Origin of the sequence: Streptomyces sp. NPDC051555, from assembly GCF_044454405.1 — a bacterium.
Classification (GTDB): domain Bacteria; phylum Actinomycetota; class Actinomycetes; order Streptomycetales; family Streptomycetaceae; genus Streptomyces.
Genome location: NZ_JBITDP010000001.1, coordinates 1 through 112937, shown reverse-complemented (window position 1 = coordinate 112937; position 112937 = coordinate 1). Strand labels below are relative to the sequence as shown.

100 protein-coding genes, 2 pseudogenes and 1 riboswitch (1 of these 103 running past the window's edge) are annotated in these 112937 nt (G+C 72.8%); of the genes and pseudogenes, 43 read left to right on the top strand and 59 right to left on the bottom strand.

The genetic code is table 11. The features are described from left to right. The 7 genes from ACIBEA_RS00510 to ACIBEA_RS00480 form a co-directional block, all read right to left on the bottom strand. Positions 1 to 538, bottom strand: partial view of a GTP-binding protein gene (locus ACIBEA_RS00510; protein ID WP_399256352.1) — the 5' portion only. The gene continues 104 nt to the left of window position 1, outside the view; only the first 538 of its 642 coding nucleotides appear in the window; the start codon lies at positions 536 to 538; its stop codon lies beyond the left edge, outside the window. After that, positions 516 to 959 carry a DUF742 domain-containing protein gene (locus ACIBEA_RS00505; protein WP_399256350.1) on the bottom strand — a complete coding sequence of 148 codons (444 nt, stop codon included), beginning with the start codon at positions 957 to 959 and terminating at the stop codon, positions 516 to 518. The genes ACIBEA_RS00510 and ACIBEA_RS00505 overlap by 23 nt, the downstream gene beginning before the upstream one ends. Then, a complete protein-coding gene (locus ACIBEA_RS00500; RefSeq protein ID WP_354380882.1) occupies positions 956 to 1387 on the bottom strand; it encodes a roadblock/LC7 domain-containing protein in 432 nt (143 codons plus the stop codon). The genes ACIBEA_RS00505 and ACIBEA_RS00500 overlap by 4 nt, the downstream gene beginning before the upstream one ends. A gap of 67 nt (positions 1388 to 1454) precedes the next feature. Continuing rightward, positions 1455 to 3233 carry a sensor histidine kinase gene (locus ACIBEA_RS00495; RefSeq protein WP_399256348.1) on the bottom strand — a complete coding sequence of 593 codons (1779 nt, stop codon included), beginning with the start codon at positions 3231 to 3233 and terminating at the stop codon, positions 1455 to 1457. A gap of 262 nt (positions 3234 to 3495) precedes the next feature. Further along, positions 3496 to 4704, bottom strand: a complete 1209-nt coding sequence (locus tag ACIBEA_RS00490) for an MBL fold metallo-hydrolase (RefSeq protein WP_399257870.1) — start codon at positions 4702 to 4704, stop codon at positions 3496 to 3498. A gap of 171 nt (positions 4705 to 4875) precedes the next feature. Beyond that, positions 4876 to 5754, bottom strand: coding sequence for an SGNH/GDSL hydrolase family protein (locus ACIBEA_RS00485; protein ID WP_399256346.1), 879 nt, complete (start codon positions 5752 to 5754; stop codon positions 4876 to 4878). A 178-nt stretch (positions 5755 to 5932) separates the two neighbouring features. Beyond that, a complete protein-coding gene (locus ACIBEA_RS00480; RefSeq protein ID WP_399256344.1) occupies positions 5933 to 6937 on the bottom strand; it encodes a peptidoglycan DD-metalloendopeptidase family protein in 1005 nt (334 codons plus the stop codon). Positions 6938 to 6941: 4 nt separating this feature from the next. Further along, positions 6942 to 7111: riboswitch (cyclic di-AMP (ydaO/yuaA leader) on the bottom strand. 307 nt (positions 7112 to 7418) lie between these two features. On the opposite strand from ACIBEA_RS00480, the gene ACIBEA_RS00475 reads away from it, so the two are divergent. Next, on the top strand, positions 7419 to 8234 hold the full coding sequence (locus ACIBEA_RS00475) for a tyrosine-protein phosphatase (RefSeq protein ID WP_399256342.1): 816 nt from the start codon (positions 7419 to 7421) through the stop codon (positions 8232 to 8234). A gap of 36 nt (positions 8235 to 8270) precedes the next feature. On the opposite strand, the gene ACIBEA_RS00470 is transcribed toward ACIBEA_RS00475, so the two are convergent. The 15 genes from ACIBEA_RS00470 to ACIBEA_RS00400 all read right to left on the bottom strand — a co-directional run bounded on the left by ACIBEA_RS00470 (position 8271) and on the right by ACIBEA_RS00400 (position 25353). After that, a complete protein-coding gene (locus tag ACIBEA_RS00470; RefSeq protein WP_399256340.1) occupies positions 8271 to 9677 on the bottom strand; it encodes an aspartate aminotransferase family protein in 1407 nt (468 codons plus the stop codon). Next, complete coding sequence (gene hpnH, locus ACIBEA_RS00465; RefSeq protein WP_399256338.1) at positions 9674 to 10705, bottom strand: adenosyl-hopene transferase HpnH; 1032 nt, start codon at positions 10703 to 10705, stop codon at positions 9674 to 9676. The genes ACIBEA_RS00470 and hpnH overlap by 4 nt, the downstream gene beginning before the upstream one ends. Before the next feature lie 5 nt (positions 10706 to 10710). Next, complete coding sequence (locus tag ACIBEA_RS00460) at positions 10711 to 11379, bottom strand: 1-hydroxy-2-methyl-2-butenyl 4-diphosphate reductase (protein ID WP_399256337.1); 669 nt, start codon at positions 11377 to 11379, stop codon at positions 10711 to 10713. Further along, the gene (gene shc, locus ACIBEA_RS00455; RefSeq protein WP_399256335.1) at positions 11376 to 13484 is read right to left on the bottom strand and encodes a squalene--hopene cyclase; all 2109 of its coding nucleotides are present in this window, start codon (positions 13482 to 13484) and stop codon (positions 11376 to 11378) included. The genes ACIBEA_RS00460 and shc overlap by 4 nt, the downstream gene beginning before the upstream one ends. A 122-nt stretch (positions 13485 to 13606) precedes the next feature. Next, the gene (locus tag ACIBEA_RS00450) at positions 13607 to 14725 is read right to left on the bottom strand and encodes a polyprenyl synthetase family protein (protein ID WP_399256333.1); all 1119 of its coding nucleotides are present in this window, start codon (positions 14723 to 14725) and stop codon (positions 13607 to 13609) included. A gap of 50 nt (positions 14726 to 14775) precedes the next feature. Continuing rightward, entirely contained in the window at positions 14776 to 16149 is a 1374-nt protein-coding gene (hpnE, locus tag ACIBEA_RS00445) for a hydroxysqualene dehydroxylase HpnE (RefSeq protein WP_399256331.1), read from the bottom strand. A gap of 61 nt (positions 16150 to 16210) precedes the next feature. Next, a complete protein-coding gene (hpnD, locus tag ACIBEA_RS00440; protein WP_385772220.1) occupies positions 16211 to 17179 on the bottom strand; it encodes a presqualene diphosphate synthase HpnD in 969 nt (322 codons plus the stop codon). Next, the gene (hpnC, locus tag ACIBEA_RS00435) at positions 17176 to 18105 is read right to left on the bottom strand and encodes a squalene synthase HpnC (RefSeq protein ID WP_399256329.1); all 930 of its coding nucleotides are present in this window, start codon (positions 18103 to 18105) and stop codon (positions 17176 to 17178) included. Before hpnC ends, hpnD begins: the two co-directional genes overlap by 4 nt. A gap of 424 nt (positions 18106 to 18529) precedes the next feature. Further along, complete coding sequence (locus ACIBEA_RS00430) at positions 18530 to 19318, bottom strand: ABC transporter ATP-binding protein (protein ID WP_399256327.1); 789 nt, start codon at positions 19316 to 19318, stop codon at positions 18530 to 18532. Further along, complete coding sequence (locus ACIBEA_RS00425) at positions 19311 to 20240, bottom strand: ABC transporter permease (protein ID WP_399256325.1); 930 nt, start codon at positions 20238 to 20240, stop codon at positions 19311 to 19313. Before ACIBEA_RS00425 ends, ACIBEA_RS00430 begins: the two co-directional genes overlap by 8 nt. Positions 20241 to 20363: 123 nt before the next feature. After that, positions 20364 to 21209 carry a glycosyltransferase family 2 protein gene (locus ACIBEA_RS00420; RefSeq protein ID WP_399257868.1) on the bottom strand — a complete coding sequence of 282 codons (846 nt, stop codon included), beginning with the start codon at positions 21207 to 21209 and terminating at the stop codon, positions 20364 to 20366. A 35-nt stretch (positions 21210 to 21244) separates the two neighbouring features. Beyond that, positions 21245 to 22024, bottom strand: a complete 780-nt coding sequence (locus ACIBEA_RS00415) for a CDP-alcohol phosphatidyltransferase family protein (RefSeq protein ID WP_399256323.1) — start codon at positions 22022 to 22024, stop codon at positions 21245 to 21247. Further along, on the bottom strand, positions 22002 to 23063 hold the full coding sequence (locus tag ACIBEA_RS00410; protein ID WP_354380867.1) for an iron-containing alcohol dehydrogenase family protein: 1062 nt from the start codon (positions 23061 to 23063) through the stop codon (positions 22002 to 22004). Before ACIBEA_RS00410 ends, ACIBEA_RS00415 begins: the two co-directional genes overlap by 23 nt. Then, positions 23051 to 23803, bottom strand: coding sequence for a sugar phosphate nucleotidyltransferase (locus ACIBEA_RS00405; protein WP_399256321.1), 753 nt, complete (start codon positions 23801 to 23803; stop codon positions 23051 to 23053). Before ACIBEA_RS00405 ends, ACIBEA_RS00410 begins: the two co-directional genes overlap by 13 nt. Beyond that, positions 23800 to 25353 carry a DUF5941 domain-containing protein gene (locus tag ACIBEA_RS00400; RefSeq protein WP_399256320.1) on the bottom strand — a complete coding sequence of 518 codons (1554 nt, stop codon included), beginning with the start codon at positions 25351 to 25353 and terminating at the stop codon, positions 23800 to 23802. The genes ACIBEA_RS00405 and ACIBEA_RS00400 overlap by 4 nt, the downstream gene beginning before the upstream one ends. 63 nt (positions 25354 to 25416) lie before the next feature. Here ACIBEA_RS00400 and ACIBEA_RS00395 point away from each other — a divergent pair, with 63 nt between their 5' ends. The 3 genes from ACIBEA_RS00395 to idi all read left to right on the top strand — a co-directional run bounded on the left by ACIBEA_RS00395 (position 25417) and on the right by idi (position 27299). Beyond that, entirely contained in the window at positions 25417 to 25560 is a 144-nt protein-coding gene (locus ACIBEA_RS00395; RefSeq protein ID WP_399256318.1) for a hypothetical protein, read from the top strand. A gap of 462 nt (positions 25561 to 26022) precedes the next feature. Next, positions 26023 to 26565, top strand: coding sequence for a GNAT family N-acetyltransferase (locus ACIBEA_RS00390; RefSeq protein WP_399256316.1), 543 nt, complete (start codon positions 26023 to 26025; stop codon positions 26563 to 26565). A 134-nt stretch (positions 26566 to 26699) separates the two neighbouring features. After that, positions 26700 to 27299, top strand: a complete 600-nt coding sequence (gene idi, locus ACIBEA_RS00385; protein WP_399256314.1) for an isopentenyl-diphosphate Delta-isomerase — start codon at positions 26700 to 26702, stop codon at positions 27297 to 27299. A gap of 54 nt (positions 27300 to 27353) precedes the next feature. On the opposite strand, the gene ACIBEA_RS00380 is transcribed toward idi, so the two are convergent. Beyond that, positions 27354 to 27875 carry an ATP-binding protein gene (locus ACIBEA_RS00380; protein WP_399256312.1) on the bottom strand — a complete coding sequence of 174 codons (522 nt, stop codon included), beginning with the start codon at positions 27873 to 27875 and terminating at the stop codon, positions 27354 to 27356. A gap of 94 nt (positions 27876 to 27969) precedes the next feature. Beyond that, entirely contained in the window at positions 27970 to 28665 is a 696-nt protein-coding gene (locus ACIBEA_RS00375; RefSeq protein WP_399256310.1) for an HdeD family acid-resistance protein, read from the bottom strand. Positions 28666 to 28748: 83 nt separating this feature from the next. Here ACIBEA_RS00375 and ACIBEA_RS00370 point away from each other — a divergent pair, with 83 nt between their 5' ends. After that, entirely contained in the window at positions 28749 to 29573 is an 825-nt protein-coding gene (locus tag ACIBEA_RS00370) for an enoyl-CoA hydratase/isomerase family protein (RefSeq protein ID WP_399256308.1), read from the top strand. On the opposite strand, the gene ACIBEA_RS00365 is transcribed toward ACIBEA_RS00370, so the two are convergent. Continuing rightward, complete coding sequence (locus tag ACIBEA_RS00365; protein ID WP_399256306.1) at positions 29563 to 30198, bottom strand: DJ-1/PfpI family protein; 636 nt, start codon at positions 30196 to 30198, stop codon at positions 29563 to 29565. The two genes, ACIBEA_RS00370 and ACIBEA_RS00365, sit on opposite strands and share 11 nt — an antisense overlap. A gap of 41 nt (positions 30199 to 30239) precedes the next feature. Next, complete coding sequence (locus ACIBEA_RS00360) at positions 30240 to 31211, bottom strand: GlxA family transcriptional regulator (RefSeq protein WP_399256304.1); 972 nt, start codon at positions 31209 to 31211, stop codon at positions 30240 to 30242. A gap of 110 nt (positions 31212 to 31321) precedes the next feature. On the opposite strand from ACIBEA_RS00360, the gene ACIBEA_RS00355 reads away from it, so the two are divergent. Beyond that, positions 31322 to 32959, top strand: coding sequence for an ABC-F family ATP-binding cassette domain-containing protein (locus ACIBEA_RS00355; protein ID WP_399256302.1), 1638 nt, complete (start codon positions 31322 to 31324; stop codon positions 32957 to 32959). Between the two features lie 299 nt (positions 32960 to 33258). Here ACIBEA_RS00355 and ACIBEA_RS00350 read toward each other — a convergent pair whose 3' ends face one another. The 5 genes from ACIBEA_RS00350 to ACIBEA_RS00330 all read right to left on the bottom strand — a co-directional run bounded on the left by ACIBEA_RS00350 (position 33259) and on the right by ACIBEA_RS00330 (position 39628). Next, the gene (locus ACIBEA_RS00350; RefSeq protein ID WP_399256300.1) at positions 33259 to 34044 is read right to left on the bottom strand and encodes an SDR family NAD(P)-dependent oxidoreductase; all 786 of its coding nucleotides are present in this window, start codon (positions 34042 to 34044) and stop codon (positions 33259 to 33261) included. Between the two features lie 7 nt (positions 34045 to 34051). Then, a complete protein-coding gene (locus ACIBEA_RS00345) occupies positions 34052 to 35308 on the bottom strand; it encodes an MAB_1171c family putative transporter (RefSeq protein ID WP_399256298.1) in 1257 nt (418 codons plus the stop codon). After that, a complete protein-coding gene (locus ACIBEA_RS00340; RefSeq protein ID WP_385772237.1) occupies positions 35298 to 35735 on the bottom strand; it encodes a hypothetical protein in 438 nt (145 codons plus the stop codon). Before ACIBEA_RS00340 ends, ACIBEA_RS00345 begins: the two co-directional genes overlap by 11 nt. 335 nt (positions 35736 to 36070) lie before the next feature. Beyond that, positions 36071 to 38632 carry a Tex family protein gene (locus tag ACIBEA_RS00335; RefSeq protein ID WP_399256296.1) on the bottom strand — a complete coding sequence of 854 codons (2562 nt, stop codon included), beginning with the start codon at positions 38630 to 38632 and terminating at the stop codon, positions 36071 to 36073. A gap of 126 nt (positions 38633 to 38758) precedes the next feature. After that, positions 38759 to 39628 (bottom strand): hypothetical protein, encoded by an 870-nt coding sequence (locus ACIBEA_RS00330; protein ID WP_399256294.1) that lies wholly within the window; start codon positions 39626 to 39628, stop codon positions 38759 to 38761. A 318-nt stretch (positions 39629 to 39946) separates the two neighbouring features. Here ACIBEA_RS00330 and ACIBEA_RS00325 point away from each other — a divergent pair, with 318 nt between their 5' ends. Continuing rightward, positions 39947 to 41503 carry a M1 family metallopeptidase gene (locus tag ACIBEA_RS00325; RefSeq protein WP_399256292.1) on the top strand — a complete coding sequence of 519 codons (1557 nt, stop codon included), beginning with the start codon at positions 39947 to 39949 and terminating at the stop codon, positions 41501 to 41503. A gap of 78 nt (positions 41504 to 41581) precedes the next feature. Here ACIBEA_RS00325 and ACIBEA_RS00320 read toward each other — a convergent pair whose 3' ends face one another. Continuing rightward, entirely contained in the window at positions 41582 to 42475 is an 894-nt protein-coding gene (locus ACIBEA_RS00320; RefSeq protein WP_399256290.1) for an oxygenase MpaB family protein, read from the bottom strand. A 130-nt stretch (positions 42476 to 42605) separates the two neighbouring features. Between ACIBEA_RS00320 and sph the strand changes: the two genes are divergently transcribed. Further along, positions 42606 to 43628 (top strand): sphingomyelin phosphodiesterase, encoded by a 1023-nt coding sequence (sph, locus tag ACIBEA_RS00315; protein WP_399256289.1) that lies wholly within the window; start codon positions 42606 to 42608, stop codon positions 43626 to 43628. A 59-nt stretch (positions 43629 to 43687) separates the two neighbouring features. Here sph and ACIBEA_RS00310 read toward each other — a convergent pair whose 3' ends face one another. Further along, positions 43688 to 45031 carry a hypothetical protein gene (locus tag ACIBEA_RS00310; RefSeq protein WP_399256287.1) on the bottom strand — a complete coding sequence of 448 codons (1344 nt, stop codon included), beginning with the start codon at positions 45029 to 45031 and terminating at the stop codon, positions 43688 to 43690. A 132-nt stretch (positions 45032 to 45163) separates the two neighbouring features. Between ACIBEA_RS00310 and ACIBEA_RS00305 the strand changes: the two genes are divergently transcribed. After that, positions 45164 to 45394 carry a hypothetical protein gene (locus ACIBEA_RS00305; RefSeq protein ID WP_399256285.1) on the top strand — a complete coding sequence of 77 codons (231 nt, stop codon included), beginning with the start codon at positions 45164 to 45166 and terminating at the stop codon, positions 45392 to 45394. Next, the gene (locus tag ACIBEA_RS00300; protein ID WP_399256283.1) at positions 45388 to 45561 is read left to right on the top strand and encodes a hypothetical protein; all 174 of its coding nucleotides are present in this window, start codon (positions 45388 to 45390) and stop codon (positions 45559 to 45561) included. Before ACIBEA_RS00305 ends, ACIBEA_RS00300 begins: the two co-directional genes overlap by 7 nt. A 21-nt stretch (positions 45562 to 45582) precedes the next feature. On the opposite strand, the gene ACIBEA_RS00295 is transcribed toward ACIBEA_RS00300, so the two are convergent. Continuing rightward, positions 45583 to 46035, bottom strand: coding sequence for a flavodoxin family protein (locus tag ACIBEA_RS00295; RefSeq protein ID WP_399256281.1), 453 nt, complete (start codon positions 46033 to 46035; stop codon positions 45583 to 45585). A 77-nt stretch (positions 46036 to 46112) separates the two neighbouring features. Here ACIBEA_RS00295 and ACIBEA_RS00290 point away from each other — a divergent pair, with 77 nt between their 5' ends. Next, a complete protein-coding gene (locus ACIBEA_RS00290; protein WP_399256280.1) occupies positions 46113 to 47345 on the top strand; it encodes a hypothetical protein in 1233 nt (410 codons plus the stop codon). A gap of 31 nt (positions 47346 to 47376) precedes the next feature. On the opposite strand, the gene ACIBEA_RS00285 is transcribed toward ACIBEA_RS00290, so the two are convergent. Beyond that, on the bottom strand, positions 47377 to 49209 hold the full coding sequence (locus ACIBEA_RS00285) for an AMP-dependent synthetase/ligase (protein WP_399256278.1): 1833 nt from the start codon (positions 49207 to 49209) through the stop codon (positions 47377 to 47379). Positions 49210 to 49320: 111 nt separating this feature from the next. Here ACIBEA_RS00285 and ACIBEA_RS00280 point away from each other — a divergent pair, with 111 nt between their 5' ends. Together ACIBEA_RS00280 and ACIBEA_RS00275 are read left to right on the top strand one after the other, a co-directional pair. Continuing rightward, positions 49321 to 50052 (top strand): MerR family transcriptional regulator, encoded by a 732-nt coding sequence (locus ACIBEA_RS00280; protein WP_399256276.1) that lies wholly within the window; start codon positions 49321 to 49323, stop codon positions 50050 to 50052. A gap of 72 nt (positions 50053 to 50124) precedes the next feature. Further along, entirely contained in the window at positions 50125 to 50766 is a 642-nt protein-coding gene (locus tag ACIBEA_RS00275; RefSeq protein ID WP_399256274.1) for a 1,4-alpha-glucan branching protein, read from the top strand. Between the two features lie 110 nt (positions 50767 to 50876). Here the strand turns inward: ACIBEA_RS00275 and ACIBEA_RS00270 are convergent, their stop codons facing one another. The 5 genes from ACIBEA_RS00270 to ACIBEA_RS00250 form a co-directional block, all read right to left on the bottom strand. Beyond that, positions 50877 to 53048 carry a 3-hydroxyacyl-CoA dehydrogenase NAD-binding domain-containing protein gene (locus ACIBEA_RS00270; RefSeq protein ID WP_399256272.1) on the bottom strand — a complete coding sequence of 724 codons (2172 nt, stop codon included), beginning with the start codon at positions 53046 to 53048 and terminating at the stop codon, positions 50877 to 50879. Between the two features lie 48 nt (positions 53049 to 53096). Continuing rightward, complete coding sequence (locus ACIBEA_RS00265) at positions 53097 to 54311, bottom strand: acetyl-CoA C-acetyltransferase (protein WP_399256270.1); 1215 nt, start codon at positions 54309 to 54311, stop codon at positions 53097 to 53099. A gap of 121 nt (positions 54312 to 54432) precedes the next feature. Beyond that, positions 54433 to 55575: an acyl-CoA dehydrogenase family protein gene (locus ACIBEA_RS00260; protein WP_399256268.1), complete on the bottom strand. Its 1143-nt coding sequence runs from the start codon at positions 55573 to 55575 to the stop codon at positions 54433 to 54435. Positions 55576 to 55581: 6 nt separating this feature from the next. Next, entirely contained in the window at positions 55582 to 56709 is a 1128-nt protein-coding gene (locus tag ACIBEA_RS00255) for a CaiB/BaiF CoA transferase family protein (RefSeq protein ID WP_399256266.1), read from the bottom strand. Between the two features lie 140 nt (positions 56710 to 56849). Further along, a complete protein-coding gene (locus ACIBEA_RS00250) occupies positions 56850 to 57260 on the bottom strand; it encodes an MmcQ/YjbR family DNA-binding protein (protein WP_399256264.1) in 411 nt (136 codons plus the stop codon). A gap of 95 nt (positions 57261 to 57355) precedes the next feature. Here ACIBEA_RS00250 and ACIBEA_RS00245 point away from each other — a divergent pair, with 95 nt between their 5' ends. Continuing rightward, entirely contained in the window at positions 57356 to 58612 is a 1257-nt protein-coding gene (locus ACIBEA_RS00245; protein WP_399256262.1) for a saccharopine dehydrogenase family protein, read from the top strand. A gap of 111 nt (positions 58613 to 58723) precedes the next feature. Here ACIBEA_RS00245 and ACIBEA_RS00240 read toward each other — a convergent pair whose 3' ends face one another. Continuing rightward, complete coding sequence (locus tag ACIBEA_RS00240; protein ID WP_399256260.1) at positions 58724 to 59401, bottom strand: endonuclease V; 678 nt, start codon at positions 59399 to 59401, stop codon at positions 58724 to 58726. 25 nt (positions 59402 to 59426) lie between these two features. On the opposite strand from ACIBEA_RS00240, the gene ACIBEA_RS00235 reads away from it, so the two are divergent. Continuing rightward, the gene (locus ACIBEA_RS00235; protein ID WP_399256258.1) at positions 59427 to 59726 is read left to right on the top strand and encodes a YciI family protein; all 300 of its coding nucleotides are present in this window, start codon (positions 59427 to 59429) and stop codon (positions 59724 to 59726) included. Positions 59727 to 59806: 80 nt separating this feature from the next. Here ACIBEA_RS00235 and ACIBEA_RS00230 read toward each other — a convergent pair whose 3' ends face one another. Continuing rightward, positions 59807 to 60931 (bottom strand): WD40/YVTN/BNR-like repeat-containing protein, encoded by a 1125-nt coding sequence (locus ACIBEA_RS00230; RefSeq protein ID WP_399256256.1) that lies wholly within the window; start codon positions 60929 to 60931, stop codon positions 59807 to 59809. A 337-nt stretch (positions 60932 to 61268) separates the two neighbouring features. Between ACIBEA_RS00230 and ACIBEA_RS00225 the strand changes: the two genes are divergently transcribed. From ACIBEA_RS00225 to ACIBEA_RS00205, 5 genes are all read left to right on the top strand, one after another. Then, positions 61269 to 61685, top strand: a complete 417-nt coding sequence (locus tag ACIBEA_RS00225; RefSeq protein WP_354380835.1) for an SsgA family sporulation/cell division regulator — start codon at positions 61269 to 61271, stop codon at positions 61683 to 61685. A gap of 290 nt (positions 61686 to 61975) precedes the next feature. Then, positions 61976 to 63622, top strand: a complete 1647-nt coding sequence (locus ACIBEA_RS00220) for an ABC-F family ATP-binding cassette domain-containing protein (RefSeq protein ID WP_399256254.1) — start codon at positions 61976 to 61978, stop codon at positions 63620 to 63622. A 253-nt stretch (positions 63623 to 63875) separates the two neighbouring features. Further along, positions 63876 to 64727 carry a helix-turn-helix domain-containing protein gene (locus ACIBEA_RS00215; RefSeq protein ID WP_399256252.1) on the top strand — a complete coding sequence of 284 codons (852 nt, stop codon included), beginning with the start codon at positions 63876 to 63878 and terminating at the stop codon, positions 64725 to 64727. 192 nt (positions 64728 to 64919) lie between these two features. Further along, positions 64920 to 65147, top strand: a complete 228-nt coding sequence (locus tag ACIBEA_RS00210; protein ID WP_399256250.1) for a hypothetical protein — start codon at positions 64920 to 64922, stop codon at positions 65145 to 65147. Between the two features lie 155 nt (positions 65148 to 65302). Continuing rightward, positions 65303 to 66274 carry an acyl-ACP desaturase gene (locus tag ACIBEA_RS00205; RefSeq protein WP_399256248.1) on the top strand — a complete coding sequence of 324 codons (972 nt, stop codon included), beginning with the start codon at positions 65303 to 65305 and terminating at the stop codon, positions 66272 to 66274. A gap of 133 nt (positions 66275 to 66407) precedes the next feature. Here ACIBEA_RS00205 and ACIBEA_RS00200 read toward each other — a convergent pair whose 3' ends face one another. Together ACIBEA_RS00200 and ligD are read right to left on the bottom strand one after the other, a co-directional pair. Further along, complete coding sequence (locus ACIBEA_RS00200) at positions 66408 to 66665, bottom strand: WhiB family transcriptional regulator (RefSeq protein WP_385772264.1); 258 nt, start codon at positions 66663 to 66665, stop codon at positions 66408 to 66410. Positions 66666 to 66795: 130 nt separating this feature from the next. Next, complete coding sequence (ligD, locus tag ACIBEA_RS00195) at positions 66796 to 67815, bottom strand: non-homologous end-joining DNA ligase (RefSeq protein ID WP_399256246.1); 1020 nt, start codon at positions 67813 to 67815, stop codon at positions 66796 to 66798. A gap of 126 nt (positions 67816 to 67941) precedes the next feature. On the opposite strand from ligD, the gene ACIBEA_RS00190 reads away from it, so the two are divergent. Both ACIBEA_RS00190 and ACIBEA_RS00185 read left to right on the top strand, forming a co-directional pair. Further along, entirely contained in the window at positions 67942 to 69015 is a 1074-nt protein-coding gene (locus ACIBEA_RS00190) for an ATP-dependent DNA ligase (protein ID WP_399256244.1), read from the top strand. A gap of 104 nt (positions 69016 to 69119) precedes the next feature. Then, the gene (locus ACIBEA_RS00185; RefSeq protein WP_399256242.1) at positions 69120 to 69449 is read left to right on the top strand and encodes a hypothetical protein; all 330 of its coding nucleotides are present in this window, start codon (positions 69120 to 69122) and stop codon (positions 69447 to 69449) included. 52 nt (positions 69450 to 69501) lie between these two features. Here ACIBEA_RS00185 and ACIBEA_RS00180 read toward each other — a convergent pair whose 3' ends face one another. Continuing rightward, positions 69502 to 70935, bottom strand: a complete 1434-nt coding sequence (locus tag ACIBEA_RS00180; RefSeq protein WP_399256240.1) for an NAD(P)/FAD-dependent oxidoreductase — start codon at positions 70933 to 70935, stop codon at positions 69502 to 69504. 150 nt (positions 70936 to 71085) lie between these two features. Beyond that, a pseudogene (locus ACIBEA_RS00175) lies at positions 71086 to 72151 on the bottom strand (NAD(P)/FAD-dependent oxidoreductase). 65 nt (positions 72152 to 72216) lie between these two features. Between ACIBEA_RS00175 and ACIBEA_RS00170 the strand changes: the two are divergent. After that, positions 72217 to 72855 (top strand): helix-turn-helix domain-containing protein, encoded by a 639-nt coding sequence (locus ACIBEA_RS00170; protein ID WP_399256239.1) that lies wholly within the window; start codon positions 72217 to 72219, stop codon positions 72853 to 72855. A gap of 66 nt (positions 72856 to 72921) precedes the next feature. On the opposite strand, the gene ACIBEA_RS00165 is transcribed toward ACIBEA_RS00170, so the two are convergent. Next, the gene (locus tag ACIBEA_RS00165) at positions 72922 to 73851 is read right to left on the bottom strand and encodes a zinc-binding dehydrogenase (RefSeq protein ID WP_399256237.1); all 930 of its coding nucleotides are present in this window, start codon (positions 73849 to 73851) and stop codon (positions 72922 to 72924) included. Positions 73852 to 73979: 128 nt separating this feature from the next. On the opposite strand from ACIBEA_RS00165, the gene ACIBEA_RS00160 reads away from it, so the two are divergent. After that, the gene (locus tag ACIBEA_RS00160) at positions 73980 to 74675 is read left to right on the top strand and encodes a TetR/AcrR family transcriptional regulator (protein WP_399256235.1); all 696 of its coding nucleotides are present in this window, start codon (positions 73980 to 73982) and stop codon (positions 74673 to 74675) included. A gap of 21 nt (positions 74676 to 74696) precedes the next feature. Here the strand turns inward: ACIBEA_RS00160 and ACIBEA_RS00155 are convergent, their stop codons facing one another. The 3 genes from ACIBEA_RS00155 to ACIBEA_RS00145 all read right to left on the bottom strand — a co-directional run bounded on the left by ACIBEA_RS00155 (position 74697) and on the right by ACIBEA_RS00145 (position 79420). Next, positions 74697 to 76793, bottom strand: coding sequence for an MDR family MFS transporter (locus tag ACIBEA_RS00155; protein ID WP_399257866.1), 2097 nt, complete (start codon positions 76791 to 76793; stop codon positions 74697 to 74699). 70 nt (positions 76794 to 76863) lie between these two features. Continuing rightward, on the bottom strand, positions 76864 to 78219 hold the full coding sequence (locus tag ACIBEA_RS00150) for a 6-phospho-beta-glucosidase (RefSeq protein ID WP_399256233.1): 1356 nt from the start codon (positions 78217 to 78219) through the stop codon (positions 76864 to 76866). 211 nt (positions 78220 to 78430) lie between these two features. After that, the gene (locus ACIBEA_RS00145; protein WP_399256231.1) at positions 78431 to 79420 is read right to left on the bottom strand and encodes a helix-turn-helix domain-containing protein; all 990 of its coding nucleotides are present in this window, start codon (positions 79418 to 79420) and stop codon (positions 78431 to 78433) included. A 220-nt stretch (positions 79421 to 79640) separates the two neighbouring features. Here ACIBEA_RS00145 and ACIBEA_RS00140 point away from each other — a divergent pair, with 220 nt between their 5' ends. The 4 genes from ACIBEA_RS00140 to ACIBEA_RS00125 all read left to right on the top strand — a co-directional run bounded on the left by ACIBEA_RS00140 (position 79641) and on the right by ACIBEA_RS00125 (position 83770). Next, positions 79641 to 80306, top strand: a complete 666-nt coding sequence (locus ACIBEA_RS00140) for a helix-turn-helix transcriptional regulator (protein ID WP_399256229.1) — start codon at positions 79641 to 79643, stop codon at positions 80304 to 80306. Positions 80307 to 80370: 64 nt separating this feature from the next. Continuing rightward, positions 80371 to 80919, top strand: coding sequence for a toxin-antitoxin system, toxin component (locus ACIBEA_RS00135; protein ID WP_354380820.1), 549 nt, complete (start codon positions 80371 to 80373; stop codon positions 80917 to 80919). Positions 80920 to 80975: 56 nt separating this feature from the next. Continuing rightward, positions 80976 to 82160 (top strand): MAB_1171c family putative transporter, encoded by a 1185-nt coding sequence (locus tag ACIBEA_RS00130; protein WP_399256227.1) that lies wholly within the window; start codon positions 80976 to 80978, stop codon positions 82158 to 82160. Continuing rightward, positions 82157 to 83770 (top strand): NAD(P)/FAD-dependent oxidoreductase, encoded by a 1614-nt coding sequence (locus ACIBEA_RS00125; RefSeq protein WP_399256225.1) that lies wholly within the window; start codon positions 82157 to 82159, stop codon positions 83768 to 83770. The genes ACIBEA_RS00130 and ACIBEA_RS00125 overlap by 4 nt, the downstream gene beginning before the upstream one ends. 31 nt (positions 83771 to 83801) lie before the next feature. On the opposite strand, the gene ACIBEA_RS00120 is transcribed toward ACIBEA_RS00125, so the two are convergent. Together ACIBEA_RS00120 and ACIBEA_RS00115 are read right to left on the bottom strand one after the other, a co-directional pair. Beyond that, entirely contained in the window at positions 83802 to 84578 is a 777-nt protein-coding gene (locus ACIBEA_RS00120; RefSeq protein ID WP_399256223.1) for a hypothetical protein, read from the bottom strand. A 118-nt stretch (positions 84579 to 84696) separates the two neighbouring features. Then, positions 84697 to 85230, bottom strand: a complete 534-nt coding sequence (locus ACIBEA_RS00115) for a hypothetical protein (protein WP_399256221.1) — start codon at positions 85228 to 85230, stop codon at positions 84697 to 84699. 246 nt (positions 85231 to 85476) lie between these two features. Here ACIBEA_RS00115 and ACIBEA_RS00110 point away from each other — a divergent pair, with 246 nt between their 5' ends. Together ACIBEA_RS00110 and ACIBEA_RS00105 are read left to right on the top strand one after the other, a co-directional pair. Continuing rightward, positions 85477 to 86847 (top strand): M20/M25/M40 family metallo-hydrolase, encoded by a 1371-nt coding sequence (locus ACIBEA_RS00110; protein ID WP_399256219.1) that lies wholly within the window; start codon positions 85477 to 85479, stop codon positions 86845 to 86847. A gap of 38 nt (positions 86848 to 86885) precedes the next feature. Next, the gene (locus ACIBEA_RS00105) at positions 86886 to 88400 is read left to right on the top strand and encodes a YfcC family protein (protein WP_399257864.1); all 1515 of its coding nucleotides are present in this window, start codon (positions 86886 to 86888) and stop codon (positions 88398 to 88400) included. 101 nt (positions 88401 to 88501) lie between these two features. On the opposite strand, the gene metG is transcribed toward ACIBEA_RS00105, so the two are convergent. Both metG and ACIBEA_RS00095 read right to left on the bottom strand, forming a co-directional pair. Continuing rightward, positions 88502 to 90220 (bottom strand): methionine--tRNA ligase, encoded by a 1719-nt coding sequence (metG, locus tag ACIBEA_RS00100; protein WP_399256217.1) that lies wholly within the window; start codon positions 90218 to 90220, stop codon positions 88502 to 88504. Between the two features lie 255 nt (positions 90221 to 90475). Further along, positions 90476 to 92467 carry a hypothetical protein gene (locus tag ACIBEA_RS00095; protein WP_399256215.1) on the bottom strand — a complete coding sequence of 664 codons (1992 nt, stop codon included), beginning with the start codon at positions 92465 to 92467 and terminating at the stop codon, positions 90476 to 90478. A gap of 331 nt (positions 92468 to 92798) precedes the next feature. On the opposite strand from ACIBEA_RS00095, the gene ACIBEA_RS00090 reads away from it, so the two are divergent. From ACIBEA_RS00090 to ACIBEA_RS00075, 4 genes and pseudogenes are all read left to right on the top strand, one after another. Then, positions 92799 to 93398, top strand: coding sequence for an RNA polymerase sigma factor (locus ACIBEA_RS00090; RefSeq protein WP_399256213.1), 600 nt, complete (start codon positions 92799 to 92801; stop codon positions 93396 to 93398). A gap of 911 nt (positions 93399 to 94309) precedes the next feature. Then, a pseudogene (locus ACIBEA_RS00085) lies at positions 94310 to 95029 on the top strand (IclR family transcriptional regulator C-terminal domain-containing protein); the annotation flags it as partial. A 343-nt stretch (positions 95030 to 95372) separates the two neighbouring features. Beyond that, complete coding sequence (locus ACIBEA_RS00080; protein WP_399257862.1) at positions 95373 to 95924, top strand: TetR/AcrR family transcriptional regulator; 552 nt, start codon at positions 95373 to 95375, stop codon at positions 95922 to 95924. Between the two features lie 33 nt (positions 95925 to 95957). Next, on the top strand, positions 95958 to 96389 hold the full coding sequence (locus tag ACIBEA_RS00075; RefSeq protein WP_399256211.1) for a VOC family protein: 432 nt from the start codon (positions 95958 to 95960) through the stop codon (positions 96387 to 96389). An 84-nt stretch (positions 96390 to 96473) separates the two neighbouring features. On the opposite strand, the gene ACIBEA_RS00070 is transcribed toward ACIBEA_RS00075, so the two are convergent. Beyond that, entirely contained in the window at positions 96474 to 97022 is a 549-nt protein-coding gene (locus ACIBEA_RS00070; protein WP_399256209.1) for a GNAT family N-acetyltransferase, read from the bottom strand. Between the two features lie 180 nt (positions 97023 to 97202). On the opposite strand from ACIBEA_RS00070, the gene ACIBEA_RS00065 reads away from it, so the two are divergent. Then, positions 97203 to 98504 (top strand): M48 family metallopeptidase, encoded by a 1302-nt coding sequence (locus ACIBEA_RS00065; protein WP_399256207.1) that lies wholly within the window; start codon positions 97203 to 97205, stop codon positions 98502 to 98504. Between the two features lie 65 nt (positions 98505 to 98569). On the opposite strand, the gene ACIBEA_RS00060 is transcribed toward ACIBEA_RS00065, so the two are convergent. Beyond that, positions 98570 to 99139 (bottom strand): TetR/AcrR family transcriptional regulator, encoded by a 570-nt coding sequence (locus ACIBEA_RS00060; RefSeq protein WP_354380808.1) that lies wholly within the window; start codon positions 99137 to 99139, stop codon positions 98570 to 98572. 157 nt (positions 99140 to 99296) lie between these two features. Between ACIBEA_RS00060 and ACIBEA_RS00055 the strand changes: the two genes are divergently transcribed. The 6 genes from ACIBEA_RS00055 to ACIBEA_RS00030 all read left to right on the top strand — a co-directional run bounded on the left by ACIBEA_RS00055 (position 99297) and on the right by ACIBEA_RS00030 (position 105751). Then, positions 99297 to 100313 (top strand): agmatine/peptidylarginine deiminase, encoded by a 1017-nt coding sequence (locus tag ACIBEA_RS00055; RefSeq protein ID WP_399256205.1) that lies wholly within the window; start codon positions 99297 to 99299, stop codon positions 100311 to 100313. A gap of 109 nt (positions 100314 to 100422) precedes the next feature. Next, positions 100423 to 102093 carry an ABC transporter substrate-binding protein gene (locus ACIBEA_RS00050; protein ID WP_399256203.1) on the top strand — a complete coding sequence of 557 codons (1671 nt, stop codon included), beginning with the start codon at positions 100423 to 100425 and terminating at the stop codon, positions 102091 to 102093. Then, positions 102090 to 103049, top strand: coding sequence for an ABC transporter permease (locus ACIBEA_RS00045; protein ID WP_399256201.1), 960 nt, complete (start codon positions 102090 to 102092; stop codon positions 103047 to 103049). Before ACIBEA_RS00050 ends, ACIBEA_RS00045 begins: the two co-directional genes overlap by 4 nt. Beyond that, the gene (locus tag ACIBEA_RS00040; protein WP_399256199.1) at positions 103046 to 103900 is read left to right on the top strand and encodes an ABC transporter permease; all 855 of its coding nucleotides are present in this window, start codon (positions 103046 to 103048) and stop codon (positions 103898 to 103900) included. The genes ACIBEA_RS00045 and ACIBEA_RS00040 overlap by 4 nt, the downstream gene beginning before the upstream one ends. Beyond that, on the top strand, positions 103897 to 104874 hold the full coding sequence (locus ACIBEA_RS00035; RefSeq protein ID WP_399256197.1) for an ABC transporter ATP-binding protein: 978 nt from the start codon (positions 103897 to 103899) through the stop codon (positions 104872 to 104874). The genes ACIBEA_RS00040 and ACIBEA_RS00035 overlap by 4 nt, the downstream gene beginning before the upstream one ends. 67 nt (positions 104875 to 104941) lie before the next feature. After that, entirely contained in the window at positions 104942 to 105751 is an 810-nt protein-coding gene (locus ACIBEA_RS00030) for an ABC transporter ATP-binding protein (protein WP_399256195.1), read from the top strand. A gap of 52 nt (positions 105752 to 105803) precedes the next feature. Here ACIBEA_RS00030 and ACIBEA_RS00025 read toward each other — a convergent pair whose 3' ends face one another. Continuing rightward, the gene (locus ACIBEA_RS00025; RefSeq protein ID WP_399256193.1) at positions 105804 to 106460 is read right to left on the bottom strand and encodes a TetR/AcrR family transcriptional regulator; all 657 of its coding nucleotides are present in this window, start codon (positions 106458 to 106460) and stop codon (positions 105804 to 105806) included. 203 nt (positions 106461 to 106663) lie between these two features. Between ACIBEA_RS00025 and ACIBEA_RS00020 the strand changes: the two genes are divergently transcribed. Both ACIBEA_RS00020 and ACIBEA_RS00015 read left to right on the top strand, forming a co-directional pair. Further along, the gene (locus tag ACIBEA_RS00020) at positions 106664 to 107869 is read left to right on the top strand and encodes an agmatine/peptidylarginine deiminase (protein WP_399256191.1); all 1206 of its coding nucleotides are present in this window, start codon (positions 106664 to 106666) and stop codon (positions 107867 to 107869) included. A 210-nt stretch (positions 107870 to 108079) separates the two neighbouring features. Next, positions 108080 to 109240: a BTAD domain-containing putative transcriptional regulator gene (locus ACIBEA_RS00015; RefSeq protein ID WP_399256189.1), complete on the top strand. Its 1161-nt coding sequence runs from the start codon at positions 108080 to 108082 to the stop codon at positions 109238 to 109240. Between the two features lie 4 nt (positions 109241 to 109244). Here the strand turns inward: ACIBEA_RS00015 and ACIBEA_RS00010 are convergent, their stop codons facing one another. Both ACIBEA_RS00010 and ACIBEA_RS00005 read right to left on the bottom strand, forming a co-directional pair. Continuing rightward, positions 109245 to 110264: an alpha/beta hydrolase gene (locus tag ACIBEA_RS00010; protein WP_399256187.1), complete on the bottom strand. Its 1020-nt coding sequence runs from the start codon at positions 110262 to 110264 to the stop codon at positions 109245 to 109247. A gap of 41 nt (positions 110265 to 110305) precedes the next feature. Then, entirely contained in the window at positions 110306 to 112759 is a 2454-nt protein-coding gene (locus ACIBEA_RS00005) for a penicillin acylase family protein (RefSeq protein ID WP_399256185.1), read from the bottom strand. Between the last annotated feature and the right edge of the window lie 178 nt (positions 112760 to 112937).

Here is a 112937-nt window from a genome sequence, read left to right as displayed (position 1 = left end):
GCACGACGGGCACCTCCGGCGCGAGGCCCACCGCCCCGCGGATCTCGTCGGTCGTGTAGCGGTGGCCGCCGTCGAACTCGTTGACGGCGACGATGAATCCGATCCCGCGCCGCTCGAAGAAGTCGACGGCCGCGAAGCAGTCGGCGAGCCGCCGCGTGTCGGCGAGGACGACGGCCCCCAGTGCGCCCGCGCACAGCTCCTCCCAGAGGAACCAGAAGCGCTGCTGACCGGGCGTGCCGAAGAGGTACAGCACGCGCTGGGCGTCCAGCGTGATCCGGCCGAAGTCCAGCGCGACCGTGGTCGCCGTCTTGGCCTCGACGCCGTCCAGCGGATCGGCGTCCTCGCTCAGCCCGCTCAGCAGCTCCTCCGTGCTCAGCGGCTCGATCTCGCTCACGGCGCCCACGAAGGTGGTCTTGCCCGCCCCGAACCCGCCCGCGATCAGGATCTTCAGCGTCAGCGGCGCTCCCGCTCCGGACGATCCGGACGGCCCGGACGACCCGCCCGGGGCGCCCCCCTCACAGCCGTCGACGTAGGCCATCGAGCACCGCCCGCAGCAGGGACTGGTCGTCGGCGGCGATCCCCGCGCCCCCGGGGGCGCCCGGGAAGCGGGGCGCGCGGGCCGCGACGGCCCCGTGCTCCATGAGGTCGGACAGCAGCACCTTGGTGACCACCGCGGGCAGCCGCAGCTGCCCGGCCACCTCGGCGACGGTGACGGCCGCCGCCCCGGCGCAGAGCCGCAGCGCCAGGCTGTGGTCCGGGCCCAGCGGCGCGCACGGCCGCACCCCGGTGGCGCTCACCAGGGACAGCAGGTCGAGCGCCGCGGCCGGGCGGGTCCGGCCGCCGCTCGCGGTGTACGGGCGCATCACCCGGCCCGCGGTGTCGTCGAGCCAAGGCGTGTCCCGGACGACCCCCACCGGGTACGGAACCGACGCGCGTGCCCCCGTGGCATGGCGCCTCATCGCTCCGGAGCGGCGGCCGGGCGCCGGGGCGGGGCCGCCAGGTACGGACGTACGCTCTTGACCAGCATCGCCATCTCGTAGCCGAGCACGCCGGCATCGGCTTCCCGATCGGCGAGGACGGCCAGGCAGGTTCCCGCACCGGCCGCCGAGACGAAGACGAGTGCCGAGTCGAGCTCGACGACCACCTGCCGGACCTCGGCCCCTTCGGCGAAGCGCGATCCGGCGCTGCGGCCGAGCGAGTAGAGGCCGGACGCGAGCGCCGCGAGGTGGTCGGCGGCGTCGGCGTCGAGGCCGTGCACACAGGTGACGAGGCCGTCCGAGGTGAGCAGCACGGCGCTGCGGGTGTACGGCACCCGCTGCACCAGGCCGCTCAACAGCCAGTCCAAATCGGAGAGTTGCGTGATCTTCGTGGCCACTTCGGCTGTCATCGGAGGTTCTCCTCGTTGCGGGACGTGGGCGGGTACGTGGGAGCTGTGGCGGTGGTTCGCGAGGCCGTCATGACGGATGCTCCGCCTGCGCGCGGCCGAAGCCCCGCTGGAAGGCGGCCATCAGGCCCGGATCGTGCAGGGGTGGTTCGCCGTCCGCGGCGCGGAGGTCCGTACGGCGCGGTACGGGCGCCTCGCGCAGCTGCGGCGCGAGGTGCTCCTGGGCCCGGCGCCGGGGCAGCGGCGGGCGGCCGCCCCCGCCCCGGGCCGCGGGCACCACGGCGCTGCCGATGCCCGCGACCGGGGCCGACACCGTGGTGATCAGGACCGGTTCGGGCCGACGCTCCGCCTCGACAGCCGGCACGACGACCAGCTCCAGCGCGGGCTCCGGCTCAGGCTCCGGCTCCGGCTCCGGCTCGGACACGACCGCCGCCTCCGGAAGCAAGCGCGGGTGCGGGAACGGCTCGGGGAGCGGCTCGGGGAGCGGATCCGGGAACGGGAGCGGGGGCGGCACCGTCGCGGTCGTCCGTACGGGCTCCAGCGGAGGCGCGTACGCCGTCCCGGCCGTCGCGCCCGCCCCGCCCGTTCCCCACGAGGTGGCCCGCGAGCCCCCCGCCGCATCGGCCGCACCCGGCGCCTCCGCGCCCAACAGCTCCTGCGGCAGCACCAGTACGGCGAGCACCCCGCCGTAGATGTTGGACTTCAGCTCGACGGCGATCCCGTGCCTGCGGGCCAGCGCCGAGACCACGAACAGGCCGATCCGCCCGTCCGCCAGCAGCCGCCGGACGTTGATCTGATCGGGGTCGCCGAGCAGGGCGTTCATCCGGCGCTGCTCCTCGGTCGGCATGCCCAGGCCACGGTCCTCGACCTCGACCGCGATCCCGGCGGTGACCCGCTCGGCGCGCACCACGACATCGGTGTCCGGGGCGGAGAAAACCGTCGCGTTCTCGACGAGCTCGGCCAGCAGGTGCACCACGTCGGCGACGGCGTGCCCGCGCACCGTGCCACCCGCCGGCGGCACCACCTTCACCCGGGTGTACTGCTCGACCTCCGCCACCGCGGACCGCAGCACCTCGCTGAGGTCGATCGGGCGGGTCCACTGCCGCCGGGACGCGGCGCCGCCGAGCACCGCGAGGTTCTCCGCGTGGCGCCGGATCCTGGTGGCGAGGTGGTCGACGTGGAACAGCTCCTTGAGCAGGTCCGGATCCTCGACCGTGTCCTCCAGGTCGTCGAGCAGTGAGATCTCGCGGTGCACCAGCGACTGGAGGCGGCGGGCGAGGTTCACGAAGACCTCGACCTTCTGGTCGCTGTCGGAGGGCGCCGCGGGCCCGGCCAGCCGTACCAGCGTGGTGTGCGCCTGTTCCCGGGCGCCGCGCAACTCCTGGGAGAGCAACCAGAATTCGTCCACGTGTTCGTGACCGGCGCCGCTGCCCGCGACCGCCGGACCCCCGGCGCCACCGCGCGGCGGGCGGGGCGGGGCCTCGCCGCGCTCCAGCCGGTCCGCGACCGTCCCGAGCTCCTGGCGGCCGCGCACGCTGGACCGGCGCAGCGCTTCACAGCGGTCCCGTACGGCCTTCCCCGCGCGCTGGGCGCCGAGCAGGGCGGCGGCGAGCGCGCCGACGACCAGCAGGGCGCACCCGGTGAGCACCGGCCAGAGCCGGGCGTCGCGCGCGCCCGCGCCGCCGCCGAGCTGGAGGGTGAAGATCACCGCTGCGGCGCCGCTGAGGCCGGCGGCGAGGGTGGGGAGTACGGCTGCCCTGATCAGCTGGGGCCGTATCTGCCGGGCCGGACCGGTGACGGCGTGTCTCGACGGGGAGTGGCGGGGGCGGGCGGCGCGGAGTCCGGACATCGGCGTCCTCGGTACGGTACGGGGGCCCGGGCCCCCGCGGTACCGGGACCCGGTGTTGATCACCGGGTACCCACGCTAGACCGCGCCCTCGTGCCGCAGGCGGCCAGTTGGGGAACTTCACCGGGGTGCGTCCCGCTCCGGAAGGAGCGCTCGCACGACAGCCCGAATACCCCTCCGGGCGCCGCCCCAGCGCCCCCCGTCACCGCGCGAGCCCCCCGCCCCGGCCGACCCGCGACCCTCGCGGACCGGCTTGACCTGCGGGTCAGGTGCCCACGGCCTCCGGCTCCTCGTTCGCCTTCGGGCCCTCGTTCGCCTTGGGGCCCACAGCGGGCGGCGCCGTGCGGGCGGCGGACGGTCCGGCCGCGGACACGGGCACGGTCCCGGAGCCGGCGGCCGGAGCCGGGGTCGAGACGAACGGGCGCCACCACGGCTCGGCCGGGGCGTCCGGCGCTCCCGGCTCGAAGGGTCGGCCCGGCACCGGCAGCGCGATCGCCGCTCCCGCCCGGCCCGCGGCCGATAGGGTGCCCTCGCCCGGCTCGTCCCACGGGTGCGGGGCCAGGTTGAAGGTGCCCCAGTGGATCGGCAGCATCGTGCCGTGCGGGGCGCCGCCCTGGAGGTCGAGGTGGGCCGTCATGCCCTCCTCCGGGGTCATGTGGATGTCCGGCCAGTACTCCGAGTAGGCGCCGATCTGGATCATCGTCGCGTCGAAGGGACCGTGCGCGGCGCCGATCTCCTTGAAGCCGGGGAAGTAGCCCGTGTCACCGCTGTGGAAGATCCGGTGCTCGTCGCCCGCGACGACCCAGGACGCCCACAGCGTGTACTGCTGGTTGCGCAGGCCGCGCCCGCAGAAGTGCCGGGCCGGGGTGGCGGTCAACGACAGCCCGGCGATCTTGGTGGTCTCGTTCCAGTCCAGTTCGCGCAGCCGGTCGGCCGGGACGCCCCAGTGCTCCAGGTGCGCGCCGACGCCGAGCGGGACCGCGAAGACCGTGTCCGTACGGGCCAGCGCCTTGATCGTCGGCAGGTCGAGGTGGTCGTAGTGGTCGTGCGAGATGACCACGACGTCGACCGGCCCCAGCGCGGCCAGCGGAACCGGCACGGGGTGCAGTCGCTTGGGCCCGGCGAAGGGGAAGGGAGAGCACCGCTCACCCCACACCGGGTCGAACAGCACCCGGCGGCCGTCGATCTCCGCGAGGACGCTGGAGTGCCCCATCCAGGTCAGTCGCAGGCCGCTGACCGGCGGCTTCGCCAGGTCGGCCAGCGTGGTCGGATGCACCGGGACCGGCGCGCCGGGATTGCGCCGGACGCGCTGCTCCTTGTGGAAATAGATCTTGGCGAATTCCAGCATCGAGCCGGAGGGCCTGGTCCTGGCCCCGACCGGATTCTGGAAGACGCCGTCGGCGAAGTTCGGCGAGCGCAGGATCCGCTCCAGCCGAGCGCCGGACGGATCCGCGCCGAAGGCTTCGGGCCGCATGGCGCGCAGCCGTGGACGCAAGGGACGGGAGCCGGGGCCGGAGCCGGTCAAGGCGCCTCCAGAGAGGAAGTGGGCAGGGCGGGTCGTACGTGCTACCACCATGCCAACGCGCACCGGCCCCGAAGGATTCCGCTTCCCGCCCGTCGGCCTCCTGTCCCCCGCCCGGCCCCGTTACAGCGGCAGGAGGTCCGGCCGCTTCGCCTCCATGTGGTCACCGGAGGACTCGCCGCGCAGGCGCCGGCCGATCCACGGCACGAGGTACTCCCGCGCCCACTGGATGTTGTCCCGGGTCACCTCGGCCGAGCCGCGCGGCTGCTGCGGGGGCCACGGCTGGTCCGGGTCGGCGGGCACCTCCAACCCCAGCACCTGGGCGGCGCGCAGCGCGACCCGGGTGTGCCCCTCGGGCGAGAGGTGCAGCCGGTCGTCGTCCCAAGCCCGTCGGTCCTGGACGGACTTCAGCGACCAGAGGTCGAGCACGGGGCATTCGTACCGGTCGGCGATGGACCGCACGTGCGCCGAGTACGTCGCCACCTTGCCGCGGATGTGCTTGAGCACCGGCACGTCGCGGGTGTCGAAGCCGGTGGTGATCATCACCTGGCCGACGGACCCGACGAGGTCGGCCAGGGCCGCCTCGAACCGCTCCGCCACGTCATCGGGGTCGCTCCCGGGCCGGATGATGTCGTTGCCCCCGGCGCAGAAGGTGACCAGGTCGGGCGCCAGCTCCTTGGCCCGCGGCACCTGCTCCGCCACGATCTGGTCCAGGAGCTTGCCCCGCACGGCGAGGTTGGCGTACCGGAAGTCGTGCTCGTCGCGCTGATCGGCCAGGAGCACCGCGAGCCGGTCGGCCCAGCCCACGAAGATCTCCCCCGGGCCCGGATCCCCCACGCCCTCGGTGAAGCTGTCCCCGATCGCCGCGTACGAGCCGATGCCCTGGAGCGCCGTCTTCAGTGTCGTCGCGTTCGTGTTCGTCGCGTTCGTGTTCGCCGTGTTCGTCGTCGTCTGCGTCGTCTTCGTCGTCGTCTTTGTCGTCATCGCTGTCGTCGCTGCCACGAGAAGACATCCTTCACCCCAAGGCGTGACCTACGCCACCGTAGCCACCCCTTGACGGACCGTGATCTATACCACCCGGCGGGTAAGGAATAAGTGAGGCCCCTGTCAGGTACATGAAAGAGGGGCCGGGACCCCCCTCGGGTCCCGGCCCCTCTTCGTGCCGAACGGCGCTCGCCGGTCAGACGTTCACGCCCTTCGAGCGGAGGTAGGCCAGCGGGTCGACGTCCGTGCCGTAGCCGGCGCCCGTGCGGATCTCGAAGTGCAGGTGCGGGCCGGTGACGTTGCCCGTGGAACCGGACAGGCCGATGCTCTGGCCCGCGCCGACGCTCTGGCCGACCGACACCGACAGCTGGGACATGTGGCCGTACTGCGAGTAGCGGCCGTCCGCGTGCCGGATGACGACCTCGTTGCCGTACGCGCCGCCCCAACCCGCGGAGACCACGGTGCCCGCGCCGACCGCGCGAACGGTGGTGCCGGTGCCCACGGCGAAGTCGACACCGGTGTGGTGACCGCTGGACCACATGCTGCCGCTCGCCCCGTACCGGGTGGTGATGGAGGCGGAGACCGGAGCGACGAAGCCGGAGGCCGAGGCGGCGCCCGAACCGGAGCCCTTGCCCGTACCGCTACCGGTACCCTGCGCGGGCTTGCCGCTCGTACCCTCGTCGCTCGCGCCCTCGTCCCTCGCGCCCTCGTCCGACCCCGCGTCCGATCCCGCGTCCGCCGCCGGAGCGGATTCCTCGGTCGGAGCGGATTCCTCGACAGGAGCGGATTCCTCGGCCGGGGCCTGCTGCTGCGCCCGCGCCCCCAGGGTCAGCTTCAGCCCCGGGTGGATCAGCGACGGGTCGGCACCGACGGCCTCGCGGTTGTCCGCGTACACCTGCTGCCAGCCGCCGCTCAGGTGCCGCTCCGCGGCGATCTTCGAGAGGTAGTCGCCCGGGACCACGGTGTAGACCGCGGAGGTCCCCGGCGCGGCGGCCGGCGCCTGGGCCGGGGGCGCCTGGGTCGCAACAGCGGTGGCCGCGCCGGCCGTCGTAGCGGTCGTGGCCGTCGAGCCGGTCGCGGCGTGCGCGCCCGTGGCACCCATCAGCGGCAGCGCGAGCGCCGCGCTCCCGGTGCCGGCGACGACGAGTCCGCGGGCTATCGGGCTGGACTTCGGGCGGCGGTGCTTTCCCTTTGCGGGCATGGCGAATTCCTCTCCGTCGCCTGCGAGGTGAGCTGTCGGGTTCGGACTGGAGATGTCCGGCCGTACGCGTACGGCTTCACCCCGAGCCGTCCGGAGGAAAAGATCCATTCCGGTGACGGCGGCTTACCTGGTTCCCCCGCTCCTGCCGGGCGTGTGGATCGTCGGGTGCGGTTTCGGATGGTGGCAGGATTAGGCGGTCCATCCGGGTCGACGCGAAGGTATTCCGTCCGGCCCCCCGGAACAAGCCGCGAATTCCCCGCAGGAAAGGCCCGGGTGAGGGATCGACGGAATTCCGGTCACCCTCCGTCGAATCCGCCGCGACAACGGCCGCCCCCACAAGGCAATTCGACTTTCGTGATCACACACTCACGGTGACCGTATGATCCTGCTCACGGGGGCGATCCGATCTCCCCGTCCCTTGTGGCAAGTTGCGCTCAACTAGTGTAATTCGGACATGCCGCGACGATATGGAGGAGTCCTCGTGACCCAGCAGATACCCCAGGCCCCGTCCACGGAGCCGGAGCTGACCGGAGTGCGCAACTTCCGTGACGTGGGCGGGCTCCCGACCGCGGACGGACGGAGGGTCAGAGCGGGACAGGTCTTCCGAAGCGGACATCTGGCACATGCCACCGAAACCGATACGGAATTCCTCGCTTCGCTCGGGCTGCACACCATCTTCGACTTCCGCAACGCCGCGGACCACGCGCTCGAAGGCCCGGACGTCGAGCTGCCCGGGGTCCGCAACGTCAACCTCCCGCTCTCCGACCCGGCGGACGGTACGGAGTTCTGGCGGATGGTCCGCGACGGTGACCTCGACCAGCTGCGCCAGGTCCTCGGCGAGGGCAAGGCCGCGCTGCGTATGGCCAACTCCTACCGGGAGATCGTCACGACCCGCACCGCGGAGCACCGCCAGGTCGTCCAGGCGCTCGTCCAGGACCAGGTGCCGGTGCTGATGCACTGCGCGGCCGGGAAGGACCGGGCCGGCCTGTCGATCGCGGTCACCCTGCTCGCGCTCGGCGTCGAGCGCGAGGCGATCGTGGCGGACTACCTGGAGTCGAACGCCCCGCACCGGCGCTACCGGGTGCGCCGCAGCAGCGAGTCCGCCGAGGCCCGCTCGCCCGAGGTGATGGAGCTGCTCGCCCCGCTGTTCGACGCGCGCGCCGAGTACCTGCTCGCGGCCTTCGCCACCCTGGAGGAGATCTGGGGCAGCACCGACCGCTACCTCGCCGAGGGCCTCGGGCTCACGCCCGAGACCCTCGACCGACTGCGCGACCACTACCTCGAGTCACCGGCCTGACCGGCCGGGCAGGGCGGGCCGGGCGGGGCCGGGCCGTCAGCGGTTCGCGACGGCCTGCTTGACCAGGGTCCTGCCGAAGTCCCACATCAAGGAGCCCCCGCCGTGGGCGTCGTCCATGACCTCCCGGAAGGCGCCCACGAAGCGGTCCACGTCCGCCTCGTCCACGATCAGCGGCGGGATCAGCTTGATCACTTCCAGGTGATCGCCGGAGACCTGGGTCAGGATCCGGTGCTTCTGGAGCAGCGGTACGACGACCATCTGCGCGAAGAGCCCCTTGCGCGCGGCCTGGAGCATGGTCCACCGGCTGCGCAGGCCGAGCGAGGACGGGCGGCCGAACTCGATGCCGATCATCAGCCCCCGGCCGCGCACCTCGTGCAGCAGCTCGTACTCGTCCACCATCGCCGCGAGCCGCCCGCGCAGCAGGTCGCCCATGGCGCGGGCGTTCGCCACCACCGACTCGTTCTCCATGACGGAGAGCACCGCGAGCCCGGCCGCCATCGCCTGCGCGTTGGCACCGAAGCTGGCCGAGTGCACGAGCACCCGGTCCATGGACGAGTAGACCTTCTTGAAGATCCAGTCCTTGCCCAGGGTCGCCCCGACCGGCACGTAGCCGCCCGACAGCGCCTTGGCCACGCAGACCAGGTCCGGCTCCACTCCCGGCTCGTGCTGGTAGGCGTAGAACTCCCCGGTCCGGCCGAGGCCGGTCTGCACCTCGTCCGCGATGAGCAGCGCCTTGTGCCGGTGCAGCAGCTCCTGCGCGGCGCGCAGGAAGCCGGGCGGGGCCTGGAGGACCCCCTTGCCCTGGATCGGTTCGACGACGAAGGCGGCCACGTCACCGCGCGCCAGCTCGCGCTCCAGGGCCGCCAGATCCCCGAGCGCGATCTTCGTGTCGGGCAGCAGGGGGGCGAACCCGTCCCGGAAGCCCGCCTCCCCGTTCACCGACAGCGCGCCGGTGGTGAGCCCGTGGAAGGCGTGGTCGCAGTACAGGATCCTGGGTCGGCCCGTGGCGAAGCGGGCGAACTTGAGCGCGGTCTCGACGGCCTCGGTGCCGCTGTTGCCGAAGAAGACCCGCTCCAGGTGCGGGCTGTAGGACAGCAGCTTCTCCGCCAGCAGCCCGGGCAGCGGCTGGCAGTCGAAGCGGGTGAGGTCGGCGAGCTGCGCGTCGAGCACGTCGTGCAGCGCCCGCCGGACGACCGGGTGGTGGCGGCCCAGCCCCATCACGCCGAAGCCCGCCAGCATGTCGAGGTAGTCGTTGCCCTCGGCGTCCCAGAAGTGGGCGCCCTCGGCCCGCTCGTAGACCTTGTCGAATCCGATGGTGTGGAGCATCCGCGGCAGCTGGTGGTTGAGGTAGCGCGCGTGCAGTTCGTAGCGCTCGCCGCCCCGCTCGGCCAGCAGGGAGCCCAGGTCGAACTCCTTGCCCGGGCCCCCCGTGGCCGCCGTCACGGCCGCTTCTCCCGGTTGCCCCCCACCGTCTCCCGGGCCGCCCGCAGCGATTCCTTCAGCGAGCCCATGGTGGCGAGGACGGCGGTGGGTTCGTACCCGCAGTGCGCCATGCAATTCGCGCAGCGCGGGTCCTTTCCGCGGCCGTACTTGCTCCAGTCGGTGTCCTCGATCAGTTCCCGGTACGTCGGCACGTACCCGTCGCTCATCAGATAGCAGGGGCGCTGCCAGCCGAAGAGCGAGTAGTTGGGAATGGCCCACGCGGTGCAGGGGAAATCGGCCTTCCCTTCCAGGAAGTCCAGGAAGAGCGGCGAGTGGTTCAGCCGCCAGCGGGCGCGGTTCCCGCCCGAGAACGCCTTGCGGAAGAGTTCCCGGGTCTGTTCCACGCCCAGGAAGTGCTCCTGGTCGGGAGCCTTTTCGTAGGCGTAGGCGGGCGAGATCATCATCTCGTCGACCTGGAGGTCGTCATTGAGGTAGTTGAGCACCTCGATGATGGTCTGCGGGGTGTCGGTGTTGAAGAAGGTGGAGTTCGTGGTCACCCGGAACCCGCGCTTCTTCGCCTCCTTGATGGCCTCGACCGCCTCGTCGAAGACGCCTTCCTTCGCGACGGATTCGTCGTGCCGTTCGCGCAGGCCGTCGATGTGGACGGCGAAGGCGAAGTAGGGCGAGGGGGTGAACTTCGCCATCTTCTTGCGGAGCAGCAGCGCGTTGGTGCAGAGGAACACATACTTCCGCTTCGCCACCAACTGGCGCACGATCTCGTGGATCTGCGGGTGCATCAAGGGCTCGCCGCCCGCGATCGACACCATGGGGGCGCCGGACTCCAGTACGGCGCCGACCGCCTGGGCCACCGGCATGCGCTGCTTGAGCACCCCGGCCGGGTGCTGGATCTTCCCGCACCCCTCGCAGGCCAGGTTGCAGGCGTAGAGCGGCTCCAGCTCGACGATCAGCGGGAACTTCTCACGCTTGCGGAGCTTCTGTTCGATGAGATACGTCCCGACCCTGATGGACTGTCGCAACGGCATGGCCATCTGGCTCACCTCCTGGGGAGCAGCGAAGAACGGTGCCATTCATAAAATGCGGGTAGTACGGCACGCAATACACGGAAAGCCGATATTCCACCGCGTACGGTGCCGATGCGGACCAGCTCATGCTCCGGAGCGTCCACGATCACCCGGACGGCGGCAACCGGGCGCGGCCCGGTGCGGTCGCCGGTGTGGGCGGCGGTCCAGAGGGTGGCAGCCGATTCCATGTCGACCGCGATGGCGCCGGTGGCGCGCAGGTGGGCGCGCTCCTGGCCGCGGACGACGTGGTCGGAGCCGATCAGGGGGCCGGTGTGGACGGTCCGGCCGGGTACCGCCCGGGCGAGCGCCTCGGCGAGGTGCTCGGTGGCGACGCACTCGACGGCGCCGCGCGGGTCCCGGGTCTCGTCGGCGACCACCAGGTCGCCGGGGTGCATGCCGGGGACGAGCCCGGCGCAGAACCCGGTGGCGAGGACCGCCGCCCCGCGCATTCGGGGTGCCTCCAGCGAGCGGGCCACGGCCCGCTCGGCGGCGCGCGGCCCCATGCCGCTGCGCAGGACGGCGTACCCCTCGGGCGCGCCGCGGCGGTGGCCGCTGCGCAGGGCCAGCTCCTCGATGCGCAGGGCGCAGGCGATGAGGAGGGGGGCGTCGGTTTCGGGTCCGACGGCCCGGGCCGCCGTCATCGGGGTTCCCCGTCCGCGACGGCCGGGGCCTGACCCGGACCCGTGGCCGTCGCCCTGCCCCCCGCGTGGGCGGCCGCGCCGCCGGCCCCCGCGCCGAAGGGTTCGCCGTACAGGTAGCGGCCGAGTGCCGTCAGGGGGAACACCTGCCGGTAGAGGTGGTAGTTGATGGAGAAGTCCCAGGGGAAGCCGGTGCCGGTGAAGTAGGGCTCGTCCCAGGAGCCGTCGGCCCGCTGGGTCTCCACCAGGTAGGCGATCCCCCGCCGCACGGCCCCGCTCTCGCGCTCTCCGGCCGAGAGCAGGGCCATCAGGGCCCACGCGGTCTGCGATGCGGTGGAGGCGCCGCGCCCCGCCCAGGAGGGGTCCTGGTAGGAGCGCTGGTCCTCGCCCCAGCCCCCGTCCTCGTTCTGTACGGTCTCCAGCCAGGCCACCGCGCGCCGGATCGCGGGATGGGTGAGCGGTGTCCCGGCGGCGGTGAGCGCGGGGACCACCGACCCCGTTCCGTAGACGTAGTTGGTGCCCCAGCGGCCGAACCAGGCTCCGTAGGGCTCCTGTTCGGCGAGCAACCAGTCGATGCCGCGTCGCGTGCGGGGGTCCCCCGACCTGCCCTCGACGGCGAGCATCTCCACGACGTGGGCGGTGACGTCCGCCGAGGGCGGGTCGATGACCTCGCCGAAGTCGCAGAACGGCAGCCGGTTGGGCAGCACGCTGGTGTTGTCGGCGTCGAAGGCGCCCCAGGCCCCGTTGCGGGACTGCATGCCGAGGTTCCAGGACACCCCGCGGGCCACGGCCGCCTCCAGCCGCGCGGGGTCCGGGTGGCGGATCCGGCGCAGGGCGAGCACGACCTCGGCGGTGTCGTCGATGTCGGGGTAGTTGTCGTTGTGGAACTCGAACGCCCAACCCCCGGGGGCGAGTCCGGGGCGTTTGACGGCCCAGTCGCCGCTGCGGACGATCTCCTCGCCGAGCATCCAGTCGGCGGCCTTGACCAGGGCGGGGTGGTCGGGCGCCAGGCCGGCGTCGGCGAGGGCGATCGCGGCGAGGCAGGTGTCCCAGACCGGGGACTGGCAGGCCTCGATCATCCGTGCCCCGTCCTCGCGCCACACGGCGAACCGGTCGAGGGACTCCATCCCCGCGCGCATCACCGGGTGGCGCAGGTCGTAGCCGAGCAGGTGCAGCGCGATGACGGAGTACACGGCGGGCGGTTGGATGCCGCCCCAACAGCCGTCGTTCTCCTGGCGTTCGATGATCCAGCGGGCGGCCGCGTCCATGGCGGCCTTGCGCAACCGGCGCGGCGCGAACCGGCGGTAGAGGTGCAGGGCCCGGTCCATGCGCTGGAAGGCGCCGTCCCAACTGACGAGGCGGGCCAACTGCCGCGCGGGATACGGGTCCCGCGCGTCGGCGTGCAGTTCGTCGAGGGCGAAGGGCGCCGGGCGGACCGGCCGCTGGGCGGAGACGATCGTGAGCGGCACGATGGTCTGGCGGGCCCAGCAGCCGAAGTCGTAGATGTTGAGCGGCACCCACTTGGGCAGGAACACCAGCTCGGGCGGGAGTTCGGGCAGCTGGTCCCAGCTCCACCAGCCGAACAGGGCGAGCCAGATCCGGGTGAACACCCGGGCGGCCGCGATCCCGCCGTGGGCCCGGATCCAGGCCGAGGCGCGGGCCATGTGCTCCTCGCCCGGATCGTCGCCGGCCAGGCGCAGGGCGACGTACGCCTCGACGGTCGCGGACAGGTCGGACGGGCCGCCGTGGAAGGTGGCCCAGGTGCCGTCGGGGCCCTGCTCGCCGCGGATGAACAGCCCGGCCGCCCGGGTGGTGGCCTCGTCCTGGACGCCGAGGAACTGCCGCAGGAACAGGTCCTCGGCGTCCATGGTGACGTTGGTCTCCAGGTCGCCCTTCCACCAGCCCTCGGGGTCCTGGCGGTCCAGCAGGTTGCGGGTGGCCCGGTCCGCGGCCTCCCGGACGCGCTCGTCGGTGGCCCGCGCCGCGGCGCGCTCGGGGCCGGCGCCCCGGCCCGGCGGTGCGCCGCGCTGCGGGCGCGGCGGTGGTGCGGTGTCGCTGTCCGAGTCGGCGGGGCAGTCCCCACCGCCGCCGTCGGTCGTCGCTGTCATGGCTTCCCCTTACGTGGCAGTGTCCTCTGCTGTGCTGGGGTCCGCCGTCGGCCGGTGCGCGCTACCCGTGGGAAGCGGCTCCGGCCGGCGACTTGCGCGTCATATCCGCGTTCGGGTGGCGATCACCTCTTGCGCACGACGACGAAGTCGGCGAGGGCGACGAGCTGGTCGCGCACCCGCTGGGGCATGTCCACGTCGTCGAGCGCCTTGACGGCGATCACGTGCTGGCGGCGCGCCTCGTCGGCGGTCCACTGGCGACCGCCCGCCGCCTCGATGAGCGCGGCGCGGGCCGCGAACTCCTCCTCGGAGAAGTTCTCGAAGTCGTTGCTCTTCGCATCGGCGGCGAGGAGTTCGGCGAGCTCCTGGGAGGCCGGGCCGCCCGCGGCGAGCGCGGCGACCACGGGCAGGGACTTCTTGCGCTGGCGCAGGTCGCTCCAGGTCTGCTTGCCCGTGGACTCGGGGTCGCCCCAGATGCCGAGCAGGTCGTCGACGGCCTGGAAGGCGAGGCCGAGGTGGTAGCCGTACTCCTCCAGCTTGTCGGCCGTACGGTCGTCGGCGCCGCCGAGCACCGCGCCGATGGAGACCGCGCAGGCGAGCAGCGCACCGGTCTTGTTGCCCTCCATCTCCAGGCACTCCTCGACGCTGACGCGCTCGCGGTGCTCGTAGGAGATGTCCTGGGCCTGACCGTCGATCAGTTTGCGGCTGGCGGTGGTCAGTCGGAGCGCGGCGCGACCGGCCTCGACCGTGCCCAGTTCCAGCAGGAGCTCGTTGGCGAGCGCGAACAGCGCGTCGCCGACCAGGATCGCCAGGGCCGGGCCGTGCACCTTCCACACGGTGTCGCGGTGGCGGCGCTGCTCGTCGCCGTCCATCAGGTCGTCGTGCAGCAGGGAGAAGTTGTGCACCAGCTCGACGGCGACCGCGCCGGGGACGCCGACCTCGGCCGCCGCGCCCGCCGCCTCGGCGGAGAGCAGTGCGAGCGCGGGGCGCACGGCCTTGCCGCCGTCGCCGTCGGCCGGGTTGCCCTGGGCGTCGATCCAGCCGAAGTGGTAGGCGGCGACGGTGTCCATGGGTGGTGCGAGCCGCGAGACCGCCGCGCGCAGGACGGGAGTCGACAGGGTGCGGCCGCGCTCCAGGAGCGCGACGGTGTCCGTGCGCTCCGCTCCGCCGCGGGCCGCGCCCGCGGCGCTCGCTGCGCCCTCGGCCTGCTCGGCGCTCCCGACAGCCGGGTTCCCCGGATTCACTGGCTCTCCTCTGGTTCCTGTACGTGCGGTACCGGTCGTGCTGGTGATCGTCATGCCGCCTCCTGCAGCGGGTGTTCGCGGGGGCGGCCGAGGGCGGCGAGCGCGGCGTGGGCCGCGTTCAGTCCGCTCCGTACGGCGCTCTCCATGGTGGCGGGCCAGCCGGTGGCGGTCCACGCGCCGGCCAGGTACAGCCCGGGCGCGTCGGTGCGGGCCGCCGGTCGCAGCCGGCCGACGCCGGGCGTGGGGGCGAACGTGGCCGTCCGCTCCCGGGTGACGAAGAAGTCGCGGACCTTGGCGCCGCGGGCGGCGGGCAGCAGCCGCTCCAGCTCGGGCAGGTACTTCGCGCGCAGCACCGAGACGGGTTCGTCGATGTCGTCCTGGGCGACGGACTGGGACAGGGCCAGGTACTGGCCGCCGTCGGCCAGGCCGGAGCTGTCGGTCCGGTCGAAGACCCACTGGACCGGGGAGCCGAGCGCCGCGAAGAAGGGCCGCTTGAGCACCTTGCGGTCGTAGACGACGTGGACGTTGAGGATGGGCGCCGTGCCGATGTCGAGGAGCTTGTCGGGGTCTTCCAGGGCGCCGGTGGGCAGCAGGCCGTGGGCCTCGCGCTGCGGGACGGCGAGCACGACGGTGTCGGCGTCGATGCTCCGGTCCTCGGTGGCGACGCTCCAACCGCCCTCCGGGGTGCGGGTGATGTCGGTGACGCGGGCGCGCAGTTCGGTGCGGACGCCGGCCGCGTCGAGGGCCTTGCGGGCGAGGGTGTCGTGGAGTTCGCCGAGCGGCACCCGGGCCCAGCCGATGTCGGCCGCGCCGTTCTCGGAGAGCAGTCCGGTCTTGAAGACCATGGCGGCCAGTCCGAGCGAGGACTGTGCGGCGGTGGCGTTCAGGGTGGCGATGCCGACGAGGTCCCACAGGGCCTCGATGGCGCGCGGGGACTGTCCGTAGCGGCCGAGCCAGGTCGCGAAGTCCAGCCCGTCGAGCGCCGGGTCGGTCGGGTCGAGGCGGCGCAGCGCGAGGGCCGCCCGTCCCACGCTCGCCCGCTCGGCGAGGGAGAGGTGCGGGTAACGGGCCAGCGACGAGGCGAGGTGCAGGGGGACGGGCAGGGCGCTGCGGCGCAGCCGGCCCAGCCGCGGCCCGCCGGGGTGCGCGACGTCGAGGACGGGTACGTCGAGCCGGTCCTGCAGCGGGGCGAGGTCGGCGCCGTCGATCCGGTCCAGGAACCAGCGGTAGGCGGTGCAGCAGCGCAGGTAGACGTGCTGGCCGTTGTCGACGTCGAGGTCGCCGCGCTTGAAGGAGAAGGCGAGCCCGCCGAGCCGCGGGCGGCCTTCCAGCAGCGTCACGCGCATGCCGGCGTCGGCGAGCTGGAGCGCGGCGCTCACTCCGGCGAGGCCGCCCCCGATGACCACCGCTCGGTCCGCGGTCATTGATCCTCCTTGTTCGCCCCGACAGACGCCGAGGCGCCGCTCGGGGTTGCGCCGGTTCCCATCAGGGCCGCCTCCGGGTGCTTTGGCGCGAGATGGTCCGGGCGTCGAGGCCCGAGAGGCCGCGCACGGCGACGTACGCCTTTTCGCGGGCGGGCAGCGAGACGCGCCCGCGCAGCACCGCCTCGGGTTCGCGCTCGATCCGGTCGAGCAGGCGCCGGTAGATCCCGGCCATGGCGGCGACGCAGGCGCCGCTGCGCCGGTCGAGCATCGGCAGCAGCCGGTAGCCCTCGACGAACAGGGCGCGGGCGCGGCGCACTTCGTGGTGGACGAGCCCGGCGAAGTCCGCTCCGGCGGGGGCCCGGTCGCTGTGGAAGCCGTCGGAGCAGCCGAACTTGGCGAGGTCCTCGGCGGGCAGGTAGGTCCGCCCGTTGCCGGCGTCCTCGCGAACGTCGCGGAGGATGTTGGTGAGTTGCAGGGCGAGGCCGAGCGTGTCGGCGTACTCGCCCGCGCGTGCGGCGTCCGGCGCGCCGGGCGTGGTGCCGAACACGCCGAGGGAGAGCCGGCCGATGGCGCCCGCGACGCAGCGGCAGTAGACCTTGAGGTCGTCCCAGGTCTCGTAGCTCTCGCCGCGGACGTCCATCAGGACGCCGTCGATGAGTTCGTCGAGGCCGCCGAGGGGGATGGGGAAGCGGCGGGCGGCGTGGGCGAGGGCGACGGCGACCGGGTCGGTGTCGTCCTCGTCGACGGCGCCGTCGATGACCCGGGCGAGCAGGGCGCGGGTCTCCTCCAGCCGGGCGAACTTGGCTTCGGGCGGGAGCGTCCCGTCACCGATGTCGTCGACGCGCCGGGAGAAGGCGTACAGCGCGGACATCGCCTGCCGCTTGTCGGTGGGCAGCAGCCTGATGCCGTACGCGAAGTTGCGCGCCTGCGAGCCGGTGACGGCTTCGCAGTAGCTGTAGGCGGCGAGTACCGGTGCCGACGGGGCGGACGGTGCGGACGCGTGCGTGGGGCCCTCCACGTTCGGGCTCACCTCTTTCTCGGCGCTGTGCGCAGGACGGCGGCCACCTCGCGGAGCAGGCCGCTCTTGGTGGGCTTGGGCGGGCCGGGTGCCACGTCGAATCCGGCGGCTGCCACGGCGTTCAGGGCGGCGCGCCCGCCTCCCACGAAGCCCGCGAGCAGCACCCGGAGTCTGCCGTGCACGCTACCCACCAGGGGGGTGCCTTCATTCAGGAGGTGGCGGGCGCGTTCGGATTCGAACGCGACCAGGGAGCGGACGGACGCGTTCGCGACCGGGGCGCGCAGGTCGGCCTCGGTGACGTGGAAGCGGCGCATGTCCTGGGCCGGGAGGTAGATCCGGTCCCGGTCCAGGTCCTCGGTGATGTCCTGGAGGTGTTCGACGATCTGCAGGGCGGTGCAGATCTCGTCGGAACGGCGCACGCGTTCGGGTGTGCTGGTTCCGGTGAGGGAGAGCACGAGGCGGCCGACCGGGTTGGCGGACAGTTCGCAGTAGGCGAGCAGGTCCTCGTACGTCTCGTAGCGCGCCACCCGCTGGTCCTGCCGGTTGGCTTCGACGAGCCCGAGGAAGGGCTCGGGGGTGAGCGCGTGCGTGCGTACGACGGGCCGCAGCGCCTGGAGCAGCGGGTGGCGCGGGCCTTCGCCGGAGGAGGCGAAGACCCGGTGCAGGTCGGCCTCGAGGGCGTCCAGCATGGCGAGCCGGTCGTCGACCTGTTCGGGGTCGAGGCCCAGGAGCGCGGCGTCGCGCCCCCCGGGGGCGAGGTCGCCGTCGCCGATGTCGTCCACCAGGCGGGCGTAGCCGTAGACCGCGGTCAGGCCGTCGCGCCAGGCGCGGGGCAGGAAGGCGGGCGCGACGGGGAAGTTCTCCGCGGCGGCCTTGCGGAGGGTGGCGCGCGCGGGGTCGGTTTCCTCCCGGGGACGGGTGCGCTGCCCCGGGGTCACCGCCCGCCGCCCGGGGCGGGGACGGCCAAAACGCCTGGGGGCCGGAGAATTCCCGTAGCCATTGCCGTCACATCTCCCGTTCTACACTGCCGACCCAATACATCCTATTTCGGACACGCCGCCGGACTTTACCCGGGGTGGGCCGGGCCGTTCACCTGCGGGGAATCCGGCCCGCATACCGCGATTCAGGACCGGTCCAGCTTACGTTGTACAACGGCGCCGGGGCCTATCGGGTATTCGCCCCATTACGAGATGTCACAGCCGGGGAAATATCACCACTGCGCGCCCCTGCGGAACGGGTAGGAAGAGGACATCGCGAGTCCGCCCCGAGTCCGCCGCGACACGCCGAAGGCCCCCGCCTCTCAGCACGGCGGGGGCCTTCGGCGTGTCGCCCGGCGGATCCGGCGAGAGCGAAAGAGACGGCCTAGCTCCCGGTTTCCTTCTCGTAGGCGGAGACGACCTCTTCGGTCGGTCCGTCCATGAGGAGTTCGCCGCGCTCCAGCCAGAGCACCCGGTCACAGGTGTCGCGGATCGACTTGTTGCTGTGGCTGACGAGGAAGACCGTGCCAGCCTCCTTGCGCAGTTCCCGGATGCGCTCCTCGGAGCGGATCTGGAACTTCCGGTCTCCGGTGGCGAGCGCCTCGTCGATCATCAGGACGTCGTGGTCCTTGGCCGCGGCGATGGAAAAGCGCAGTCGGGCCGCCATGCCCGAGGAGTAGGTGCGCATCGGAAGGGAGATGAAGTCGCCCTTTTCGTTGATGCCGGAGAAGTCCACGATCCCCTCGTAGCGCTCCTTGATCTCCTCGCGGGACATACCCATCGCGAGGCCGCCGAGCATCACGTTGCGCTCGCCGGTCAGGTCGTTCATCAGCGCCGCGTTCACGCCGAGCAGCGAGGGCTGCCCGTCGGTGTAGACCTTGCCGGACTCGCAGGGCAGCAGCCCGGCGATGGCCCGCAGCAGGGTGGACTTGCCGGAGCCGTTGGAGCCGATCAGGCCGATGGCCTCGCCGCGGTACGCGGTGAAGGAGACGCCGCGCACCGCGTGCACCTTGCGCACCCCGGGCGCGTCGCCCTTGTTCTTGCGGCGGCGGATTATCTTGCTCAGGGCGGCGGTCGCGCTGCCCTTGCCCCCGCCGCCGGTGTTGACTCGGTAGACGATGTGCACATCGTCCGCGATGACGGTGGGGACCTGCCCCACGGTGATGTCAGCCACGGCCGTAACGCTCCTCGGACTTCCAGAAGTACACGAAGCCCAGCCCGCCGACGACGACCGCCCAGCCGAGCGCGAAGGCCCACACGTGCGGCGGCAGCTTGGCGGCGGTGTAGTTGTCGATCATCGCGTACCGGATGAGGTCCATGTAGATGGCCGCCGGGTTCCACTGCAGGACGTCCGAGATCCACTGCGGCTTGCTCCTGAGGAACTCCTCGATGGAGAACATCACGCCGGACGTGTACATCCAGGTGCGCAGCAGGAACGGCATCAGCTGGGCGAGGTCGGGGGTCTTCGAGCCCATCCGCGCGAAGACCAGCGCCAGCCCGGTGTTGAAGACGAACTGGAGCACCAGCACGGGCACCACCAGCAGCCAGGACAGCCGCGGGTAGTTGCCGAACCCGATGGTGATCACGACGATCACGATCATCGAGTACAGCAGCTGCTGGAGCTGCTGGAGCGAGAAGGAGATCGGCAGCGAGGCGCGCGGGAAGTGCAGGGCGCGCACCAGGCCGAGGTTGCCGGAGATCGCCCGGACCCCGGCCATCACGGAGCTCTGGGTGAAGGTGAAGACGAAGATCCCGATGACCAGGAAGGGGATGTACTCCTTCAGGGTCATGCCCTTGGACGCGCCGAGGATCACGCCGAAGATCAGCAGGTAGACACCGGCGTTCAGCAGCGGGGTCGCCACCTGCCAGATCTGGCCGAGCTTCGCCTGGCTGTACTGGGCCATCAGCTTGGCCTGGGAGAAGGCCATGATGAAGTGGCGACGTCCCCAGAGCTGCCGGACGTACTCGCCGAGCCCGGGCCGGGCACCGCTCACGGACAGGCCGTACTTCTTGGCCAGCTCCGCGGCCGTGAGGCCTTCGTCGGCTGACGGCGGCCTGCTCGTGGCGAGGGCGCCGTCGTGGGTTGTGTCACTCACAAGTTGAAACTTTCGTCTTCAAGATGCGGCAGGGGGCGTCGGGCCGGGGCGCCGAGTGCCAGGGATAGGCACCCATGCTCCCAGACCCGGCGTTGTCGTCGGATGACGGGTTGGTCGGCGCCGTCAGATGACGGGGGGCCGACCGAGCCTGGTCAGCCGCCATACGGTCCGCCACTTCATGGGGCGGCGGGGACCGCACGGGGTGACCCAGCCCTCCTTGAACCCGCCGAACCACGCCTTGAGGGCGCTCGCGGAGGGGCGGCGGGCCAGCGTCAGCAGCAGCCAGACGCCGACGTACACGGGAACGAGCGGGGCGGGCAGGTTGCGCCGGGCCAGCCACACCCGGTTGCGGGCCACCATCCGGTGGTAGACCGCGTGCCGGGAGGGGGCCGTCTTCGGGTGCAGGAGCACCATGTCGGCGCGGTAGTCGATCAGCCAGCCCGCGTCGAGCGCGCGCCAGGCCAGGTCGGTCTCCTCGTGCGCGTAGAAGAACTCCGCGGGCAGCGCTCCGACCTGCTCGAACACCTTCGTCCGTACGGCGTTGGCGCCGCCGAGGAAGGTGGTCACGCGGGAGGAGCGCATCGGGTCGGAAGCGCGCAGCCGGGGCACGTGCCGGCGCTGGGTCTCGCCGCTCTCCGGATCGGCGATCCGGAAGCTGACGATCCCCAGTTCCGGGTCCTCGGCGAAGGCCCGGCGGCACAGCTGCGCGGTGTCGGTGCGCTCCAGCAGCCCGTCGTCGTCGAGGAAGAGCAGGGCGTCCACGTCGCGGCCGCCGGGGCCGAAGGCCTCGATGCCGACGTTGCGGCCGCCGGGGATGCCCAGGTTCTCCGGCAGGTCGACGGTGCGGACCCCGTCGGGCAGGCCGGTGACCCGTACGCCCTGGCCCACGACGACCACCTCGACGGGGTCGCCCTCCTGTCGGGCCACGGAGTCGAGGAGCGCCTTCAGCTCGTCGGGCCGGTTGCCCATGGTGATGATCACGGCGCCCAGCCGCAGCGACGCGGTCACTTGAGCCTGCTGGAGGCCAGGATGGAGACCAGGTGCAGCACGGTCTGGAGCATCGCGATGCCCGCCAGCACGGCGACGCCGAGCCGGGAGAAGTACAGGTCGCCCCGGATCTGGTCCACGACGGCCAGCGCCAGGATCAGCAGGGACGCCTCGATGCCGAGGACCAGCCGGTGGAACTTGAGCGCGGCGGCGGCCTTGCGGGCCAGCGCCACGCCGGAGGAGCGCGGCTCGGCCGCCGCGTCCTTGACCACGGGCTTGCCGGCCTGGTGCCGGGCGACGCCGACCAGGTCGGTCTCGGCCTTGATCAGGATCGCGCCGAGCGCCGCCAGGGTGCCGAGGAAGGCCCACAGCCAATCGATCCGCCCGCCGCCCCACAGGTCGGCGGCGCGCAGGCCGAAGCCGACGAGGACGGCCGCGTCGCACAGGTAGGCGCCGACGCGGTCCAGGTAGACGCCGGAGAGCGAGAACTGCTTCTTCCAGCGGGCCACCTCGCCGTCGACGCAGTCGAGCAGCAGGTAGAGCTGGACCATGACCACGCCGAGGACGGCGCCCCAGACGCCCGGCAGCAGCAGCGCCGGGAGGGCGAGGACACCGGCGAGGGTCATCACGTAGGTCAGCTGGTTCGGCGTGACCTTGGTGGTGACCAGGAGGCGGGTGATGCGCAGGGAGATCTCGCGCATGTAGAGGCGCCCGCCCCAGTGCTCGCCGCTGACCCGGTCCTTGACGCCCGCCGGGTGAACGACGGGCCGGAGTTCAGCTACGGATGGTCTCTGCATAGTCGGAGTAGGCGTCCCTGATCTCGGCGGCGGACAGGTTGAGGTGCTCCAGGATGGTGAAACGTCCCGGTCGGGTCTGGGGTGCGTACTCCACGGCCGCGACGAACTCGTCCACGCTGAAACCGATCTCCTCGGGCAGCACGGGCAGCGCGTGGCGGCGCAGCACCTCGGCGAAGAGCCCGGCCTGCTCGGTGGCCCCGCGCAGGTGCATCGCGAAGGCCGCGCCGAGGCCGACCTGCTCGCCGTGGAGCGCGGAGCGTCCCGGGTACAGCAGGTCGAAGGCGTGGCTGATCTCGTGGCAGGCGCCGGAGGCCGGGCGGGTGTCCCCGCTGATCGACATGGCGATGCCGGTGAGCACCAGGGACTCGGAGAGCACGGTGAGGAACTCGTCGTCGCCGACCGTGCCGGGGTGGCGCAGTACGGCTTCGCCCGCCGTGCGGGCCATGGCGGCGGCCAGGCCGTCGACGGGCTCGTCGGTGATCTTGTGCGACAGCTCCCAGTCGGCGATGGCCGAGATGTTGGACAGCGCGTCGCCGATGCCGGAGCGGACGAACCGCACCGGGGCGTCGCGGACCACGTCCAGGTCGATGACCAGGGCGATCGGCGTGGGGACTCCGTAGGAGCCGCGGCCGTTGTCGTTGTCCAGCGTGGCGACCGGGGAGCAGATGCCGTCGTGCGAGAGGTTCGTGGCGACGGCCACCATGGGCAGGCCGACCCGCGCCGCGGCGTACTTCGCCACGTCGATGATCTTGCCGCCGCCCAGGCCCACGACGGCGTCGTAGCGGCGACCCTTTATGTCGTCGGACAGCTTGACGGCGGAATCGATCGTGCCGTCGACGACCGGGTACCAGTCGGCGTGCGGCAGGACGGGCTCCAGCTTGGCGCGCAGCGCCACCCCGGAGCCGCCGCTGATCGCGATCGCCAACTTCCCGGACGCGGAGATCCGCTGGTCGGCCAGCAGGCCGGCCAGGTCGTCCATGGCGCCGCGACTGATGTCGACGACGACCGGCGAGGGGATGAGCCGCGTCAGTACAGGCATGCGATCGTCCGGCCCTTGGCGAGGTCGTCGTGGTTGTCGATCTCGACCCACTTGACGTCACCGATGGGGGCCACGTCGATCGTGAAACCGTCGTTGACGAGCTGCTGGTAGCCGTCCTCGTAGTAGAGGTCGGGGTCGCGCTCGAAGGTGGTCTTCAGCGCCTCGGCCAGCGCCTCGGCGGCCTCCGGCTCGATCAGGGTGACGCCGATGTACTCGCCGGTCGCGGTGGCGGGGTCCATCAGCTTGGTGATCCGGCGCACGCCCTGCTCGCCGTCGGTGATGACCTTCATCTCCTCGTCGGCCAGGTGCTTGACCGTGTCGAGGGCGAGGATGATCTTCTGGCCCTGGCCGCGGGCGGCGAGCAGGGTCCGCTCGACGGAGACCGGGTGCACGGTGTCGCCGTTGGCGAGGATGACGCCCTGCTTCAGGACCTCACGGGCGCACCACAGGGAGTAGGCGTTGTTCCACTCCTCGGCCTTGTCGTTGTCGATCAGCGTGATCTTGACGCCGTACTTGGCCTCCAGGGCCTCGCGGCGCTCGTAGACGGCTTCCTTGCGGTAGCCGACGACGATCGCGACCTCGGTGAGGCCGACCTCGGCGAAGTTGCCGAGGGTCAGGTCGAGGACGGTGATGCTCTCCTCGTCGCCTGCGGGGCCGACGGGCACGAGGGCCTTGGGGAGGGTGTCGGTGTAGGGACGCAGGCGGCGTCCGGCACCGGCCGCGAGGACAAGGCCGATCATGCTGGTTCTCCTTCGTCATGTACGGCGGGTGCTCCCGAGGAGACCCAGAACCGGATGCTCTCCACGAGCACCACGAGTGCCACGAACACGGCCAGGGCCGTGAGCGCGACGGGGAAGTCCGTGGCGCGCTCCGCCAGGACGGCGGCCAGGACCGTGATCAGCAGGACCCGGCCCTCGTGGCCGCCCGTCGTCCGCACCAGCCAGTGCGGGGGCGCGCCGGTGCCGCCGCGGATGCGGTACACCGTGTCGTAGTGATGGTAGGCGACCGCCGCGACCAGTCCGAATGCCGCGGGAAGGGCTCCGGGGACGTCCGACTTCACGGCGAGCGCGAGGACGGTCACGTACTCGGCGAACCGGAAGAGCGGCGGGACGAGCCAGTCGAGGGCGCCCTTGAGGGGGTAGGAGACCGCCGCGCCCGCGAAGATGACGTAGCCCACGGCGGTCGTGACCAGCCAGGGGTCGCCGAAGTCCTGGGTGACGGCCCCCCCGGCCATCACCAGTGAGGAGCCGAGGGCCAGCCACAGCGAGGCGCGCGTCGGCTTGCGACGGGCGATCCGGCGGGTGTCGCGCCAGGCGCGCACCCCCGAGTCGGCCAGCTCGGCCAGGGCCTCGGCGGCCCGGTCGGTCCTCTTCACCTTGCGGGTCAGCGAGCGCAGCACCCGGCCCGCGGTGGTGTAGAGCGCGCCGAAGGCGCAGCCGACGAGCAGGGCGTAGAAGACGGTGCGGGGAGTGGTGACGGCGGTCAGGACCGCGATCATCGCCCAGCGCTCACCGATCGGCAGGATGATCATCCGGCGGACCCAGACCGTCCAGCCGACGCTGTCGAGCTTGTCGGACAGCGCGGCGGTGGGGCTCGTATTGGCGGTCGCGTCGTGGTTGGCCTCGTTGAAGGCGAAGTCCACGACGTGGCGGCAGGTCATCAGGATCATCGAGCCGAGGGCCAGGGCCCAGACGTCGTCCCCGTTACGGGCCGCGCCGAGCGCCAGACCCGCGTAGAAGGAGTACTCCTTCGCGCGGTCGAAGGTGGCGTCGAGCCAGGCGCCCATCGTCGAGTACTGGAGCGAGTAGCGGGCGAGCTGCCCGTCGGTGCAGTCCAGGACGAAGGAGACGAGGAGCAGGACGCCCGCGGCGACGTAGCCCCAGCGGTCCCCGGTCGCCGCGCAGCCCGCCGCGATCAGCGCGGTGATCAGCGAGGCGGTGGTGACCTGGTTCGGGGTCAGCCCCCGGCGCGCGCACCAGCGGGCGATGTAGCGCGAGTACGGGCTGATGAAGAAGGTGGTGAAGAACCCGTCGCGGGACTTCACGGCGGTGCGCAGCCGGACGGCCTCGTCGTCGACGGCGGCCACGGCGGCCTCGGCGGCCCGGCGCTCGTCGCCCGCCGCGGGGACGGCCGCGACGAGGCTGCCCAGCTCGGGGCGGTGGACGGGGGTGCCGGCGGCCTCGACGGACGCGGCGAGCCGGTCGGCGTAAGGAGCGGGGTCCGCTGCCGCGTCGCCGCCGTCGCCGGACGCGGCGGCCCGGGTGAGCGCGGCGCGGGCGCCGCTCTGCACGGCGAGCGCGCCCGGTACCGCGCAGGCGTCGAAGCGCGGGTCGGTGAGGGCCAGGCGCAGGGCGTGCAGGTGTCCGACGAATTCACTGTCGACGATCGCGACCCGCTGGTCGGCGGGTACGGCGGCCAGCGCGGCGGTGGCGCGTGCCGGGTCGGTCGCGGGCTCGACGTCGAAGCCGAGCGATCTCAGCTCGTCCGCGAGTGCTGAGCCGGGGACCGGCTGGCCGGTGAGGATGGCGGTCGGCAGACGAACTCACTCCTTGCGACGTACACACGGGACGGCCGCCACGTGGGGCGGCGGCACGTCGGCAGAGGCTATCGGATGAATGGAAGCGGGGGTTCACCCCCCGATCACAGCCCGACAATCCGATGATTACCGGGCGCGCGGACCCTTTCGGATCATCATTGACGATCGTGCCACGCTCACCAAACCGCCCGGATGTTAGGGTAATCGCTAGCGTGTACGAATCCCGTGAAAACGCCTTCTCACACGCCTTAACGCTTCTTGGCATCGAAAGAGCCGACTTATACGGAAAAGAGGTGGGGTTGATGACCGTCGTAGGGATCGCCGCTGTGCAGGGCGACCACCACCGGTACCCCACCATTCACCGGGTGTCCGGCCGAGCCTGATCGCCAGGCGTCGGCCGGAGCCCTTTTCCGAGGGTTCACGTTGACCGACAAGTCCTTCTCCCACGCCTCCACCCGCGCCTCCACCTGGCCGGCCCGGCCTGAGCTCCCTTCCGACGTGGCCGCGGTCCGCGCCGTCAACCTGGCCGCCTTCGAGTCCCCTCTGGAGGCGGACCTCGTGGACGCGCTGCGGCTCGACGACGCCTGGCTGCCCGGGCTCTCCTACGTCACCGAGGCCCCCGACGGCTCGATCGCCTCGCACGCCCTGCTCACCCGCTGCACGGTGGACGGCTCGCCCGCGCTCGCGCTCGCCCCGGTCGCGACCTCTCCCGCCCTCCAGCGCTCCGGCGCGGGCAGCGCGGTCGTGCGCGCCCTGCTCGCGGCGGCCCGGGAGCGCGCGGAACCGCTCGTTCTGGTGCTGGGGCACCCCGCGTACTACCCGCGCTTCGGATTCGTCCCCGCGTCGCGCTTCGGCATCCGTGCGCCGTTCGACGTACCCGACGACGCCATGATGGCTCTAGTGCTGGACGATTCCGTCCCTGTACCTATGGGCACGATCACGTATCCCGCCCCCTTCGGCGTCTGAGGCGTCCGACCCCTGCGGGCTGCCCTCCGCCGCATACCACGCGGTGGAGGGCAGCCCGGCACAGATCACCGAAGTGGGGACAAGCCGCTTTTGTGCGGCAGACTGAACGCCGAAGTCCGAAGCGAAGGATGGGTATGCCGACCACACCAGCCACCGCCGCGAACAGCGCGTCCACCGGCACCGGCACTCAAGAACCGATCATGCTCGAACTGGTCGACGAGTCCGGTCATACCGTCGGCACCGCCGAGAAGCTCGCCGCACATCAGGCGCCCGGCCTGCTGCACCGGGCCTTTTCCGTGTTCCTCTTCGACGGGCAGGGCCGACTGCTGCTCCAGCAGCGGGCACTGGGCAAGTACCACTCCCCCGGCGTCTGGTCGAACACCTGTTGCGGGCACCCCTACCCCGGGGAGTCGCCGTTCGCCGCGGCCGCCCGGCGCACCTACGAGGAGCTGGGCGTCTCGCCCTCGCTGCTCGCGGAGGCGGGGACCGTGCGCTACAACCACCCCGACCCCGCGTCGGGGCTGGTCGAGCAGGAGTACAACCACCTGTTCGTGGGACTCGCACAGGCGAGGCTTCGCCCGGACCCGGAAGAGGTCGGCGACACCGCCTTCGTCACGGCCGACGAACTGGTCAAGCGCCATGCCGAGGAGCCGTTCTCGGCCTGGTTCATGACCGTGCTGGACGCGGCGCGGCCGGCGATCCGCGAGCTGACCGGCGAGGCCGCGGGCTGGTAGGCCCCGAGCCGCCGCGCTCACCCAGCGCCGCCGCGGGCGACGACCGCAGACCGGTCAGCCCGCGGCGGTGAGCGGCAGGGCGGCCCAGATGACCTTGCCGCCGGTGGAGGTGTGCTCGACGTCGCACACCCCGCCCGCCTCCCGCGTGACCTCCCGGACCAACAGCAGGCCGCGCCCGTTGGTCTGCCCGAAGTCCGCTTCCAGCGCCTTGGGCCGGTAGGGGTGGTTGTCCTCGACCGCCACCCGGACCCACTCGCGGCCGATCGCGACCTCCACCGCCACCTCGGGCGAGAGCAGGGCCGCGTGCCGCACGGAGTTGGTGACCAGCTCGGAGACGATCAGCAGCAGCGCGTAGACCAGGTCCTGATCGGCCGGTACGCCCTGGCGCCCGAGCAGGTCGCGGACCGCCCGGCGCGCCTGCGGAACGGATTCTTCTAGCGAGGGCGCGGTGAACCGCCACACACCTTCGTAGGCGAGGGGACCGGCCGGGTCGTCCGGCGCGCTCCCCTCGACCGGCGGGACACTCCCGCTGACGTCCATTTCCCGGCCCCCGTCTTCACGCTCGATCGTCTCCACGCGTCAAGAGTGGGGACCGGGCTGGTCCGGACCGCGCCACTGACCACAAGTCAGCGTGATTCGGACACTATTTGACCGGCGACGCATGGCAGAGTCAGTTGTTCGACTGTTCCTGATCTTCCACGGACCGCTTGTCGGCCGCCTCCCGCGCCGCGGACGCCGCCTCCGGGGCCGTCGCCGCCGCCGTCGCGCCGTCGTCGTCCCTGACCAGGCCCAGGATCCGGCGCGCGCCCATGCCCAGCGCCACCAGACTCAGCCCGTCGAACAGCAGGGCGAGCGAGAAGAAGGTACCGATCACGTACTGACTGCTGCCGGGCCAACTCCACAACACCAGGATCCCCAGCAGCACCCCGAAGGCACCCTGGACCAGCGTCAGGACGAAGTTCGCACCGCGCACGACCAGGGCGCCCGCCAGTCGGAACACCCCGCCGGTCAGGAAGAGCAGCGCGGCGAACATCGTGAGCGCCTCGGCGCTCGCCTCGGGGCGCCGCAGGATCACGAAGCCCGCGGCGAGGTTGATGGCGGCGACGATCACGGCGAGCCAGAAGTAGTTGCTCTTGCGGGCCTGCACCGCCTGGAGGAGACCGACCAGACCGCCGACGAGCAACAGCCAGCCGAAGAGGAACATCGAGGTCAGCGTGGCGACCCCGGTGTAGATGAGGCCGACCAGACCGGCCAGCACGAGGATCACGCCGAGCAGGGCCAGTAGGCCGAAGCCCCGGCTCAGCTTCTCCTTGCCCTGCTTCTCCCGTCCGTTCTCGTCGATGCGGCGTGTGCGCTCTGCGGCCATGGACGTGCCTCCTCGTCGGCACCCCCCGGTCCCCCCGGACTCCCTTGATCATAGGATCGACGGCCCGGGATAGCATCCGGCGCATGGACGCGCAGCTACTGCACACCGTCGCGGACGGGGTCGCCACGGTCGTCATTTCGCACCCCGCCAAGCGCAACGCCATGACGGCCGCGATGTGGCGCGCGCTCCCGGAGCTGCTGGAGGGCCTCGCGGCCGATCCCGCGGTACGGGCGCTCGTGCTGACCGGGGCCGGGGACACCTTCTGTGCCGGCGCGGACATCTCCTCGCTGCGGGCGCCGCAGCGGCCCGCGGGGCCCGCGCACGGGGGCGCCGGCGCCACCGGGCCCGCGGAGGATCCGCAGACCTTGGCCGTGCGGGCCGAGGAGGCGCTCGCCGCGTTCCCCAAGCCCACCCTGGCCGCGATCCGCGGGTTCTGCGTGGGCGGCGGCAGCCAGCTCGCCGCCGCCTGCGATCTGCGGTTCGCCGAGGAGGGGTCGTCCTTCGGGGTGACCCCGGCCCGGCTCGGCATCGTCTACCCCGCGTCCTCGACCCGGCGCCTCGCCGCCCTGGTGGGTCCCGCGACCGCCAAGTACCTCTTGTTCTCCGCCGAGCTGATCGACGCGGACCGGGCGCTGCGGACCGGCCTGCTGGACGAGCTGCTGCCCGCGGGTCAGCTGGACAAGCGCGTCGCCGAGTTCACCCGGATCCTGGCCGGGCGTTCGCGGCTCACCCAGGCCGCGGCGAAGGAGTACGCGAACGGGCGCACGGACCGCGACGAGCACTGGGCGGCGCAGGCGCGCGGCAGCGGCGACACCGCCGAGGGGGTCGCCGCCTTCCTGGAGCGCCGCACTCCCGCCTTCACCTGGGCGGTCGGCGGGGACGCCGCGCCGGGCGCGGCTACTCCATGACGAAGCGGCTCTGCTCGCGCCACTCGGCCACCAGGTCCGCGGGGGCCTTCTCGGGCGAGCCCGCGTCGTAGGGCGGCTGGGGGTCGTACTCGGTGAGGAGCTGGACGGACTGGGCCAGCCGGTCCCCGCCGATCCGGCCGAGCAGGGTCAGGCCCATGTCGATGCCGGAGGACACCCCGGCCGCGGTCACGTACTTGCCGTCGGTGACGACCCGCTCCCCGGTGGGCTCGGCGCCGTACAACGGGAGCTGGTCCAGGGCCAGCCAGTGGCTGGTGGCGCGCCGGCCCCTGAGCAGTCCGGCGGCGGCGAGCAGCAGCGAGCCGGTGCACACCGAGGTGGTCCACTGCGTATGGGCGTCGGCGGTGCGCAGCCAGTCCAGGAGGACCTCGTTCTCCATCTGCGCGCTCTGGCCGGGGCCGCCGGGGACGAGCAGGATGTCCGGGGCCGGCACGTCGGCGAGGGAGCGCTCGGCGACGAGCGCGAGCTGGCCCGAGTCGTTGCGCACGGGCCCGGGGCGCTCCGCGACGAAGACGGTCTCGGCGCCGGGGAGGCGGCCGAGCGTGTCGAAGGGGCCGACGGCGTCGAGGGCGGTGAACCGGTCGAAGAGCAGGACGGCGATCTGCATGCGGTGTCCTCTGCGTGTGGGTCGGGTGAGTGCGTGGGAGGTCAGGCGGGCGCGCCGAAGCGGCGCCGGTATTCGGCGGGCGGTTGGCCGAGGGTCTTGACGAAGGCGCGCCGCAACGCTTCCGGGGTGCCGTAGCCGCAGGCCCGGGCGATCTGGGCGATGCCTTCGGAGGTGTCCTCCAGCAGCCTGCGGGCGTGCTCGACCCGGACCCGCTCGACGTAGCGGCCGGGCGTCGTGCCGGTCTCGGCGTGGAAGGCGCGGGCGAAGTGGCGCGGCGAGAGCCGGGCGCGGGCGGCGAGCGCCTCGACGGTCAACTCCGCGCCGGGGTGCCCGGTGATCCAGTGCTGCACCTCGCGCAGCGGCTCGCGCTGGGCGCTCTGGGCCGCGAGCAGCGCGCTGAACTGGGCCTGGTTGCCCGGCCTGCGCAGGTAGACCACCAGATGGCGGGCGATGTCGAGGGCGATGTCCCGGCCGTGGTCCTCCTCCACCAGGGCCAACGCGAGGTCGATCCCCGCGGTCACACCGGCCGAGGTGGCGACGTACCCGTCCCGTACGTAGATCGGCTCGGGCTCCACCCGCACCCGCGGGTAGTCCCGGGCCATCTGCGCGCAGGCGTTCCAGTGGCTGGTGGCGCGCCTGCCGTCCAGCAGCCCGGCCTCCGCGAGGAGCAGCGCGCCGGTGCAGACGGCCACGAGCCGGTCCGGCCGGGTGCCGTGCGCGCGCAGCCAGTCGGTGAGCCGGGGCTCGAAGTCCCCCCGGTACCGGCCGCCGGGCACCAGCACGGTGGTGCCCGGGCCCGGCTCGGCGCCCTCCAGCGGCCCGTCCGGGAGCAGGGTCAGCCCGCTGCTGGTCCGCACGGGTGCGCCGGCCGGGGACACCGTGCGGATCCGGTACCCCTCGCGGCCGGGGAAGCGGCCCACCCCCGCGAAGACCTCGACCGGGCCGGTCACGTCCAGGCTCTGGACGCCGTCGTAGAGGAGGACGAGCACGCTGTGCCGGGGCTCGGATGGCATGGATCCATCGTCGTGCGCCGCACCGGCGTCCGCAATGTCGGGCTCCCCACCTTTCCTGCCATCGACGTGCGGGCGGGCGCGCCGGGCACGGCCGATAGGATCGACGGATCATGACTGCAACCCTCGTCGCCAAGGAACTCGCCGCCGGACACGGCGCGCGCTCGCTCTTCACCGGTCTCGACCTGGTCGTCGCCCCCGGTGACGTCATCGGCCTCGTCGGCGTCAACGGCGCCGGGAAGTCGACGCTGCTGCGCCTGCTCGCCGGCCTGGACACGCCGGAGACCGGTGAGCTGCGGCTCTCCCCGCCCACCGCCACCGTCGGCCACCTGCCGCAGGAGCCGGAGCGCCGCCCCGGCGAGTCGATCCGGGAGTTCCTGGCCCGTCGGACCGGGGTGGCCACCGCGCAGACGGAGCTGGACGCGGCCACGCAGGGCCTGGTGGACGGGGTCGCGGGCGCGGACGACGCCTACGCGACCGCCCTGGACCGGTGGCTGGACCTCGGCGGGGCCGACCTGGACGAGCGGGCCGAGGAGGTCGCGGCCGACCTCGGGCTGTCCGTGGGCCTCGACCTGCCGATGACGGCGCTCTCCGGCGGCCAGGCCGCCCGCGCGGGCCTCGCCTCGCTGCTGCTGTCGCGCTACGACGTCTTCCTGCTCGACGAGCCGACGAACGACCTCGACCTGGAGGGCCTGGAGCGGCTGGAGTCCTTCGTGAAGGGGCTGCGCGCGGGCACGGTGGTGATCAGCCACGACCGCGAGTTCCTCACCCGGACGGTCACCAAGGTCCTCGAACTCGACCTGGCCCAGCAGGAGATCAACCTCTACGGTGGCGGGTACGACGCCTACCTGGAGGAGCGCGAGCGGGCCCGCACGCACGCCCGCGAGGAGTTCGACGAGTACGCCGACAAGCGCGCGGCCCTGGAGGGGCGCGCGCAGATGCAGCGCGGCTGGATGGACAAGGGCGTCAAGAACGCCCGGCGCAAGGCCACCGACAACGACAAGATCGGCAAGAAGTTCCGCAGCGAGGCCAGCGAGAAGCAGGCGTCGAAGGCGCGGCAGACGCAGCGCGCGATCGAGCGCCTCGACGTGGTCGACGAGCCCCGCAAGGAGTGGGAGCTGCGCATGGAGATCGCGGCGGCGCCGCGCTCCGGCTCGGTGGTCGCGACCCTGCGCGAAGCGAGCGTGCGGCGCGGGGAGTTCACCTTCGGGCCGGCCAGCCTCCAGCTGGACTGGGCGGACCGGGTGGCGATCACCGGGGCCAACGGCGCCGGGAAGTCCACGCTGCTCGCGGTGCTGCTCGGGCGGCTCGCGCCGGACTCCGGTTCGGCCACGCTCGGTTCGGGCGTGCTGGTGGGCGAAGTGGACCAGGCGCGCGGGCTGTTCCTCGGCGACGAGCCGCTGCTGGAGGCCTTCTGCGCGGCGGTGCCCGACACCGAGCCCGCGGAAGTCCGTACCCTGCTGGCGAAGTTCGGCCTGAAGGCGGCCCACGTGCTGCGCCCGGCGGGCACCCTGTCCCCGGGCGAGCGGACCCGGGCGGCGCTGGCCCTGCTCCAGGGCCGCGGGGTGAACCTGCTGGTGCTGGACGAGCCGACGAACCACCTGGACCTCCCCGCGATCGAGCAGCTGGAGTCCGCGCTGGAGGCGTACGAGGGCACCCTGCTGCTGGTCACGCACGACCGGCGGATGCTGGACGCGGTCCAGGTCACCCGCCGCTTGCGGGTGGCCGAGGGCCGGGTCACCGAGGAGTAGCGGCCGCGGCGCGGGCGGCCCGGTACCCGGGGCCCCACGCCGGGCGACCCGCACCGGGCCGGGCCTCGGGGCCGGCGGGCCGACGTCGCCTCCGGCGGCGCCTCAAACGCCGGCGAGGCTGAGGTCGGCCACCCACGAGACCGGGGTTGACCGGCTGACGCCGTCCGGGCAAGGGACGCATTCAGCCCCGCCGGCGTTTGAGGCGCCGCCGGAGGCAGGTTCCGGCCCCGCCGCCCACCACCGCACCACCCGGCGGAACCCGCCCTCGACGGGGCCGGGGGCCGCCCGAAGGACCAGGGTCAGTGGCCGGCGGGCGGGGCCGTCCGCTTGCGGGCCAGCCGGCCGGCCACCACGGTGCGCGGCAGGTGGCGCACGGCCAGGGCGTACGCCTTGTAGCGGCGCCCGGTGATGCTCAGCGGGCGGCGCCGGGCGAGGTCGCGCAGGGCCTGGGCCACCACGGCCTCGGGCTCCAGCCAGACCGCGTCGGACAGCTTGCTGACGTCCATGCCCGCCCGCTCCTGGAACTCGGTCCGGGTGAAGCCGGGGACCACCGCGAGCACCCGGACCCCGTACGGTGCCAGGTCCACCCGCAGCGATTCGCTGAAGGCGGTGATCCAGGCCTTGGCCGCGCCGTAGGTCCCGGTGGGCAGCAGGCCCGCGACCGAGGACACGTTCAGCACGGCCCCGCGGCGCCGCTCCCGCAGCCCCGGGACCAGCGCGTGGGTCAGTCGCAGCGGGACCTTGACCAGCAGGTCGAGCATCCGCTCCTCGTCCTCGACGGGGCTGTACGGGAAGGGCGCCGGGAGCCCGAAGCCCGCGTTGTTGACCAGGACGTCCACGGGCCGCGCGGTGTCCGCGAGCCGCGCGACGACACCGGCGCACTGTGCCGGGTCGAGCAGGTCGGCGGGCAGCACCTCGGCGGCCGCGCCGAAGTCCCGGCCCAGTTCCTTCGCGAGGGCGCCCAGGCGTTCCTCGTCCCGGGCGACGAGGACGAGGTCGCAGCCCTTGGCGGCGAAGCCGCGGGCGAAGGCGGCCCCCAGCCCGGCGCTGGCTCCGGTGATCAGAACGGTGGTTCGGTTGCTCACGTGCGTGTCACTTTCCGGCCGTTTCGGGCAGTTCAGGTGGTTCGGGCAGTTCAGGCGGTTCGGGCAGCTCGGGGGCGAAGGTCCGCGTGGCGGTGGATCCGTAGGCCTGGGCGACCTCGACGAGGAAGCTCTTCTCGTCCTCCAGGTCGCTGCCCTCGACGGTGCCCGTTGGTCCGTGCACCGAGGAGGGGACGTACAGCGGCTCGGCCCCGTCCGCCGACCGCCCGGCCGATCCGTCGAGCTTGGCCTGGCGTGCCTCCTTGAGGACGCAGGCCAGCGCGGCCGCGCCGCGGCGCGGGGCGGGCACCCCGGCGCCCACCACGTGGTGGCGGGCCAGCTCCGGGACGCCCGGGACGACGTACTCGTTCAGGATCAGGATCGCGTCGCGGGTCTCGATCACCTTCCGGTAGACCAGCAGGTCGCGCGGGACCGGCGGCCACAGGAACTCCACCACGCGCCCGGCACGCGGCTTCGTCAGCGCCACGTGCGGCACCGCCTCGACCAGGTCGCGCCACAGCGGCCACAGCCGCCAGGCGGTGCCGACGTCCGAGACGCTCCGGCGCAGTCCGAAGAGCACGGGCACGAGCAGGGCGGCGGCGCGCAGCAGCCCGTGCAGGTTCATCAGCAGCGGCAGCCAGGGCATGGCGGCGGTGGCGCCGAAGATCAGCTTCAACAGGTAGACGAACCAGAACGCCCCGGCGAGCGCGGTGCCGAGGCCGAACAGCCACAGTCCGGCGGCCAGTCCGCGGCTCTCGGTGCGCAGGCCGTAGCGCCAGCACAGCGCCACGCAGGCGGTGTTGGCGGCGAGGTGCGCCGAGATGAGCACGAGCCAGTACCCGAGGGAGGGCACCGGATCGCCGTGCGGCGGGATGGTGTGGGTGCCGTGTCCGGGGGCGGCCAGGTCGAGCAGGACCAGCGCGGTGAGCAGGCAGAAGGTGGTGACGGCGGCGCTCCGGCGCAGCAGACGGCCCCGGGTGGTGGCCGCGGCGACGAAGTAGAGGACGGCGCCCGCCGAGAAGACCCCGATGAGGTTGCGGACCAGTCCGACGGTGTGCGAGTACTGCGGATCGCGCATCGCGTAGCTGACCACGTCGGGCAGGTTCAGGGTCATCGCGGCGGCGGCGGTGGCGACGGCGAGCAGCAGTCCGCGCTGTTGCGGGGAGCGGACGGCGGCCGGGGAGCGCAGCAGCACCGCGAGCCACAGGCACACCACGCTGGGCACGGCCAGGGAGTCCCCGAAGGCGGCGATCGGGTCAGCCGCCATGCTGCACCCGCCGGTACCCCATGGCGGACTCCAGGCGGGCCAGGGTCCCGGCGGCCTCGTCGACCGGGGGCAGCCCCGCGCTGGTGCGGATCAGGCTGGCCAGCATCTCGGCCTCCTGCTCCTGGCGGTTGGTGTAGTTGGTGCGGCCGAGGATGACGGGGGCCCGGGCGCCGCTCTCCTCGCCCTCCAGGGAGTTGTGGCCGAAGAGGATGTGGCCCAGCTCGTGCAGGACGATGTGCTCGCGGTGCAGCGGGGAGGTCTGGGCCTCGTAGAAGACGTAGTCGATGCTCGTGGTGCCCACCCACAGGCCGCACACACCGGACTCGGCGGCTTCCTTGGGGAGCGGGTGCAGCCGGATGGGCCGGCCCCGCTGCTCGGCGATCCGCCCGCACAGGGCGTCGAGGGAGAACGGGTGCGGCAAGTCCAAACGACCGAGAATCGTCTCGCAGCGTTTGCGCAGGCTGAGTTGCCGATATGGCATGTGCTCCCTCTTCGGACCCTTTCCCGGGCAGCGTCGATAGGCAGGGGCTGATGTGGGCATGACGTCCTGAGGGGGGATCAGGGAAGCCCGCGCGCCGAATGGCGAACGGGCGTTCCCACATGCCTACAGATCGGGTGCCGGAGTTGGCAAGGTGCGCCCCCGGGCAGGGGGGTTATTCAGCCAGTCCTTCCTGCCCGGGCCTGCGACCTGCGACCTGCGACCTGCGACCTGCGACCTGCGACCTGCACATCAGACCCCGGCGCCGCCGGGGTCGTCGGGCGTCAGCGCCCGCGGCGCTCCTCCGGGCCGGTCAGACCGGCCCGGCGCAGGGCATCGGCCATGGCGCTGTTGGCCGGCGCCGGAGCGCTCTTGCCGGCGCCCTGACCTCCGCCCGCACCACCGCGGGCGCCGGACGCGCCCCGGGCGCCGCCGCCCGCGCCGCCGCCGTTGCCGCTCCTGCTCGCGCCTCCGTTGCCGCCTCCGTCGCCGCCTCCGTTGCCGGTGCCGGCTCCCTTGCCCGCGCCGCCGCGGCCCTGGCCGCCCTGGCCGCTTTGGCCGCCCTGACCGCTGCCGCGCTGCTGCGGCGGGCGCCCGCCGGCAGCCCGCTCGCCGCGCTCCTGGCGGGGCCGCGGGGCGCCCGCCGCGCGGTCCGCCCCTTCGTCCTCCAGCCGCAGGGTGAGCGAGATCCGCTTGCGCGGGATGTCCACGTCCATGACCTTCACCCGGACGATGTCACCCGGCTTGACCACGTCGCGGGGATCCTTGACGAAGGTCTTCGAGAGCGCCGAGACGTGCGCCAGGCCGTCCTGGTGGACGCCGATGTCGATGAACGCGCCGAAGGCCGCCACGTTGGTGACCACGCCCTCCAGGATCATCCCGGGGGCCAGGTCGCCGATCTTCTCCACGCCCTCCTTGAAGGTGGCCGTCTTGAAGGCGGGTCGCGGGTCGCGGCCCGGCTTCTCCAGCTCGCGCAGGATGTCCGAGACGGTCGGCAGGCCGAAGGCCTCCGTGACGAAGTCCGCGGGGCGCAGGGAGCGCAGTACGGCGGTGTTGCCGATCAGCGCGGCCACCTGGCCGCCCGCCGTCTTCCCCATCGCCCGGACCACCGGGTAGGACTCGGGGTGCACGCTGGAGGCGTCCAGCGGGTCCTCCCCGTCGCGGATCCGCAGGAAGCCGGCGCACTGCTCGTACGCCTTGGGGCCGAGCCGGGCCACGTCCTTGAGCGCCTTGCGGCTGCGGAAGGGGCCGTTGGCGTCGCGGTGGGCGACGATGTTCTCGGCGAGACCGCCGCTGATGCCCGAGACCCGGGAGAGCAGGGGCGCGGAGGCGGTGTTGACGTCCACGCCGACGCCGTTCACGCAGTCCTCGACGACCGCGTCGAGGGAGCGGGAGAGCTTCACCTCGGACAGGTCGTGCTGGTACTGGCCGACGCCGATCGACTTCGGGTCGATCTTCACCAGTTCGGCGAGCGGGTCCTGCAGCCGGCGGGCGATGGAGACGGCCCCGCGCAACGACACGTCCATGTCCGGGAGTTCCTGCGAGGCGAAGGCGGAGGCCGAGTACACGGAGGCGCCCGCCTCCGAGACCATCACCTTGGTCAGGTTCAGTTCGGGGTGCCGGGCGATCAGGTCAGCGGCGAGCTTGTCGGTCTCGCGCGAGGCGGTGCCGTTGCCGATGGCGACCAGGTCGACCGCGTGCTCGCGGGCGAGCCGGGCGAGCTTGGCGAGGGAGTCGTCCCACTTGTTGGCCGGCACGTGCGGGTAGATCACCTCGGTCGCCACGACCTTGCCGGTGGCGTCCACGACGGCGACCTTCACGCCGGTGCGGAAGCCCGGGTCCAGGCCCAGCGTGGCGCGGGTACCGGCGGGCGCCGCGAGCAGCAGGTCGCGCAGGTTGGACGCGAAGACGCGGACCGCCTCGTCCTCGGCGGCCTGGCGCAGCCGGGTGCGCAGGTCGAGCCCCAGGTGCACCTGGATCTTGGTGCGCCAGGCCCAACGGACGCTGTCGGCCAGCCACTTGTCCCCGGGCCGACCGCGGTCGGCGACGCCGAAGCGGCGGGCGACCATGCCCTCGTAGGTGGAGGTGCCGGGGGTCGCCGCGGCCGTGGAGTCCTCGGGGGCCTCGGGCTCCAGGGTGAGGTCGAGGACGTCCTCCTTCTCGCCGCGCAGCAGGGCGAGGACGCGGTGCGAGGGCAGCGCGGTGAGGGGCTCGGCGAAGTCGAAGTAGTCGGCGAACTTGGCGCCCGCCTCCTCCTGGCCGTCGCGCACCTTGGCGGCCATCCGGCCCCGGGTCCACATCCGTTCGCGCAGCTCGCCGATCAGGTCGGCGTCCTCGGCGAACCGCTCGGTGAGGATGGCGCGGGCGCCTTCGAGCGCGGCGGCCGGGTCGGCGACGCCCTTGTCGGCGTCGACGAACGCGCCGGCCGCGGCGATCGGATCCACCGAGGGGTCGGCGAGCAGCCCCGTGGCGAGCGGCTCCAGGCCCGCCTCGCGGGCGATCTGCGCCTTGGTGCGGCGCTTGGGCTTGAAGGGCAGGTAGATGTCCTCCAGCCGGGCCTTGGTGTCGGCCGCGTTGATCATGGCCGTCAGGGCGTCGTCGAGCTTGCCCTGTTCCCGCACGGACTCCAGGATCGCGGCGCGGCGATCCTCCAGCTCGCGCAGGTACCGCAGCCGCTCCTCCAGGGTGCGCAGCTGGGCGTCGTCGAGCAGCTCGGTCGCTTCCTTGCGGTAGCGCGCGATGAACGGCACGGTGGAGCCGCCGTCGAGCAGCTCGACGGCGGCCTTGACCTGCCGCTCCCGTACGCCGAGTTCCTCGGCGATCCTGCCTTCGATGGACGTCGTCACGTTCCGGTCCCGCCTTCGTCTGCACTGCCGCACTGCACTGGAAGCTGCCAATTGTGGCAGGTGGCGGTGGCGGAGGTCGGGAACCCTGCCGATCGACCGGCGGGGCCGGGCCGTTCCCCGGCGGCGTCAGCCCTTGCCGGTGAGGTCGGCCGGGAAGGCGCCGGCGCGGATGGCCCGGACGACGAGGGCGCCGCCCAGCTCGTGCAGACGGGCCAGGCCGGCCGCGCCGAGGTGCTCGTACGGGGCCGCGTCGATCCGGTCGGTGTCCGCCTCCAGCCGCTCGCGCAGCGCCGTACCGGCCTCGGTCAGCTCGTGGTCGGCGTCGAGGAGCCCGCGCTCGCGCAGCCGGTCCGCGGCGGCCGCCAGGTCGGCCGCGCTCCAGCCGCGGGTGGCCCGCAACCACTTCGAGGTCATGCCGTGGCCGGTGGCGTTGTGGCTGACCAGGGCCTCGACGGGATCGAGTCCGGCGATGAGCAGGGCGGCCAGGTGACCGTCACCGCGGTGCTCGCGCAGCAGGGTGGTGGCGTGCCACAGGCGCAGGTGCGGGGCCTCGGGGACCGGCAGGTCGGCGTGGGCGGAGTAGAGCGGGCGCCCGTGCCGGGTGCAGCCCTCGGTGGCGCGCATCGCCAGGTCGGCCGCCTCGGCGAGCTCCGCGGAGGCCAGGACCTCGGCGCCGAGCAGCCGGGTGAGGGTCGCGTCGACGGCCCGCAGCCGGGCGGCGATGACCTGCTCGGGGTCCGCCTTCTGCCACACCGCGGGGAAGAACTGGGCGAGGTGGGCGTGGCTGTAGTTGTAGAAGGTCGCGGCCACGGCGCCGGGGCCGACCGCGCCCAGGGCGGCGCTGCGGGTGCTCAGGGGCGCGGCCGAGCCCTCGATGCCGAGGAGGGCCAGTTCCCGGGCGAGATCCGGCGAGAAGTAGATGGTGGCGTGCAGCGGATTGATGGCAGCGTGCCAACAGCGGCGCGCGGCGAAGGGCGGGAGGGTGGAGAGCGTCATGCCCAGCACCCTACCGACTGATTGGTATGTACAACAGGTCGCTGGAGCCTGCCGCACGCCTGCCCGGCCGGCGCCCGACCGGTGGCCGCCGCGACCGCGACCGCGAGATCCGGCCGTTCTTCCCCGGCCATCGGCCCCGCCCCACCTGGCCGGGGGCCGTCCGGATGGCGTGGTGTGACGTCCGAATGGCGATCGTGTGACAGCAGGGGCCATGGACATGACGTGGGGCGCAGGGGTGAATACGGTCGAACACACAAGCCTTGATCCGAGCTGAACACCGCTCAGGAGAACCGTCTCCCCTACCCCTTGGAGTCCTTCGTGCGACGCAAAGTCATCGCCCCGAGCGTGCTCGCCGCCTCCCTGCTGCTGGTGATCCCGGCGTCGGCGGCGACCGCCGTTCCGGGCGCCCCGGGTATCGGCGATCCCTATTACCCGGCCAGCGGCAACGGTGGATACGACGTCTCGCACTACGACTTGAGACTCCAGTACCAGCCCAAGACCGACCTCTTGGAGGGCACGGCGACCCTCCTGACCACCGCCAAGCAGGACCTCTCCCGCTTCAACCTGGACTTCGGCCTCCAGGTGAGCGAGATCCGGGTCAACGGCGTGAAGGCGAAGTTCGCCAAGACCGGCACCCAGGAGCTGGAGGTGACCCCCGCGACCGCGCTGCAGAAGAACAAGCAGGCCTCGGTGGTCGTCAAGTACGCGGGCAAGCCCTCGGAGTTCAAGGTCGACGGCTGGTCGGCCTGGGCGCGCACCCCGGACGGCGCGGTCGCGGCCCAGGAGCCCGACTCGGCCATCTGGTGGTTCCCGAGCAATGACCACCCGCTGGACAAGGCGACGTTCGACGTCTCGATCAACGTCCCGGACGGGCTCCAGGCCATCAGCAACGGCGTGCTCCAGTCGCAGAGTTCGAAGCTCGGCTGGACCCGCTACAACTGGCGCTCCAACAAGCCGCAGGCCACCTACCTGGCCACCCTCGCCATCGGCAAGTTCGACATCACCACCGACAAGACCGCGAGCGGGCTGCCGGTGCTGAACGCCTACAGCGTGGACCTGGGGGACAACGCGGGCGCGGCGCGGGCGAGCGTCGAGCGCACGACCGAGGTCGCCGAATGGCTGGAGGGGGTCTTCGGCCCGTACCCCTTCAACGCGCTGGGCGGTTACGTGCCGAACGTGCCCAGCGGCTTCGCGCTGGAGACCCAGACCCGCCCCTTCTACAGCCCGCGCCAGTTCGCGAACGGGGCCAACGTCCAGGTCGTCGTGCACGAGCTGGCCCACCAGTGGTACGGCGACAGCGTCTCGGTGGACGGCTGGAAGGACATCTGGATCAACGAAGGCTTCGCCCGCTACAGCCAGTGGCTGTGGTCGGAGAAGGAGGGCGAGGGGACCGCCCAGGAGCTGGCCGACTGGACGTACGCGAACCGGCCCGCCGAGGACCCGTTCTGGCAGGTCAAGCCCGGGGACCCGGGCGCCGACAAGCAGTTCGACGCGGCCGTCTACGACCGCGGCGCGATCGCCGTCCAGGCGCTGCGCAACGAGGTCGGCGACGAGAAGTTCTTCAAGATCCTCAAGGGCTGGCCGACCGAGCGCGCCTACGGCAACGCCAAGGTGGGCGACTTCGTCCGCTACGCCGAGCGCGTCTCCGGCAAGCCGCTGGCGAACCTCTTCGAGACCTGGCTGTACACCCCGGGCAAGCCCGCCTTCTCCGCCCCGGCGGCGAAGGCGCCGGGCGCGACGGGTCGCTCGCTCGCGGCCCCGGCGCCCGCCGCGGCCCCGAAGGCGGAGCCGAAGTCCTGGAAGAAGATCGCCGCGACGAACAGCGTCCACGACACCGAGCAGGGCCTGACGCAGGGGCACGGCCACGGCCGCTGAGCCCGCCCGGCCGCTCGCCCGGCCGCTCCCGCGACCGCTCCCCCGGTCGCCGTACGGTCCCGCGCGCGCCGTCGCCCCTCAGTGGGCGGCGGCGCGCCACCGTGCCCGGGCCTCCCGGGCCACGGGCAGGTAGCGCAGCCGCTCGGGCAGCAGCGGTACGACGGTCCGCACGACCGCGCTGAAGCGGCGCAGCCTGCGCTCCTGGGCCGGGCTCCACTCCAGCCCGATGGCCGCCCGCGCCTCCGGCGGCATGTAGCCGACGGTGGCGAAGGCGCGGAAGCGCAGGAACAGGGTGCGCAGCAGCGGCCAGGCGAGCCGGGTGAGGACCCGCACCGGCAGCGGCCCGCCCGTGGGGCGGGGCAGCGGCACATCGGTGGCGACCAGTTCGCGGGCCACCGGGGTGGACTCGATCTCCTCGGCCAGCATCCGGTGGTAGTGCGGCCAGTACTCCTCGATGGTCGCCGGCATGTCCCGGTCGTGGATGCCGAGGATCCGGCCGACCTGGAGCCACTCGGTGTAGAGGGCCCGCTCCTGGGCGGGGGTGAACGCGCGGAAGAGGTACCGGGCGGCATAGAGGTAGACCGGGAAGCCGGAGGCATGCACCCACGCGTAGCAGGCCGGGTCGAGGGCGTGGTAGCGCCGCCCCCGGGTGTCGGTGCCCCGGATCTCCTTGTGCAGTCGGCGCACCCGGCGCCCCTCCTCCGCGGCCCCTTCGCCGCCGTACACCCACAGCTGGACGGAGCGGATCGAGCGCTCCCCGCGCCCCCAGGGATCGCTGCGGAAGACGGAGTACTGGTCCACACCCGCACCGATCGCCGGATGGGCGACCTGCATCGTGAAGGCGGGCGGCAGCATCAGCAGCGCGCGCACGTCTCCGGCGATGGTCCACAGCACCCCGCCGGGCGGCGGCGGGGCGATGTGACCACTGGTGTCGGAGTGACTTCCGGTGCTCTTGGATCGCGTGGGACTCATGGCACAAGTATGCGAGCGCAAGAAGTCCGTCCCCCCGTCGGAAAGTCTTGTCCTGGGTGTTACCCAGAGGTAACTGCAGATGATGTGATGGCGCAGCCGATCTTCCCCCCGCAGGAATGATGGAGTCCTCATGCTGCCCAGCACGCCCCGCCGCACCCGCCGCGCCAAGGCCGCCGCCACGGCCGTCGGCGCCCTGACGGCCGTCGCGCTCGCCGTCACCACCGCCCCGGCAGCCTCGGCCGTAGAGTCCGGCCAGTCCGCGGAGTCCGCGCAGGCCGCGACGCCGCGCCTGAACGTCCTGACGTACAACACCTTCCTGATGAGCACCAACCTCTACCCCAACTGGGGCCAGGACATCAGGGCCCGCGAGATCCCGAAGGCGTCCTTCTTCCAGGGGCACGACGTGGTCGTCCTCCAAGAGGCCTTCGACAACACCAACTCGGATGCGCTCAAGGCCAACGCCGCCGCGCAGTACCCCTACCAGACCCCGGTGGTCGGCCGCAGCAAGGACGGCTGGGACGCGACGAGCGGCGCGTACTCCTCCACCACCCCGGAGGACGGCGGCGTCACGGTCCTCAGCAAATGGCCGGTGCTGCGCAAGGAGCAGTACATATACAAGGACGCGTGCGGCGCCGACTGGTGGTCCAACAAGGGCTTCGCGTACGTCGTCCTGAACGTGAACGGCACCAAGGTGCACGTGGTGGGCACCCACGCGCAGTCCACCGACTCGGGCTGCAAGGCGGGCGAGGCGGCCCAGATGCGCAGCCGCCAGTTCAAGAACATCGACGCCTTCCTGGACGCCAAGAACATCCCGGCGGGCGAACAGGTCATCGTGACGGGCGACATGAACGTCGACTCGCGCAGCCCGGAGTACGCCTCCATGCTCGCGGACGCGGACCTGGCCGGCGCCGACTCGCGCACGGGCCACCCGTACTCCTTCGACACGGCCACCAACTCGATCGCGAACTACCGCTACCCGACCGACCCGCGCGAGGACCTCGACTACGTCCTCTACCGCAAGGGCAACGCCCGCCCGGCCAACTGGAACAACAACGTGGTCAAGGAGCAGTCCGCGCCCTGGACCGTCTCCAGCTGGGGCACCTCCTACACCTACACCAACCTCTCCGACCACTACCCCCTGATCGGCTCGTAACCGACCGCCGAACCGCCCCCTGCCACCCGCCCCTGCGGGTGGGGCAGGGGGCGCCCGCGTCACCCCTTCAGCGCCCCCACCAGCTGCGCGCGCTCGCCGAGGTCGCGCACGGCGCGGATGCTTCCGTGTGGACGGAGGCGAAGGTTCATGACCTCGAAGTGTTCGTCGCCGCGGGCCGATGACAGTGCCTCGTAGTCGTCCAGAAAGCGGCTCCACGACTCGCACGCCGCTTCGACGTGCCCGATCGAGAGCTGACGCTGGGCCAACACCCCGTACGCGTGCAAGCGGCCCTGCCGCTCGTTGGCGGGCTGGACGCGGATCGACTCGCGCAGGGTGCGCACGGACCCCGGCATGTCCTTCGTCTCGGCCTGGACGTGTGCGACGTGGAAGAGGTAGGCGGTGCGGTCGTAGCCGCCGACGCTCTCCCTACGGTCGTCGGCCCGCGCGAGCGCCTCCTCCGCCTCCCTCAGCCGGGTGAACGCCTGCCGCTTGTCCCCCACCATGGCGGCCCCGTGCGCCTGCTGGCCCCGAAGGAAGGCGACGAGCCGGGGCCCGGCGGCCGGGGCCGCCTCGGCGGCCGAGTCGGCGAGTTCCAGGGCGCGCCGCCCGTAGCCCAGGTTCGAGGCCTGCAAGGACATGCCGCGCAGGGTCCGGCAGTACGTCACGTGCTCCTCGGCCTCGCCCGCGAGCCTCAGCGCGGAGATGTAGTACTCCTGGCCGAGCCGGTGCCGACGCTCGTACATGGCCATCCACCCGGTGAGATAGACCAGGTCGGAGGCTGCCGCGAGCATGCTGCGCCGAACGGGGGCCGCGGCCTCGGCCTTCAGCCATGGGCCCACCGTGTTGACGAGGAACGCGGCGGCCATGGGCCGCGCGTGCCCGGCGCCCAGCTCGTCGAGGATGTCCGCGATCCGGTCCGTCATCGTCTCGACGGCAGCGACCTGCGCCGCCCCGACGCGGGTCGTGGCCTTCCCGGGCGCTATCGGCTCGGGACCGTCGGCGTGTGCCAGGGTCGGGAAGAGGGGGATGGCGAGCGCGGCTGAGAAGACGCCTGCGGCGATGATGCCGCGTCGGGACGGATCCATGTCTGCCTTTCCGAGGTCTACGAGGTCGCGGACGGTGTCCGGGCCCTCGGCGCCGGCCGGCGCCGTGAACCCCGCCTCGGCGAAGGTGACCGGTCGCCCCAACTTCCGCTCGAACGCCTCGACGATGATCGCCCTGACCTGAGGCCTCGGCTGGTGGCCCGCGATCCACTGGGACACCGCGGGTTGCCCGTACGTGAGAATGAGCCCCGCTTCCGCGCCGATGCGATCGACGATCATCGCGAGCTGCGTCCGGGACCAACCAGCCTGCTCAAGAAGGATCCTCAGGCCGGCATTCGGCGTGCGCGAGTGGTTCGCCATGTGCGACTCCCGACAAGTGCATGGCTTGCATGCTTCTCCGACCCTCCAACGGTACTCGCGGAGCGCCGAACGCGGTTCTCTCTTCACACGGAGCGGCGGAACCGATCCCGCCGACGAGGGAGGAGACCCGGGATGGAAGTGCGCGAGGGCAGGCCGGACGAGATCTACGGGTACGTCGACCACCCCTTCCTGCGTCAGTCGGTACGCGATCCGAGGACGCTGCGCGAGGGCGAACTGATGGCTGTCGTCGAGGAGTTCGTCGGCACGGTCGCCGGTGAGCGGACGTACACGCGGACCGCGTACGTCCGCGGGGCCGACGGCCTGGAGTTCACCGCGGCCCCGGACACCCTGGAGCGGTGGTGAGCACACCGGCGACGGCCGTCGGCCAGATCTGCGTGGTCTGCGACCGCCCCATCACGGCCGGAGGACACGAGTTCATCCGCCACTCGGCGTCCGGTGCCCGGCCCTCCAGCTGGGCCCACGACATCCGCGACCCGTCGTGCAAGCCCCTGCGCGCGGACGAGCGGTGACGTCCGGCCCCCTCAGCCTCCTCAGCCCCTCAGCCCCTCGGCGAACGTGCGCGCCGCGGCCAGGTCCGAGGGGTTCGGGCGCTGCTTGTTGAGGCCGCCGACCAGGGCGAAGGGCGCCCACGTGTCGAACGCCCGGCACACGAAGGCGGCCTCCACCGCGAAGCCCCGGGCTTCGAGGAGCCGGGTCACGGGTCGGGCGACGGGGGCCCACGGCGCCTCGGGGAGACCGCTGGTGGCGAACACGAACGCACGCCCCCGCCCGGCGGGAAGCGCCTCGACGAAGTCGATCAGGCTGCGGTGGAGCCTGCCGTAGAAGACGCCCGAGCCGAATCCCACGAGGTCGGCCTCGGCCAGCCGCGCCGGGTCGGCCCGCTCGGGCGACACGACCTCGGCTCCCAACACCCCGGCCATGGCGTCGGCGACGCGACGCGTATTGCCGTGCGACACGGAGGCGCACACGATGATGGTCTTCATCCTCACGTTCCCTTCTCTCGTTTCTCGCTCCTGTGGACAAGACAGCGCAGCCCCCTCGGATCTGACACCGTCCCGGCATGACCGCGCTCACATCGCGCGCGCGGAGTGAGTACGGTCTGGTCATGCAGAACTTGGGGCTGGAGCAGCGGGGGCACGTCCTCCTCATAGCGGGAGGTCCCGCGGTGCACCGCAGGACCGTGCAGGTGGCGCCGAGTGCCAATCTGGCCGCGCTGGGGGTGGTGCCGGTCTCGGCGCTGCTGAACAGCCGGGTGTCCAGTGACACGACCTACCTCGACGGGGCCCGGGACCCGAACCTGGTCCTGACCCGGCTGCGCGCGGCCGCGGCCACCCGGGGCCCGCTGCTGGTCTACCTGTCGGGCCGGTTGACGGTCGACCGCCGCAGTCGCCGGCTGCACCTGGCCCTGGCCACCACGACCGCCGGATCCGTGCGCTACACCGCGCTGCCCTGGGAGTGGCTGACCGCGGAACTCCGTGACAGACCGGCCGGGTTGACGACGGTGCTCCTCGATCTGGTCGCGGACAAGACGGCCTGGCCGCTGCTCCAGGAGTACGGGAGCCTGCCCGTCACCCCGTCGGCCGAGGTCTACGGGGTGGTGTCCCCGCCCGGCTTCGCCGGCAGCGGCAACACCGTGAGCGGTTACACCCGTTGCTGGATCGACCAGCTCGCCAGCAGCCCGGGCCGCCCGGCCAACCTCCAGCTGCACGCGCTCGCCCTGGGCGCGGCGGCGCTGCCACCGGGCACCGTGGTCCTGCCGACCGCCCGTGAACTCGCCGCGCCGGGGGCAGCATCGGCACCAGCACAGCCGTCCGCCCCCGCCGCTCCCGAAGCCCCGACCACGGCCACGCCCACACCCGCGCTCACGGATCCGCGGCCCCACATCCACGCCCTCGCGACCTCCGGCCGGCACACCGAGGCCGCCGCGCTCGCCCAGGCGTGGGAGGAGCACGTCGTCCAGCAGACCGGGCCCGGGTCGCCGGAGGCGACCCGTTGGCTGGAGATCCGCGCCGACCTGGCCAGAATGGCGGGGACCTTCGGGACCGCGACCCGGCTGTGGACCAGCGCCGGGCTGATCCGGCTGGCCCGCCAGTCCCCCGACGCGCCGGAGGTGCACGCCGCGGCGGCGGGCGCCCTGTACTGCTGGACGCAGCTCAGGGACCAGGGGACGGCCCTCGACACCGCCCCCGAACTGATCAGGTTCCTGCGTGCGCTACGGTCCTTCGACTCCCGGCACATCGAAATGGCCCAACAGCGGCTGGAGTTCCTGCACCGCGCGCCGAGCCGGAGCTGACCCCTCGGAGACGGTGTCCCGGCCCTTCGGGCTACGGAGCCCCGTGCGGCTCCGCGTAGAGGTCCTCGATCAGCGCCCCGTACTTCTCCCGCACGACGCGGCGGCGCAGTTTCAGCGACGGGGTCAACTCCCCCGATTCCGGGCCCCACTCCTCGGTGAGCAGCCGGTAGCGCTTGATCTGCTCCGTACGGTTGAGCCGCGCGTTGGCGGCCTCGACGGCGCGCGCGATCTCCCGCGCGATCTCCGGGTGTCCGGCCAGCTCGGCGGGGGTGGTGGCCGCGATGCCGTGGGCGGCGGCCCAGGCGGGGGCCAACTCCGCGTCGAGCACGAGCAGGGCGACCAGGTAGGAGCGGCCGTCGCCGTGCACCAGGGCCTGGCCGATCAGCGGGTGCTCCTTGACGGTGTTCTCCACCAGGGCGGGCGAGACGTTCTTGCCGTTCGAGGTGATGATCAGTTCCTTCTTCCGGTCGGTCAGCCAGAGGAACCCGTCCTCGTCGATCCGGCCGATGTCCCCGGTCGGGAACCACCCCTCGGCGTCGCTCGCGCTGTCCACCGTCCCGTCCGGGCGCAGGTAGCCGCTGAAGACGGTGGCGCCGCGGGTGAGGATCTCCCCGTCCTCGGCGAGCCGCAGTTCCAGCCCCTCGATGGGGCGGCCGACCGAGCCGAGCCGGAAGCCGTCGGCGCTGTTGACGGTGCACACGCCGGAGGTCTCGGTGAGCCCCCAGGCGTCCATGATGGTGATGCCCCAGCCCGCCCAGAAGCGGACCACGTCCAGCGGCATCGGTGCAGTGGCGCTGGCCGTCCAGACCAGCCGGTCGAGCCCGGCCATGACCAGCAGCGGATCCAGTACCCGCTCCTTGGCCAGGGCGTAGGCCGCCTCGACGGCGGCCGGGACCGCCTCGCCGCGCTCGCGGTGGCCCGCACGGGCCCGGGCGGTGTCGTTGGCGGCCTCGATGGCGCTCCGCTGCTCCTGCGGCAGCCCGGCGAGCACCGCCCGTACGGACGCGGCGAGCTTCTCCCAGACCCGGGGCACGCCGAAGAACTGCACCGGGTGCAGTTCGCGCACCGCCCCCGCGACGGCGGTGGGATCGGCGCACAGCCGTACGTGGGCGGCGCGCAGCAGCGGCAGGTAGATGCCCAGGACCCGCTCGGCGATGTGCGCGAAGGGCAGGTAGCAGATGTGCTCGGCGTGCTCGGGCAGGTCGACGTGGCGGTCGAGGCGGACGGTCTGGAGCATCAGGTTGCGATGGCTGAGCCGGACCCCTTTGGGGTCGCCGGTGGTCCCCGAGGTGTAGACGACGGTCAGCGGGTCCTCGGGGCGGGCCTCGCGCCAGCCCTTCTCGAAGGCGTCGGAGCGGAAGGTCCGGGCGCCGCCGGCGAACAGCGAGCCGTACGTCCGGTGCGCGCCGGCGTCGGCGGCCTCGGCCACCACGAGCCGTTCCAGGGGGACCTCCGGGTCCGCGAGCAGCGGCTCCCAGCCGGCGAGTTCCCGGGCCCCTTCGACGACGGCGAGGCGGGCCCGGCTGTGCCGGGCGATGTGGGCGATCTGTTCGGGTGCGGAGGTCCCGTAGACGGTGACGGGGACCGCGCCGAGGTGGACGAGGGCGAGGTCGCTGAGCCAGTGCTCGGGGCGGTTGCCCATCATCATCAGGACGTGGTCGCCGCGCTCGACGCCCAGGGCCGCGTAGCCGGCGGCGAGGACGCCCACCTTGCGGCGCGCCTCGGACCAGCTGAGGGTGGTCCAGCCGGGGCCCTCGCGCCAGGAGAGGGCGGGGAGGTCGCCGTGGTCGGTGGCGTTGCGGGCGAGCAGCGCGGGCAGGGTGATCCCGTCGGGGCTTCCGGGCAGTCGCAGGTTCGTCGTCATGGGCAGCTCCTGGCCGTTTCACATCGTTGGTGCGACAGCAATACTGTTGAACACGAACGGGCCGAACGTGAGCCGAATGCAACGTGCTGATCAGAGAGCGAGGCGCAGACCATGACCACCCAGGCGCCCGAGCCCACGCTCACCGTCGACGAGCTGGCGTCCCGGGCGGGCGTGACCGTCCGCACCGTACGTTTCTACAGCACGCGCGGGCTTTTGCCCCCTCCCGCGATCGGACCGCGGCGGGTCGGCCACTACGGGCCGGAACACCTCTACCGGCTCGCCCTGATCGAGGAGTTGCAGCACCAGGGCATGACCCTGTCGGCGATCGAGCGCTACCTCGACGCGCTCCCGAACGACCTCAGCGCGCACGATCTGGCGATCCACCGCGCGCTGGTGGCGACCTGGGCCCCCGACACGGCGCTGGAGTCCTCGCGCGAGGAGCTGGAGAAGCGGGTGGGGCGGCCCCTGTCGGACTCCGACGTCCAGCGGCTGACCGCCATGAACGTGCTGGCGCCGGCGCCGGACGGGGACGCCTTCCGGGTGGATCCGGGGCTGTTGCGACTCGGGGTCGCGCTGCTCGACGTACCGATCGCACACGAGACGATCATGACGGCGCGGACCGTGTTGATGGAGCACGCCCGGACCGCGGCGCACGAGCTGACCGCGCTGTTCCGGGACGAGGTCTGGGGGCCCTTCACCCAGGGCGAGAGCGATCCGGAGCGGGTCGAGGCGATGAAGTCGCTGTCCGCGCACATGCAACCGATGGTGGTCCAGGCCCTGGTGACGGCGTTCCAGCGCTCGCTCAAGGACGAGTTGCGGGCGGCGTTCACCGCGCCCGAGTGACCGGCGGGCCGGGACGGCAGTGAGGTGGGGCCGGGTACGGGGGCGCCGCCACGGCGGGGTAGCTTTCCTGCCATGGCGATCATCCACAGGACCACGATGGACCCCGGCAAGCTGGAGCTCCTCGCCGCATGGCTGCCGGAGCGACCCTGGTACACCGCGAGCGGGCGGCCCCCGGAGCTGCTCCGGGCGGGCGGTTTCCGGCTCGACGATCCGCAGGGCGAGGTGGGCATCGAGTTCATGGTGGTCACCGACGCCTCGGGCGGGCGCCCGATCTCCTACCACGTGCCGGTCACCTACCGCGGGGCGCCGCTCGAAGGGGCCGGGGCGGGCCTGATCGGCACCTCTGAGCACGGGGTGCTCGGGCTGCGCTGGGTGTACGACGGCGCGCACGACCCGGTGTGCGTGGCCCGGCTGCTCACCCTGCTCCAGGGCCGCGCCGAGGCGCAGCACCAGAGCCTCAGCGACGTCCCCGAGCCGGCCGTGAGCACGCGCTACGACGGCCCGGAGATCGCGGACTTCCCGCTCTCGCAGACCCCGGAGGTCATCGAGGGCGCCGGGGGCACCCGGGTCCTGCTGCCCGGCGGCGCGCGGCTCGGGCTGACGCGCGTGCTGCGCGAGAACGCCGACCCGACCGGGGTGGTGGCCGAGTGGACCGCCCCGGACGGCGCCGTACGCCGCGGCACCTTCGCCTCACTGGAGCTGACCGGAGCCTGAGGAGCCTGAAGCCCCGGCCGCCGACCACTGACCTCTGACGTCGCCCCGACGGTCGTCGTGGACCGTCGGGGCGCCCGGCGCGGTGGGGCCGGTGGGGCCGGTGCAGGCCGTCAGTCGGTGAAGGTCTCGCCGCGCTCGGCCTTCTCGACGAGCAGGGCGGGCGGGGCGAACCGCTCGCCGTAGGCCGCGGCGAGCTCGCGCGCGCGGGCCACGAAGCCGGGCAGGGCGCCTTCGTACCCGTTGATGTACTGGATCACGCCGCCGGTCCAGGCCGGGAAGCCGATGCCCATGATCGAGCCGATGTTGGCGTCGGCGACCGAGGTCAGCACGCCCTCCTCGAAGAGCCGGACGGTGTCGATGGCCTCGGAGAAGAGCATCCGCTCCTGCATGTCGACGAAGGGGATCTCCGTGCCCGGCTTCGTGAAGTGCTCGCGCAGGCCCGGCCAGATGCCGGCCCGCTTGCCCGCCTCGTCGTAGTCGTAGAAGCCCGCGCCACCGCTGCGGCCGGGGCGGCCGAACTCGTCCACCATCCGGTCGATGACGGTGTCCGCGGGGTGCGTCGCCCAGCTGCGCCCGGCCTCCTCGAAGGCCTTGCGGGTCTCGTTGCGGATCTTGCGGGGCAGGGTCAGGGTCAGCTCGTCCATCAGGGAGAGCACCTTCGCGGGGTAGCCGGCCTGGGCGGCCGCCTGCTCCACGGAGGCCGGCTCGATGCCCTCGCCGACCATCGCGACGCCCTCGTTGATGAACTGGCCGATCACCCGCGAGGTGAAGAAGCCGCGCGAGTCGTTGACCACGATCGGGGTCTTGTTGATCTGGCGGACCAGGTCGAAGGCGCGGGCCAGGGCCTCGTCCCCGGTGCGCTCGCCCTTGATGATCTCGACCAGCGGCATCTTGTCGACGGGCGAGAAGAAGTGCAGCCCGATGAAGTCGACGGGGCGCGAAACCCCTTCGGCCAGGCCCGTGATGGGCAGGGTGGAGGTGTTGGAGCAGAGCAGCGCGTCGGGCTCGATGACGTCCTGGATCTCCTGGAACACCTTGTGCTTGAGGGAGGTGTCCTCGAAGACGGCCTCGATGACGGCGTCGCAGCCGGCCAGGTCGGCGGGGTCGGCAGTGGGGGTGATCCGGGCGAGCAGTTCGGCGCGCTTGGCCTCGGTGGTGCGGCCCCGGGAGAGCGCCTTGTCCAGCAGCTTCTCGGAGTACGCCTTGCCCTTGGCGGCGGCCTCGGCGGTGACGTCCTTGAGGACGACCTCGATGCCCGCGCGGGCGCAGGAGTACGCGATGCCCGCGCCCATCATGCCCGCGCCGAGGACGGCGACCTTGCGGACCTTGCGCGGCGCGACGCCCTGGGGGCGGCTGGCACCGGAGTTGACGGCCTGGAGGTCGAAGAAGAACGCCTGGATCATGTTCTTGGCGGTCTGTCCGGTGACCAGCTCGGTGAAGTAGCGGGCCTCGATGGTCAGCGCGGTCTCGAAGTCGACCTGGGAGCCCTCGACGGCGCAGGCCAGGATGTTGCGCGGGGCCGGGTACGGGGCCCCGTTCAGCTGCTTCTTCAGGTTGGCCGGGAACGCCGGGAGGTTCGCGGCGAACTTCGGGTGGGACGGCGTACCGCCCGGGATCCGGTAGCCGGGGACGTCCCAGGGCTGCTGCGAGGCCGGGTTGGCGTCGATGAAGGCGCGGGCCTTGTCGAGCATCTCCTCGCGGGTGGCGGCCAGTTCGTGGACCAGACCGTTGTCCAGGGCGCGCTGCGGGGGGTACTGGGTGCCCTGGAGCAGCACCTTGAGGAGCGCATCGGTGATGCCCATGAGGCGCACGGTGCGGGTGACGCCACCACCCGCGGGGAGCAGGCCCAGGGTGACCTCGGGCAGGCCGATCTTGGAACCGGGGGCGTCGAGGGCGATCCGGTGGTGGCAGGCGAGCGCGATCTCGTAACCGCCGCCGAGCGCAGCGCCGTTGATGGCGGCGACCACGGGCTTGCCGAGGGTCTCGATCCGGCGCAGGGACGCCTTGATCGCGGTGCCGGTGTCGAAGGCGAGCTGGGCGTCCTCGGGGCGGAGCCGGATCATCTCCTTGAGGTCACCGCCCGCGAAGAAGGTCTTCTTGGCGGAGGTGAAGACGATGCCCCGGATGGAGTCCCGCTCGGCCTCGGCGCGCTCCGCGACGGCCGCGATGGAGTCCTTGAAGGCCTGGTTCATCGTGTTGGCGGACTGGTTGGGGTCGTCGAGGATCAGGGTGACGACGCCGCTCTCGTCCTGTTCCCAGCGGATCGTGGTGGACTCGCTCATTTTCGCTACTTCCGTGTGAGAAAGGGGGTGTGCCGGGGACGGGGACGGTCAGAGGCGCTCGACGACGGTGGCGACGCCCATGCCGCCGCCGACGCAGAGGGTGACGAGCCCGTAGCGCTTGTCCTGGCGCTCCAGCTCGTCGATGACGGTGCCGAGGATCATCGCGCCGGTCGCGCCGAGGGGGTGGCCGAGCGCGATGGCGCCGCCGTTGACGTTGACCTTGTCGAGGGAGACGCCCATGTCCGCGACGAAGCGCAGGACGACGCCCGCGAAGGCCTCGTTGATCTCGATGAGGTCGATGTCGTCGATGGTCAGTCCGGCCTTGGCGAGGGCCTTGCGGGTGGCCGGGGCGGGGCCGGTGAGCATGATGGTCGGCTCGGAACCGGAGACGGCGGCCGAGACGATCCGGGCGCGCGGCGCCAGCCCGTTGCGGTCCCCCGCCTCGCGGGAGCCGATCGCGACGAGCGAGGCGCCGTCGACGATGCCGGAGGAGTTGCCCGCGTGGTGGACGTGGTCGATCTTCTCGACCCAGTGGTACTTCTGCAGGGCGACGGCGTCGAAGCCGCCGAGTTCGCCGATGTCCGCGAAGGACGGCTTGAGCCTCGCGAGGCTGTCGGCCGTGGTGCCCGGGCGGACGAACTCGTCGTGGTCCAGGACGACCAGGCCGTTGCGGTCCGTGACCGGGACCACGGACTTGGCGAAGCGGCCGTCCTTGATGGCCGCGGCGGCCCGCTCCTGGGAGAGCGCGGCGTACTCGTCGACGTCACGCCGGGAGAAGCCGCCGAGGGTGGCGATCAGGTCGGCGCCGATGCCCTGCGGAACGAAGTTGGTGTCCCAGTTGGTCATCGGGTCGTTGAACCAGGCACCGCCGTCGGAGGCCATCGGGACGCGGGACATCGACTCGACGCCGCCGGCGAGCACCAGGTCCTCCCAGCCCGAACGGACCTTGGCGGCGGCCAGGTTGACCGCTTCCAGCCCGGAGGCACAGAAGCGGTTCTCCTGCAGGCCGGCCACCGTGTCCGGCAGCCCCGCGGCGATCGCCGCGATCCGCGCGATGTCCGAGCCCTGGTCGCCGACGGGGCCCACGACCCCGAGCACGATGTCGTCGATGGTCGCCGGGTCCAGGCCGGGGTTGCGCTCGCGCAGCGCGTGGATGAGGCCCACGACGAGGTCGATCGGCTTGGTGCCGTGCAGGGCCCCGTTGGCCTTGCCGCGGCCGCGCGGGGTGCGGATCGCGTCGTACACGTACGCTTCGGTGCTCACTGGTCAAGCCTTTCGAAGAAGGTGGGCCGGGGGAAGCGGGCCCGAGGGGAAGGGGCCCGATGAGGGGCCTGGATGAAGGGGCCGGGCGAAGGGGCCTGGGCGAAGGGGCCCGGGTGGTGCGTCAGCCGAGCAGGGAACGGCCGATGATCTCCTTCATGATCTCGGTCGTGCCGCCGTAGATGGTCTGGATGCGGCCGTCCACGAACGCCCGCGCGACCCGGTACTCACTCATGTATCCGTATCCGCCGTGCAGTTGCAGACAGCGGTCGGCGACCCGCTTCTGGAGTTCGGTCGCCCACCACTTGGCCATCGAGGCGTGGACGGCGTCCAACTCCCCGTTCGCGTGGTCGACGATGCAACGGTCGAGGAAGGTGCGGGTGACGGCGCACTCGGTCGCCATCTCCGCGATCTCGAAGCGGATGTGCTGGAGCTTGGCGAGCGGCCGCCCGAAGGCCTCGCGCTCCTTGACGTAGGCGGTGGTGATCTCCAGGAGGTGTTCGGCGGCGGCGATGCCGGCCATCGCGATGCCCATCCGCTCCTGGGCGAGGTTGGTCATCAGGTGGACGAAGGCGCCGTTCAGCTCGCCGAGCAGGTTCTCCTTGGGGACGCGCACGTCGTGGAAGAAGAGCTCCGCGGTGTCCTGCGCCTTCTGGCCGATCTTGTCGAGGTTGCGGCCGCGCTCGAAGCCCTCGGCGCCGCGCTCCACCACCAGCAGGGACAGGCCGTGCGCCCCGCCCTCGGGGGTGGTCCTCGCGACGACGATCACGAGGTCGGCCAGGATCCCGTTGGAGATGAAGGTCTTGGAACCGTTGAGCACCCAGTGGTCGCCGTGGTCCTCGGCGTGGGTGCGGATGCCCTGGAGGTCCGAGCCCGCACCCGGTTCGGTCATCGCGATGGCCGTGATGGTCTCGCCCGAGCAGAAGCCGGGCAGCCAGCGGCGCTTCTGCTCGTCGGTGGCCAGCGAGGTCAGGTACGGCCCGATGATGTCGTTGTGCAGGCCGATGGCCAGCCCGGCGGCGCCCGCCCGGGTGAACTCCTCGGCGATGACCGCCGCGTAGCGGAAGTCGGCGTTGCCGCCGCCGCCGAACTCCTCGGGCACCGCGAGGCCCAGCAGCCCCTGGCGTCCCGCGGCCCGCCAGGCTTCGCGGCTGACGATGCCCTCCTTCTCCCACTGCTCGTAGTGCGGCAGCACCTCCTTCGCGAGGAAGGTGCGGACGCTCTCGCGGAACGTCGCGTGCTCGGGCTCGAAGATCCGGCGCTTCACGGGTTCTCAGTCCTCCAGCGGGTACAGGGCCGGGACGTCCCAGTCGCGGGCCACGGATTCGGTGTGCGCGCCCGGCAGGGCGGGGCCACCGCGCACGGCGGCGGGGGTGGCGGAGAAACGGGGGGCGGGCGCCGGCTGGGTGATCCCGCCGAAGTCGGTGAAGGTGCCGCGGGCGGCGAGGTGCGGGTGCGCCGGGGCCTCGCGCAGCGACAGCACGGGGGCCACGCAGGCGTCCGTCCCGTCGAACACCTCGGTCCACTCCTGCCGGGTCCGGGTCCTGAAGCGGGCGGCGACGGCCTCCCGCAGCTCGCCCCAGCGGGCCAGGTCCTTGCGGGCGGGTGCCTGGTCCTTGATGCCGAGCAGGTCGATGAAGGCGTCGTAGAACTGCTGCTCCAGCGCCCCGACCGCCATGTAGCCGCCGTCGGAGGTCTCGTACGTCCCGTAGAAGGGGCAGCCGCCGTCGAGCAGGTTGGCCCCGCGCCGGTCCTGCCAGCCTCCGGCCGCCATCATCCCGTGGATCATCGACGTGAGGTGCGCGGTGCCGTCGACGATGGCCGCGTCGACGACCTGACCGGTGCCGGTGGTGCGCGCGTGCTGGAGGGCGGCGAGGACGCCGATGACCAGGTAGAGCGAGCCGCCCGCGTAGTCGCCGACCAGGTTGGCGGGGACCGCGGGCGGCCCGTCCGGGTCGCCGATCATGCCGAGGGCGCCGGTGACGGCGATGTAGGCGATGTCGTGGCCGGCGCTGTGGGCGAGGGGGCCCTCCTGGCCCCAGCCGGTCATCCGACCGTAGACCAGCCGGGGGTTGCGGGCGTGGCACTCGACCGGTCCGACGCCGAGCCGCTCGGCGACCCCGGGTCGGAACCCCTCGATGAGCACGTCGGCCCGCTGGACCAGGTCCAGGACGCGGGCGGGGCCATCGTCGGACTTGAGGTCCAGCAGGACCGAGCGCTTGTTGCGGTTGGTGATGTCGTAGGCGGGATCGACGGCCAGGCCGCCCCCGCCGGGCCGGTCCACGCGGACGACGTCCGCTCCCAGATCGGCGAGGAGCATGGCGGCGAACGGTCCCGGGCCGATGCCCGCCAGCTCGACGACGCGCACTCCGGCCAGCGGGCCGTTCCCTGTCACTGCCATCGAGCCCCCAGCATCCGTGGTACCCCTGTGTGACACAACTGATGTAACACCAGTGATGCTAGGAACGGGCACGGCTCAGCACAACCCCCTGGAGCGGTCGACCGAGCAAGCGCTTAGCCGCTCGCGCTCCCCCTTCCCGCCTACCCCTCGGCACCCGCGCGGTCAGCGGCCCCCGAGCGTTCGTCGAGCGCCTTCACGTGCCGCTTGAGGGCCACGGTCCGGTAGCTCTCCTCCACCCACTCGCAGACCACCTCGGCGCTCGGCGATCCTTTCTGCCCCAGCGGTACGGTGACCCAGCCCGAGCGGCCCAGCCCGTAGCCGGTGGGCGCGGCGCCCGGCACCGTCATCGCGTGGGCGTGCAGCGCCTCGTCCTTGAGCTTGACCGAGAGAGCGGGCGGCTCGGGGCCGTCGGCGTTGCCCAGGAAGACGAAGACCTTGCCGTTGACCTTCGCCACGGCGCGCTCCGGATCCCAGGGATGGTCCTCCCGCGCCTCCGGCAGCCCGAGGGCGAACTCCCGCACCACTTCCCACGTGCGTACCGCAGCCTTCATCGACGCCTCCCCTTCACCGCAGGTCCCACCTGCTCGCACGGACAGTCGATCCCCACGCTAGCCTCGGCGACCAGCAGCAGTCGGGAGGAGCGGTGATGAACAGCCGGAACAGCCGGAGCAGCGATCAGAACGCGCCAGAACAGCCGGAGCAGCGGGAGCCGCAGGACCACCGGACCGGGCGCGCCTACGACCTCGTGCTCTTCGGAGCCACCGGCTTCGTGGGCGCCCTGACCGCCGAGTACCTCGCCGCGCACGCGCCGGCCGGGTGCCGGTGGGCCCTTGCGGGACGGGACCCCGCCAAACTCGAACGGCTCCGCGAGCGGCTCACCGCCCTCGACCCCCGCTGCGCGGAGCTGCCGCTGCTGCGCGCGGACGCCGCCGATCCGCGGGCGGTGCGGGAACTCGCCGCCGCCACGCGGGTGCTGGCCACCACGGTGGGCCCGTACGTGCACCACGGCGCGGAGCTGGTCGCCGCCTGCGCCGAGAGCGGTACGGACTACCTGGACCTCACCGGGGAGCCGGAGTTCGTGGACCGGATGTACGTCGAGCACGACGCGCGGGCCCGGGAGAGCGGCGCCCGGATCGTGCACGCCTGCGGTTTCGACTCCATCCCGGCGGACCTCGGCGCGTACTTCACCGTCCGTCATCTGCCCGAGGGCGTACCGCTGACCGTGGACGGGTTCCTGCGCTCGCACGCCTCCTTCTCCGGCGGCACGCTGGCCTCGGCGCTCGGCGCCTTCGGGCGCGGGCCGCAGACACTGGCCGCCGCGCGGGAGCGCCGGCTGCACGAACCGCGGACGGTGGGCCGCCGGGCGCGGGGCCCGATCGGGGCACCCCGCTACAGCCGGGAGACCGGCACCTGGGCGCTGCCGCTGCCCACGCTGGACCCGCGGGTGGTGGCCCGCTCGGCCGCCGCCCTGGAGCGCTACGGTCCGGACTTCCGCTACCGGCACTACGCCTCCGTGCGCCACCTGCCGGTCGCGGCGGCCGGTGCGGGCGCGGTCGGGGCCACGGTCGCACTGGCCCAGATCCCGGCCGTGCGGCAGTGGCTCGGCGGGCTGTGGGAGCCGGGGCGCGGGCCGGACGCCGCGCGCAGGGCGCGCAGTTGGTTCACGGTCCGCTTCGTGGGCGAGGGCGGCGGACGGCGGGTGTTCACAGAGGTCTCGGGCGGCGACCCCGGCTACGGGGAGACGGCCAAGATGCTCGGGGAGTCCGCGCTGTCCCTGGCGTACGACCGGCTCCCGGCGACCTCCGGGCAGGTGACCACGGCGGTCGCGATGGGCGACGCGCTGCTGGAGCGGCTCCAGAAGGCGGGGATCCGCTTCCGGGTGGTGGACGAGCGGGCGGTGTGATCCCCCGCGCGGGCGCGGGCGGACGCTCGGGACGGCCGTGAGCGGGCGTTGGGGGGCGTTCGGGTCGGGCGCGTGCGGGCCCGCGGGCGCTGGGGGCGCGCCCGGGTCGCCTCAGCCGGCCTCGCGCAGGGCCCGGCGGCAGAGGGAGTCGGCGTGCCGGGTGGTCTCCGGGATCCGGAAGCGCGGACTCAGGGCCAGGGTGTGCGCGGCCGCGTTGTCGAGGGAGACCCGGTGGCCCACGGAGACGTACACCGGCTTGATCCCGTCCTGCGTGCGCAGTGCCCGGCCGACCACGGAGCCGTCGGCGGCGCGGAGGGGCGAGGAGTCCCCCCTCCTGGCGCCCGGTTCCTCGTAGGTGAAGGTGAATGGATTCTTCGCGACGCCGATGGTCGCCAGTCCCGTGACCACGCCGAGGTGGCAGGCGAGCCCGAAGCCGCGCGGGTGTGCGAGCCCGTAGCCGTCGCAGACGACCAGCCCGGGGGGCGAGGTCAGCGCGTCCAGGGCGGCCAGGACGGTGGGCAGTTCCCGGAAGGCGAGCAGGCCCGGGACGTACGGGAAGCTCACGTGCCCCACGGCGGTCGCCTCCTCGACGACCTCCAGCGTGCGCGCGTCGAGGACGACGGCCGCGGCGGCGACCAGGTCGCGCTCGTCGTCGTAGGCCACGTCGACACCGGTCACCAGGCCCTGCCCGACCGGCGGTCCGGCCTCGGTGAGCACGACCTGGTGGCGCAGTCGGTCCTGTATCGCCCGGGCCTCGGCCTCGTCCGCGGGGGTCTTCACACTCGTCATGAGGTGCGAGAGTAGCCTGGCGATCATGTTCGTCATGGAGTTGAGCTACACCGCGCCCGTCGAAGCCGTCGAAGAGCACATGGACGCGCACCTCGCGTGGTTGGGCGGCTACTACGCCTCGGGCGTCTTCCTCGCCTCGGGCCGCAAGGTGCCGCGCGACGGCGGTGTGATCCTGGCGGGCGGGGTCTCCCGGGCCGAGATCGAGAAGATCGCCGCCGAGGACCCCTTCACGGTGGCGGGCGTCTGCGCCTACCGGATCACCGAGTTCATCGCGACCAGGACCTCGGCCGACCTGGCCGCGGTCCGCGAGGCTCCGCTCGCGTAGGACCTCTCGTCCCCGGGCGTGCGGAACCTCGTCGGACACGCCCCAGTACCGTGACCGGAAAGGTTCACCGGGTCACGGCACTACGCGCGGTCGCCCGGTTCCAACCGGGCGACCCGGCCCTTCTCCCCCGCCGCCCAGCACGCCAGGTCCGCGGTGCAGTCGACGGTGTCGAAGGAACCCGTGGCCAGCGGGCGCCAGCTGCGGCCCGCGTCGAGCGTGACGTCCGTACCGGTCGGCCCGACCGCCAGGGCCACGGTCGCCGTGTACGGGACCCAGGCCACCCCGGAGCGGTAGGCGGGCGGCGCCGAGCCGGCCGGCCGCCAGGTGCGGCCCGCGTCGACGGAGAGCGCCCCGGCCAGCGGGGACGGCTGGCCGGTGCGGTAGTCGCCGCCCACCGCGAGGCCGTGCCCGCGGTCGCGGAAGGCGAGCCCGAAGACCCCCTTGGCGGGGTCGCCCGCCGGCACGGTGGAATCGGCCGCGCTCCAGGTCAGCCCGCGGTCGGCCGAGTGCAGCACGCGCGCGTTCGCGCCGCCGCCGGTGGCTAGCCAGACGTCGGCCGGACCCGAGCTGACCAGGCACTGCCCGCTCGCGGCGAACCCGGCCTCGCCGGGAAGCGCGTCCGGCATCCCGGCGTTCGGCAGCACCCGCCAACTGCGGCCGCCGTCCGCCGTGGACAGGATCCGGAACTTCCCGTCCACCGGGTCGCTCACGGCCAGCCCGTGCGCGGGGTCGAAGAAGGTCAGGCAGTCGTAGAAGGCGCGGGGGTCGGGGTTGCGGAAGGTCTCGGTCCAGCTGGCCCCGCCGTCCTCGGTCCGCCAGACCCGGGAGTCCTGGCCCTCGCCGATGGAGAGGGCGACCGCGCGCCGCGCGTCGAAGGCCTCGATGTCGCGCAGCTCCAGGCCGGCGGCGCCGGGGGGCGAGACGTCCGCCCAGCTGCGCCCGCCGTCCAGGGTGCGCAGCACCTTGCCCTGGGATCCGGAGACCCAGGCCGTCGAGCGGTTCACCGCGGCCAGCCCGCGGAACCGGGCGTCCGTGGCGGTGGCCTTGAGGGACCACTCCAGACCGGAAGGGGATCCGGAGGCGAGGGCGGCCGACGGGCCGGGCGGGGCCGACGGACCGGGTAAGGGGGTGGTCCGCGCCTGGGCGGGAGCGGCGAGCACCCCGACCAGGGCTGCCGCGCACATGCCAACTGTCAGAAGTCTCATGGCGCCGGAAGCTAACGCACCCCGCGGTGGCCGTCCAGGGTGCCTCGCACCACCCTCACGGAGGGTGTCCGTACGGCAACACGAGTGATCGGTTGCGCTCGCGGAGTGAGCGGGATCCAGCCTTAGTTGAACCACTGCACAGACCCCCGGGCGCACCACTTCCCCTTGCGCCCCATGACCACAGCGAGCGGACCGTACGATCACACGACGGTGTTCCGGCCATTCGGTGACACAGCTCACGCCCTCCGCGCATGCACGGATTCGCGATTTCCCGCGTCTATCCGGATGCCGGGCCCCAGCCACAGTCCGGCAACCGATCGCCGCAAGGGAGCGAGCCTTGATCACCATCATCGAGCAGGCCGTGCAGGCCCGTCTGGTCGCCGCAGCGCCGAAGGTCGAGACCGTCCCCGTCACCTTCCATTACGACCGCTCGGACCCCTTCGCCGTCCGCATGGCCTTCCCCGCTCCGGCGACCCTCGAAGGCATCGAGGTGTCGTGGACCTTCGCCCGCGAACTGTTGGAGGCGGGCCTGGACCGCCCTTGTGGTCACGGCGACGTGCGGGTGCGGCCGTACGGATCGGGCCGGACCGTGGTGGAGTTCCACGCTCCGGAGGGTGTCGCCATCGTCCTGATGGCCGCCGCCGAGCTGCGCCGCTTCCTGGAGCGGGCCGCGGCCGTGGTCCCGCCGGGGCTGGAACACCTGTACCTGGACGTGGACCACAGCCTGGCCGAGCTGATGCGCGACTCCTGTTGACGCCTCCTTTCGACGTCCGCCGCTGACGTCTCCTTTCGACGTCCGCCGTCGGCGTCCGCCCTTGACGTCGACCCCCGACGCCGGCCGTTCGGCTCCGGCCGGCGAAAACCGTTTGCGGGGGGCTGAGGCCCCCCGTAGCTTCGTAGACGCCCCATTGCCGCCGAAACGGAGCAGGACATTGCTCGTCTGAGGTCCGAGACACCGACCCCCACAAGCCCTTCGTCAGGAGCGCTCGTCGTCGGCTGTCTCCCCGCGTTGCACTGCACCATTCACGCAACCTGGAGGCCTCCATGAGCCATGCCCCTACGTTCGTCACGTGTTCCGCCCTGTCCTTCGACTGGCCCGACGGGACCCCCGTCTTCGACGGGCTCCAGCTCGCCGTCGGCCCCGGCCGCACCGGCCTGATCGGTCTCAACGGCTCGGGCAAGTCCACCCTGCTCAAACTGATCGCGGGTGAACTGACCGCGGGCGACGGCCAGATCGCCGTCGCCGGCACGGTCGGCCACCTCCCCCAAGGGGTCACCCTCGACACCACGCTGCGCGTGGACGAGGCGCTCGGAATCGCCGCGGTCCGCACCGCCCTGCACGCCATCGAGGCGGGCGAGGCCAACGAGGCCAACTTCACCGCGGTCGGCGACGACTGGGACGTGGAGGAGCGGGCGACCGCCACCCTCGACCAGCTGGGGCTGGGCCGGATCGACCTCGACCGCACGGTCGGCGAGTTGTCCGGCGGCGAGTCCGTGCTGCTGCGACTGGCGGCCCTGCTGATCGCGCGGCCGGACGTCCTGCTGCTCGACGAACCCACCAACAACCTGGACCTGCGGGCCCGACGCCGGCTCTACGCCGCCGTCGACTCCTGGACCGGCGTCCTGGTCCTGGTCAGCCACGACCGGGAACTGCTGGACCGGGTGGACCAGATCGCCGAACTGCGCGAGGGCGAGGTCCGCTGGTACGGCGGGAACTTCAGCGCGTACGAGGAGGTGCTGGCCGCCGAGCAGGAGACCGCCGAGAGGCTGGTCCGGGTCGCCGAGGCCGACGTACAGCGCCAGAAGCGCGAACTGTCCGACGCCCACGTCAAGTTGGCCCGCCGCAAGCGGTACGGCCAGAAGATGAACGACACCAAGCGCGAGCCCAAGATCGTGATGGGCGAGCGGAAGCGACAGGCCCAGGTGTCCGCGGGCAAGCACCGCATCATGCACACCGAGAAGCTCGCGCAGGCGCGCGAACGGCTCGACCAGGCCGTGGAGGCGGTGCGCGACGACGACGAGATCCGCATCGAACTGCCCGCCACCCTGGTTCCGCCCGGGCGCGGCGTGCTGACCCTGCGCGGCCTGCACCTGGCGCACGCCGGCTCACCGGCCGTCCCCGAGGCGTGGGAACTACGCGGGCCGGAGCGGATCGCCCTGGTCGGACGCAACGGTTCGGGCAAGACCACCCTGCTGCGCACGGTGGCCGGGCTGGTCCCGCCGGTGGCCGGGGAGGCGGTGACGCACGTACCGGCGCGCTTCCTGCCGCAGCGGCTCGACGTCCTCGACGACGGGCTGTCGGTGGTGGAGAACGTGGCCCGGTTCGCGCCGCAGGCCACGAACAACGGGATCCGGGCGCGGCTCGCGCACTTCCTCTTCCGCGGCGCCCGGGCGGACCGGCTCGCGGGCACCCTGTCGGGCGGCGAGCGCTTCCGGGCGGCGCTCGCGGCGCTGCTCCTGGCCCAGCCGGCTCCGCAGCTACTGATGCTGGACGAGCCGACGAACAACCTGGACCTGGCGAGCGTACGGCAGTTGACGGAGGCGTTGGATTCGTACGAGGGGGCGCTCATCGTGGCCAGCCACGACGTGCCGTTCCTGGAATCGATCGGCATCACCCGCTGGCTGCTGCTCGACGACGAACTGCGCCCGACCACGGCGCAGGAGGTCCGCGAGTCCATGTGGCAGGACTGATCAGCACCCGGTGGGATCGGGCGGGGCCGACCCGCTCCACCCGTCGACGCGCCCGGCGCTCCCCCCTCCCGGGGCGGGGCGGCGGGCGCCCGTCGTCGTACCGCCGAGCCTTCCGAGGGAGTCTTCCGGCACCGACAGGTCGCCGCGTGTGACACTTGCACTACTGAACGTAGCGTAAGTAGGTGCACAGTGCCACTAGCCGCATGACCGCCTACCGCTTTCTCAGGGCATTCCAGGAGAGGGGAACCGCGCCATGCCACCGAGGAGCACGCCGACCGCCCGGCAGCAGCGCCTGGGCGCCGAGCTGCGCAGACTCCGCGAGCGGTCGGGCACGACCGTGCAACAGGCCGCGGCGCTGCTGGGGGTGGACCGCACCCGCATCCCCAACATCGAGTCCGGCCGGCTCGGCATCACCGCGGAGCGGGTCCGCACGCTGGCCCACCACTACGCCTGCCCCGACGCCGCGCTCGTGGACCTGCTCGCGGGGATGACCCGGGAGCGCGACAAGGGGTGGTGGGAGGAGCATCGCGCCCTGCTACCGCCGGGGTTGCTCGACATCTGCGAACTGGAGCACCACAGCGTCGAGTTGCACACGGCCGTGACCGCGCACATACCCGGCCTGTTGCAGACCGAGGCCCACGCGCGGGCGGTCTTCGAAACCGCCGACCCGCCGCTCCCGGCGGCCGAGGTGCGGGCCCGGCTGGCGCTGCGCATGGGCCGGCGGCAGATCTTCGCGCGCGAGCGGCCCCCGACCTACGAAGCGGTGGTGCACGAAGCGGCGCTGCGCATGCGGTTCGGCGGGCCGGGAGCGGCCCGGGCGCAACTGGAGCACATCCTGGCGGAGTCGGAGCGCGAGCGCACGACGATCCGGGTGATCCCCTTCACCGCGGGCGGCCTGCCCGGCGCGGGCCAGTCGTTCACCTACGCCGCGGCGACGATGAGCCAGCTGGACACCGTGCAGCTCGACAGCGCGCACGGGTCGGCGCTCCTGGACTCGCAGGGGGAGCTGCTGCGCTACCGGGGGCTGCTGGAGCGGCTCCGGGGCCTGTCACTGACCGCGACCGCCTCCCGCGATGCCATCCGCGCGATCGCGCGGGACCTGTGAGGCCCGCGCGGAAGCGGTGAACCCGCCGCGCACGGGACCCGTGTGCGCACCGGAGGGACACCACAGGGCGCCACGCACACCACGAAGCATCACGAAGCACCACGCAGACCACGCATCACCGCGGACACGACGATGCACCACGAACGCGAACACCACCGACGCGAACACCACGGACACCGGAAGAAGGACGACATGAGCGCGACGACCACTGCGGCCACCGCGGCCACCGCCCCCGCCATCGACTGGGACCGGGCCTTCTGCAGCGAGGGCGCGAACTGCTTCCGCTTCGGCCTGGACGCCGACGGCAGGGCCTACATCGGCACGACCGGCTCCGCCGCCTACGTCTCGGACTCGACGGAAGCGCTCCGCGCGCTGATCACAGCGGTCAAGGGGGGCGCCGCGGATCACCTTCTGGTGTGACTTTGCGCGTCCCGGCGACGCCTAGAACTGCATACATAACCGGACGTAACCAGGCACCCCCAGGGGTGGGGCTTGGTTCCTCTTGATGCCGCGCTTAACCTACGGGTTCGTAGGCTACGGAACCGTAGGTATTCGCTTTGTCCCCAGGAGCACCCGTGACGATCACCTCTCCCCACCTCGGCAGCTCGGAGGCGTGGACCGACGCCAAGCTGCTGTTCGCGCTGGAAGAGGTGGTGGAGAAAGAGCTCAACCGTCACCTGAAGGTGACGAAGGACTGGATGCCCCACGAGTACGTTCCGTGGAGCGACGGGCGCAATTTCCCGGGGTTCTTCGAGGACGGCGAGGAGTGGGCGGTCGGCCAGTCCAAGGTCACCGACATCGGCCGCACGGCACTGGTGGTCAACCTCCTCACCGAGGACAACCTCCCCAGCTACCACCACGAGATCGCTTCCCTCTTCGGTCGCAACGGCGCCTGGGGCACCTGGGTGCACCGCTGGACCGCCGAGGAGGGGCGCCACGGCATCGTGATGCGCGACTACCTGCTCGCGTCCCGCGCGGTGGACCCGGACAAGCTCGAAGAGTTCCGGATGATGCACATGGCGGAGGGCTTCGAGTCCGACAACCGGCACTCGATGCTGCACTCGGTGGCGTACGTCGCCTTCCAGGAACTGGCCACCCGCATCTCGCACCGCAACACCGGCCACCAGTCGGGCGACCCGGTCTGCGACCGGATGCTCGCCCGCATCGCGGCCGACGAGAACCTGCACATGATCTTCTACCGCAACCTGCTCGGCGCCGCCTTCGAGCTGGCCCCGGACCTGACGATGCAGGCCGTGCGCGACGTGGTCGTCGACTTCCGGATGCCGGGACACGGCATGCCGGGCTTCGAGCGGGCCGCGGCGCAGATGGCCATCGGCGGCATCTACAACATGCGCATCCACCACGACGACGTACTGAGCCCCGTGCTCCGCTTCCTCAAGGTCATGGACATCGACGGCCTCGGCCCCGACGGCCGGCAGGCCCAGGACGAGCTGGGCATGTACATGGCCGGCCTGGACTCCGAGGCCCGCAAGTTCGACGAGCGCCTCGCCGCCCGCGCGGCGCGCATCGCGGCCCGCAAGGCCTGATCGCGAGCGGTCGGGGCGGCCGGGGCCCGGTCCCGCGCCGTGTGAAGTGTGAAGTGTGACGGCGGTCCCCCGGCAGAGCCCCGCTCTGCCGGGGGACCGCCGCGTTCGTGAGCGGAGCCGCCGGGCCGACGCGTCAACCGCGCGGGCGCAGGGCGTGGCGTTCACCCTCCGAGAGACCGCCCCAGACACCGAAGCGCTCATCGTTGGCCAGGGCGTACTCCAGGCAGGCGACCCGTCCCTCGCAGGCTCCGCACAGGCGCTTCGCGTCCCGCAGGGAGGACCCGGGCTCCGGGAAGAAGAAGCCGGGGCCCGTCTGCGCGCAGAGTGCCAGTTCGTACCAGGAGACGTCCGTCGTCGCCGTCGCCGTGCGTTCGCTCGTGTTCATCGACATGCGCAGATACTCACCGCGCCGGATGTACGTCCGATCAACGACCGATCAACAGGGCCGCACGGCGTCGTTGATCACCCCGGTCGGCGCCCCGGTCGGCGCCCCCGATCGGGGGCGCGTCAGTCCTCAGTCCTCAGTCCTCGTGCCGGGCGCGGCTCGGCTGGACCCGCTTCGGTTCGCCCGGCATCTTCGGGTGGTCCGGGGGGTAGGGCATGTCGCCCATGCCGCGCTCGTGCTCGTCGCGGTCCGCCAGGGCCAGGACCGCTTCCAGGCCGAAGGCGTGGTCGTCCATGTCCGCGTGGACGTCGCCCAGCTCGGCGAAGCGCTTCGGCATCGTCACGATGTCGAAGTCACGCGGCTCGGCCGCGTCCACCTCGTCCCAGCGCAGGGGCGCGGAGACCGGGGCGTGGGGGCGGGGCCGGACGGAGTAGGCCGAGGCGATGGTGCGGTCGCGCGCGGTCTGGTTGTAGTCGACGAAGATCCGCTCGCCCCGCTCCTCCTTCCACCAGGCGGTGGTGACCTTGCCGGGCATCCGGCGCTCCAGCTCCCGGCCCAGCGTGATCGCGCAGCGCCGGACCTCGGCGAAGGTCCAGCGGGGCTCGATCGGCACGAAGACGTGCAGGCCCCGGCCCCCCGACGTCTTGGGCCAGCCGCGCAGGCCCAGCTCTTCCAGCAGCGCGCGCAGCTCGTGGGCCACCGCCACCGCGTGGTGGTAGTCCGTCCCCGGTTGCGGATCGAGGTCGATGCGCAACTCGTCGGGACGGTCGGTGTCCGCGCGTCGCACCGGCCACGGGTGGAAGGTCAAGCAGCCGAGGTTCGCGGCCCAGAGCACGGCGGCCGGCTCGGTCGGGCAGATCTCGTCGGCCGTCCGCCCGCTGGGGAAGGCGATGTGGGCGGTCGGGATCCACTCGGGCAGGTTCTTCGGCGCGCGCTTCTGGAAGAAGGACTCGCCGTCCACCCCGTCCGGGAACCGCTCCAGGGTCGTCGGCCGGTCACGCAGGGCGCGCGTGATGCCCTCCGCCACGGCCAGGTAGTACTGGGCGACGTCCAGCTTGGTCAGACCTCGCTCGGGAAAGTAGACCTTGTCCGGGCTCGACAGCCGTACGGCCCGCCCGCCCGCTTCCAGCTCGATCGCCTTGCCCGCAGCACCCATGTGCGCCACGGTAGGCGGGCCCGGCACACCTCGCATACCGGGCGCGGCGGGACGTAGCGCCGCAGAATCGGTAGGGACGGGTCGTCCAGAAGGTCAGGACGACCGAGAAGACCAGGTGGAGGTGGCGTGGACCTGCCCGTGATGCCCCCGGTGAAGCCGATGCTCGCGAAGTCCGTGCCCGAGATTCCCGCGGGCATGCAGTACGAGGCGAAGTGGGACGGCTTCCGCGCCATCGTCCACCGGGACGGCGACGAGATCGAGATCGGCAGCCGCACCGGCAAGTCCCTGACCCGCTACTTCCCCGAACTGGTCACGGCGTTCCGGGAGGAGCTGCCCCCGCGCTGCGTCGTGGACGGGGAGATCGTCATCGTTCAGGGAGGACGGCTGGATTTCGACCGCCTGACCGAACGCATCCATCCCGCGGCGTCCCGCGTCACCCTACTGGCCGGTACCGCCCCGGCCAGCTTCATCGCCTTCGACCTGCTCGCGCTCGGCGACGAGGCCCTCCTCGACACCCCGCTCGCCGACCGGCGCACCGCACTCGCCCGCTCCCTGTCCACGGCCCGTCCCCCCGTTCATCTGGCGCCCGCGACCACCGACCGCGCGCTCGCGCAGGAGTGGTTCGAGCGGTTCGAGGGCGCCGGGCTCGACGGGGTGATCGCGAAACCGCTCGATCTGCCCTACCGGCCCGATGCCCGCCTCATGTTCAAGATCAAGCACGAGCGTACGGCCGACACCGTCGTCGCGGGTTTCCGTTTCCACAAGAGCGGTCCGATCATCGGATCGCTCCTGCTCGGCCTCCACGACGAGCACGGCGCGCTCCAACACGTGGGCGTCTGCGCCGCCTTCCCCATGAAGCGCCGCGCCGAAATGGTGGAGGAGCTGGCCCCCCTGCGCCTGCCGAGCCCCGAGGGCCACCCGTGGGCGGCCTGGGCCGAGGAGTCCGCCCACGAGAGCGCCCGCCTCCCGGGCGCCCAGAGCCGCTGGACCGGCAAGAAGGACCTCTCCTGGGTACCGTTGCGCCCGGAACACGTACTGGAGGTCGCGTACGACACCCTTTCCTACACCGCGACCCAGGCCCCCCGGTTCAGGCACACGGCCCGTTTCCGGCGCTGGCGCCCGGACCGTACCGCCGCATCGTGCACCTACGAGCAACTCGAAGAACCCGAGTACAACTTGGGCGACATCCTCCCCTCGTGACCTCGCCGTCCACCCGGTCAGCCGTCCCACGCCCAGGCCACCCGCACGTCACCACGGGGCGCGCCTCGCCTCCGAGCGGTACCGCGAGCCATAGCTTGTGGGCCATGACACGGACTCCGGGGACCGGGCGGCGAGCGGGCGCGGCTCTGGCGGTGGCGCTCGCGGCGCTCGCGGCGCTCGCGGCGATGGCGAGCGCACCGGGGGCCCTCGCGGCGCCGGCGCCGAACGCCTCCGCACAACTGGGCGCCTTCGCCTTCGCCTTCGCCTACGTCGCGAACCTCCGCTCCGACACCGTCTCGGTGATCGACACGCGTACCGACACGGTCGTGGACAGCGTTCGCGTGGGTGACGGGCCCGACAGCGTGGCCGTGACTCCCGACGGCGCGCAGGCGGTGACGCCGCGCGAGCGCGGTCCGGGAACCACGGGACAGTGATCCTCCGGCGCGCGTAGGGTCCCCACGACCGGGGACCCGCCCTGCTCGCCCCTCACGGCTCCGGGAGGGGCGAGGTGAGCTTCTCCCACTGCTCGCGGTCCGGGCCGGCCGTGCCGGGAGCGTAGTCGGGGCGCTGCGCCAACCACCGCGCGACCCGGGCCCGGATCTCCGGATCGGCGTAGGCCCGCTCCGGCGGGTCGACCAGGTGCCGCACCCGCGCCCGGGCCCGCATCACCTCCGGGTCGTCCAGGGCGCAGTCGAACAGCGCGGCCGTCTCGCGGGCCGTACCGGTGCGGCCGGCCCGGGTCGCGAACCGCTCCCCCACCGCCGCGTCCGCCACCACCTGGAAGTCGAACCACGGCTTGAGCGTGCGCACCGCCCACGCGTGGTGCTCGGCGGCGAAACGTGCCGACCCCGGGTCGCGGTGCGCCGTACGGGCCACGCGCAGCGCGGCCCACAGGGCGAGCGAGGTGCCCTGCGCCAGGGTCGGGTTGGTGTGGGTGATCGCGTCCCCGATCGGCACGAGCCCGCTGACCACCGGTCCCCGTTCGTCGACCAGCGCGCTCCACCGGTTGTCCAGGCCCGCCGTGGCCATGACCTCGGACAGCGGTTCGGCGCCCAGCTCCAGCCAGGCCGCACCGGGCGGGAAGGCCCGCGCCACGGCCTCGAAGACGGCCGGATCCCGCAGCGCGGTGCGGGTCTCGTCCTGCGTGTGGACGAAGAGGGTCACCGCGAACGTCCCGTTGTCGGCCGGGAAGACGGCGCATCCGGCGAAGGGGCCGCCGGTCACCGCCCACGGGCGGCGCGGGCCCTCCGGGCGCCCCTCGGGCAAGCGGTACCAGCGGCAGAAGTAGGCGATCCCCGTGCGGTGGCGCTCCACGACCGCCGGACGGCAGCCGACCGGCGCGAGCCAGCGTTCGACGCCGCCACGCCGCCCGCCCGCGTCGACGACGAGGTCGCCCTCGTACGCCCCCAGCGCCGTCTCCACCCCCGTCACCCGCACACAGGCCCCGGCCGGACCGGCCCCGGCCCCCGCTCTCGCCGCGCGCTCCGTCAGCAGCCCGGTGACCGGCTCGCCGTACCGCGTGACCACCCCGGACTCGCCGCGCAGCGCGGTGACCAGGGCGCTCTCCAGCACGATGCGCCGGGCCTGGAGCATGACGAGGTCCTCGTCCCCGGGCCGGGCGGGCGGGCGTTCGTCGAACCAGTCCAGTTCGTGCCGCTCCCGGGCACCGAGGCGGAGCATCTCCCGGTACACGTCCGGCAGTACGTCGCGCAGCAGCGTGCGCGCCGCCCCGAGCAGGACGTGGGGCTGCGTCGCCTGCGGTACGGAAGGGCGCCGCCAACCGAAGAAGTCCCGGTCCAGGGCGGTTCCCGGGGCCCGGCTGTCGCGCTCGAACAGCTCGGCCGTGTGCCCGTGCCGCGCCGCGAGCAGGGCGGTGGCCAACCCTCCGACACCGCCGCCGATGACCAGCACATGTGCCATTGCGTCCCCCAGAGCCGAAGGTGCGGAGCGAGCGGTACGACGATCAGATCGCCTCCAGAGCCTGTGCGGACCGGGCCCGAGCGAAACCCGCACACACGAGCGAGCGCCTGGTGGGAGGAGGCACACCGGGACCCACCGGACGCCGTCACCTCACCCGGTGGTCACTCCCGTCGCCGTCGCCCGGGCCTCCCCCACCCGGGCCTCCCCCGCACGAACCTCCGCCGCCCGGACCTCCGCCGCCGTCAGATCCGCGTTGATCTCCATCCCCGCGCGCACCCCCTGCGCGGCCGCGGCGATCACGGTGTCCGTCGGCGAGGTCACGTTGCCCGCCACCCACACCCGCGAGCGCCGTCGCCCCGCCCGGCCCCGCCTCGACCGCGGTGCCGAGGTCATGACCGTCGCGCTCCTGCCGTACGGCCGTGATCCCCAGGCTGCTGAGCACCCCCGAACGGGCCGTGAACCGCGGGGCCACGACCAGCGCCTCGCACACGACGGCCGCCCCGCCCGCCAGGGTCACGCCCGCCAGTCGGTCCTGCCCGGTCAGCGTGAGCCCCCGGACCTCCCCCTCCACCACCGCGACGCCCCGCGCGGCCAGCGCCGCCCGGTCGCCCTCCGGCACCCGCCAGGTGTGCGCGAGCAGGGTGACCCGCGGGGTCCACTGCCGCCACAGGTGTGCCTGGTGCACCGCGAGCGGACCGGTGGCCAGGACCGCGAGCGGGCGGTCCCGCCACTCCCAGCCGTCGCAGTAGGGACAGTGCAGTACGTCGCGGCCCCAGCGGGCGGCGAGGCCCGGTACCTCGGGCAGCTCGTCGCGCAGACCGGTGGCCACCAGGAGCCGCGCGGCGCGGACCGTGGAACCGTCGCCGAGGCGCACCAGGAAACCACCGCCGGGCAACCGGTCGGCGGCGATGGCCGTACCGGGAACGATCCGGGCGCCGTAGCCGATCGCCTCCGCCCGCCCCCGGGACAGCAGCTCCGCCGGGGGTACGCCGTCGTGGCCGAGATATCCGTGCATGTGTGCGGCCGGGGCGTTGCGGGGGCTGCCCGAGTCGATCACCAGGACCGAGCGCCGGGCGCGGGCCAGGGTCACCGCCGCGCCCAGCCCCGCGGCCCCGCCACCCACGACCACGACCTCCACGTCCACGTCCACCTCCGCCCCGGCCCCGGCCCCGTCCGCACCAGCACCCGCACCCGCACCCGCATCGTTCGTCCTCATGAGGTGAGGATGCGGGCCCGGAATCCCGCTTGACAAATGGTGTTGCCGAACCGGCAAATGGGATCATGGTTGCCGCCGAGAACGACGCGTCCGCGGGGTCCGACGAAGAGGACCTGGCACGGGTGCTCACCACCGTGGGACCACGCCTGCGCTCCCTGCGGCAGGAGCGCGGGACCACCCTCGCCCAGCTCAGCGAGGCCACCGGCATCTCCCTCTCCACGCTCTCCCGGCTGGAGTCCGGACGCCGCCGGCCCACCCTGGAGCTGCTGCTCCCGCTGGCCAAGGCCCACCGCGTCGCGCTCGACGAGCTGGTCGGCGCCCCGGACACCGGGGACCCGCGGGTCCGCCCGCGCCCCTTCGTCCGGCACGGGACCACGTACATCCCGCTGACCAGGAACTTCGGCGGGGTGCACGCCTTCAAGCAGATCCTCCCGCCCGCCACCGAGCCGGTCCGCAACCCGCGGCTGGGCGTGCACGAGGGCTACGAGTGGCTGTACGTCCTGTCCGGACGGTTGCGCCTGGTGCTCGGCGACCACGACCTGGTGCTCGGCGCCGGGGAGGCCGCCGAATTCGACACCCGCACCCCGCACGCCTTCTTCAACGCGGTCGCGCAACCCACCGAGTATCTGAGCCTGTTCGGGCCGCAGGGCGAGCGGATCCATGTGCGGGCCAGGCCCACCACGCGGGACAAGGACGCATCCTGACCGCGGCGCATAAGGCGCCTCCCCGACGCCTCCCCGACGCCTCCCCGACGTCCCGCCGAGGGCGGGTCACGTCAGGTCGAGCACGGCCTTGCCGTGGAGCCGGCGCCCCAGCAGGGCCGCGACCGCTTCCCCGGCCCGCTCCCAGCTTCCGCGCCAGGCGATCTGCGGGTCCAGTTCGCCCGACGCCACCAGGCCCGCCAGGCGGGTCAGGTCCGGGGCGAGGTCCGTGCAGGCGAGCAGGAAGAAGGTGGTGAGGGTGCGGTCGTGGCGTCCCTGGTCACCGAAGAAGGCACCGTACGGGAACGCCTCCCCCGTGTCCGTCGCGTGCCCCACGGACACCAGCGTGCCGCGCTCGGCCAACCGCGCGTAGGCATCGACCAGTTGACCGCCGCCCACCAGGTCGATGACGCCGTCGACCGGCTCGCCGACCGCCGCCGGGGCCGCCACCACCTCGTGCGCGCCGAGGGCCCGCAGGCCCGGGCCGTACGCGTCCGGGTCGCCGGTCGACGCGATGACGTGGGCGCCTCCGAGGCGGGCCAGCTGGAGGGCGTACCGGCCGACGCCGCCCGTGGCGCCGGTGACCAGCACCCGCCTGCCGAGGATCGGGCCGAGCCGGTGCAGGGCCCGCAGGGCGCTGGCGCCCGCCACGGGGACGGTGCTGAGGGCGCCCGGGTCCGCACCGGCGGGGGCCGGCCCCGTCAGGGCGGTGTCCACCGCCCTGAGTTCGGCCCACGCCCCCTCCGCGCCGAGCGTCACCACGGGGGTGCCGACGGGCGGGCCCGAGCCGTCGGCGGCGGCGCGTTCCACCACCCCGGCCGCGTCCCAGCCGAGCACCGCGCCGTCGGGAGCGCCATCGAGTCCGTGGCGCACCTCGCCGAAGTTGAGCGAGGTCGCGGTCACCCGGACGAGCGCCTGATGGGCGGCGGGACGGGGGTCGGGGGCCGTTCCGAGGCGCAGGCCTCCGGGAGCGGAACGGTCGACGAGCAGGGCGCGCATGGGTGTGGTGCCTTTCCTCCGGGACGGGTGGCCGCGGGTGCGGCCGCACCGGTGGCCCGCTTCGCGATTGCGCCACTCAGTGGCATAAACCTATAGGAGGCGTTCGCGTCTTGGTTACACTGGCCCCGATGACTACCGATTCTCCGCCGCACGCGGGCGCCGAGCGCCCCTCGCTGCGCGAACGCAAGAAGGCCCGCACCCGCCGGGCCCTGGTCGACGCGGCCCTGGACCTGTTCACGCGGCGCGGCTTCGACGGCGCGACCCTCGACGAGCTGTGCGACGCGGTCGACGTGTCCAAACGGACGTTCTTCCGCTACTTCAGCAGCAAGGAGGACGTGGCGATGGCGCCGACCCAGGACCTGTGGGCGGCCTTCCTCGACGACCTGGAGACCCGCGAACCCGGCGGCCGTCCCCTCCTGGAGATGCTCCAGGAGGCCCTGTCGGCCGCGCTCGCCTCGATGCCGGACGACGGCTGGCCGGAACAGGTCCGCCTCGGCCGCCGCCTCGCGGCCGACACCCCGTCGATGGGCGCGCACGGCCTGGCCTTCTGCGACCGCACCAGCCGTACGGCGCTCGCGACCCTGCACCGGCGGTTCGTCTTCGAGGACCCCGGCGACCCGCGCCCGCGGCTGGCCCTCGACGTCCTGGTGGCGGCGTTCCACTGCGCCCTGGAGTCCTGGACCGCCGCTACCGGGGCGCCCTCGCGCACCGCACTCGCCGCGCGCCTGCGCGAAGCCTTCGCCGCGGTCCCCGGCAGCCTGACCTTGACCGCCGCCCCACGCACCTCCCCCGCACCCGCACCCGCACCCGACGCCAGGGCCTGAGGGGCGCCGCGCACCCGCCCGCTACGACCGCACTGCCGCCCGCGGCGCGAAATTGCCCTCGCTCAGGTCCTCCGCCAGCAGCCGCTTCGCGATCGCGTCGGCCGCCACCCGCAGTTCGGCGCTGCGCGGCCGGCCGCGGTCGCGCTCCAGCTGGTCACCGAGCCAGTCGGCCCAGGCGGCGGAGATCACCCCGGCCTCGCGCGCACCGGCCGGGGTGTGCGAGAAGAAGCTGCCCTCCCGCGTCAGGTAGCCCTCCGCCACCATCCGGTCGAAGACGGGCACCAGCACCTCCGCGGGCAGCGAGCGACGGGAGGCGATCAGACCGAGGCTGGCGTAGCCGACCGTGCGGGTCAGCAGGTCCACCTGCATGACCGCCCACGCGCCCGCCATGTCGAGCCGGGTGTCGGAGGCGCTGACGATGCCCCGCGCCTGCTCCGGACCCATGGTCCGGACGATCCTGCCCACCGCCAGTTCCAGCAGCTTGGCCGAATCCCCGGAGGCCGTCACCGGTGAGGCGAAACCGTCGCCCATGTCGGTCGAGCCGGCCTTGGCGGTGTCGCGCAGCGCGACCTGCTTGAGGAAGAGCGCGACGACGAAGCCCACCGCCGCGACCGGCACCGTCCACAGGAAGACGGTCTGCAACGCGTCCGTGTACGCGGAGATCACCGGGGTGGCCGCGGCCGGCGGCAGCCCGTGCACGCCCTTCGGGTTCCCCGCCTGGGCGGCGATCTGTGCCGGGTCGCCGCCCGTGGCCCTGGCCGCCTCGGCCACGGCCGAGGTCAGGGCGGGCCCGAGGCTGTTGGCGTAGATGGTGCCGAAGACCGCGGTGCCGAAGGCACTGCCCAGGGTCCGGAAGAAGGTGACGCCCGAGGTGGCGGTACCGAGGTCGGCGTAGTCCACGGTGTTCTGCACGGCGATGGTCAGGACCTGCATCGACAGCCCGATCCCGACGCCGAGCACGAACATGTACAGCGATTCGAGGGCGACGCCGGTCCCCGGGCCCATCCGCGAGAGCAGGTAGAGCCCGATGCCCATGACCAGGGAACCCACGATGGGGAAGATCCGGTACCGCCCGGTCTTGCTCGTGACGTTGCCGCTGAAGACGGAGGCGATCAACAGGCCGAAGACCAGCGGCAGGGTCCGCACGCCCGAGATCGTGGCCGAATCCCCGTCCACGTACTGGAGGTAGGTCGGCAGGAAGGTCATCGCGCCCAGCATCGCGAAGCCGACGACGAAGCTCAGTACGGAGCACACCGTGAAGACCGGGTTGCGGAACAACCGCATGGGCAGCATCGGTTGGGCCGCGCGGGTCTCGGCCAGGCAGAACAGGGCGAGTGCGAGCACCCCGCCCACGAAGAGACCGATGATGGCCGGCGAACTCCAGGCGTACTCGTTGCCGCCCCAACTCGTCCCCAGGATCAGCGCGCTGGAGCCGATCGCGACGAGGGCGATGCCGAGGTAGTCGATCGCCGGCCGCGCGCCCGACCGTACCGAGGGGATCGTCCGGGCCGCGGCCACCACCACCAGGACGGCGATCGGCACATTGACGTAGAAGGCCCAGCGCCAGCTCAGGTGGTCGGTGAACAGCCCGCCCAACAGGGGCCCGATGACCGTCGCGACGCCGAACACGGCGCCGATCGCACCCTGGTACTTGCCCCGCTCGCGCAGCGGCACCACATCGGCGATCAGGGCCATGGAGGTGACCATCAGGCCGCCCGCACCGATGCCCTGCACGCCCCGCCACACGATGAGCAGGAGCATGTTGCTCGCCAGGCCGCAGAGGAACGAGCCGGTGATGAAGACGACCGCGGAGATCTGGAAGATGACCTTGCGCCCGAAGAGGTCGCCGAACTTGCCCACCAACACCGTGGCGACGGTCTCCGCGAGGAGGTACGAGGTCACCACCCAGGACATGTGGTCGCCGCCGCCGAGATCCGCCACGATCGTGGGCAGGGCGGTGCCCACGATCGTCTGGTCGAGGGCTGCCAACAGCACGCCGAGCATGATCGTGCCGAAGATGACGTTGCGCCGGCGCCGGTCGAGCACGGGCGGCGCGGCGGCTATCGCGGGAGCTGTGGTCACATCTCGCACTCTCACAGCGCCGCCGCCCGGCCGCATGCGGCGCTCGGCCGAACGGGTCACCCCGCAGACCCGGGCGCCGGCCCCCGAAAGGGATCGGCGCAGAGGGTCAGCGCAGGTAGGACAGGCCCGGATGGTCCTGCACGTAGCCGTCCAGCAGGCGCCGGGCCACCGCCACCGAGTCCACCAGCGGGTGCAGCGCGAAGGCCTTGACCGCGTCCCGGCGCGAGCCGCTGGCCGCGGCCGCCAGCACCTCCCGCTCGACGCCCTTGACCGCGGTCACCAGACCGACCGCGTGATAGGGCAGCGGATCGACGGCCACCGGATGCGCGCCGTTGGCGTCGACCAGGCAGGGCACCTCGATGACGGCCTGCGGGTCGAGCACCGACAGGGTGGTGCGGTTGCGGACGTTGAGGATCAGCGTGGCGCGCTCGTCCCTGGCGATGGCCCGCATCAGCGCGAGCGCGACCTTCTCGTACCCGCCGGACTCCAGGTCGCTCCCCTCCCGGTCCCCGGCGCCCGCCGCGTCACGGTTCTCGGCCATGTAGGTGGCCTCGCGCTCGGCCCGGGTGCGGTCCCACGCGGCGAGCGCCGCGCCGGGCCGCTGCCCGGGGCGCTCCGCCTCGGCGTAGAAGGCCCGCTGCTGGTCGCGCAGGAAGGCGCCGCGGGTCTGCCGGGCCTCCTGGTACGCCCGGACCGTCTCGCGGTTGAAGTAGTAGTAGTGCAGGTACTCGTTCGGGATCGCGCCGAGCGAGCGCAGCCACTCCGCGCCGAAGAGCCGCCCCTCCTCGAAGGACTCCAGGGCGGCGGTGTCGGCCAGCAGCCGGGGCAGCTCGTCGCGGCCGGCGACGTGCAGGCCGCGGACCCAGCCCAGGTGGTTGAGGCCGACGTAGTCGATCCAGGCCTCTTCGGGGCGGGCGCCGAGGAGCCGGGCGATCCGGCGCCCGAGGCCCACCGGGGAGTCGCAGATCCCGATGACCCGGTCGCCCAGCTCCTCGGCCATCGCCTCGGTGACGAGCCCGGCCGGATTGGTGAAGTTGATGACCCAGGCCCCGGGTGCGACGCGGGCCACCCGGCGCGCGATCTCCCGCGCCACCGGCACCGTGCGCAGGCCGTACGCGATCCCGCCCGCGCCGACGGTCTCCTGGCCCAGCACTCCCTCGGCCAGCGCGACCCGCTCGTCCGTGGCGCGCCCGTCCAGGCCGCCGACGCGGATGGCGGAGAAGACGAAGTCGGCCCCGCGCAGGGCCTCGTCGAGGTCCTTGGTCGCGATCACCTCCGGCGCGTCGGAGACCCCCGCGGCGGCGGCCTGGTCCGCGAGCACCCGGGCCATGGCGGCGAGGCGGCCGGGATCGGCGTCGTAGAGCGTCACGCGGGTCACCCGGCCCTCGGCATGGTCGCCGAGCAGGGCCCCGTACACCAGCGGTACCCGGAAACCGCCCCCGCCGAGGATCGTCAGCCGCACGCCCAACCGCCCTTCGCCCGCGCGGCGTCGCCCGCCGCGCTCCGGGCCCGGGCTCCGAGGAGCGCTCCGAGCCCGTACCAGCCGTCCCGTGCCACGCATCGTGACACGGCTCCCGCGCCACGCGTCCGTGCCACGTTCGGTGACACGGACGGCGGCGGGTGCGGCGCGGCCTTCCGTGCCACGTTCCGTGGCACCAGTGTCACCCGCTCGGTCAGTCGAGCGGCGACGGCACGGCGCGCAGTCGCGCCGAGGTCTGCGGCGGACGCCCGGCCGCGACCGGCGCGGGTCCGATCGGTACGCCCTGCGGCGCCGACAGGATCAGCGTGACCCGGGTCAGCCCCATCGCGTCCAACATACGGCCGGATTCCGCCACCATCCGGCAGCGTGCCACGCCCCACCGCGGGTCGGGGTGGCGCACGGAACGCACCGCTCCGTCGCGCTCGGCCGCATCGGCCCCGTAGGTGCTGAGCCAGTGCGGGACGCCGTAGCGGTAGGCGGCCTCCATGAACGGGTCGCGGGCCACCTCCTGGCGGATGCTCCGCAGCCCCTCGTCGTCGGGGCCGGCGGCCAGGCTGGTCGCGAACTGCGCGAGCAGCGGTACGCACCAGCCCGGTTCGTGGTCCTCCAGCACGGCCGCGGCGTCCGGGTGGAACAGCACGAAGCGCAGGAAGTTGTCGTCGGGCAGCGCCGTGGGATGCGGGCGAACGGCTTGGAAGAGCTGGTCGAAGGCCGAGTTCGTGAGCGCCACGTCCCAGCGGTGGTCGACCAGGAAGCTCGGGTAGGGCACCGCCTCCATGAGCGCGGCGTAGTCGCGCAGGTAGTCCCGCTGTGCCGGGTCGGCGGGCAGCCGGTTCTCCTCGGCGGCGCGCCAGGTCGGCGGCGGATCGCGGTCCACCATGACGCGGAAGAGCCAGAAGCACTGGCGCTCGCTCATCTCCAGCGCTTCGGCGAGGGCGAGCAGCTTGCGGTCCGTCCACTCCTTGACCAGGCCGCGTTCCCAATTCCCGTACGCACGGACGCTGATGCGCAGACGGGCGGCCATGTCCTCCTGGCTGAGGTTCAGCTCTTCGCGCCGCTGGCGCAAAATCTCCTTGCGTCGCTCCGACCGCACCGCGCCACGGACGGGCTCTTCACCCGTCAGGCGCCCCTCACCGGCTCGGGCGAGGCCATCGGACGGGCCCACCGCTGCGAGATGTGGCACCGAGAGCTCCCCCTTCCTCACGGTCTGGATCTTCATTTCCGTGTGGCGATCCTGCTACCGACTTCATTCGAGTGTCAACTATTGTGGCAATTCCAGCCTCGTGACGGCTCATTCACGCCACAGCTGTGGCAAGTTCTAGCCCTTCGATGGGAGAAGGGTTAGCCTCCAGGAGCCGACCATGTGCCCGAACCGACCTTCGCGCGATCTAGGAGAACCACTGGTGACAGACGGCTTCCCGGCTCCCGTCGCGGTGGCCAACGTGCCCTTGGCAGCCACCGTAACGCGCGTCGCCGAACTCGCGGGCAAGCTAGGACGCGACCAGAGCGAGGTCTTCGACCTCCGTCGCCTCTCGGAGGCCTCCGGGGTTCCGGCCGACGTGGTCAAGAGCCTGCTGGAGGGCCGCCCCACCGGCGAGCCCGACCTGCAGACCCGCTTCCTGCAACGCCTGGACCTGCTGCGTCGCACCCGCGTCAAGCCCAACGGACGCCGCTACACGCAGCAGGAGATCGCGGACGGCGCGGCCATGTCGCGTCAACAGGCCGGCGCCCTGATCAACGGCGACCGCCGGCCCACGATGGAGCACTGTGACGCGATCCAGCGCTTCTTCGGGGTGCACGCGGGCTTCCTGGCCGCCCACGACGCCGACGCCCTGACCGACGCACTGCTGCGCACCGAGCAGCAGTTGCTCCAGGATTTCGCGGCGCGGGAGCGACAGCTCGCCTCCGCGCAGGCTTCAACGGGCGATCCACTGGCAAGACTCCTCCAGGACCACGGCGTCCGGGGCATCGCCTGGCGCGCCGCCCAACTGCCCAGTGACAAACACCGGGACAAAGTGACGGAATGGCTGGACCTGCTCCTCGAAAGCGTCAAACCGACCCAATCATGACCCAGTCGAAAAGCTGGGTCTGACCCTTGAGTCCTGATCCGGATCCGCGCCGACGGGGAGAACGGTGAGCATAGGCAGAGAGCAGCGGCGGCTGTGCGGAGAGCTGGTGGCGGCCATCCGGCTGGCCGCCCCGGTGGAACCCGTGGACCTCTACACCACCCTGTGCAAGGGCATGAGCAAACACCGCGGGCGTCCGGTGGAGTTCCGCATGGCCTCGTTCCCCCCGGGGACGGCCAGCGGCCTGTGGCTGGACATGGAGGACCGTGACCTCGTCGTCGTGGAGGAACGCACCGCCCCGGACCACCAACTGGTGATCCTCGGCCACGAGCTGTGGCACATGAAGGCGGGCCACTGCAGCCACCACGTGGACGGCGCGGCCGTGGCCGCCCGACTGCTGTCCGAGGAGGCCGACCTGAGCGAAACGGTCCGCCGGGTCGCCGCGCGCACCCGCGCCGACGTCCAGGAGGAGACGGAGGCGGAGACCTTCGGCCTGCTGCTCGGCAGCAAGTGCCGTCCATGGCTCTCGGCCTCCCTGGGGCCGGGACCGACCCAACGCGACGAGCTGGCGGGACGCATCGAGGCGTCCCTCGGCTACCGAGGACCCCGAGGCTGAGAACGTGCTGAACCCTGGGCTGCGGCCACTGACATGGCTGAGAGCGGGCTGAACGAGTGAAGGGCCTGGACTTCTACATTCCGGCCGGCGTGCTGGTGATCGCCTTCACCTGCAAGCTGCCGGGCCTGATCCGGCACTGGCGCGATCCCCTGGTACGGGCCGTCAGCGTGCTCCTGCTCGTCGCCAGTTCGGTGTTCTTCTTCGCCGCTCCGCCCACGATCGCCGCCGTCAACCGGATCACCGGCATTCCCAACTTCTCCGCGCCGCTGGTCTACTGCATCCTCACCGCCTTCAGCGCGTCCTGCCTGCTGCTGCTGATCAACTGGCGGGGCGGCCCCGACGACCGCGCGCGCACCCTCTCCCGCTGGTGCGTGGGCTCGTACAGCGCCGTGATCCTGTCGCAGTTCTCCCTGTTCGCCATCGGTGGCGCCCCGGTGGAACGGCTGCGGGACTTCGACACGTACTACGCGAACACGCCCTACATCCGCGAGATGATCCTCATCTACCTCGTGGCGCACACCGTGGCCGCCGTCGTGATGACCGTGCTGTGCCGGCGCTGGTCCCTGCACGTGCGCGGTTCGCTGCGCTCGGGGCTGATCCTCATGGTCTGCGGGTTCATGCTCAACCTGGTCTTCGACGCGGCGAAGTTCGCCGCCGTGACGGCCCGCTGGGCCGGCCAGGACCTGGACGTGCTGAGCACCACCGTGGCCCCGCCCGTCGCCTCCTTCTCCGCCCTCCTGATCGGGACGGGCTTCGTGCTGCCGCTGGTCGTGCAGCGGCTGTCGGCCTTCTGGCAGACCTGGGCGACGTACCACCGGCTCGGACCGCTGTGGCGCGAACTGCACGCGGTCGTCCCGCACGGTTCGCGCGCCGTGCGGATCTCGTGGTGGTCGCCGGCCGACCTGCGCGTCACCCAACGGGTGGCCGACATCCACGACGGGATCCTCCACCTCGATCCCTACTTCGACCACGACCTGCGCGACCGCGCCCGGACCACCGCCCTCGCGGCGGGCGCGGGGACCGCCCAAGCCGATGCCACGGCCGAGGCGGTGATGGTCGCCGCCGCCGTCCGGGCGCGCGCGGCCGATCCGGAGGAGAAGGTCATCGGTTCGGCGGACGCCTACACCTCGCCGACCGCACAGGGCCCGCGCGATCTCGAACGCATCTCGCGCGCCCTGCGTTCCCCCGCAGTAGCACGGACCCGCCGGCACGCGGCCAGCACGGAAAGCAGTCACCCATGAGCGAGACCACGAGCGGCGACCGGTCCTGCGGTCCGAGACGGATACCGGCGCCGCGCACCGCGGCCGAGCCCCCGGCCCGGGGCGCGGCGATCGGTGGCCCGGCGGCCGGTAGCGCGGCGGTCGGTAACGCGGCGGTCGCCGGGAGCGGTACGCCGACCACGCGGCGGGAGGCCGTCGTGATCGGTGGCGGTCTGGCCGGAATGCTCGCCGCCGCGGCGCTCGCACCGTACGCCGACCGGGTCACCGTCATCGAGCGCGACGTCCTGCCCGCCACCCCCGCGGCCCGCGCCTTCCTCCCCCAGGCCCAGCACGCGCACCTGCTCTGGTCGGGCGGCGCCGAGGCGATCGAGGGCCTGCTGCCCGGCTTCTCCGAGCGGCTGCTCGCGGCGGGCGCGCACCGGATCCCGCTCACCTCGGGCATGGTGGCCCTCTCCCCCGGCGGCTGGTACCGCCGCTGGCGGCCCACCCACTACCTGTTCGCCGCGACCCGGGACCTGGTCGACTGGGCCGTGCGCGAGCAGGTCGCCGCGCTGGCCAACGTCCGCGTGGTCGAGGACACCCGGGTGCTGGGGCTGACCGGCGACGCCGGGCGGGTCACGGGGCTGCGGATCACCACAGCGGAGGGCGGCGAGGAGCGCCTCACGGCCGCCCTCGTCGTGGACGCGAGCGGCCGCGGCACCCGTACCCCGCAGTGGCTGCGCGAACTCGGCGTGCCGCCGGTGCGCGAGGAGCTGGTGGACTCGGGCCTGGTGTACGCGAGCCGCCTCTACCAGGCGCCGCCCGGTACCGAGAAGAACTTCCCCGTGGTCAACATCCAGTCCGTGGCCCACGATCCGCGGCCCGGCAAGACCGCGGTCATCATCCCCGTCGAGGGCGGCCGCTGGCTGGTCACCCTCTCCGGCACCAGGGGCGGCCAACCGACCGCGGACGGCGCCGCCTTCGAGAGCTTCGCCCGCTCCGTGCGCCATCCGGTCGTCGCGGAACTGATCCAGTACGCCGAGCCGTTGTCCGAGGTGGCCACCTTCGGCCACACCGCCAACCGGCGCCGCTACTTCGAGAAGTCCCGGGTCTGGCCCGAGGGGTACGTGGTCCTCGGCGACGCCGTGGCGTCCTACAACCCGGTGTACGGCCACGGAATGTCGGTGGCGGCCCAGGGTGCGCGGGCGCTGCGCCGGTCGTTGGTGGAGGGCGGCGGGCTGCGTGCGGCCGGGCTGTCCCGGCAGACCCAGCGGGCGGTGGCCGCGCCGGTGTCGGTGGCCTGGGACCTGGCGACCGGGCAGGACATCTTCTATCCGGACGCCGTCGGCAAGCGCCCCGGGGCCGCCGACAAGCTGCTCTCGCGCTACGTGGGCCGCCTGGTGCGGACCGCCACCGCGGACTTCGTGGTGGCGACCGCGCTCACCGAGGTGATGACACTGTCGGCGCCGATCACCACGCTGGTGCGGCCCCGGGTGCTGCTGCACGCGCTGCGCGGGCCGCGGATGCCCCAGCTCACCGGCCCGCCGTTGACGGAACGGGAGTTGGGCTTCACCCGGCGGACGGACCGGGCCGAGCGGCCCGGGGCGGATCGCGCCGGGCCGGTGGAGCCGATGGAGCCGGCCGGGACCTGACGGTCGCCCCGGCTCGGCCCGGCCCGGGCGGTTACTTGCCGAGGGCGAACGCCAGCGTGGGGAACAGGTCCTGGAACGGGGCCGCCGAATCGATTCCCTCCCGGCCGTAGGGGGCGTCGAAGCTCCACACCATGAACAGCAGGAAGACGATCAGCCCGCTGAAGAGGCCGGCCAGCAGCAGTTCCCGTCCGGAGCGGCGGATCTGCAGGGTGAAGATCAGCCCGATGGTGACGAGGCCGCCGGCGAGCAGCCCGAACCAGATCACGCCCGGCAGGGTGGCGCCCGAGCTCTGGGTGCGCGAGTGGCGGGCGTCGTCCGCGCTGGCGATCTGGTCCAGCAGCGGCTGGTAGGCCTGCGCCTGGAGTTCGTTCGCCGGGCTCTGGTGGGTGACGTCGCTGCGCAGGGCGCCCAGCAGGGTGGCGCCCTGCGGGGAGGAGTTCGCGCCGGAGGTCAGCAGCGGCCAGTCCACGTTGACGGTGTGCGTGACGTACGCGTCCACCTCGCCGCGGATCCGGTCGCGCACCGGCGTCGGGTAGACGTCGGCGCGCTGGGTCACCTCGTACAAGGACTGTGCCTCGCGGCGGACGTTGTCCTCGGCGGCGCCGCGCGCCTCCCAGACGCCCGCGATGGCCAGGCCGAGCACGATCGCGTAGACCACCCCGACCATCATCGTCATGTACTCGATGACGTCGGGGGTTTCGCTGGTGTCCTCGTCGGCGGCGACGCGGCGGTGCCGCAATGCGGTGCAGGCGAGGACGAGCGCGCAGACGAGCGCCATCGCGATGGCCAGGACCAGCCATTCGGACATGCGGGATCTCCCGTGGTGTGGATCGGTCGGTGGTTCGGTCGTGCCCGGGAGCCGGGGGCCGGCTCGGCGGCACTGTTCGGGCGGTGCGGCTGAGGGGCCACCGCTCGGGCGGTGCCGCTCAGGCGGTACCGCTGCGGCCGCTGCGGCCGCGCGGGCGCAGCGCGGCGGCCGCGAGGACGGCCGGGGTCGTGACGACGACCAGGAGCATCATGGTGGACATCCCGCCGGCGGCCCGTCGTTGGAGGGCCATCGGGTGGTACGGGCGCACGTGGAACCCGGCCGTCGGCAGCACCGCGGCCCGGGCGACGGGTGCGGGACCGGGCGCCGGGGGGCCCGGTGCGACCGGCGGTGGCTCCGGCCGCGCCGCTACGGTCGCGGGCCGGGGCACGGCGGCCCGGCTCGGGGTGACGGACGGCTCCGGCGCGGGCCGGGCCGGGTGCCGGACCGTCGGCCCGGCGGGACCCGGCAGGGTCCCGGGGACGACGGCCGCCCGGGAGGGTCGGGCCGTGGGCGTCGGCGGGGCCGCGGGCTCGTGCCGGGCGGGCACGCACAGGTCCACCCGGGCGCCCCCGGGCGGCACGTCCACGTGTCCCTGGAGCGGACAGCAGGCGACCACCAACCCGGCCCCGGCGAAGTACTGCCAAGCGGTCACCGCGCTGCCTCCCTGTCGTGAGTGCTCTCGGCTGAAGAAACGATTTCGGGACGGCTTCGATACGCGGTGGATCAGTCAAGATCGCCACCGCAGGGTCGACTTCCGGCCATCCGGACCGCGGGGCCCCCGCCGGGCCCGGCCCCGTTCACCCGCCCGGCCCATTCCGCCACGGCACCCCACCCGCCCCCGGCCCATCATCGAGGGAGCAGAACCGCAGCTCAGCGGGGATGAGAGGGACGGTGCCGGGTGGAAGCGAGCAGTCGGGAAGACCTCGGAGCGCGGGTCGATGCGCTGATGGACGGCTTGGTGGCCGATCTGGAACGGCTGGCGGCGATCCCCTCGATCGCCTTCCCCGGCTACCCGCCGGAACCGGTCGAGGAGGCGCACGACCTGATCGTCTCGCTGCTGCGGGACGCGGGCGTGACGAACGTGGAGCGCATCGACCTGCCCGACACCGCCCCGGTGATCTACGCCGAGATCCCGCCCCCCGACCCGGACGCCCCCACCGTGCTGCTCTACGGGCACTACGACGTCCAGCCCGCCGGCGCCCCGGGCCTGTGGCTGTCCCCGCCCTTCGAACCGACCCCGGTCCCCGGCGGTCTGCGGGCGCGCGGCATCGCCGACGACAAGTCCAACGTGATCGCACACCTGGGCATGTTGCGGGCCTACGAGGGCCGGCCGCCCGTCGGGATCAAGATGGTGATCGAGGGCCAGGAGGAGTACGGCAGCGCCTTCGACGACTACCCGCCCACCGACCCCGGCCGGTTCGCCTGCGACGCGATGGTGATCGCGGACCTCGGCAACCTGCGGCCCGGCACCCCCACCCTGACCACCGGGCTGCGCGGCGCCTGCGAGGTCACCGTGGAGGTCCGCACCCTCGCCGAGCCCCGGCACAGCGGGGAGTTCGGCGGCGCCGCCCCCGACGCGCTGCTGGTCCTGCTGCGGGCCCTGGGCACGCTGCACGACGACGCGGGTGACGTGGCCGTGCGCGGCCTGCGGCGGGACCCGTGGGACGGGACGACCTACACCGAGGAGGAGTTCCGGGACCTCGCCTCCGTCCGGGGCGACCTGCCGCTGATCGGTACGGGCTCGCTGGGCGAGCGGCTGTGGAGCGGACCCGCGATCACCGTGATCGGTCTGGACGCCCCGAGCGTGGACCACGCGGCCTCGGCCGTGGTCCCCTACGCCCGGGCCAAGCTGAACCTCCGCTTCCACCCGCACCAGGACCCGCTGGAGGCACGGGCCGCGCTGGTGTCGCACCTGCGCGCGCAGCGCCCCTTCGGCATCCCCCTCACCGTCACCCCCGGCGACACCGGCCCCGGTTTCGAGGCGCGCACCGGCGGCCCCGCCTACCGCGCGGCGCTGACCGCGCTGAAGGAGGCCTGGGGCGCGGAGGCCTCGTACGTCGCCACCGGCGGCTCGATCCCCCTGGTCAACGGCCTGGCCAAGGCGGCCCCCGGGGCCGAGGTGCTGCTCTTCGGCGCGCAGGACAGCATGTGCAACCTGCACGCGCCCAATGAGCGCGTGCTCTTCTCGGAGCTGCGCAACACCGTGGTCGCGATGGTCGCGTTCCTGCGCGAGTACGCCGCGGACCACCGCGCGGGAGGTGACCGGTGAGCGCCGCGAGCCCGGCCCCCACCCCCGCCGAGCCCGAGCTGGAGCCGGGGGCCGGCGGCGAACCGCCGCCCGCGCGGAAGTTCGCCTTCCCCAGCGCGCTGACCATCCTGGCCCTGGTCACGGTCGGGATCTGGCTGCTGGCCTTCCTCATCCCCTCCGGCCAGTACGACCGCAACGACAGCGGCGCCCCGGTCGCGGGCACCTACCACCGGGTCCCCGGCACGCAGAGCTTCGTCGACCGGCTGAACGACCTCTTCCTCGCCCCCGTCAACGGCCTCTACGGCCTCCAGGACACCACCACCGGCCAGGTCGGCCCGAGCCTGACGGGCGCGCTCTACGGCAGTGCGGGCGTCTTCCTCTTCGTCCTGGCGATCGGCGCCTTCATCACGGTGGTCTTCGCGACCGGCGCCCTCGACCGGGGCATCTCCCGCCTCGCCCACCGGCTGCGGGACCGTGGCGCGCTGCTGATCGCCGCCGTGATGGTGGTCTTCGCCGTGCTCGGCACGGTGGAGGGCTTCGCGGAGGAGACCCTCGGCTTCTACGGCCTGCTGGTGCCGATGATGCTGGCCCTCGGCTACGACCGCCTCGTGGCCGTCGGCGCCTCGATCCTGGGCGCGGGCATCGGCGTCCTGTGCTCCACGGTCAACCCGTTCGCGACCGGCGTGGCCTCCTCGGCCGCCGACATCTCCTTGGGCGACGGGATCGTGCTGCGGTTCCTGATGTGGATCGTGCTGACGACGGTGACGGTCCTCTACGTCATCCGCTACGCGAAGCGGGTCCAGAAGGACCCGACCACGTCCCTGTGCGGCTTCCTGCCCGGGGACCAGGAGCACAAGGCGACCGGCGACGAGGTGGCGGAGCCGGAGCTGACCCGGCTGCACAAGACGGTGCTGGTGCTGCTGGTCCTGGTCTTCGCCTTCATGATCTTCTCGGTGGTGCCCTGGTCGAGCGCGCTCACCGGCAAGGCGGACGCGACCCCGTACGGCTGGGAGCTGGACTGGTCCTTCCCGCAGCTCTCGGCGCTGTTCCTGTGCGCGGCCGTGCTGGTGGGCCTGGTGGCGCGGATGGGCGAGGCCGAGCTCAGCTCCACGATCATCCAGGGCGCCGCCGACTTCATCTCGCCCGCCCTGGTCATCATGCTGGCGCGCGGGGTCACCGTCATCATGAACAACTCGCAGATCACCGACACCGTGCTGCACTCCATCGAGGGCGTGGTCAAGGGCACCTCGTCCGGGGTCTTCGCGGTGATCGTCTTCCTGGTGAACCTGCCGCTGGCCTTCCTGATCCCGTCCACCTCGGGCCACGCCACGCTCGCCATGCCGATCCTGGCCCCGCTCGCCGACTTCGCGGGGGTCTCCCGCGCGGTGGTGGTGACGGCCTGGCAGTCGGCCAGCGGCTGGATGAACCTGTGGGTCCCGACCACCGCGGTGACCATCGGCGGCGTGGCCCTGGCGAAGGTCGGCTACGACAAGTACCTGCGGTTCGTGTGGCCGCTGCTGGCGATCCTCTTCGTCCTGATCTGCGGCTTCGTGGCACTGGGCGCGGCCCTGTAGGCCCAGCGGCCGGCCCGGCCCGGGCGCCGGCGCACGCGAAGGGGCGCGGCCACCGTGCGGTGGCCGCGCCCCTTCGCGTCGTGCGGGTCGTGCTACGGGCCTCAGGCCGCGGCGTCGGTGCCGCCGAAGCGCTCGCGGTAGGACTCCAGGTCCTCTTCCGTGATCTTCGCGAAGAGCACCGGCGGCACGGTGAACGGGGTGCCCGCCGGGACCGCGTCCAGCGACTTCGCCTGCTCCGGGGTCACCCAGGTCGCCGTGTCGTCGGCCAGCTGGAAGGCGGAGCGCATGGCGCGCGTCGAGGCGGGGATGAAGGGCTCGGAGACCACCGAGTAGAGGTGGATGAGGTTCATCGCGGTGCGCAGGGTGAGCGCCGCGCCGTCCAGGTCGGTCTTGACCTCCAGCCAGGGGGCCTTCTCGTCGAGGTAGGCGTTGCCCGCCGACCACAGGGCGCGCAGCGCGGCCGCGGCCTTGCGGTACTGGAGCGCCTCCATGTGGCCCTCGTACTCGGCCAGCAGTTCGGCGATCTGCTCGCCGAGGCGGGCCTCCGCCTCGCCGGCGGCGCTGCCCGCGGGGACCTCGTCGCCGAACTTCTTGCGCGAGAAGGTCAGCACGCGGTTGACGAAGTTGCCGAGGGTGCCGCCGAGGTCCTTGTTGACGGTGGAGGCGAAGTGCTCCCACGTGAAGGACGAGTCGTCGGACTCGGGGGCGTTGGCGATGAGGAAGTAGCGCCAGTAGTCGGCGGGCAGGATCTCCAGCGCCTGGTCGGTGAAGACGCCGCGCTTCTGCGAGGTGGAGAACTTGCCGCCGTAGTAGGTCAGCCAGTTGAAGGCCTTGACGTAGTCGACCATCTTCCACGGCTCGCGGACGCCCAGCTCGGTGGCGGGGAACATCACGGTGTGGAAGGGGACGTTGTCCTTGGCCATGAACTGCGTGTAGCGCACGTCCTCGGCCTGGTACCACCAGGACTTGTAGTCGCGGTTCGCCGGGTCGGCGTCCGCCCACTCCTTGGTCGCGGCGATGTACTCGATGGGGGCGTCGAACCAGACGTAGAAGACCTTGCCGTCGGCGGCCAGCTCCGGCCAGGTGTCGGCCGGGACCGGCACGCCCCAGTCGAGGTCACGGGTGATCGCGCGGTCGTGCAGGCCCTCGGTCAGCCACTTGCGGGCGATGGAGGAGGCCAGCTGCGGCCACTCCTCCTCGTGCTCGGCGACCCACGCCTCGACCTCGCCCTGGAGCTTGGACTGGAGCAGGAAGAGGTGCTTGGTCTCGCGGACCTCCAGCTCGGTGGAGCCGGAGATGGCCGAGCGCGGCTCGATCAGGTCCGTGGGGTCCAGGACGCGGGTGCAGTTCTCGCACTGGTCGCCGCGGGCCTTGTCGTAGCCGCAGTGCGGGCAGGTGCCCTCGACGTAGCGGTCCGGCAGGAAGCGGTCGTCGGCCGGCGAGAAGATCTGCCGGATCGCGCGCTCCTCGAGAAGGCCGTTCTCCTGGAGCCGGCGCGCGAAGTGCTGGGTGATCTCGCGGTTCTGCTCCGAGGAGCTGCGGCCGAAGTAGTCGAAGGACAGCTCGAAGCCGTCGTAGATCGCCTTCTGCGCATCGTGCGCCTGCGCGCAGAACTCGGCGACCGAGAGTCCGGCGGCCTTGGCGGCCAGCTCGGCGGGGGTGCCGTGTTCGTCCGTGGCGCAGATGTAGAGGACCTCGTGGCCGCGCTGGCGGAGGTACCGGGAGTACACGTCCGCCGGAAGCATCGACCCGACCATGTTGCCCAGGTGCTTGATCCCGTTGATGTAGGGAAGCGCGCTGGTGATCAGGTGTCGAGACATCCTCGGATGCTCCATTTCATACGTGCGGCGTGTGAAGGATCGTGAAGGGGCTCATCGTATCGAACCGACGAAACGCCACGTGCCGCATTTTCAAGGGGTGGGCCTTACACGAAAGCGAGGGCTGTGACCTCTGCGTCACCGCCCTCGCGCTCGCGGTCATGCTACAGGAGCGCTGATCACGCCCCGGCCGGCCAGGGACCGGCCGGGGAGGGGGTCGGGCCGCGCGACCGGAGCCGCGCGGCAGCGGAATCCCGGTCAGTCGCGGCCGCCGCCGGCGCCGTCGAGGGCCGTGATGCGGGCGCCGCTCGCGAGGCGGGCGGTCAGGGTCACCGGCGCTCCCTCGGGGCCGGCCGGGGCGGTGAGGCTGCGGCCGGCCGCCTCCGCGCGGACCGCGCCGGTGGCCGTGATGGCCGCCACCTCCCGACTGCCGGCGGCCAGTTCGTACCAGTGTCCGGCGGCCGTCTGCCACCGGGTGCCGACCAGAAGGTGCTGGCCGAAGCGGCCGCAGGCGGCGGTGGAGCGGGCCCGGGCCACGTCCTGCGCCGGGCCCGCGGGCGGCCGCAGCCGGACGAGCACGTCGCCGGGCCCGGCCCAGCCGGAGGCGCGGGTGCAGGACCAGACGGCCCGGCCGCCGCCTTCGGGCAGCTCGGACGCGGCGAAGTCCCAGACGTTGACGGCCCGCACCGCGCCCCCGCGGAGCTCCCGCAGCCCGCAGGCGAGCGGCGCCCACGCGGCGCGGGCCGCGGGACCGGTCGCCTCCCTGGGCTGGCGGGCGGGCACGGCGTTCGGCCCGTCCGGCAGGGGCGTGTAGGTCAGGTGTACGGGCGCCAGCGCGCCGAGGTCGGCGAGCACGAAGGAGTGCTTCTCGACGATGCGGGTGGACGAGGTCAGTACGAGGACGGGCCAGCTCGCGCAATCCGCGGCGGCCCCGGCGACCGCGGGCACCGCCGCGGCGGCGGTGACCCCGTCGGCGGCCACGGCCAGCGGCTGCCCGGCGTCCGCCGGCCGCAGCAGGTCCGAGGTGGCGGCCGTGGCGATCCAGGGGGCCAGCAGGTAGCGGACCCGGCCGCCCGCCCGGCTCACCGCGAGGGCGCCCGCGGTGGTCACCCCGGCCTCGTCGGTACGGGCGAAGTCGAGCGCCCGCTCCCGCGGCCCGCCGGCGGCTTCGCCGTAGCGCACCACCCGGTCGGCGTCGAGCAGCAGCACCACCGCCCTGCCCTCGACGTCCCCGGCGTACAGCAGTTGCGGCGGCCGCCCCGGCGGGTCCGTCGGGGTCCCGGGCGCGGCGCTCACCGGCACCTGCGCGGACCTGCTCGCCCAGGCCCCCAGCGCCCGCGCGAGCAGGCCCCGGTCCCCGGCCCGCGCGCCGCGGGCGGGCCAGGCGGTGAAGTCGACCCGGGCGGTGTCGGACCAGGCGGCGGCCGGGATCCGCACCAGCCGGTCCGGGTCGAGCGCCCCGGCGGCCACGGCTCCGGCGGCGGGCCGCACGTCCGGCCCGGGCGGCGCCCCGTCGGCCACCGCGACCCCGGCGACCAGGGCCAGTACGGCCGCGGCCGCCCATCCGACCCGCACCCGGCGGCGTCGGCGCAGCAGGTCGGTGGGCCGGGTGTTGACCACGCAGGCGTCGAACTCCGTGGACCGCAAAAGCGTTTCGCCGACGGGCAGGGCCAGGGCCAGGCGCACGCTCTCCGCCGGATCCGCCACTCCCGCGGCGGCCAGCACCCGGACCGTCCCCGCCTCGGCGAGCCCGTCCAGCCGGTGCAGCACGAAGGCCGCGCGGACCGCCGCGGGCACCCCGCCGAGCAGCCGGGCCGTCTCGTCGATCCCGCCCGCCGGGGGCCAGAGCCTGAGCCCCCACACGAAGGGGGGCGCGGGTGGCCACCCCCACCGGGCCAGGGCCGTCCCGGGCCGGCCGCCGGGGGCCAGCGCGGCCCGCAGCACGCGGGCCCGCACCTCACCGAGCGGCCCGCCGGAGCCGGGGGGTGCGCCCGGGCCGCCGGGGTCGCCGGGGTCGGGCGGCGCCCCCGGGCCGTCGGGTGCGCCCCCCGGACGCTCCAGCTCGTCACCGGCGCGTGCCCGGGGCAACCCCCGCTGCACCGCCCGGTGCGCGCGCAGCACCCGGGCGTGCCGCCCGAGGCCGTCGGGGAGCGTCAGGTAGGCGAGCCGTACCAGGTGGGGGTACTGCTCGACGAGGACCGCCTCGGCTGCTTCGACGGCGGTGGAGCCGAATCGCTGTGATGTGCCCACGGTCAGACAAACGAGTGAATCTTGGGATGGTCACACGCCGCGCCCACAGCCCTACGGGCCGGTTGCCGGCGCCCTGCGGGAGAGCGCCCCGGAAGGCGCCCCGGAGCCGCCGGTCCGGCGCCGACCGGCCCCGACCACGGGAAACGTTCGTCGGCATATGCGGAACCGACAGTTCGTCGCCGTGCCGATCGAAGTCGATCACGAATCGCTCCGCATCGGACGGGCCGTCAACAGCTTTCCCCCGCTTTGCCGGCGGCCTTCTCGCGGCCGCGCGAACGCTGGCAGGGTGGGGGCGAGCACCTCCAGTGCCATGAGGGGGAGAGGTGGAGCGGTGAGCGATGGCGGACCGGAGGAATCCGGTGGGGCGGTGGGTCTGCCCAGCCGACGGCAGCGGCCGGCGACGCCGATGAGCCAGTGGGACACGCGGGCGCGCCTGTCGTACTGGGCCTTCCACACCGATCGGCGGCCCTCCTACATGAGATTCGCGTACCTCCAGCTGGGCTCCGACGCGGACGCGGAGAACGCCGTCGACGCCACCTTCGACGCGATCATGAACGAGTGGCTCCGGATGCTCCACATGGACCGGCTGGAGGCGTACGCCTGGACCGTCCTCAAACACCGCATCGTCGACCAACAGGGCAAGCGCGACCAGCGGCCGCGACCCATGGACATCAGCGCCTTCGAGGCCGCGCTCAAGGACACCGCCGTCGATCCGTACGACGTGCTGACCGACAGCATCCAGTTCTACTCGGCGGTCTCCCGGCTGGCCGAGCGGCAGCGCGACGCCGTGCTGCTGCGCTACGGACTGCACTGCACCACCGGCGAGGCCGCCCACGTGATGGGCGTCGAGGAAGCCACCGTCCGCTCCCACCTCACCCAGGCGCGCCGCAGGCTCACCCGGCTCCTCGCCGGAGAGGGCGGCGCGCCATGAGCCACCACGGCGAGCACGCGGACCCCGCCGAACTCCCGGGTCCCGCCGAACTCCCGGACCGGGCGGACCGCGGGGCCGGCGACCGCGGCGACCCCGCCCGCCCCCTGGAGCACTTCCTGGCCCGGGCCCGGGTCCCGGACCGCTATCCGCACTACGACCTCGGCGCCGCCGAGACCCGGCTGCTGCTGCGGACCCGGGCCGCGGCCCGGGCCGCCGACGCCCGCGCCCGCCCGGGGCCGCCCGGCTGGAGCGATCCCGCGCGGGACCGGCCCGTGGAGGCCGAACAGGCCCGGCGCGACCTCAAGGCGGTCAGCCTGGCCGTGGTCTGCGGGCCCGGAGCCGCCGCCCGGCTGGGCGAGTTCATCGCGACCCGGCACGGCGACCCGCCCGGCGCCCTGGTCTTCGGCTGCCTGCTGCACCTCGCCGGACTCCGGGACGGCGCCCGCTTCTGGTGGCAGTTCGCGGCCGGTTCCGGCGCCGCGCACACCGGATCCGCCGCCTACTGCCTCTTCCTCGACCACTCCCGGCGCGGCGAACACCAGGACGCCCGGGTCTGGGCGGCCGAGCTCGCCCGCTCCGGCTACCTGCCCGGGGGGCCGCGCGACCTGCGGGAGATCCGACTCTGCGCGCAGGCCCGGGTGCTGCGCCACGTCGACCAGTTCGAGGACGTCGACCTGGGCCCGGTGCCGCTGCCCCGCCCCGGCCTGCCCGAGGTGCTGCCCGCCTTCCTGCCCACGGCCCCGGCCCGGGAGCCGGACCCGGCGAGCGGGTCCGAACCGCAGCCGTCCCCCCGGGCCCGGGCGGACGGCGATCCCGCTCCCCTGCCCCTTCCGGTACGCCGCCCCCCGCCGCCACCACCGGCCGCGCGGCGCCGCGGGTCGGACCCCGCGGACCCGGACGCCACCGGCGCGCTGGCGCAGGCGCGGCGCGCGCTGGCCGTCGTGGGCGTCCTCGAACGGCACCCGCTCGGTGTCGACGCCGCCCGGATCGGGCGGGAGGCGGCTCTGGTCGCCGCGGAACTCGGCCCGGTGCTGGCCATGCTGTGCGAGGAGGGGTACGCCTGCCGCCCCGCGGCGGGCGTCTACGGGCGGGGCCCCGCACTCGACCGGCTCGGCGCCCCCGGCGGGCACGGACTCGCCGCCCAGCTCCAGCACACCCTGGCGCTGGCCCGGGACAGCGCGGGCGCCGCCTTCTACTTGAGCCGCTACGCCGAGGGCGAGGTCCGCATCACGCAGGTGGCCGAGGGGCCCGGCACCCCGCCCGTCGACGAATGGGTCGACTTCCGCGCGGCGGCCCACGCCAGCGCGGTCGGCAAGTGCCTGCTCACCCAACTCGACCGGGACGGTCGGGCCGACCACGTGGCGCGCCACCGTCCCACCCGGCTCACCGCGCGGACCATCACGGACAGCCGGGTGCTCTTCCACGCCCTGGACGCGCTGGGCCCGGGAGAGCCGGTCTTCGACCTCAACGAGTACGCCCCCGGCGTGGTCTGTTCGGCGGTCGCGCTCGCGACCGGCGGCGCGGCGAGCAGTCTGGCCCTGTCCCTGCCCGCGGGGCACGCCCACCGGCTGGGCGCCGCCACCGCCACCCTGCGCCGCAAGGCGGTACCGGTGTTGCTCGCGCTGCTCCTGTCCGGCGCGATCCCCCCGGACGGGGCGGCCGCGGCGATCGACCCGGATTCGCCCGCACGGACCCTGCGCCACCTGCGCAGCGTCTTCCGCACCCCGCACACGCGCGCCACCGTCTCGCCGGGGCCCCACCTGGTCAGCGATCCGGCCACCGAGGCGGCCTACCTCTTCGACGCGAGCCCCCGTCCGACGGGCTGCGGCGGCCCTGCCCTCGCCCTCCCCCGCACCTTCGCGCCCCTGCCGCCGCTGGGGCCGGGCGGCGACCTCGTCGTCCTGCACACCTGACCGGGTCCGCCGGTCACCCCGGGTAGGGTGTCGGATTGTGGCTGACCGTCGAACATCGATCATGGAGGGTGCCGCGCGGGTGATCGCCCGACGCGGTGTGCGCGGGCTGCGCGTGGAGGAACTCGCCGCCGAGGCGGGCGTGTCCACCGCGTTGATCTACTACCACTTCAAGGACCGCGCCGGAATCCTGCGCGCGACGCTGGAGTTCATCAACGACCGCGCGGGCCGCTACACGACGGAGCGCTCGCCCGACCTCCCCCCGCTCGACGCCCGCGGCGAGCTGGAGCAGACGCTCCTGCTCGAACTCCAGGACGCGCCCGACGTCCGGGAGAACAGCACGGCCTGGGGCGAACTGCGGGCGTGCGCCGTCTTCGACCCCGACCTGCGGGACGATCTCGCCCGGGCGACCCGGGTGTGGGTGCGGGAGGTCGCCGAACTGGTCGGCCAGGTCCAGCCGATGGCCTCCGAGGCGGCCCTGTCCGGTGCCGCCGAGCGGCTGACGGCTCTGGTGGAGGGGCTCAGTTCGCGCTGGCTCAGCGGAAGCCTCCCGCTGCCGCACGCCCGCGACCTGATGTCCTCGGCCATCACCGCCGAGTTGGACCGCCTGGTGTAGGCCGTCTCTTTCGGATCTTGTTATCGTGCGCCGATGTCCATGATCAAGCAGTTCCAAGTGACCTTCGACTGCGCGGACCCCGTGCGCCTCGCCGACTTCTGGTGCGAGGTGCTGGGGTACGTCGTGCCGCCGGTCCCGGAGGGTTTCACCACGTGGGCGGAGTACCAGAACTCGTTGCCGCCCGAGGACGAGGCCTACTTCGCGTGCACCGATCCCTCGGGTGTGGGCCCGCGCGTGCTCTTCCAGCGGGTCCCCGAAGGCAAGGTCGTCAAGAACCGGCTGCATCTCGACGTGCGGGTCGGTACGGGGCTCGTGGGTGACGAGCGCCTGGCCACGCTCGAGGCCGAATGCGCGAGGCTGATGGCGCTCGGCGGGCACCACGTGCTGACGCAGCGCGCCGATGGCGTCGACGAGTCGTGCATCACGATGCAGGACATCGAGGGCAACGAGTTCTGCCTCGCCTGATCCCCGCGCAGCCGCTCGGCGGGCCCTCCCCGCGGAACGCGACGCCGGGGACCGTCCCACGGGGCCCGCCCGGCGCCGGGAACCTCAGGCCGCCGCCGGGCGGGGGAGGCGGTAGAGCACGTTCGGGCGGAGCGGGCCTTCGGGTGCGTCGGGGTCGTCGAAGTCGTCGGCCGGGTCTCGGGTCATGCCGATCCTGCGCATCACCGCCTGGGAGCGGAGGTTGGTGGCCGTCGTCACGGCGAGCACCTCGGGAAGTTCCAGCGCGTCGAAGGCGTGGGCCAGTACGGTCAGCGCGGCCTCGGTGGCGTAGCCGTGACCCCAGGCCGACCGGGCGAGGCGCCAGCCGATCTCCACTCCGGCGAACGGCAACCCCGCGTCCACCTCGTCCAGGCCGGCGAAGCCGATGAACTCGCCCGTGGCCCGGACCTCGACGGCCCACCAGCCGTAGCCGCGCCGCTCGAAGCCGGACTCGAAACGCGCCACGGAGGCGTCGCTCCCCTCCCGGGTGAGCACCTCGCCCAGGTGCTCGCGGACCGCGGGATCGGCGTTCATCGCCGCCCACGGTTCCAGGTCGGTGTCGCGCCAGCGGCGCAGGGTGAGGCGGTCGGTGTGCAGTGCGTGCGATGTGTCCATGCCGCCCAGCCAACGCGATCCGCCGCTGCGCGCCAAATGGTTTCCCCAGCTGGGGCCGTGTCGGACGGCGCCTCCAGGGCTCGGCTCGACCGCCGGCGGGGCTGGTGGCTGCCGGGCTTCCGCACTCGGCTACTCTGCCGTAGCCGCGCGCCCGGGGGGGGCCGCCGGGGAGAGGCGATCATGGAGCACGACAGCGCGGTCAGGACATCCACGGGGCGAGCGTGCCCCGAGTGCGGGCAGCCGCTCGACGCCACCGACGAGCGGTTCACCGTGTGGTGCGCCGCCTGCGACTGGAATGTGGACCCGGCCGTCCCGGACCCCGAGCCCGGCCGGATCGCCGCGGTGCGCCGGCGGCTGGCGCGCCGGCACGGCGAGGAACTCGCCGCCACCATGTCCGGCGGGGACCCCGGTCCGGCGCGCGGCGACGCGGCGTCGCTGCTCGCCCTGGGGATCGCGCTGCTGGTGCACGGCCTGACGCTGGTGCTGGCGGTCGCGGGGGCGCTGCTGATCGCCCTGGGGTGGGACACCGGGGTCCAGCCGGTCGCGGGCGTGGTCCTGCTGGTGGTGGCCTTCGTGCTGCGGCCGCGGTTCGGCCGACTGCCCCGGCACGGGCCGGCGCTCCACCGGGCCGACGCGCCCCGGCTGTTCGAGCTGATCGACGAGGTGGCCGGGGTCACGGGCACGACCGGGGTGCACGCCGTGGTGATCGACGGCGCCTTCAACGCCGCGGTGACCTCGTACGGCCCGCGGCAGCGCCGCGTGCTGATCCTGGGACTCGGGCTGTGGGAAGTGCTCGCACCGCAGGAGCGCGTCGCCCTGCTCGGCCACGAACTGGGGCACTTCGCGGGCGGCGACGTCCGGCACGGCCTGGCCATCGGACAGGCGCTGCGCACCCTGGTCCTCTGGCTGGACACGCTGGCCCCCAGCCGCGCGCACTCGGTCTGGGACACCCTGTTCAACGTCGTGACGTACCTCCCGCGGTGCGCGGCGTACGGCCTGCTCCTCCTGCTGGACCGGTTGACGCTGCGCGCCACGCAGCGCGCCGAGTACCGGGCGGACCTGAGTGCGGCGCGGGCCGGTTCGACGGCGGGCGCGGTGGGGCTGATGGAACGGCTGCTCGTCGCGGGGTCGGTCGAGGACGCGCTGCGCCGGGAGCGGGTGAACGCCCAGATGAGGGGGGGCGCCGCCGGGCGGGAGGTCCGGGAGGCCACCGAGCGGGAACTCTGGGAGCGGATCGCCGTCCACGCGTCCTCCGTACCGGCCCGTGAGTACGAGCGGCTGCTCCGGGTCGCCGCACGACGCGGGCACGGCGTCGACGACACGCATCCGCCGACGCACCTGCGGCGCCACTGCCTGGCGCTCGGCGATCCGCTCCCGGCGCGGGTGGACTACGACGACGCGCGGGCCACGGCGGTGGCCGCGGAGCTCGCTCCGGCGCGTGCGGTGGTGGCGCGCCTGTTCGTCCGCGGCGACGCGTACTGACGCGACGGTCCGCCGGTCGACCGGCCCCGTCCCGGGTCGACCGGCCTCGTCCCGGGTCGATGCGCCTAGGCGGACAGTTCGTGTTCGATCGCGTCCGTCAGGAGCTGCCGGGCGTGGTCCAGCGGCAGCGAACCGCTGAGCCAGCGGACGCTGAGGCCCTCCAGGAGCGCGGTGAGCCGCTCCGCCGCGGCCGCGTGCGCGGGCGCCGTGCCCAGCGGGCGGGCGTGGGCCAGTAGGTCCGCGATCTCGTGGACCCAGGTGTGCGTGGCCTTGGCGACGTCCTCGCGCAGCTCGGGGTCGAAGACGGCGCTGGCCCGCAGCTCCCCCCAGGCCGTGCTGTTCTCGCGCACCTCGGGGGTGTCCTGGAGCTCCAGGAGCAGGACCTGCGTCAGCTCCGTACGGGGATCCTCCGGGTCCTGCCCGGGATCGCGCTCGGCGGTGTAGCGGTCGGCGCGGTCGCTGATGAACTCCAGGGTCCGGCGGAGGATCCCCGCGCGATCGGTGAAGTGGTAGTAGATCAGCGAGGTGGACACGCCGGCTTCGGCGGCCAACTCGCCCACGCGCAGCCCGCGCACGCCGCGTCGCGCGATCACTCGCGTGGCGGCCCTGAGTATCTCTGTTCGACGGTCTGACACGAGGGATCACTCTACCCGTGGCCGGATCCATAACTCCTTGGCCAGAAGCATTGACTGAATTTTCAGTTCGGAGGAGGATGCGGGACACATCACCGTTACATCCTTCCCCACCCTCCCTTCCGCTTCCTGCTGACTGAATATTCAAACAGGAGAGATCATGACGCGTTTCCGGATGCCTGCCGAGTGGACCCCGCACGAGCGCTGCCTGATGGCTTGGCCCACCCGGCAGGATCTGTGGGGTGCGGTCTTCGACACCGTCAAGTACGAATACGCGCAGGTCGCGACTGCCATCGCCGCCTTCGAGCCGGTCACCATGGTGGCCCTGCCCGGCAGCGGGGCCGAGGCCCGGGAGCTCTGCGGCGCAGGAGTGGAAGTGATCGAGCTCCCCCTGGACGACTCCTGGTTCCGCGATTCCGGACCGGTCTTCGTGCTCGGGCCCGACGGGGAGCGGGCGGGCGTCGACTTCCGCTTCAACGCCTGGGGCGGCAAGCACCACCCGTACGACACCGATGACAAGATCTCCTCGGCCCTGCTGGACCACCTCGACGTGGAGCGCGTCGACTCGCGGATGATCCTCGAAGGCGGCTCCATCACCGTCGACGGCGAAGGAACGCTGATCACCACCGAACAGTGCCTGCTCCACCCGAACCGCAATCCGGGGATGAGCAAGCAGGAGATCGAAGCGGAGCTGATCGCCCGCCTCGGCGTCACCAAGGTCATCTGGCTGCCGTACGGCGGGCTGCTGGACACCGAGACCGACGGCCACGTGGACGGCGTCTGCGCCTTCGTCGCCCCCGGCAAGGTGCTGGTCCAGCTCCCGGACGACCCCACCCACCCCGACTACGAGCGGATGCGCGCGAACCGCGCCGTGCTGGAGGCCGCCACCGATGCCGCGGGCCGCGGGCTGGAGATCCTGGACCTGCCGCAGAGCGCCTTCGTCCAGGTCGACGGCAAGGAGACCGAGGTCGGCTACCTGAACTTCTACATCGCCAACGGCGGCGTGGTGGTCCCGGTCGCCGGCCTGCCCGGGGACGAGGACGCGCTCGCCGTCATCGCCGCCGCCCTGCCCGGCCGCAAGGTGGTCGGCGTCCGCACCCGGGTGATCGCCTACGGCGGCGGTGGCGTCCACTGCATCACCCAGCAGGTACCGTCGGCGGTCCCCCTCCCCGCCTGACCTGCTCCTCCCTCCCCCGCGTCCGGGCCCGCACGCCTGCGGCCCGCAGCGCGCCCAACCGTCGGCTCAGCCGCCACCTCCCCCGTTGAGCATGGAAGAGAGAGCACCGATGTCCCGGTCCCGACCCCTGCCCCGGTCCAGCGCCCGCAGGTCCCCGCGCAGCCGCTCCGCGCTCCCCGTCGCGGCGCTCGCCGCGCTCGCCCTCATCACCGCCTGTTCGGGTCCGCCCAAGAACGACGGCGCCGCGGCGGCCGCCCCGTACAAGCTCTCCGCCGGCACGCCGGCCGCCGCCGGGCCGCTGGACTCCTTCACCTGGGCCGTGTACGCCGAGCCGCCCACGCTGGACTACATCTCGGCCTTCGACTACCCGCAGAACACGATCCTGTCGAACGTCTGCGAGAGCCTGACGCGGTGGACCCCGCAGCTCACCACGGCCCCGGGGCTGGCCGAGAAGGCCACCAACCCCGATCCGAAGACCTGGGTGTACGACCTGCGCGCCGGGGTGCACTTCCACGACGGCGGGGTGATGAGCGCCGACGACGTCGTGTTCAGCCTCGGCCGTCAGATGAACCCGGACAACGGCGCGGCCTGGAACAGCGAGTTCGTCAACGTCGAGAGCGTGACCAAGACCGGTCCGCTCCAGGTGACGGTCAAGCTCAAGCAGCCCGACGCCATGTTCCCGCAGTACATGGCCACCGCCGCCGGCGTCGTGGCCTCCCGCGCCGGGGTGGAGAAGGCGGGCAAGGACTACGGCACCTCCGGCAGCCTGGACTGCACCGGCCCCTTCAAGCTGGGCACCTGGAACAAGGGCCAGTCGATCGAGCTCCAGCGCTTCGACGGCTACTGGGGCACCAAGGCCAAGTCGGCCAAGGCCGTCTTCACCTTCCTCACCGACCCGTCCGCCCGGACGAACGCGCTGCTGAACGGCGAGGCGGACGGCGGCTACCTGATCCCCACCGAGAGCTACGACCGACTGGGCAGGAGCGGGGTCGGGACGCTCTACTTCGGCGAGGGCCTCAGCACGGTCAACGTCAACATGACCAACATGAAGGGAGCGCTCGGCGACGTCCGCGTCCGGCGTGCGCTCTCCCTGGCCCTGGACCGCCGCGGCTTCGTCAAGGCGGGCCTCGGCGGCGCGGGCACCGCCACCTCCTCGCTCACCACCAAGGCCGTCTGGGCCGCGGCCCCCGAGAAGGTCCGCGACTCCGCCTTCGCCGGCCTCCCCTCCCCCGACCAGAACGTCGAGGCCGCGAAGCGGCTGATCGAGGAGGCGGGCGCCACCGGCAAGACGGTGGTCATGGCCACGAGCTCGATCGGGCAGGACGTCTCGCTGCTGGCGACCGCGGTCCAGGACGCGGGCACCCGGATCGGGCTGAAGGTCCAGCTCAAGACGATCGCCCCGAACGCCTTCACCTCGCTGTTCACCGACCCCGCGGCGCGCGAGGGCATCGACATGTTCCCCGAGACGTACTACGACTCCGTCACCGACCCGATGGACCTGCTGAGCAACTTCCAGACCGGGGCCTACCAGAACTACGCGGGCTACAGCGACCCGGCCTACGACGCGCTCGTCGACAAGGCGAAGTCCACCTACGACACGGCCGAGCGCATGACGACCGCCGCCGAGCTGCAGAAGAAGGCGGCCGACCAGCTGCTGTGGATCCCCGTCGCCGAGTGGCCCACCGCGGTCTTCCTCAACAAGCGGATCACCGGGGCGCCGACCACCATCTCCTACCTCTACTACCCGTGGGCGGCCGACGTCGGGGCGGCCGCGCGATGAGCTTCCTCAGATTCGCCGTACGACGGCTGGCCGAGATGGCGGCCACCCTGCTCTGCGCCTCCTTCGTGATCTTCGGTGCCATGTACCTGGCGCCGGGCAATCCGGCGAGCTTCCTGCTGGGCGGCCGCTCCGCCTCCCCGGAGACGCTGAAGGCGATCAACGCGCAGTACCACCTGGACGACCCCTTCGCCGAGCAGTACGTCCGCTGGCTCGGCCAGGTGCTGCACGGCGACTTCGGCCGCTCGATCACCTACCGCACCGACGTGTCCCGACTGCTGGCCGACCGGCTGCCCAACACCCTGATGCTGATCTCCATGGCGCTGGTGCTCGTCGTGGTCCTCGGGCTGCTGCTCGGCTGGATCGGCGCGGTGCGCGGCGGCGGCGCCGACGCGACGATCCTGGTCACGACCACCTTCGCCATCGGCACCCCGTCGTTCGTCGCGGCGGTCCTGCTCCAGGGCCTGTTCGCGGTGAAGCTGCACTGGTTCCCCACCGGGGGCAGCGGCGACGGCCCGCTCGACATGATGTGGCACCTGGCGCTGCCCGCGATCGCGCTCGCCCTCTACCTGATCGGCATGCTCGCCCGCGTCACCCGCGCCTCGATGCTCGACGTGCTCGGGCAGGAACACGTCACGGTCGCCCGCAGCCGCGGCGTGTCCGAGGGGCAGGTCATCCGGCGGCACGTGTTCCGCAACGCCCTGGGCACCGTGCTCACCACCGGCGGGCTCATCGTCTCCACCCTGCTCGTCTGCACCGTCCTGGTGGAGACGGCGTTCAGCGTGGGCGGCATCGGCCAGCTCCTCGAACTCTCCACCACCACCAAGGACTTCCCCACCGTGCAGGCCATCTCCCTCATCATGGTCGGGCTGTTCATGACGGTGAACCTCCTCGTCGACCTGATCCACCCGCTGGTCGATCCCCGGGTCTCCCTCGGTCCCGGGAGGTCCGCCGCATGACCACCACCTTGATCCGCCGCCCGGGCCTGGCCCGGATCCGGACCAGCCGGGCCCCGCTCTCGCTGCTCTGCCTGGGCTTCGTCGCCGTCGTCGTCTGCCTCGCGGTGCTCGCCCCCTGGATCGCCCCGTACGACCCCAACGCCGTCGACCTGGGCAACGCCCTCGCCGGCCCCTCCGCCGACCACCTCCTCGGGGTGGACGCGTCCGGTCGCGACACCTTCTCGCGGCTGGTGCTGGGGGCCCGTACCTCGCTCCTCGGGCCGCTCGGGGTGGTCTTCTTCTCCACCGTCGTGGGCGTCGCCATCGGTACGGCCGCCGCCTGGCGCGGGGGCTGGCTGGACTCCGTCCTGTCCCGCAGCACCGAGCTGGTCTTCGCCTTCCCCGGCATGCTGCTGGCCATCCTGATCGTCTCGGTCTACGGCGAGGGGCTGCTCGCCCCCGTCATCGCCCTGGCCATCGCCTACCTCCCCTACGTCAGCCGGCTCACCCGTTCCCTCGTGCTCGCGGAACGCGCCCGGCCGTACGTGGAGGCCTACCAGGTGCAGGGCCACTCGGGGCTCCAGATCTGTCTGCGCCACGTCGTCCCCGCCGTCGCGCCGGTGGTCCTCGCGCAGTCGACGGTCAACTTCGGCTACGCCCTCATCGACCTCGCCGGCCTCTCCTTCCTGGGGCTGGGCGTGCCCGCCCTCACCCCCGACTGGGGCCGCATGGTCTTCGACGGCAACCCGGCCATCCAATCCGGCTACCCGCTCTCCGCGATCATCCCCTGCGTGACCATCGTGCTGACGGTGGTCGCCTTCAACGTCGTCGGCGAGCGCTGGGCCGACAAGGTCGCCAGGAGGGACCGATGAACACCCTCGACATCCAGGGGCTGCGGCTGCACCTGCCGAACACCGCGAGGCCGGTGCTCGACGGCGTCGACCTGACCGTGGGCGTGCGCGAGACCGTGGCCCTGGTCGGCGAGTCCGGCTCCGGCAAGACGCTCACCTCGCGCAGCGTGCTGCGGCTGCTGCCCCCGGGCGCCCGCACGGAAGGGTCCGTACGGGTCGTCGGCGACGACGTCCTCACGATGTCCTCCGGCAGGCTGCGCGCCCTGCGCACCAGCACGGTGGCGATGATCTTCCAGGACCCGCGGGCCGCCATCAACCCGATGCGCCGCGTCGGCGACTTCCTGACCGAGAGCCTGCGGCTCACCGCCAGGATGCCCAAGCGGGCCGCCGAGGAGCGGGCGGTCACGATGCTGGACGCCGTCGGCCTCACGGCCGACCTGCTGCGCAAGTACCCCGGCCAACTCTCCGGCGGCATGCTGCAACGGGTCATGATCGCGGCCGCCCTGATGGGCGACCCGGCCCTGATCCTCGCCGACGAACCGACCACCGCCCTCGACGTCACCTCCCAGGCCGAAGTCGTCTCGCTCCTGGGCGACCTGCGCGAACGCTTCGGGACGGGGCTGCTCTTCGTCACCCACGACCTCGGGCTCGCCGCCGCGATCAGCGACCGGGTCTACGTGATGTACGCGGGCCGGATCGTCGAGACCGGACCCGCGGAGGCGCTGTTCGCCTCGCCCCGCCACCCGTACACGGCGGCGCTGCTCGACTCCACCCCGCGCCTGGACGCACCGCAGGGGCGGCTCGCCGCCATCGAGGGCCGGCCGCCCGGCCTGCGCGAGGAGCTGACCGGTTGCCCCTTCGCCGCGCGCTGCGCGTACGCCACCGAGGTGTGCACCGAGCGGGCGCCGGCCCTGCTGCCGGTCGCCGGTGAACCGGCCCGCGGCACGTCCTGCCATCACAGCGAGCAGCTCGCGGGAAAGGTCGGTCATGGCTGAGACGGTGGTGAAGGTGGTGACGGCCGCGCGGGGCGCCGCGGCACCCGACCCGAAAGGAGAGCCGCCGATGAGCGGGAACACCGACGGACACGTCCTGGAGGTCGTGGACCTGCGCCGGACCTACGGGGGCGTGCAGGCCGTGGACGACGTGTCGTTCGCCCTGGACGCGGGCCGATCACTGGGCATCGTCGGGGAATCGGGGTCGGGCAAGACGACGACCGCCCGCATCGTCGTGGGCCTGGAGCGGGCGGACAGCGGGCGCGTGCTGATCAACGGCCGGGACCGCGGCGGCCACCGGCGCGGCGCGGCCGCCCGGCTGGCCCGGGCCCGCGAGGTGCAGATGGTCTTCCAGGACCCCTTCCTCTCCCTCGATCCGCGCACCACCGTGGGCGGTGCGCTCCGCGAGACCCTGCGGTTGCACTTCCCCGGTACAGACCACGCACGGCGGATCGCCGAGCTGCTGGAGCAGGTCGGCCTCGGCGCGCGGGAGGCGGACGCGTTGCCCCGGCAGCTGTCCGGCGGACAGCGCCAACGGGTGGCCATCGCCCGGGCGCTCGCCGTCGAACCGGCCGTCCTCGTCCTCGACGAGGCGGTGGCCGCGCTGGACGTGTCGGTGCAGGCGCAGATCCTCAACCTGCTCTTCGACATCCGCGCGGAGACCGGGATCGGGTACCTGTTCATCACGCACGATCTGGGCGTGGTGCGCTGCGTGACCGACGAGGTCATCGTGATGCGTCGCGGCCGGATCGTCGAGGCGGGTCCGACGGCGCAGGTGCTCGCCGACCCCCAGCACCCCTACACCCGGCTGCTGTTGGAGTCCGTGCCCCGGCCCGGCTGGGATCCGCGACGGATCGCGGCGGCCCGGCGCGCCTTGTGAGGGGCGCGCGGTAAGGGGGGCGGCGTTCGGGGGGCTCGGTCGTCGGATCCGGTCAGGGGCGCAGGGCCACCGCGGTCAGGCCGTCGACCAACGCCCGTACGGCCGCCTCGGCCTCGACCCGGGAGTCCAGTGACTGGATCGCGGCCAGGCCGTCGGCCGCGGCGGCGAGCGCCGTGCCGAGCGGGACCGGGTCGACGACGCCGCCGTGCTCCTCGGAGAGCACCCGGAACAGCCGGACGAAGCAGTCGCGCCACCGCTGGTACTCGGCGTCCAGGGCGACCCGGACCCGCTCGTCGTTCAGCGCGAACCAGTGGAGCGCGGAGTGCAGGCGGGAGAGGTCCGGGCCCTCCGGCCGGTTCAACCGTACGACGACCCGCTCGGCGCGTTCGGCGAAGGAGCCGGGGGCGTCGACCGCGAGCTCCATCGGGGTGATCCACTCGCCCCGGATGTCTTCGACGACCGCGACGATCAGGTCGGTGCGGTCGTGGAAGTGGTAGTGGCACATCCCGTGCGAGATCCCGCAGAGCGCGGCGACATTGCGGGTGCTGAAGCGTGCGAACCCCTCGCCCGCGAGGAGGGTCCGGGCCGCGGCGATCAGTTTCGCGCGGGTCTGGGCGCCCTTCGCCGAGGTGCGGGACCTGCTGGTCCTCGCGTCGGCCGGGCGGGGTTCGGGCGTACCGGGGTGATCGTCCTGAGCTGCTGCTGCCACGCGGTCACTGTAACGACTGCGGGTGCGCGGCACGGGCCCGGCGATCAACTGGGGCCGTACCCCTCGCCGTTTCCGGCCGGGATGTTCCTCTTCATCATGGTTCGTCATGCACGTATCCAAAATTATTGACCGAGCGCTCGGTCAGTAATACGTTCCCGCCCATCGGCGGAGCGCGATCCGCCCAGGCTGACCGGAGGTCAGAAATGAACGACCACGCTGGAACGCAGGAAGGGGCCGGGGCGACCCGGGAAACCTCCCGCCGGACGCTGGACCGCAGAGGCTTCCTGACCGCGGCCGGACTCACGGCCGCCGGAGCCGCGCTGGCCGCGGTCGGCGGGGAGGCCTTCGCGGCCGCCCGTCCCGCACTCCGGGGCAACGCCGTCGCCGGGGCCGCCGCCGCCGGGGGCTTCGCCGTCCCGATCGACACCGTCCGGCACACCCGGACCTGGATGGCCTGGCCCGACAGCTCGGCCATCTGGGGCCGTTCGCTCTCCGGCGTCCAGGCGAACATCGCACTGATCGCCAAGACCGTCGCGAAGTACGAGCCCGTGATCATGTGCGCCAACTCCGCCTCCGCCGCGAAGGCCCGCAGCGCCTGCGGATCGGCCGTCACCGTGATCACCACGATCCCCGTCGACGACTGCTGGATGCGCGACAGCGGTCCGGTGTTCCGCACCAACGGCGCGGGCGGCCTCGACGCGGTGGGCCTGAACTTCAACGGCTGGGGCAACCAGCAGACCCACGCCAAGGACGCCCTGGTCGCCGGGCGAATCGCGGCCTACGTCGGAGCCTCCTTCAGCACGGCCGCCTTCATCGGCGAGGGCGGCGCGGTCGAGACCGACGGCGCGGGCACGCTCATGGCCACGCGCAGCAGCATCATCAACCCGGACCGCAATCCGAACCTCTCCCAGGCCCAGATCGAGGCGGCCATGTGCAGCGCCTTCGGCGCCTCGAAGGTCGTCTGGTTCAAGGGGGTGCTCGGCCGGGACATCACCGACGACCACGTCGACGCCACCTCGCGCTTCCTCGCGGAGGGGGCCGGGCTGGTCCAGATGCCGTTGGCGAGCGACACCGACGCCTGGTCGAACGACGCGCGCCAGCAGTACCAGATCCTCTCCTCCACCACCAACGCCCAGGGCCACCCGGTCGCCGTCACCAAGCTCCAGGGCCCCGACTACAACAAGATCCGGTCCACCAACCCCGACTTCGTGGGCGCCTACGCCAACTACTACGTGTGCAACGGCGCCGTCATAGCGCCCCAGTTCGGCGACAGCGGCGCGGACGCCGCGGCCAAGGCCACCCTCCAGCGGGCCTTCCCCGGCCGGGTCGTCGAGCAGCTGAACATCGACAGCCTCGGCGGGGGCGGCGGCGGGATCCACTGCGTCACCCAGCAGCAGCCCGTCCCGTAACCCTCCCCCTCACTCCCCTCCCTTCCGCACTCCTCTCCTCTCCTCTCCTCCCCTTCCCCTCCTCCCTTCTCCTGCGAAGGCCCCCGGCGAACCGTCGGGGGCCTTCGCGCGTGTCACTCCGGATCGTTCCGGAGGCTCGTCACGCGCTCCCGCCACTACCTTGTCGACGGCGTCCGCCAGAGAGACCAGCCCGGAGCCCGGGGAGCAGCGATGCAGCCGAACGCCACCGCCACCGCCACCGTCACCGCCGTCGCCACCGCTGTCGCCGGAAGCCGGCCGCCCGCCCCCGTCCCCGCGCTCGTGGCCCTGGAGCGCGAGGTGCTCCGGCGGGTGGGTTGCGGGCTGCGGGACGACGAGATCGCAGCCGCCCTCGCCCTCCCCGAGCACGCCGTGGCCGGGCACCTGGCGCGGATCCTGGTGAAGTGCGGGCTGCGCGACCGGGCCGCCGCCATCGTCCACGCCTTCGACCGCGGCCTGGTCCTTCCCGGCCTCGGTCCCCGCACGCGGACGGTCGGCGCGGCGGCACAGGGGGCACGGCCAGGCGGCTCCCGGGCGGTCGGACCGAGGGTACGGATCTGCGTACTGGGCCCCTTGCAGGCCTGGCAGGACGGACGGCCGCTGGACCTGGGACATCTGCGCCAACAAGCCGTGCTGGCGGCGCTGGCCCTGTGCGCCGGGCGGACCCTGAGCCAACAGGAGCTGCGCGACGGCGTCTGGGGGACGGAGCCGCCGGTCACGAATGTGGTGCCGGTGTACGTCTACCGGCTGCGCAAGACCCTGCGCCTCGGGGACGACCCCCTGCGCCGGGCGGGCCTCGACGGCCCCGACGGCCCGGACCCGGTCATCGCGCACGACCGGCGCGGCTACCGGCTGGTGCCCGGCGCGGTCGATGTGGACGTCGCCCGCATGGAGGAACTGGTCGCGGAGGTCGAGGCGGCGGACCGGGCGGGCGAACCGGCCGAGGTGGTACGCCTGTGTTCCCGGGCGCTGGACCTCTTCCGCGGCGAGCCCCTGGCCGGCCTGCCCGGGCCGCTCGCCGAGCTGGAGCGAATGCGGCTCACCGAGCGCCGGATCGCGCTCGCGCAGCGCAAGTCGCAGTGGCAGCAGCGGCTGGGCCGGCACTCCGAGGCCATCGCCGAGCTGTTCGCCCTGTCCGCGGCGCATCCGCTCGACGAACCGGTGGCCGCGATGCTGATGCGCGCGCTGTACCGCACCGGCCGACGGGCCGATGCGGTGACCGCCTTCGACCGCACCCGCCGCCGGCTGGCCGAGGACCTCGGAGTTCCGCCGAGCCGGATGCTGCGGCGGACCTACGAGTCGATCCTGCGTGGGGACGAGGTCGCCCTCGCCCCCACCAGGTCGCTTCGGTGAACGGTCAGGCGGCGAAGGCCCGTTCCAGCCGGGGGATCAGGTCCCGCAGGTCCTGCTCCCAACAGCCCGCGTTGTGGCCGCCGTTGCACTGGGTTCCCCACGCGGAACCGTCGCCGTAGTCGACGTAGTAGTAGGGAATGCCCCGGGCGTCCAGGGCCTCCTTGGCGTGCTTGGCCGCGCCCTCGACCCAGAACTCCAGATCGCCGGGCGAACCGCCGCCGTTGCCGACGTAGATGGAGACCCCGACTCCGGCGAGCTTGTCCATGTGCTGGCCGGGATCGACCTCGTTGAACCGCCAGTCGGCGTTGAAGACGGGGTAGGGCGAGCCGAAGGCGGCGTCACTGTCGACGCTGGGCTCGTAGGCGACGAGGGAGGCGACGACGGCCATCCGCAGGTCCATGGACTTCACCGACAGGTCGATGTCCCCCGACAGGGACGCGGTCTGGCCGAACAGGTCGGGCCGGACCTGGGCGTAGTGCAGGGCCCCGAACCCGCCCATGGAGACGCCCGCGACGGCGCGCGACTTCTTGGCGGCGATGGTGCGCAGGTTCGCGTCGATGAAGGGGATCACCTGCTTCAGGTGGAAGTTCTCCCAGTTCTGGGCGCCGGCCGCGGTGCGCTGGTTGAGCCAGTTGGCGTACCAACCGCGGGCACCGCCGTCCGGGATGACGGTGATCATCTCGTTCGAGGTGGTCAGCGCCGGATAGTTCTGCTGGATCGGGTCGTCGGGCGAACCGTGCAGGAAGTACAGCACCGGGTAGCGCTTGGCCGGGGCGTCGTAGTAGCCGCTCGGCAGGATGATCTTGATGTGGTGCTTGCCCGAGACCTCGGGCGTGGTCACCGTGATGTAGAAGTTGGTGGCGCCGCCGACCGTGGTGTCGACCTGGGTCAGGCCGAAGCCGTCCGTCATCCTCGGCGGCTCGGTGCCGTCGGCGGCCTGCGCCGCTCCCGCCGGCACCGCCCATCCCACCACCGCGACCATCAGGGCCACCCACAGGCGCCATCGGATCGATGTCCTCGTCACAGCACGCTCCTTCGTGAGATCGTTCGTGAGATCGTTCGTCTTCAGTTCAGGACCTTGATCTCCAGCTCGGGCGAGGCCGCGATGTCGTCCTCGGTGAAGCGCTCGGTCACCCACCGGCCCGCCGAGAAGAGCTTGGTCTGGTCCGCGTAGTGCGGTGAGTTCGGGTCGGCCGACTGCGAGTACGCCAGTACCGAGGATGTCCGCGGCGGCCCGTCGGCGGTGAAGCTCACCTGCTGGATGAAGCTGGACCCGAAGGTGATGTCGAGCTTTCCGTCGACCGGGCCGGGGGTGACCACGTTCAGCACGCCCAACTCCGATATCGAGCCGTGGATCGGGATCGACTCGCCGTTGCGGGTGATCTTCTGTACGTCCGACAGCGGCGCGTTCAGCGGAACTCCCGCATTGCGCAGCGCGAGGACCGCACGGCCGAAGGCGTCACGGACGGCGGAGCTTCCGGAATCGAGCGAATTCGGCGTGTGCACCGGGTCCTTGGGGTCGAAGGGGACCCGCCACGGCAGCTTCTCGATCGACTGGCCGTTCAGCAGGAACGCCCAGTAGTTCTCGAACAGCCACGAACCCCGGCTGCCCGCCGTGAAGTCGTGGTCCTTCCACGCCGCCAGGATCGGACACGCCTCGCTGACGTTGACGAGGTTGCCGTCCACCAGGATGAGCCCGAAGGGGAGGCCCTGGCACATCCGCACCGTGGCGTCGAGGGCCAGGTCGGCCGCCCTGCTGTTGTCGGCGAAGAGCAACTGCCGCATGTTCTCCGGCGTGAAGCCCCTGCCGGGCAGGCCGTCGGTGCCGTTGATCCGGTTCTGCGCGGTCAGGATCAGCTCCTGGGTGCGCAGCGAACGCGGCGCCGCCGTGTCGCCCATCACCCGGGGGAAGGCCAGCGGTTGCTCCGGATTGGCCAGCCAGGCGCTGTCGTTGGCGTTGCCCACGAAGTCGGACCGGATCAGGCGCGGCTGCTTGTGCGGGTCCAGCAGCCCCGGCGCCACCGCGTTCGGGTCGTCGGGCCAGGCGCAGGCGCTGCGCTTGCCGTCGAAGATCGAGACGGGCGGTACGTTCGGTAGCCGTAACACCTGGTTGAACAGGAGCTTCCCGGTCTCGGTGAGGCAGGACTGCGCGTGCGCGTCGGTGATGTTCGGGGTGGCCTGGATGTCCGCGTAGAGCGCCTTGCCCTTGCGGTCGGCGGCGACGGTGTTGAAGAAGGGGACGCCCTCGGTGGTCTCCAGCGTGTTCACCACCTCGCCCACGTCCTTGGCCTGGTCGAGGCGGAACCAGGTGTTCAGGGCCCGCAGGTTGCCCATGTTCGCGTCGCGCACCGCGTGCGCGCTGACCACCCAGGGCAGCGGGTTGCCCAGGATGGAGGTGGTGATCGGGCCGTACCGGGTGGACCACAGGGTCCTGGTGACCTTGCCGAGGGAGCCGTCCGCCTTCAGCACGTCGACGCCGACCTGCTGCGAGGTCATCGACTGCCAGGCACCGTCGACCAGGTACTTCGTCGGGTTGAAGGGGTCGACCTGTACGTCGAACAGCCCGAAGGGCGCCACCGTGGCGACCGTGTGGCTCCAGGCGACGTCGTCGTTGTGCCCGATGTTCACCGCGGGAAAGCCGAGCAGGCTGGCTCCGGAGACGTTCAGCCGCCCCGGGATCGTCAGCTGGCTCTGCCACATCCGGTTCTTGCCCTGCCAGGGGAAGTGCGGGTTGGCCAGCAGCATGGCGGTGCCCCCGGACACCCCCTGCGAACCGACCGCCAGGGCGTTGCTCCCCATGCTCTGCTGCCGGCTGACGGCCAGGGCGTCGCGGATCTTCGTCGCGGTCTCCTCGGGCGAGGAGGCCGGCTGCGCGGCGGCCCCCGCTCCCGGCGGCGCCGCGTTCACCTCGCCGTCCAGCAGGGGGTCGGCGCTGCCCATGATGATCTCTGCGTGCGCGTGCCGGTAGACGTCCAGTTCCGTGATCGGTCGCACCCAGGCCGCCCCGCGGCAGGCCGGGTCGGAGATGTTGTCCACCCCGGTCTCGGCCAGGTACCTGTTGTACCCCTGGACGTAGCCGCGGATGGCCTCCTTGACCTCGGGCTCCGGCCCGTCGGGGGCGGGCCGGTCGATCTGCCGCTCCACCACGCGGTCGTCGTTGATCCGCTGGAAGTACAGGTCGCTGTTGAGGTTGGTGGTGACGTTCTGGTTCTCGCCGGGACTCGCCCGGCCGTCGGGGCCCAGGTAGCGGGACCGCTGGGCGCCCACCATCAGGTAGGTGCCGGCCAGCGTGCAGATGTTGTCCTTGGCCGCCGCATAGCCGTACCCCGTGCCCAGCCCCGTCCAGTTCGAGGCGACGATGTGCGGGATCCCGTACTCGGTGTACCGGATCGTCGGCTTGTCCGGCCCCGCCGCCCGCGCATGGCCGGCCGCGGGTGAGCCTGCGGCCGCCATGGTGCTCATCACCGCTACCACGACCGCGGCCGCCACCGGCAGCCTCGCCCCGAATCTCCGCGCCATCGAGCCGTCCTTCCCCTGCGCTGCGCACTCCCGTCCGAACGCGGCCACGCTAAGGAGGCACGATGAAATCCCGATGACACCGGCGCTCGCGGGGGGGGGGGGGGGGGGCCGGGGGGGGCGGCGGCGGCACCGTGAAAATGGCCGCCGGGCGGGCCGGCCCCCGCAGCCCGGGGGGCCG

Bases quoted from the DNA above. Each gene is read 5' to 3' on its own strand.
- ACIBEA_RS00505 (WP_399256350.1), bottom strand. From the start codon at position 959: ATGAGGCGCCATGCCACGGGGGCACGCGCGTCGGTTCCGTACCCGGTG.
- ACIBEA_RS00500 (WP_354380882.1), bottom strand. From the start codon at position 1,387: ATGACAGCCGAAGTGGCCACGAAGATCACGCAACTCTCCGATTTGGAC.
- ACIBEA_RS00495 (WP_399256348.1), bottom strand. From the start codon at position 3,233: ATGTCCGGACTCCGCGCCGCCCGCCCCCGCCACTCCCCGTCGAGACAC.
- ACIBEA_RS00490 (WP_399257870.1), bottom strand. From the start codon at position 4,704: ATGCGGCCCGAAGCCTTCGGCGCGGATCCGTCCGGCGCTCGGCTGGAG.
- ACIBEA_RS00480 (WP_399256344.1), bottom strand. From the start codon at position 6,937: ATGCCCGCAAAGGGAAAGCACCGCCGCCCGAAGTCCAGCCCGATAGCC.
- hpnH (WP_399256338.1), bottom strand. From the start codon at position 10,705: ATGGCCATGCCGTTGCGACAGTCCATCAGGGTCGGGACGTATCTCATC.
- ACIBEA_RS00460 (WP_399256337.1), bottom strand. From the start codon at position 11,379: ATGACGGCGGCCCGGGCCGTCGGACCCGAAACCGACGCCCCCCTCCTC.
- shc (WP_399256335.1), bottom strand. From the start codon at position 13,484: ATGACAGCGACGACCGACGGCGGCGGTGGGGACTGCCCCGCCGACTCG.
- hpnE (WP_399256331.1), bottom strand. From the start codon at position 16,149: ATGACCGCGGACCGAGCGGTGGTCATCGGGGGCGGCCTCGCCGGAGTG.
- ACIBEA_RS00420 (WP_399257868.1), bottom strand. From the start codon at position 21,209: ATGGGCAACCGGCCCGACGAGCTGAAGGCGCTCCTCGACTCCGTGGCC.
- ACIBEA_RS00415 (WP_399256323.1), bottom strand. From the start codon at position 22,024: ATGCAGAGACCATCCGTAGCTGAACTCCGGCCCGTCGTTCACCCGGCG.
- ACIBEA_RS00410 (WP_354380867.1), bottom strand. From the start codon at position 23,063: ATGCCTGTACTGACGCGGCTCATCCCCTCGCCGGTCGTCGTCGACATC.
- ACIBEA_RS00405 (WP_399256321.1), bottom strand. From the start codon at position 23,803: ATGATCGGCCTTGTCCTCGCGGCCGGTGCCGGACGCCGCCTGCGTCCC.
- idi (WP_399256314.1), top strand. From the start codon at position 26,700: ATGCCGACCACACCAGCCACCGCCGCGAACAGCGCGTCCACCGGCACC.
- ACIBEA_RS00375 (WP_399256310.1), bottom strand. From the start codon at position 28,665: ATGGCCGCAGAGCGCACACGCCGCATCGACGAGAACGGACGGGAGAAG.
- ACIBEA_RS00370 (WP_399256308.1), top strand. From the start codon at position 28,749: ATGGACGCGCAGCTACTGCACACCGTCGCGGACGGGGTCGCCACGGTC.
- ACIBEA_RS00365 (WP_399256306.1), bottom strand. From the start codon at position 30,198: ATGCAGATCGCCGTCCTGCTCTTCGACCGGTTCACCGCCCTCGACGCC.
- ACIBEA_RS00360 (WP_399256304.1), bottom strand. From the start codon at position 31,211: ATGCCATCCGAGCCCCGGCACAGCGTGCTCGTCCTCCTCTACGACGGC.
- ACIBEA_RS00355 (WP_399256302.1), top strand. From the start codon at position 31,322: ATGACTGCAACCCTCGTCGCCAAGGAACTCGCCGCCGGACACGGCGCG.
- ACIBEA_RS00345 (WP_399256298.1), bottom strand. From the start codon at position 35,308: ATGGCGGCTGACCCGATCGCCGCCTTCGGGGACTCCCTGGCCGTGCCC.
- ACIBEA_RS00330 (WP_399256294.1), bottom strand. From the start codon at position 39,628: ATGACGCTCTCCACCCTCCCGCCCTTCGCCGCGCGCCGCTGTTGGCAC.
- ACIBEA_RS00320 (WP_399256290.1), bottom strand. From the start codon at position 42,475: ATGAGTCCCACGCGATCCAAGAGCACCGGAAGTCACTCCGACACCAGT.
- sph (WP_399256289.1), top strand. From the start codon at position 42,606: ATGCTGCCCAGCACGCCCCGCCGCACCCGCCGCGCCAAGGCCGCCGCC.
- ACIBEA_RS00310 (WP_399256287.1), bottom strand. From the start codon at position 45,031: ATGGCGAACCACTCGCGCACGCCGAATGCCGGCCTGAGGATCCTTCTT.
- ACIBEA_RS00305 (WP_399256285.1), top strand. From the start codon at position 45,164: ATGGAAGTGCGCGAGGGCAGGCCGGACGAGATCTACGGGTACGTCGAC.
- ACIBEA_RS00295 (WP_399256281.1), bottom strand. From the start codon at position 46,035: ATGAAGACCATCATCGTGTGCGCCTCCGTGTCGCACGGCAATACGCGT.
- ACIBEA_RS00290 (WP_399256280.1), top strand. From the start codon at position 46,113: ATGACCGCGCTCACATCGCGCGCGCGGAGTGAGTACGGTCTGGTCATG.
- ACIBEA_RS00285 (WP_399256278.1), bottom strand. From the start codon at position 49,209: ATGACGACGAACCTGCGACTGCCCGGAAGCCCCGACGGGATCACCCTG.
- ACIBEA_RS00280 (WP_399256276.1), top strand. From the start codon at position 49,321: ATGACCACCCAGGCGCCCGAGCCCACGCTCACCGTCGACGAGCTGGCG.
- ACIBEA_RS00275 (WP_399256274.1), top strand. From the start codon at position 50,125: ATGGCGATCATCCACAGGACCACGATGGACCCCGGCAAGCTGGAGCTC.
- ACIBEA_RS00270 (WP_399256272.1), bottom strand. From the start codon at position 53,048: ATGAGCGAGTCCACCACGATCCGCTGGGAACAGGACGAGAGCGGCGTC.
- ACIBEA_RS00255 (WP_399256266.1), bottom strand. From the start codon at position 56,709: ATGGCAGTGACAGGGAACGGCCCGCTGGCCGGAGTGCGCGTCGTCGAG.
- ACIBEA_RS00250 (WP_399256264.1), bottom strand. From the start codon at position 57,260: ATGAAGGCTGCGGTACGCACGTGGGAAGTGGTGCGGGAGTTCGCCCTC.
- ACIBEA_RS00245 (WP_399256262.1), top strand. From the start codon at position 57,356: ATGAACAGCCGGAACAGCCGGAGCAGCGATCAGAACGCGCCAGAACAG.
- ACIBEA_RS00240 (WP_399256260.1), bottom strand. From the start codon at position 59,401: ATGACGAGTGTGAAGACCCCCGCGGACGAGGCCGAGGCCCGGGCGATA.
- ACIBEA_RS00235 (WP_399256258.1), top strand. From the start codon at position 59,427: ATGTTCGTCATGGAGTTGAGCTACACCGCGCCCGTCGAAGCCGTCGAA.
- ACIBEA_RS00230 (WP_399256256.1), bottom strand. From the start codon at position 60,931: ATGAGACTTCTGACAGTTGGCATGTGCGCGGCAGCCCTGGTCGGGGTG.
- ACIBEA_RS00220 (WP_399256254.1), top strand. From the start codon at position 61,976: ATGAGCCATGCCCCTACGTTCGTCACGTGTTCCGCCCTGTCCTTCGAC.
- ACIBEA_RS00215 (WP_399256252.1), top strand. From the start codon at position 63,876: ATGCCACCGAGGAGCACGCCGACCGCCCGGCAGCAGCGCCTGGGCGCC.
- ACIBEA_RS00210 (WP_399256250.1), top strand. From the start codon at position 64,920: ATGAGCGCGACGACCACTGCGGCCACCGCGGCCACCGCCCCCGCCATC.
- ACIBEA_RS00200 (WP_385772264.1), bottom strand. From the start codon at position 66,665: ATGTCGATGAACACGAGCGAACGCACGGCGACGGCGACGACGGACGTC.
- ligD (WP_399256246.1), bottom strand. From the start codon at position 67,815: ATGGGTGCTGCGGGCAAGGCGATCGAGCTGGAAGCGGGCGGGCGGGCC.
- ACIBEA_RS00185 (WP_399256242.1), top strand. From the start codon at position 69,120: ATGACACGGACTCCGGGGACCGGGCGGCGAGCGGGCGCGGCTCTGGCG.
- ACIBEA_RS00180 (WP_399256240.1), bottom strand. From the start codon at position 70,935: ATGGCACATGTGCTGGTCATCGGCGGCGGTGTCGGAGGGTTGGCCACC.
- ACIBEA_RS00170 (WP_399256239.1), top strand. From the start codon at position 72,217: ATGGTTGCCGCCGAGAACGACGCGTCCGCGGGGTCCGACGAAGAGGAC.
- ACIBEA_RS00165 (WP_399256237.1), bottom strand. From the start codon at position 73,851: ATGCGCGCCCTGCTCGTCGACCGTTCCGCTCCCGGAGGCCTGCGCCTC.
- ACIBEA_RS00160 (WP_399256235.1), top strand. From the start codon at position 73,980: ATGACTACCGATTCTCCGCCGCACGCGGGCGCCGAGCGCCCCTCGCTG.
- ACIBEA_RS00155 (WP_399257866.1), bottom strand. From the start codon at position 76,793: ATGCGGCCGGGCGGCGGCGCTGTGAGAGTGCGAGATGTGACCACAGCT.
- ACIBEA_RS00125 (WP_399256225.1), top strand. From the start codon at position 82,157: ATGAGCGAGACCACGAGCGGCGACCGGTCCTGCGGTCCGAGACGGATA.
- ACIBEA_RS00120 (WP_399256223.1), bottom strand. From the start codon at position 84,578: ATGTCCGAATGGCTGGTCCTGGCCATCGCGATGGCGCTCGTCTGCGCG.
- metG (WP_399256217.1), bottom strand. From the start codon at position 90,220: ATGTCTCGACACCTGATCACCAGCGCGCTTCCCTACATCAACGGGATC.
- ACIBEA_RS00080 (WP_399257862.1), top strand. From the start codon at position 95,373: ATGGAGGGTGCCGCGCGGGTGATCGCCCGACGCGGTGTGCGCGGGCTG.
- ACIBEA_RS00075 (WP_399256211.1), top strand. From the start codon at position 95,958: ATGTCCATGATCAAGCAGTTCCAAGTGACCTTCGACTGCGCGGACCCC.
- ACIBEA_RS00070 (WP_399256209.1), bottom strand. From the start codon at position 97,022: ATGGACACATCGCACGCACTGCACACCGACCGCCTCACCCTGCGCCGC.
- ACIBEA_RS00065 (WP_399256207.1), top strand. From the start codon at position 97,203: ATGGAGCACGACAGCGCGGTCAGGACATCCACGGGGCGAGCGTGCCCC.
- ACIBEA_RS00055 (WP_399256205.1), top strand. From the start codon at position 99,297: ATGACGCGTTTCCGGATGCCTGCCGAGTGGACCCCGCACGAGCGCTGC.
- ACIBEA_RS00050 (WP_399256203.1), top strand. From the start codon at position 100,423: ATGTCCCGGTCCCGACCCCTGCCCCGGTCCAGCGCCCGCAGGTCCCCG.
- ACIBEA_RS00045 (WP_399256201.1), top strand. From the start codon at position 102,090: ATGAGCTTCCTCAGATTCGCCGTACGACGGCTGGCCGAGATGGCGGCC.
- ACIBEA_RS00040 (WP_399256199.1), top strand. From the start codon at position 103,046: ATGACCACCACCTTGATCCGCCGCCCGGGCCTGGCCCGGATCCGGACC.
- ACIBEA_RS00035 (WP_399256197.1), top strand. From the start codon at position 103,897: ATGAACACCCTCGACATCCAGGGGCTGCGGCTGCACCTGCCGAACACC.
- ACIBEA_RS00030 (WP_399256195.1), top strand. From the start codon at position 104,942: ATGAGCGGGAACACCGACGGACACGTCCTGGAGGTCGTGGACCTGCGC.
- ACIBEA_RS00020 (WP_399256191.1), top strand. From the start codon at position 106,664: ATGAACGACCACGCTGGAACGCAGGAAGGGGCCGGGGCGACCCGGGAA.
- ACIBEA_RS00015 (WP_399256189.1), top strand. From the start codon at position 108,080: ATGCAGCCGAACGCCACCGCCACCGCCACCGTCACCGCCGTCGCCACC.
- ACIBEA_RS00005 (WP_399256185.1), bottom strand. From the start codon at position 112,759: ATGGCGCGGAGATTCGGGGCGAGGCTGCCGGTGGCGGCCGCGGTCGTG.